Raw genomic sequence first — 115343 nt, 5'->3', positions numbered from 1 at the left:
CTCCACCTCGGGAGGCTGCTGGATCTACACCGGCGTCTTCGCCGATGGCGTCAACCATGCCGCGAGCCGCCGCCCCGGCCGGGAACAGAACCTCACCGCCCTCGACTGGGGCTGGGCGTGGCCGGCCAACCGGCGCATCCTCTACAACCGCGCCTCGGCCGACCCCGAGGGCAACCCCTGGAGCGAGCGCAAGCGCTACGTCTGGTGGGACGAGGCGGAGAAGAAGTGGACCGGTGAGGACGTCCCCGACTTCCCGGCGACGACGGCTCCGAGCTTCCGACCCGAGCCGGACACCGGAGGCCCCGAGGGCCTTGCCGGCGACGACCCGTTCATCATGCAGGCCGACGGGAAGGGCTGGCTCTTCACCCCCAAGGGCATGGTCGACGGCCCTCTTCCGACGCACTACGAGCCGCAGGAGTCCCCGGTCGCCAACCCGCTCTACAGCCAGCAGTCCAACCCCTCGCGCAAGGTCTTCCCGCGCAAGGACAACCTGTGGGCTCCATCGGGCAACCAGCCCGGGTCGGACGTCTACCCGTTCGTGTTCACCACCTACCGCCTGACCGAGCACCACACGGCGGGTGGCATGAGCCGGTGGTTGCCCTACCTGGCCGAGCTGCAGCCCGAGTTCTTCTGCGAGGTGTCGCCGGAGCTGGCGGCCGAGCGAGGCCTGGAGAACGGAGGCTGGGCCACCATCATCTCCGCCCGGGCCGCTGTCGAGTCCCGGGTGCTGGTCACCGAGCGGATGGTGCCGCTCGTGATCGGCGGGAAGACCATCCACCAGGTCGGACTGCCGTACCACTGGGGCGTGGGGCGCGACGCCGTCGTCTCCGGTGACGCCGCGAACGACCTGCTGGGAGTGGCGTTGGACCCGAACGTGCAGATCCAGGAGAGCAAGGCCGGCTCCTGCGACATCATCGCCGGACGGCGGCCCCGGGGTGAGGCGCTGCTGCGCCTGGTCGAGCAGTACCAGTCCCGGTCGGGCACCACCGCCCTGACCGGCAACGAGCTGCGGACGACAGAGGACGGTTCCTGATGGGGTCATGGCGCAACCAGCTGACGGGTCCCACCGACCCGGCGCGCGACGCGGCGTGGAGCGAGCCGGAGCCCCGCAAGGGCTTCTTCACGGACACCTCCATCTGCATCGGCTGCAAGGCCTGCGAGGTCGCCTGCAAGGAGTGGAACGCCATCCCCCAGGACGGTGAGCTCAACCTGCTCGGCTCGTCCTACGACAACACCGGCTCGCTGGGAGCCAGCACGTGGCGACACGTCGCCTTCATCGAGCAGACCAGCGACCGGATCGAGCAGGCCCGGGAGTCCGGTCGGCGCCTCGTCCAGCTCGGTATGCCGTCCGTCGGGGCACCCGCGACCGGCACGTCCAGCGGCACGTCCAGCGGCACGTCCAGCGGCACGTCCAGCGCGCCGGCCGGGGACCTCTCCGACCCCGACTTCGCGGCGGCTCAAGCCACCGCGGCGCGAGAGCTGGGCAGCGTGCCGGACTTCCGGTGGCTGATGGACTCGGACGTGTGCAAGCACTGCACCCACGCAGCCTGTCTCGACGTCTGCCCCACCGGTGCCCTCTTCCGCACCGAGTTCGGCACCGTCGTCGTGCAGGACGACGTCTGCAACGGCTGCGGCTACTGCGTCGCGGCCTGCCCGTTCGGGGTCATCGAGCGGCGCGACGGCGACGACACGGTCAAGAACGCGGGAATCGCCCAGAAGTGCACGCTCTGCTACGACCGGATCGGTCACGACCAGACCCCGGCCTGCGCCCAGGCCTGCCCGACGACCTCCATCAAGTTCGGCGACCTGGCGGACATGCAGGCGCAGGCACAGGAGCGGGTGGCAACCCTGCACGACAACGGCTTTCCCGAGGCCCGGGTCTACGGCGGCAACGAGCACGACGGTGTGGGCGGCACGGGCTCCGTCTTCCTCCTGCTCGACGAGCCGGAGGTCTACGGCCTGCCACCGGACCCCCGGGTCACGACCGCAGACCTTCCCGACATGTTCCGCAAGGCCGGGCTCGCTGCGGCCGCGATGCTGGCGATGGCGGCCGGCGCGTTCATCGGAGGCCGCAAGTGACGGTCAACCCGTTCGACGCCGACCGACCGCCCGAGGTGAGTCGGACCGGAGGTCGCCGACGTCGCGGTGGAGGCAGGCGGCGCGACGACTCCCTGATGGTGCCGGACGTCCAGTTCGACAGCTACTACGGTCGCCAGGTCGTCAAGCCGGCGCCCTGGGAGTCCGACATCCCGGCATACATCTTCCTCGGCGGCCTGGCCGCGGGATCCGGGCTGCTGGGGGCGGGCGCGACGGCCCGGGACCTGCCCGCGCTGCGCCGCAACAGCCGGTATGCCGCGCTGGCGGCGCTGGCGGCCGGCGGGATCGCCCTGGTGCGCGACCTCGGCAAGCCCAGCCGCGCACTCAACATGATGCGCACCGTCAAGCTCACCTCACCCATGTCGGTGGGTTCGTGGATCCTCACGGCGTTCGGGGCGTTCGCCGGGCTGGCCGCAGCCAGTGAGGCGGGTCGCCACCTGGTCGACGACGACTCCGGCCTGGGGCGGGTCCGCAGGCTTGCCGATCCTGTCGCCGCAACCGGTTCGGCCCTGCTCGCGCCACCCCTCGCGGCCTACACCGCCGTCCTGCTCGCGGACACCGCGACGCCTTCGTGGCACGAGTCCTACCGCGAGCTGCCCTTCGTCTTCGTCGGTTCCGCCAACGCGGCCGCAGCCGGCCTGGCACTGGTGACGGCGCCGACCTCGCAGACCGGACCTGCCCGCAAGCTCGCCGTGGCCGGCGCCGCCACGGAGCTGGTGGCCTTCGCGCAGATGGAGCGCACGATGGGGGACCTCGTCGCCGAGCCACTGCACTCGGGCAGGGCCGGAGCGCTGCTCAAGGCCAGCAAGATCCTCACGGTGGGGGGCGCCCTCGGCGCGGCCCTGTTCGGGCGCAACCGCGCGGCCGCCGCCGTCAGCGGCCTGGCGCTCATGGCCGGGTCGGCCTGCACTCGCTTCGGCATCTTCGAGGCCGGAATCGAGTCGGCCAAGGACCCCCGCTACACGGTGACGCCCCAGCGCGAGCGGTTGGAGCGGCGCCGGGCCCAAGGAGTCACCCACGACTCGATCACGACCAGCCGGCAGTGACGCCGGGCACGAATCGCCGGCACTGACGCCGGGCACCACCAGCCGGCAACGACGCCGGCGCCAAGGAGGGGACGATGAGCGAATCCAGCAGGGACCTCGCAGTGGCAGGCCGGCCGAGGGAGGTGCAGGGGGTCAGGACGAGCAACCGGTGGGTCATCCTCGTGGCCGCGATCCTCGTGCAGCTGTCGATCGGCTCGGTCTACGCCTGGAGCGTGTTCGGCAAGGCGCTGCAGAGCCCGGACGCGTTCGGCTGGTCCAAGGGCAAGGCGGCGGTGCCGTTCAGCATCGTCATCGGGATGATCTTCATCGGCAGCTACGTCGGGGGCCGCATCCAGGACGCGCGAGGCCCGCGCGTCGTCGCCCTCACCGGCGGCATCATCTACAGCGTCGGCGTCATCATGGCGTCGTTCGCGAGCCGTCCCGACCTGTTCTGGGTGCTGGTGGTGGGCTACGGGGTGATCGGGGGCTTCGGCCTCGGCATGGTCTACATCGTGCCGATCGCCATGCTGCAGAAGTGGTTCCCGGACAAGCCCGGACTGATCACCGGCTTGGCCGTGGCGGGGTTCGGGTTCGGTGCGGTGATCACGGCGCCGGTGGGCCAGGCACTCATCGACCACACGCCGTCGGTCCCGACCAAGGCGTTCCTCTGGCTGGGGATCGGCTACCTCGTCGCCCTGCTCATCGGCGCGTCGTTCTTCGCCAACCCGCCGAAGGACCTCGCTGAGGAGGAGACAGCGTCGCGCGCCCCGGTGGCCGTCGCGGGCCAGGACAGGGCTGAACCGGCGAGCGCAGTCGCCGACTTCACCCAGCAGGAGGCGCTCGGCACGGTCCAGTGGTACCTGCTGACCCTCATCCTCACGATGAGCGTCACCGCCGGCATCTCCCTCATCTCCGTCGCAGCGGGGAGCGCCACCGACATCGCCTCCTACTCCAAGACCGCGGCGGCGAGCCTGGTCGGGATCCTCGCCGTCTTCAACGGTGGCGGGCGGATCCTGTGGGGCTGGCTCTCCGACCTGATCGGCAAGATGCCCGCGTTCATGGGGATCCTGGGCATCCAGGCGATCTGCCTGCTGCTCATCCCGCACGTGGGCAACAAGGTGCTCTTCGCAGTCCTCGCGGCGCTCGTCTACACCTGCTACGGCGGAGCCTTCGGCACCATGCCATCGACCGCCGGGCGCTTCTTCGGAGTGCGGAACGTGGGCGCCATCTACGGTCTGATGCTCGTCGGCTGGAGCATCGGTGGTGTCGTCGGACCGCTGCTGGTCGCCAACCTCATTGGCAACACCAAGAACTACTCGCTCGGGTTCACGGTGATCGGCATCATCACCGCGGTGTCGATCCTCATCCCGCTGATCACGAAGAAGCCGAAGGGGCGCGCCGTCGCCGAACGCCTGCCCACCTGAGCGGCGAGGTCTCACTCCCGGACGTCGGCGGGCCCCTCCAGGCTCGGCAGCCCGGCCGCGAACCACGCCTCCGCGCCGCCGGCCAGGTCGGTGGCTCGGTGCAAGCCCAGGGCCCGCAGGCCGGCCGCTGCGAAGCTGGAGCTGTAGCCCTGGCGACAGACGACCACGACCACCCTGTCGGGGTCGGCCTCCGGGATGCGCCATTCGCAGGTGGGGTCGAGCCGCCACTCCAGCACGGTGCGGTCGATCACGATCGCGCCGGGCAGGTCTCCCTGTCGGGCTCGCTGGGCCGCTGTCCGGGTGTCGACCAGCAGGGCGCCCGTCCGCTGGGCGGCCAGGGCCGCATGGGGGTCGAGCGGTTCCACCCCCTCACGGGCCGCGGCCAGCAGCCGATCCACCGCGGCATACCCCGCGCCGTCCCCGGCGCTCGCCCCGGCCGCCTCGGTCGCCTCGCTCACCGAGCTCGCCTCGCTCACCGTGCTCACCCCGCGCCCCTCACTCATCTGGCCGTCACCGCACCCGGAGCACCGCGTCACCACGCGGCACGAACTCGCCCACGACGGTGGCCCCCGGGAGCTCGCCGGCGACGAGTAGTCCACCGCTGGTCTGGGCATCCGCGAGGAGGATCAGCTCGTCGTCGCTGACGCTCGCGTCGAGGTGCGGACGGACCCAGTCGAGGTTGCGTCTGCTGCCCCCTGGGACGAAGCCTGCCGCCAGCGACTGCCGGGCTCCGTCGAGGTACGGCATCGCGGCGGCGTCGACCACCGCCGTGACCCCGGAGGCGCGGGCCATCTTGAACAGGTGCCCCAAGAGCCCGAACCCGGTGACGTCGGTGGCGGCCTCGATACCCGCGGCCAGCGCCGCCCTCGACGCCTGGTCGTTGAGCGCTGCCATGCTCTCCACCGCGTGAGGGAAGACCTCGCCGGTCGCCTTGTGGCGGTTGTTGAGGATGCCCACTCCGAGCGGCTTGGTGAGGGAGATGGGCAGGCCGGCGCGCGCCGCGTCGTTGCGCAGCAACCGGTCCGGGTCGCCGATGCCGGTCACCGCCATGCCGTACTTGGGTTCCGGGTCGTCGACACTGTGGCCACCGGCGACCGGACAGCCCGCGAGCACCCCCACGTCGAGGCCCCCGCGCAGCACCTCCGCCGCGAGCTCGAGCGGCAGCACGTCACGCGGCCACCCCAACAGGTTCACGGCGACGACCGGCCTGCCGCCCATGGCATAGATGTCGGACAGGGCGTTGGCGGCGGCGATCCGGCCCCAGTCGTAGGCATCGTCGACCACGGGCGTGAAGAAGTCGGCGGTGGCCAGGATCGCCAGTCCGCCCTCGATCCGCACCGCGGCGGCGTCGTCGCCGTCGTCGAGGCCGACGAGCAGGTCGGGGGAGGCGACCCCGGTCAACCCGCGCACCATCTGCTCCAGCTCGCCCGGCGGGATCTTGCAGGCGCAGCCGCCGCCGTGGGCGAACTGGGTGAGTCGCGTGCCGGTACCGGTCAGGGTCATGACTCGACCTTATGTCGGGTATCGGCCCCCGTCATGAGGCCCCACCTGCACAGATACGGTGGGACCGGAGGTGTCAGGGTTCCTGGTGGTCCCCCCGGTCTTCAAAACCGGTGAGACCGAGCATCTCGGTCTGGCGGGTTCGATTCCCGTCCACCTCCGCCACACGCTCACGCAAGGAGGTCCGTCCCGGTGCACGTCCTCGCCACCGCCGGACACGTCGACCACGGCAAGTCGGCGCTGGTCCGGGCCCTGACCGGGATCGAGCCGGACCGGTGGGACGAGGAGCACCGGCGGGGCCTGACCATCGACCTCGGCTACGCGTGGACGACGCTGGCTTCCGGCGCTGAGGTCGCGTTCGTCGATGTGCCGGGGCACCAGCGGTTCATCGGCAACATGCTCGCGGGACTCGGACCGGCCCCCGCCGTGCTCTTCGTCGTCGCTGCGGACGAGGGGTGGCGCCAGCAGTCGCAGGAGCACCTGGCCGCGGTGGACGCCCTCGGCATCCGGCACGGGCTTCTCGTCGTGACCAGGAGCGACCTCGCCGACCCGGGCCCCGCCCTGGCCGACGGGGCGGAACGACTGCGCGCCAGCAGCCTGGGCGAGGTGCGCGCGCTGGCGGTCTCGGCTCGCACCGGCGACGGACTGCCGCGGCTCCGGGCAGCGCTGGACGAGCTGGTCGGCGCCCTCGAGCCCCCGCGGTCGGAGGGCAGGGTCCGTCTCTGGGTCGACCGGTCCTTCACGATCCGTGGCAGCGGCACCGTGGTCACCGGCACGTTGGGTGAGGGCAGCATCGAGGTCGGTGACCAGCTCCAGCTCGGGGACAGCGTGGTGGGGGTTCGGTCGCTGCAGTCGTTGGGGCTGCCCCGCGAGCGCGTCACCCCGGTATGCCGCGTGGCCGCGAACCTGCGAGGCCTGCCGGCGGGCGCGGTCACGCGGGGCGACGCCCTGCTCACGCCTGGTGCGTGGCGGTTGACGGCACTGCTCGACGTGCGGTGTGCAGCGATGCCCGGCCACCCTTTGCCGCAGCAGCTGACCCTGCACGTGGGGACCGCGGCGGTGCCGGTCCATGTCCGGCCGCTGGGCGGGGACGCGGTGCGGCTCACCCTGGCCCGAGCGCTGCCGCTCGTCGCGGGTGACCGGCTCATCCTGCGCGACCCGGGCGCGCAGCAGGTCGTGACGGGAGCAGTGGTCCTCGACGCCGACCCGCCCGAGCTGAACCGTCGAGGCGCGGCGGCCAAGCGCGCGACCGAGCTGGCCACGGCGACGGGCGTCCCGGACCCCGCCGTCGAGGTCGGTCGGCGGGGTGCGATGCAGGTCGACCACGCCCGCGCCCTGGGCATAGCCGTCCCCGAGGCCGCCGCCGAGGCTGTCGCTGGGGCCGCCGCCGAGCTGCCGAGCGGCGTGCGGCGCCACGGAGACTGGCTCGTCTCGCAGGAAGCCGTCGACCGCTGGGCGCAGGCGCTCACCGAGGCCGTCCGGCGGCAGGCCGCGGACCAGCCGCTCGACCCCAGCCTCACGGCCGAGGCGGTCCGCCTCAGCGCCGGCGTGATCGACCGGTCCCTGCTCGGGATCGTCGTCGACCGGGCGGGTCTGACGCTTCAGGAAGGCCGGGTGTGGCAGCCGGGAGTCCGGGGCGAGCTCGGACCGGCCGAGCAGGCCGTGCGCAGGCTCGAGGAGACGCTGACGTTGCAGCCGTTCGCGGCTCCCGAGCACCCCGAGCTCGAGTCCGCGGGTCTCGGCCCGCGGGAGGTGGCGGCCGCGGTGCGGGCGGGCCGACTGCTGCGTCTGGCTGACGGCGTGGTGCTGCGTCCGGACGCTCCCGCCCTGGCCATGCGAGTGCTCGCCGCCCTGCCGCAGCCCTTCACCCTCAGCCAGGCGCGCACGGCGCTGGAGACCACGAGGCGGGTCGCGGTCCCGCTGCTGGAACACCTCGACCGCCGTGGTTGGACCATCCGGGTCGACGACGTGCACCGGCGAGTCCGGCAACCAGGCGCGAGGTGAGCCTCCGCTACTTCGGCAGGGTGCCGAGCTGGCGCGCGAGGTAGGGCGCCAGCAGCCTCGCGTACTCGATGCTCAGGTGCGACCTGTCCCGGTAGACGATGACGTTGCCGACCTGCGCGAAGCAGGTCACGTCGTCGCAGAACTGTGGGGTCAGGTCGAGGACGGTGACGTTCGGGTCGCCGAGCGACCTGGCGGCGGCGACGGCGACGTCTTTCGCCAGGGCGCTCTTGCGCGCCACGGCGCAGTCGTCCGGGTGCTGCACGAGCGCGAGGCAGTCGGGGATGGAGCGCTTCCCGGTGCCGGGGACGTCCCGGATCACGTGGACGCGCTTGCCGGCGTCGGTGAACTGCTTCCACGCGGCCTTGAAGCCGTCGGGGCCGGGGTCGGCGAGCGTGCCGCCGGGTGCGTTCGCCCAGGTGTAGGCCGAGCTGTAGGAGGTCACGAAGACGTCGGTGATCTTCGGGTTGCCGAGGATTTCCCGGGCGACGGCCCTGTTAAAGCTCTCGCAGAATGCCTGCCTGCTGTGGCCGGTCTCGCCCGGTACCACGCGGCGGCTGGTCGTCGTGGGGCAGGAGGCCTTGGTCGCGGCGACCACGTCCCAGCCGAGCTGCTTGCCCAGCTCGTCCAACAGCGGAGTCAGTGCGCCGGCGTGGGAGTCGCCCAGGAGGGCGACGGTCCGGCGGGGGTTGGTCTGCTGACCGAGGTGGCAGGTCTTGAGGTCAGCGCTCTCCAGCTGCTGCTGGCAGCGGGCGAAGATGTCGTTCTTGGACTGGAGGGCCACCATCTCGGGGGGCACCACGGGGGCACCGTCGCCCGCGACGTTCCCGCACTTGTTGGCCGGGTCGAGCGCGGCCGGCCCGAGGCACGTGACACCGGCCGCGAGCCGGGCCTTCGCGGCCGTGGCGACCATGGCCTCTCGGTGCTTCACCTCGGCGTTGATGCCCACCGTGGCGGCCACGAGCACGAGCATCCCGGCGGCGGCGAACGCGAAGGCCCGCCAGGGTGCGGCGGCCAGGAGCGGGCGAGTGCGCAGCGGGTCCTCGACGAGGGTCTTGCTGAGCCACGCGAGCACGACCGTGACAGCCAGCAGCCCCACCTTCTCCGTCCACACCAGGCTGTGGCCGGTGGCGTAGGGGATCAGGACGATCAGGGGCCAGTGGATGAGGTAGATCGAGTAGGAGATGTCGCCGATGAACCGGGCTGGGCGCAGCGAGAGCCACCAGCCCGCCGTCGTCGGCGCCCCCCTTCCGGCCAGGATGATCGCGACCGTGCCGAGCACCGGCGCCAGGGCGATCCACCCGGGGAAAGCGCTCCGCTCGGTGTAGAGACAGCCCGAGACGAGGACAGCGACGACCCCCAGCCACCCGAGCACCTGGGCCCTGCGGCCGGTGACGGTCAGGGTGACCAGGCCCGTGATCGCCCCCGCCGCGAACTCCCAGGCGCGGGTGAAGGTGCTCATGTAGGCGAAGGCCTGGTCGTCCGCGGTGTTGATGACCGACCACACCAGCGAAGCCACCGCCAGCACGGCCAGTCCACCCATGATGAGCCGACGCTTCTGGTCGGCGCTCGCGGGCGAGACCGCCGAGGTGCGTCGCCGGGCCCGGCCCTGCAGGGCGAGCAGCCCGACGATCAGCAGGGGCCACAAGGCGTAGAACTGCTCCTCCACCGAGAGCGACCAGTAGTGCTGGACCACCGTCGGCACGTTGTCGAGGGCCATGTAGTCGACCGAGTCGAAGGCCAGGGCCCAGTTCTGCACGTAGAGCGCGCTCGCGCCCAGCTGTCGCGCGGAGGCCGGCCACACCGTGGCCGGGGCCCACAGCAGCACCCCGATCGCGGACAGGGCCAGGACCAGCAGCGATGCGGGCAGCAGTCGCCGGATGCGTCGGGCCCAGAACCTGGTGACCTGGAGGGTGCCGGTCTGCGCGATCTCGCGGTAGATGTGCGAGGTGATGAGGTAGCCCGAGATCACGAAGAAGACATCGACGCCGACGTATCCACCGCTGACGCGCAACGGCCACAGGTGGAAGAGCACCACGAGGCCGACGGCGACGGCACGCAGGCCCTGGATCTCGGGCCGGTAGGCGTCAACCCGGCCCGCGGAGGGACCGGGTGGGACGGGTGCCGTGGAGGGCTGGGTCCGAGGGAGGGACTGGGTGGCGCTCGACGACGAAGAGGGCGGCCGGGTCGTGCTCATGTGGGCCACGACTCTAGCAGCGGGTCACCTGGCGGCCCGCCGCTCGCGCCGCGCTGGGTGACCCAGGTCACCTCCCCACAGGTGTGGGGTCCCCGTGGCCTCGACGTAGGACAGGTCGCGACCGTGGAACCCGGCGAGCCGCTGCGCCGCGAGCCGAACCTTCTCCCGTCCCGGCGCCGTCAGCCCGGGGGCCAGCCGCACCTCCACCTCGACCACGTCGGGGCGCACCGTCCTCTTCCAGAGGCCGACGTTGGTCCTGTCGAGGACCACGGTGGCCCAGAACGGGTCGGGGTGAGCCGAGTAGGGATGGTCCGGCAGCGCGGGAAAGTTGACGCCTGGATAGCTCAGCACCACCTCGTCATAGGTGGGGAGCAGGTATGCCGCGGGCGCGGCCGGGCTGCGCCGGCGCACCTGGCTCGGGTCGAACCAGTGCGGGATGCAGTCGACCACGACCTCCTCCAGGTCGTCGATCTGTGCCAGGGCGGCCTTGGTGTCGCTGACGGTCATCGTGGCCCAGCGCGTGAAGTCCTTGACGGAGGCCGGTCCGTGTCCGCTGAAGAACCGGCGCACCAGCTCGACGAGGGCCTCGTCGCGGCTGCGCTCCGGGGTCGGCGCGATCACCTCGTCGACGAGGGCGTAGGAGTGGTGGACCCCCTTCATCGGGCCGGAGCAGACCAGCCCGCGCAGCTCGGCGACGAGCAGCAGGTGGCCGAGCTGCTCGCCGGGCCTGATGGGGGAGCCGCGCTCGACGAACGCCTCACCCAGCTCGCGTCGGGTGAGGAAGTGTTTGTCCTGCAACAGGATGGCCAGCAGGTCCAGGCCGTCGTCAAGGCGACGGACGTCGTCCAGACCGAGCTGCCGGTGCCGCCCTGCCATGCCTGACAGCACCCGCGCGGAGGTGAGCGCGAGGATCCAGCGCAGGTCCTCGGGCGCGACGAAGTGCCACGTCGGCCGCAGGATGTGGGTGCGCACGAAGGCGCCCTCGTCGAACTCGCGCCGCACCGCGGCATAGCGGTCCTTGCGCGAGCGCAGGGCAAGCGAGAAGAACGCGTGGTCACGCTCCTGGCTCTGCACGCAGGTGAGCAGGCGCACGGCATCGGCCGCCCGGGGCAGGGGCGCCGAGCTGAGCCGCTGTGTGGCCAGCCGCTGGGCGAGGACGCTGGCGGGATCCATGGCGCCATCCTGTCGAATACCACCGACAGGTGCGCGACCATGGAGGCGTGGAGCAGAGCACCACCGTCGACATCGCGGCCCCGCCCGAGCTGGTCTGGCAGGTGCTCACCGACGTCGAGCACTGGTCGGACTGGACCGCGTCGGTGCGGTGGGTGCGCCGCCTCGAGGACGGCCCGCTGCGGCAGGGTTCGACGGCCAGGATCAGCCAGCCCAAGGTCCCCACGGCGGACTGGGTGGTCACCGAGCTCGACCCGGGGCGGGCGTTCACCTGGGTGTCGGTGGCACCCGGTGCGCTGACCACCGCCAGGCACTCGGTGGAGGCGCTGCCGGGTGGAGGGAGCCGGGTGCGGCTCTCGGTGGACCAGGATGGGCTGCTCGGCTCGCTGGTCGGACGCCTCTACCGGGGGCTCACCGAGCGCTACCTCGCGATGGAGTCGGCCGGGCTCAAGGCGCGCTGCGAGTCCAGACTCGCGTTAGCCGCCGTTCGGTGGACGGGCTCCACGACCTCAGGTGCTCACGCCCCGCAGCTGGAGGTCCGCGGCATACCCGCCCAGCTGGGCGGTGAGCTTGGCCGTCACGGTGCCGGGTCCTGTGGGGGTCCACGTGATGGTCACCGAGGCCGCGTCGCCGGGAGCGACGGCGCCCTCGTTCTGGAGCTCGGCCACGAACCCGGCCGTGGATGGCTCGACGACCAGCGAGGCCGCCGCGATGCCGAGCGCGTCCTTGCTCCCGTTGAACAGGTGGACCGTGCTGCTCACGGGCGTGGTGCCCGTCGTGACGAGGTCGAGGCTGCGCGGCACGAAGGCCACGATGTCCTTGGCCGTGGCTGATCCCGGACCGAGGATCACGTCGGCGACGCGTTCGATGAGGTGTCGGAAGGTCTCCTCGCGGAATCCGATGACGAACGCGATGACGGCCAGGATGGCGATGCCGGGCCCGTCGTAGGCCACCGGCACGGCGGCTGCCGAGCCACCGCTGGGCGGGGTCGCGGGGGAGGCGGTGACGCTCTTGATGAGCAGCACCACGATGAGCACGCCGATGGTGCCGCAGACGCCCCCGAGCAGCGGGCGGGCGATGTGCCAGAGGTAGTAGTCGGGGTCCCAGTCGTGGGCGTGCTTGACGATCCCGACCAGGCTGATCGTCGCCCCGCCCAGCGCCCCTGCCCAGGGCACCCAGAGGGGCACGACCGACTGGAACGAGAACGACCAGTAGAGCCGGGTCGGCCCGGGGTTGCTGGAGTAGACCAGCACGGCGACGAGCAGCAACGACATCGAGATCACGTTGACGGCGAAGAAGATGCCCGGTCGCCGTCGCCAGTCGTCCTGGGGGATCGTGGCCATGGTCCGACGATCCTCCGTCGCTTTGCGGGCGTGATCGTCTGTTTGCATGAAGGTGCGTCATCGTCGCCTGGCATGCGGCCACTCGGAGGGTGTCCACCACATGTGGGGGAGTCAAGGTTGGACAAACCCCACATGTGGTCGCCTCTGACGTCACACCAGTCACACCAGTACCGTTTTCGGAGCCCTGTCGGCGTGTCGCGCCGCGCCGCCGCTGGCCGCTGACCTGCGCAGATGCACACTGCGACAACAGTTTCCGGGAACGGCTTGCGTCGCAGGTCACATCGGGGCAGACTATCCCTACATCTAGTGGTTACACCGCTGTAGTTCGTCCACATGTAGTGCACAGGACGAGACGGTTTGTCCACACGTTGTCCCCAGCACGTCCACAGACCAGTCCACAGATCCGACCCCGACTGGGGTCGAACTCCAGCGGGAGGAGACCGACATGCACTGCCCGTTCTGCCGTCACACCGACTCCCGCGTGATGGACTCACGGACCACCGACGACGGCAGCTCCATCCGCCGGCGTCGTCAGTGCCCCGAGTGCGGTCGCCGCTTCACCACCATCGAGACGGCCAGCCTGACGGTCACCAAGCGCTCCGGCGCCAACGAGCCCTTCAGCCGCAGCAAGGTCCTCGTCGGGGTCCGCAAGGCCTGCCAGGGTCGTCCGGTGACCGAGGACGACCTCGCGATCCTGGCCCAGCGGGTGGAGGAGTGCATCCGCCAGCAGGGGCAGGCCGAGGTCGAGGCCCACGAGGTCGGGCTGGCGATCCTCGGACCGCTGCGCGAGCTCGACGAGGTCGCCTACCTGCGGTTCGCCAGCGTCTACCAGGCCTTCGACAGCCTGGAGGACTTCGAGGGTGCGATCACCCTGCTGCGCGCGGAGCGCGACGCCACCGGCACCGAACCAGACCGCACCGACCGACAACGACAGGGGAGTATGCCGCCGGGCTGAGCCCCGCGGCATACGCACCCACCGCACGACCGAGGCACTGTCAGTGCCCCGAGAGACAATCAACTCATGCAACACCAGGGGCTAGGGAGGCCATCAGAATGACTGAAACCGCAGGCGCGCGCGCAGGTGCTCGCAAGAGCGCTGGCAAAGGCGTGAAGGTTGAGCGGATCTACACCACCCCTGGTGTGCACCCGTACGACGAGGTCACGTGGGAGAAGCGCGACGTCGTCCAGCAGAACTGGAAGACCGGCGAGACGATCTTCGAGCAGCGCGGGGTCGAGTTCCCCGACTTCTGGTCGGTCAACGCCTCGACGATCGTGACCACCAAGTACTTCCGTGGCGCGCTCGGCACCGACAAGCGTGAGACGGGGCTCAAGCAGCTCATCGACCGCGTCGTGCTGACCTACGTCAAGGCGGGCAAGGACCACGGCTACTTCTCCTCCGCGGAGGACGCCGAGATCTTCGAGCACGAGCTGACCTACGCCCTGCTGCACCAGGTGTTCAGCTTCAACTCGCCGGTGTGGTTCAACGTCGGCACGCACAGCCCCCAGCAGGTCTCCGCCTGCTTCATCCTGGCCGTCGACGACTCGATGGACTCGATCCTCAACTGGTACAAGGAAGAGGGCTTCATCTTCAAGGGCGGCTCCGGCGCCGGCCTCAACCTCTCCCGCATCCGTTCGTCCAAGGAGCTGCTCAGCTCGGGTGGCACGGCTTCCGGCCCGGTCTCCTTCATGCGCGGCGCCGACGCGTCCGCCGGGACGATCAAGTCCGGTGGCGCGACCCGTCGTGCGGCCAAGATGGTCGTGCTCGACGTCGACCACCCCGACATCATGGAGTTCGTCCAGACCAAGGCGCGCGAGGAGGACAAGATCCGCGCGCTGCGCGACGCCGGCTTCGACATGGACCTCGGCGGCAAGGACATCGTGAGTGTCCAGTACCAGAACGCCAACAACTCGGTCCGCGTCAGCGACGAGTTCATGAAGGCGGTCGAGGACGGCACCGAGTTCGGGCTGCGCGCCCGCAACACCGGTGAGGTCATCGAGACGATCGACGCCCGTGAGCTGTTCCGCAAGATGGCCGAGGCCGCGTGGGAGTGCGCCGACCCGGGCATCCAGTACGACGACGTCATCAACGACTGGCACACCAACCCCGAGACCGGCCGGATCACCGCATCCAACCCGTGCTCGGAGTACATGTCGCTCGACAACTCCTCGTGCAACCTGGCGTCGCTCAACCTGCTCAAGTTCCTCAAGGACGACGACACGTTCGACGCCGTGAAGTTCCAGCAGGTCGCCGAGCTCGTCATCACGGCGATGGACATCTCGATCTGCTTCGCGGACTTCCCGACCGAGGCGATCGGCGAGACCACGCGTGACTACCGTCAGCTGGGCATCGGGTACGCCAACCTCGGCGCGCTGCTCATGGCGACCGGTCACGGGTACGACTCCGAGGGTGGCCGCAGCCTCGCCGCGGCGATCACGTCGCTGCTCACCGGTGCCGCCTACAAGCGCTCCGCCGAGATCGCGGGCGTCGTCGGTCCGTATGCCGGGTACGCCCGCAACGCGGACGCCCACAAGCGCGTGATGCGCAAGCACCAGAGCGCGAACGACGCGATCCGTCCGCTCGACACGATGGACACGGCGATCCACCGCGCCGCGACCAAGGCGTGGGACGACGTGGTGAAGGTCGGCGAGAAGAACGGCTACCGCAACGCCCAGGCGTCGGTGCTCGCCCCGACCGGCACCATCGGCTTCATGATGGACTGCGACACCACCGGCATCGAGCCCGACTTCTCGCTGGTGAAGTTCAAGAAGCTCGTCGGTGGCGGCTCGATGCAGATCGTCAACCTGACCATCCCGCGCGCGCTCAAGAAGCTGGGCTACACCGGCGAGACCATCGAGGCGATCGTCGAGTACATCGCCGACAAGGGTCACGTCATCGACGCTCCCGGCCTCAAGACCGAGCACTACGAGATCTTCGACACCGCCATGGGTGCGCGGTCGATCTCGGCCATGGGTCACGTGCGGATGATGGCGGCGGTCCAGCCGTTCCTGTCCGGCGCGATCTCCAAGACGGTCAACCTGCCCGAGAACGCCACGGTCGAGGAGATCGAGGACGTCCACATGCAGGGCTGGAAGATGGGCCTGAAGGCGATCGCGGTGTACCGCGACAACTGCAAGGTCGGTCAGCCGTTGTCCGACGGTGGCTCGACCGCCAAGGACAACGCCGCGTCCAAGGACGCGGCTGCGGCCGAGGCCAAGGTCGAGCGGGTCGTCGAGTACCGCCCGGTGCGCAAGCGTCTGCCCAAGCGCCGGACGTCGCAGACCACGTCGTTCGCGGTGGGTGGCGCCGAGGGTTACCTCACGGCAGGCACGTACGAGTCGGGCGACCTGGGCGAGATCTTCCTCAAGTTCGGCAAGCAGGGCTCGACCCTGGCCGGCGTGATGGACGCCTTCTCGATCGCGGTCAGCATCGGCCTGCAGTACGGGGTGCCGTTGGAGACCTTCGTCGAGAAGTTCACCAACCTGCGGTTCGAGCCTGCTGGTCTGACGGACGACCCCGACGTGCGGATGGCGCAGTCGATCATGGACTACGTGTTCCGTCGCCTGGCGCTGGACCACATGGACTTCGACACCCGTTCGTTCATGGGCATCCACACCGCGGAGGAGCGTGCGCGCCAGCTCGAGACCGGGTCGTACCAGGCCATCGACGCCGATTCCGAGTCGGACGAGGAGCTCGAGGACGAGCTGGAGAACCTCAGCCAGTCCGCGCCCGTCACCAAGCCGGCCGCTGCCGCTGCGACCTCGACCCCCGCGGTCGAGGGCAAGGCACTGGACGCCGACAAGGTGAAGTCCGGAGCGGGTGCAGCCAGTGCCCGTGAGGTCTCGGTCGAGGTCCACTCGTCCGCTGAGCTCCTGGAGAAGTTCCAAGGCATCTCCGCCGACGCCCCGATGTGCATGACCTGCGGCACCAAGATGCGCCCCGCCGGCTCCTGCTACGTCTGCGAAGGCTGCGGAAGCACCAGCGGCTGCAGCTGACCTAGCCAGCTAAAGACGGTGGGCCCGGAGCGAACTCGCTCCGGGCCCACCGTTATTGCATGGGCGTGCGTCCCGCCCCGATGGGCCGGCCGGTGACGCATATACGGCGGTGTCGCGCCTAGGGCACGGAGGACTCCGGCCCGGCACGGAGGACTCCGGCCCGGCACGGAGGACTCCGGCCCGGCACGGAGGATCAAGGTGCTCAGCCGACGACGCTCGCGACTGTGAAATCGGCTGCTGGCATGGGCGTTCGGAGTCGCCAGGTGATGGCGATGGGGCGCTCGCCGCGGTGTTCCACGTAGTCGGCTTCGCCCAGGAAGAGGTAGGGAGCGCCCGACCCGAACTCGGTCACCTTCTGGGGCCGAGCGAAGAGCAGGACGTGACTGCCTGAGCTGCGGTGGCCGAGGTAGCGCTGCCCGGTCTTCGATGCAACGGTCGTCCCCGACTGCGACTCCCAGTGGAACAGCTCAGGGCTGATTGCGTAGTCCTGGTACATGGTCGTGGGGGAGTACTCAGCCTCGGACTTGTGCAGCGTCACGAGGAACGCATCGGAGTTCGCGGCCTGGGAGAACAAGACTCCTTCGCGGAAGCTGTTGGGCTTGCGTCCATCGATGGCGACGTAGTCCAGCGCAGCCACGATCTCTTCGCGGGTGTAGCGGGCGTGCACCCGGAGGGGGCGCAGCGCTAGTTCGCCTCCGACCCGGGAGCTGAGGCGCGCCGCCCCTTCAAGCCCGAGGGCGACGACAGCCCTGAGGTCCTCGCGAACTGCCTGCTCGTTGCGTAGCGCCGACAGCCCCGCGGCATACGACTCGAAGCCGCCCCCGTCGGACCACAGAGAGAAGAACAGCATCCGACCGAAGGCTTGGAAGGCCGGATCGGCATCCTCGTAGTTGGGCGCATCATCGCTCAGCCAAGCTAGGTAAGCCGCTGCTCGGTCAGGGTCATCGACGTGAGTCAGTGCCCGGACCCGCTTGAGCAGAGTGTCTTCACGTGGACCAGCAGCCGCGACGTCCAAGCCTGCCTCGCGACGCAGCCGCGCCCACGAACGGTCGGCCCGCACGACGTCCGCCAAGTCGACCCCTGACTCCTCGAGGAAGCGCCCCAAGTTCTGTGTCGGGTGGGCGCGGAGCTCACCGGTGATGTTGGGCCAGCGTTTGGTGACCTGGCTCCGGATGTTGGCCAGCACCAGCTCCTGGCTTTGTCGGTCCAGGACGATTTGCGTGCCCGCAGGCAGGAAGGGAAAGCCGTGTTCGAGATCGCGTTCAAGCTGTCCACGCGTGCTGCCAGTCATCGCGCGGAACCGCTGGTCGAAGCGGAACTCCTTGCGGTGATGCCCCACAAAGTCGAGAGCGGTTAGCACGGGCTTGTCCCGCGCACGTCGCAGGCCTCGGCCGAGCTGCTGCAGGAAGACGGTTGAGCTTTCCGTCGGGCGGAGGAAAAGGATTGTGTTGATGGAGGGAACGTCAAAGCCTTCGTTGAAGACATCGACCGTTAAGAGCGCTTGGAGTGCCCCAGCCCGCAGGTTGGCGATGGCCGCCTCCCGGTCGTCGCTGCGCGTATCGCCGAGAACCGCGGCCGCGCGGATCCCGGCCTCGTTGAACACCTTGGTCATGTAGTGCGCGTGGGCCTGTGACACACAAAAGCCGAGGGCCTTCATCGAAGCAAGGTCGCCGACCTTGTCTCGCACGGCCTTCAGGATGATCCGAGAGCGCGAGTCATTGCCGGTGAAGAGGTTGGAGAGTTCAGTGGGGTCGTACGTGCCGGCCTTCCAGTCGACAGTCGTGAGGTCCATTCCGTCGGCGACTGCGAAGTAGTGGAACGGCGTAAGAAGATCGGCCTTGAGGGCGTCCCACAGTCGGAGCTCCGCGGCAGTTCGCCCGTCAAAGAACGCCCGGACGTCGACACCATCGCCGCGCTCCGGGGTTGCCGTCAGCCCAAGCAGCTCGCGAGGGTTGAAGTGGTCGAGGATCCGTCGGTACGTCTGTGCCTCTGCGTGGTGAAACTCGTCGATCACCACGATTTGAAAAGAGCCGGGCGGAATGTTCGCTACGCCGTACGACGAGAGCGACTGCACGGACGCGAAAACGTGCTGCCAGCGCTCGGGTCTTGCCCCTCCGACATACAGCTCGCCAAAGTTGGCATCGCCCAGCACCTCGCGGTAGGTGCGCATCGACTGCTGCAGGATCTCCTTCCTGTGGGCGATGAAGAGCAACCGAGGAAGGTTCGGCGCCGCGTCCGCAAGGCGGCGGTAGTCGAGAGCCGCCACCACTGTCTTCCCGGTGCCCGTCGCCGCAACCAGCAGATTGCGATGGCGACCATGCAGGACCCGCTCGACCTCGAGCTGATCGAGCATCTCCTGCTGGTAGGGGTACGGACGCACCTCGAGGCCGGAGAGCGTGAGGGTGACGCGGTCGTGGGTCTTGCCGCCGCCTGCCTCGGCGAGAGCGTCATCGAGACGGTCTCGGTCACTCTCCGGGTCGTACGTCTCAAACGTCGCGTCGTTCCAGTAGCTGTCAAAGGTTGCACTGAACTTCTGCAGAAGCGCGGGAGTGGCGACCGAGGACAGGCGCACATTCCACTCGACACCGTCCAACATGGCGGCCCGCGAAAGGTTGCTTGAGCCGACATAGGCAGTGTCGAACCCGGTGTTGCGCCGGAAGAGCCACGCCTTGGCGTGGAGCCGAGTGCGCTGCGAGTCGTACTGCACCTTGACCTTGGCACCGAAGTCCCGCACCAGTCGGTCGAGGGCTTCTCGCTCAGTGGCGCCCATGTACGTCGTGGTGATCACTCTCAGCGGGATGCCGCGCTCCGCCAAGGCCTTGAAGTGATCCTCGAAGAGCCGTAAGCCGTACCACTTAACGAAGGCCATGATCACGTCGACTTGATCGGCGCTAGCCAGCTCGGCGCGAATCTCGTGGCCCATCCCTGGCTCGCCTTGGGCGTTGGTCAGGAGAGCAGCATCGGAGAGGGGAGTGGAGGGTCGTTCGGTGAACGACCGGGCCGCCCTGCCTGGTGCTGGCACATCGGAGACCGAGAGAAGGTGTCGCGCGGCTACGACCCGATCCTGCGGCGCCTGGAGTTGCTCGAGAATGTCGTTGACGAGGTGCACCCGTCGCTCGGGATTGCGTTCATCGCGCAAGGTCCGAAGGACCACCGCTCGTACGTGGCGCGCAAGGACCTCGGGCACATCTGCCTCATCGAGATTGCCACTGCCGAGGTGCCGTCCCTTGGAGGCCGAAAGCCGCTCTTGCCACTCGTGCGTAATCAGCTGCTCGTAGAGCCCCTCAAGCAGGCTGTCGTCGTCCCCTCGTGCCATGCAGTGGAGCTTGCCAGGGACTCCCGTCCCTAGTCGGGAATTGGCGCAATCGACCCATTCCGCGCGGGCCGTGGACAGCGAGAGGGGCGTTGGACCCATCTGTAGGGCGAGCGCACGACTGCCGATGGCCTGACCTGATGATCTCAACCGTTTGGCCGGCTTTGCCGTTAGTTCTGCACGTTGGGGTGACGAGTGGCCGATGGACTTCTAGCGTCCTGGCATCAGTCGATGATCTATGACGAAGGCAGCGCCATGTCCGAGCTTCAGCACCACGCTCCGTACCCGCCGATCCACCACGTTGCGCCCAAAAATCCGGGTGTCGCCCTGCTCGCATCCATCTTCTTTCCCGGCCTCGGCAGCCTGATGAACGGCCATGCAGGCAAGGGCATCGGCATCTTCGTGGGATACGTGCTCAGCTGGTTTCTCGTGATTCTCTTCGTCGGAATCTTTGGCGTCATCGGCTTCTGGATCTGGGGCATGGTCGACGCCTACCAGGGCGCTAAGTCCTGGAACGCGCGTCATGGCATCGTGAGCTAGGCAAGACGGCACACACGACCCATGCCAGTCGGGGGAGGAAGCGCAGACCGCAGGGCCGACGCCCTTGCGGCATCTGGTGATGCGGCGGCGGCCGCGGCGTGGGCGGCCGGTGCGGCGGGTGAGCGACGCGTCGCGGCGGAGCTGTCCAACCTGCGCGAGGCTTGGACGGTCTTGCACGACCGGCTCCTGCGTCCGGGGCAGTCAGAGGCGAATCTCGACCATGTCGTCGTCGGACCCGGCGGCATGTTCCTTATTGATGCCAAGAACTGGCGCGGCAACGTCACCGAGTACGAAGGTGGCCTCTACCAGCACGTCGGCACGGCCGAAGTCCGAACCAGCCATAGCAAGGCCGTGGAGATAGCGAAGGTTCACGGCATGGCGGCCTACATGGCGGTCGAGTCGGGCATGGCCGTGACGCCTGTGATCTGCCTGGCCGGGGCTGGTGAGGCCGACTTCGGCGAACCTCAATCGGTGCGTGGTGTCTGGGTGGTGCCAGTGTCCAAGGTGGTGGCGTGGCTTGAGTCTCGTCCCCAGATCCAGGATCGGGACGCAGCGGCAAGAGCAGTGACTGTTGCCATGACCAGCTTTCCCTCAACAACTACCGACCCCGAGCTCCTCTCCGCCATGGGTGCAGCGGCAGCTCAGATCAAGTCGTCGCGCCGAAGGGGGGCCCGCCCCTCTCGTTCCTTGCCACCAGGCCGCGTGGGGGCTAGGCGACCAGTAACGACCTCCGGGCGTCGACGTCCTTCGCTGGCCGCGCGGATCGGCAAGCTGATGGTGTCGCTGCTTGTCCCGGCGTTGACTCTGCTCCTCTTGGTTACCTTCCTGCCAAAGATGCTCACGATCGGGGTCGAGCGACTAGTACAAGGCGCGGTGGGGGTCCAGCCGAGTGGACTGGCAACGCACCCGAGCGGCCGTGCGAGCTCGACGGTTACGGCGGACAGCGGCACCATACGGGTTTCGCCGTCTAGGGATACGAAACGGACGGTCGTGAAGTCGGTTCCGCCACCCGACTGCGCAAATGCTTCTGCCTCTCAGATCCAGAAGATCATCGGGCGACGCGTGCAACCCATCGCGGTTAGCACCGGGTGTGCATGGGGCTCGCGGCTGGACGACCCATCGACGACCCTGGTGACGATTCAAATGTCACCCGGTCACGCTGCGTACGACATGCAGCTGGAGGCTTCGATGAAGCAGCGCCGGGTGGTCTACGGAGGTGGCTATGACGCCAGTTTCAAGCCTGCGACTGCGCTGTGGGTGGCGACAGGGGCGCCCATCATCAACGGGAGCTCGACGGTGAGCGCGAGGGCGGATACGCACATTGTCGTCGCACGCACAGCGCTCGGGATCTCGGATGACACGGGCCGGCGAATGGCCCTGGCGATCGCTGCAGCCGTCAACGTTGCCCGCTAACCTCCGCCGGGCGCCCCGCGAGGTTTGCGAGGGGGGCTAACCGCCCCCTGGCATGTTGCAAGCCGTCAGCGCACTCCGGTGATCCGGGTGGTGGCGCCCCAGGGGGCGGTGAATCGCTGGGGTGCGGCGAACGCACCCTTGCCGTTCCCGGCATACACGAAGTCGACGTTGGCGGGCGTGCGACCGATGAGGTCGGCCTTGCCGTCGCCGGTGATGTCACCGGTCGAGAACACCGTGTTGTAGACCTGCCAGCCGGCCGAGATCACCACGCCAGGCAGATAGCCGATGGCCGTGGCCGAGGCGATCCCGGTCCCGCGATACAGGTAGAGCCTGCCGTCGGGGGTGCGGCCGAGCAGGTCGGCCCGACCGTCGCCGGTCACGTCACCCGGCGTGATCATCTGGCTGAACATCTGCCAGCCGGTGCCGATCCGCCGCCAGGCTCCCGTGAACCCGCCCTTGCCGTTGCCGGCGATGAACCACAGCTCGCCATTTGCCTTGCGCGCCAACAGGTCTGGCTTGCCGTCGCCGCTCCAGTCACCTGGGGTGATGAGGTCGGTGTAGTCCGCCCACGACCCGGGCAGGAGGGTGCGTCCGGGCAGCAGGCCGCCCTTGCCGTCGCCCTTGAACAGGTAGGCCGCACCGCCCGTGGTCGTGGTGGCGATGACGTCGGCGAACCGGTCGCCGGTGAGGTCTCCGGGGGAGACGACCTGGCTGTAGGCGTTCCAGCCACTGCTCAGTCGGACCGGCGTCCCGATGGCACCGATCTTGCCGGGGTAGAAGTAGAGGTCCCCAGCAGCCGTGCGCCCGATGACGTCGCCGCGGCCGTCGGCGTTGAATCCCGCTATCGGCGTCGTGGGCACCGGTGGCGGGGTTACAGGCGGCCGGGTCACAGGCGGCGGGGGCGGCGGGGGAGCGCCGGTCTTGGTGTAGCTGAGCCCGGACAGTGCCCTCCAGTCGTTCGCCGCCACCTTGCCGGTGACCGTGAGCAACGCCGCCTTCTGGAAGCGCTGCACCGCCCCGAGGGAGGACGGGCCGAACGAGCCGTCAGCCGTCCCGGCGGCGAACCCTCGCCGGTTGAGCTCGAGCTGCAGGTCGCGGACCGCCCAGCCGCTCGAGCCAGTGGCCAGGGTGAGCGTGCCGTAGGCCGCGAACAGTCCCGCCGTCGCCACCGGTGCGGGGCCGCTGGTCGAGGAGTACCTCGCGTACATCGCGGCCTTGTCCCGGATCGTCGACATCAGCGGGTACAGGTACTGCCCGGGGCAGAGGGTGTAGGACGTGTTCTGGTGGGCGTTGATGGTCGGGAGGGTGGCGACGACCCCAGCCGCGAACTTCGTGCCCGTCCCGCCGGCCGAGGTCAGCTGGGTCGTGCCCAGCGGGTCCACCCCGTACTGCGAGAGCTTCCAGCCCGCGACCTTGGCGATCGAGTCGACCATCACGGCCGGGGGAGTCGTGGTCTGGTAGTTGCCCAGCGCCGAGATGCCCATCGTGTCGGTGTTGAAGCCCATCGCGTGGGCTCCCCGCACGGCCTGGGTGATCGACCCGGCACGGCCCTCGTAGACGCGGCCGAACTTGTCGACGAGGAAGTTGTAGGCGATGTCCGACCAGCCGAGGCCCTTGGTGTCATAGGCGTAGATGCCGCGGATCTGGGCGGCGGCCGTCGTCTCGGTGTAGTCGTTCGAGGTGGCCGTGTGGTGGATGACGATCGCCTTGACCGTCGAGTTGTAGGTCGCCGGCCCGCGCAGTGACTCATCGGCGCCCCACTGCTTACGCGTGATGATCGTGGGCGTCAGGGCGGCGGCGGAGGCAGACGCAGCAGGGAGCTGCGGTGTGAGCCCGTTGTCGGCAGCCGAGGTGCCGGGGTTGATCGTCGTGACCCGGAGATCCGGCAGCGGCTGCCCGTTCGTGGTGTCCACGCGCACCTGGATCGCGGTGGCGCCGTCGGTGACGAGGGGGTTGGACCCAAGACGCGCTGTGGTCGACTCGGTGGTCCCGCCCTGCGGGCCCTCGTCAGCCACCCCGAGCGACTCCCAGCCGGTCCAGCCGGAGTCCTCACGGACGCGTACCTCCACGGTGATGTCCTTGGAGGAGAGCCCGGTCGTACGCGCCCAGGAGACCCCGGCGACGGTGAACCGGGCCCGCTCCTGCCCCCGCGTGAGGGTGCTGAGGACGTGGCCGGGGCGCACGACGCGCTGGCCCCACAGCTGTCCCTCGGCCGTCGCGTCGACCCCGTGGACGGCGGTCGACTGCACGTGCGGCGTGACCGGATGCGGCGCGGTCGTCGAGGCGAACGACACCGTGGGGAGGGCCACGAAGACGGGGGTGATCGCGAGGGCGGCGAGGGAGGCAGTCAGGAGGCGCACAGTTACGTCCGGGGGGATGGTGGGGGGCGGGGGGCTGGTGTGACGACAGTGAAGAGTGGCACTCCTGCCGACCTAACGCCCCATTCCTCACGAAAATTCGGCCGTTAGGACGACCCGCTCCCGGCGTGTCGCATGGCGTGTCGCCGCGCTCGGCGTGCCCCGCCCCGCGTGCCCCGCCCCGCGTGGGGACCCGGTCAGCGCAGGCAGGGTCCCGAGCCGAGTCGGCGCAGTCCCTCGCGGTCGCCAGGCCCGAAGTCGGTGATCCCGCTGTCGTTGTGGGCGTCCATCAGCTCGGCGCTCGAGTCGACGTGCGCCAGTCCCACCATGTGGCCGAGCTCGTGCATGACGATCGCACGCGCCTGGGCCCAGCCATTGGAGCGTCGGAGCACGTCGGCGATGGTGGGACCGCGGAGGTAGACGAGTCCGCTGACGTAGTGCCGTTCGTCCGGATAGCTGTACGGAGCCTCGCGGGGGCCGCCGATGCCGGCGACGTTGCCGGCCAGCGCGGGCACCACGTCCGGGGTGGTCCACGCGACGAGAGCGGGAGCCCACCGGCCCTTGAGTGGGTTCGGGTTGAGCAGCGATCGGGTGGTCGAAGGGGTCTCGTCGGTCTCGCCGTCCACCACGAACGTGAGACCGCTCAGCTCGCTGACGCGGTCCAGGGACTCGCGCAGGAGACGGTCGGCCTGCGCAGGGGCAGCCGCCTTGTTCACCACGAGGTGAATGGGCGTGCAGGGGCTCCATGTGACGGGATCGTTGCCGACCGGCCGACGGGTGGCCATGAACGCGTAGTGGGTGGAGTTCGAGCCCGGCGGGATCGTGCGATCGAGCGCCGGACTCGGCACTCCCGGCAGCTGGTTGATGCCGAACGCCCGCAGCACCGAGTCGTGGCCGAGCAGCCCGTTGTCCACGTAGGCCGCGCCGACGAGCGCGGCCAGCACGAACAGCAGGCTGACAGCCGTGCGCGGCCCTGATCGCGGTGCACCCGGTCGGGCAGGGCGACCGGGGTATGACGGCGTGCGTCCGGGGCCGTCCGCGGCATACAGCACCCGAGGGGTGGACCCGCTGGGAGCCAACGGTTTCCGGCGTCGCGGAGGCCGCCGGCCCGCTCTGCGGTCTGCCAGGCACCACAGACACAGCACGCGACCCGTGGCCCGCTCGAAGCCCGCCCGCTCGCCCGACGCGACCCGTTCGCCGCAGGCGCAAGCGGGCGTCCACGGGCACGTCCGTCAGCCAGATCCCGTCGTCGATCTCCAGTGTTCTTCCCTCGCTGGTCGTGGCATGGCGCTGGCCACCCTGTCGCAGGGAGGCAGGGCCGTGGGCACGACCCGCGAGAAATGCCCTCGAAGTTCAGCCGTTCGTCCGAGGGCTCGCGCCGCGGGCGGCAGGGGGGAGGGTGACCCCGAACCCGGCCACAGCCAGGCGCAGCAACACCTGGCCCGGCGCCAGCAGGTCGGCGATGCGTGCGGCGCTGAGCACTTCGAGCTCGGCCAGCCGCGCGGCATACTCCTGCGCACCGGCGACGCGCGCCTGCTGGAGCTCGACGGTGTTGTGCCACACCTTCTGTCGTGCCTCGCGCAGGAAACGCTTGGAGCTCAAGCGGTTCAGCGGTTGCAGGACCCGGTCGAGGAGGGAGCGTGCGGAGACAACCCCCAGCTCGTCGTCCTCGGCGGCGACGCGGCCGGACAGCACGCCGTCGATGCGCTCGTGGTCACGGGCCCGCCGCGCCACGACGACCGGGTCCGCGAACTCGGCGTCGCTGATGACTGCCAGGAGCGCCTGAGGCAGGTCGTAGTTGATGTGCGCGTTGATGCCCAGCAGGACGTGGCGAAGCGCCGGCAGTGACTCCGGCGCGTCGAAGGCCAGCCGCCACGGGCGGGGCACGTCGGGACTGCCCGCGAGGTCGAGGTCGAGTGCGTCGAGGTAGAGGTCGGCGAACACCACGTCCCACCGCTCGACCCACTCCGGGTCCTCGAACTGTGCGTCCGCGATTGCCGCGCCCACGGCCAGAGTGGTCCGGCGGTAGGTCTCGAGGAACAGTCGCTGCGCGCTCCTTTCGGGAGGCATCCGGACGAGCCGGGCATCCATCGCAGCGACGACCCTGGCGATGTCGCGCTCGGGCATCTGAACCCCCTGACCTGACGGGCCTGCGCGTTCTAGTATCGAGCTCAGGGCTGGCGGTGGCCAGCGCCCAAGGGCCGACGGTCGTCAGCCGCTGTGACGGACACCTCGGGCCGGGAAGCAGGTGCGGCGTGGCAGGTCGACGCAGTCTGAGTCGCCACAGTCTCAGTCGACACAGTCCCCGTGACTTCGACCCAGTCGCACTGGGGCGCCTCGAGACCCAGGCGTGGGCGAGCTACTACCGGCGCGAGTGGGGACGCGCGCTGCGGGCGTTCGTCGGCATGGTCGACGAGGGTTTCGGCCTTGGACCCCGGCTGACCCTCGTCGGGGCGTGGCACGTGCTCCGCGCCAACAAGGCGTGGGCGCCCGTGCCGGACAACGACCCTGACGCCGCTCTCGCCTCGATGCGGCAGTTCTACGAGCTCGTGCTCGCGCACTCGGACCTGAGCTTCGACCCCGGGCGGGCCGCGGAGCTGGAGGTCGAGTGGTGGCGCCTGCACCGCGCCCACCAGCGCGATGACGCGGCCACTCGCGACGAGCTCGAACGGGCCCTCGTCGAGCTCTACGCCTATGTCTATTCCGCACCTCCGTCGACGATGCGCGAGGCCGCCCGGTGGCGAGCCGAGGCGATGGACCTCTCCGACGCGTGGGACGCCGGTGGTTGCGACCTCGCCGACGCGCGCCTGGCGGCCGAACGGCGCGCGCTGGTGGCTTCCTACGCGGCCCTCCTCGACGCGGTCTCGCGGGTGCCGGCATGAGTGCCGCAGGCCCGGACGAGGCCGACCGCGGCGATGCCCTCGGCCGGGCCGGCGGTGCCGGCGGCGGGACTGACGCCGGGGCCGGCGACGACCGGATCCTCACCAGCACCCGCGGGCTCTCGGCGTTCATCGCACCGTTCCTGCTCGTCGCCTTCGTGCTGCTCTACGGCTACCCCGGCGACACCGCCCGCCTCTGGTCGTGGCCGATCCAGGCGCACATGACGTCGATGCTGCTGGCGTCGGCCTACCTCGGCGGCTGCTACTTCTTCCTCCGCGTGGTCCTCCTGGAGCAGCACTGGGCGGCGGTGCGCGCCGGCTTCGTCTCGGTGGCCCTGTTCGCGACGCTCCTGGGCATTGCGACCATCCTGCACTGGGACAAGTTCACGCACACGAAGGTCGCCTTCTGGCTGTGGGCCGGTCTCTACTTCACCGCCCCCTTCCTGGTGCTGGCCGCGTTGCTCACCAACCAGCGGTATGCCGGCCAGCCAGCTCCCGACGCGCCTCGCCTCGGGCAGGTGCCGCGGCTGGTCGTGGCCGGCGTGGGTGGCCTGGCGGTCCTCACCGGGCTGTTCCTCTTCCTGGTGCCGGCCCAGGCGATCACAGTCTGGCCGTGGCCCCTCACCCCGCTGACGGCCCGGGTCGTGGGTGCGACGTTCTGCCTGGGTGCCGCCGCGCTCGCCGTGCTGCTCGACGACCGCTGGGAGGCCGTGCGACTGATGCGCACCGTGCAGCTCGTCATGTTCGGCCTCATCCTCGTGGCCGCAGTCCGAGCAAGGCACGAGTTCTTCACCGGCCGTCCGCTGACCTGGGTGATGGGGGTGGGGTTCGTCGGGCTGTTCGCGGCCTCGATCACCTCCGCCCTGCGCGACCCGGACCGCCAACGCAGCCGGGGTCGACACGAAGGCCCTCGCGCGGCGCCGACCGGGCCAGCTCCCACCGGGTAACCGTCGGAGACCCGGCCGGGCGCGGTCCCTCGCCGGAGCGGTGCTCGCGCCACGCGGCATACGACCCGAATTGCCCGAAACGGACTCAGGGTCCGCCCTGACCTGTCCCTGAAGCCCACCGCAACTGCCTCGAAAACCGTTGTATCCCAGCGCAACCCCGGCTTACCGTGGAGCGGCAGCATGCGCCAGGCGGGAGGTGCGACACCGGTACGGGAGAGGCGACAGCAATGGCACAGACTCGGATCGGGGACGTCGGCCGGCTGGCGTCGTTCCCGTCATCGAAGGTGACCAAGTGGTTCGTCCTCATCTTCTGGCTGGCCGTGCTGGCTGCCGCCTTCGGTCCCGCGGGCAAGCTGCAGGGGGCGCTCAACAACGAGGCCGTGGCGTGGCTGCCCGCAGACGCGCAGTCGACGCAGGTGGTCAAGCAGATCGAGGCGTTCCAGAGCAAGAACGAGTTCCCGGCGGTCATCGTCTACGAGCGGCCCGCTGGACTGACCGCTGCGGACCTGCAGTCGGTCACTTCCCAGGTCGCGAAGTTCAACGCGTTGGCGCCCGTCCGCAAGGACTCCGTGGGTCCGATTCCGTCGAAGGACGGCAAGGCCCTGCAGGTCATCGTGCCGATCGACGCGGGCAGTGCAGGGTGGGACTCCCTCAGCGCGACGGCCAAGGACCTGCGGGCCATCGCCCAGACGCGCCCGCCGGGCCTGTCGATGCAGGTGACCGGTCCTGTCGGGTTCTCTGCGGACTCGTCGGCCGCGTTCTCCGGGATCGACGGCAAGTTGCTCTACTCCGCGCTGACCGTCGTCATCGTCATCCTGCTGCTGACCTACCGCAGCCCGATCCTGTGGCTCATCCCGGTGGTCTCGGCGGGCACGGCCCTGTTCGTGGCGCAGGCCGTCATCTACTTCCTCGCCAAGGACAACACCCTCACGGTCAACGCGCAGAGCTCCGGCATCCTCACCGTCATCGTGTTCGGCGCCGGGACGGACTATGCCCTGCTGCTGGTCGCCCGATATCGCGAGGAGCTGCGCCGCCACGAGGACCGCCACGAGGCGATGGCCTTTGCGCTGCACCGCGCCGGGCCCGCGATCTTCGCTTCCGGTGCCACGGTGATCGCGGGGATGCTCTGCCTGCTCGTGGCGACGATGAACTCCACCAAGGGTCTCGGGCCGGTCGCCGCCATCGGCGTCGCGGTCGGGTTGCTCGTCATGCTCACCCTGCTGCCGGCGCTGCTCGTCGTGTGCGGCCGCTGGATCTTCTGGCCGGTGCGGCCGTCGTACGGCTCGGTCGACCACACGCGCGACGGCGTCTGGGCTCGCATCGGTGCCCGGATCGCCCGCGCCCCGCGCCGCGTCTGGGTGGTCACGTCGGTGCTGCTGGCGGTGGCGGCGCTCGGCGTCCTGCAGCTCAACGCGGTCGGGCTGCAGAACAAGGACGCCTTCTATGGCACGCCGGAATCCGTGGTGGGAGAACAGGTCCTGGCCCGACACTTCTCCGCCGGCTCGGGTTCGCCGGTCATGGTGCTGGCCAACGCGTCGCAGGCTGGGGCCGTCAAGACCACGCTGCAGGGAGTGGCGGGTGTCTCGTCAGTCGCCGACCCGGTGACCAAGGGTGACCGCTCGCTGATCCAGGCCACCCTGGCCGCTGCGCCCGACTCCGACGCCGCGACCCGAACGGTCGACCGGATCCGCACCGCCATCGCGGCAGTTCCGGGGGCCCGCGCGATTGCGGGCGGTGACACCGCCACCCGTGCCGACACGCTGCGTGCATCGGCCGACGACAACAAGCGGATCATCCCGCTCATCCTCGGTGTGGTGCTGCTGATCCTCGTGCTGCTGCTGCGGGCGATCACGGCGCCGCTCATCCTGATGGCTACGGTCGTGCTGTCGTACGGGGCGGCGCTCGGGCTGTCCGCACTGATCTTCCGACACGTGCTTGGCTTCGCGGGCGCGGACTCGTCGCTGCCGTTGTTCGTCTTCGTGTTCCTCGTCGCCCTCGGGATCGACTACAACATCTTCCTGATGACGCGCGTCCACGAGGAGACGAAGGAGATCGGCACCCGACGGGGCGCGCTCGTCGGGCTCGCCGCGACCGGGGGAGTGATCACCTCTGCGGGCCTCGTGCTCGCCGGGACGTTCGCGGTCCTCGGCACCCTGCCGGTCGTCGCCTTCGCGGAGATCGGCCTGGCCGTGGCGCTCGGCGTCCTGCTCGACACCCTCGTGGTCCGTTCCGTCCTCGTGACGGCGCTGAACCTCGACATCCGTGGCCGGATGTGGTGGCCCAGCGCGCTGTCCAAGCGGGACGCCGAGCTCGACGCGGCGACGCCGACGGCCTCCGCCGAGACTCCGGACGCCTCGGCCCTCGAGCCTGCCCACTGACTCGTTTCGCGAGGTATGCCGCGCGGTGCGGGGTCGCGTCTATCGGCACTGTTTTTGCCGTATTGGTGCCGTGTCGGCACCGTATCGGCACCGATACGGACCGCTCCTGTGGATAACGGACACTGTGTGACTGCAACGGAATTCGTCGTTCGGCGGTGTGAATGCGTTGTCAGTGGGTCCGTCTAGGTTGGAGTCATGGCAATCGCACCCGACTCCACCACACGAGGCAGGGCACCACACGCCCGGCCCGTGCTGAGCGCTGCCCGGGAGTGCTGCGACGCCATAGGTGGCGCACACCCCGAGCGGCTGTGGGCGTTGTCCGACGTCGAGGTCGAGGCCGCCATGACGACGCTCGCCCAGCTCCACGCGAGCACGGAGGCGCACCTGGCGGCGGTGCTCGTCGAGGCCAAGTCCCGCGGGCTCGGCATGGGCGAGGGATGGGGAGCCCAGGACTGGGCGCGGATGCGGGCACCGGGACTGAGTCCGCGGCTGCTGGCCGACCTGGACACCGTCGCGGGGGCCTCCGGCGAGCTGCGACTGACCGAAGTGCACGAGGCCCTGGCCGAGGGGCAGGACCCTACTGCGACAGAGGCGCTTCCCGTGGGCAAGGCGGCCCTGCTCGTGCGGTTCCACGAGGGCGTCCGTGGCATGGCCGATCCGTCCCAGCTGGAGGAGGCGACGCACCACCTGGTCGCGGCCGCCCGGGGCCATGACGGGCTGGCCGACCGGGCGCTGGCCATCGCGGTGCGCCGGACGGCCGACCTGATGCGGCCGGACCGGCTGGTCGAGCACGACACCGAGGTCAGGCGCGCCCACCGTTCACTGGTCAAGGGAACGGGCCCGATGGGGATGTGGCGCTACTCGATGCTGTTGGACGCCGAGGGGGCTGCGATCCTCGACTCGGCCGTCGATGCCCTGGCCAAGCCCCAGACGGACCCCGAGAGTGGGGAACGTGACCCGCGAACCCCTGGAGCCCGGCGGGCTGATGCGCTGATCGAGCTGGTCCAGCGAGCGGTCGGCGCTCCCGAGGGCGTTCCGCGCCAGGCCAAGACGACGCTCGTGGTGACTGTGGGGCTCGCCGAGCTGCAGCAGACCTGCCGCGGCGCGGGTCTGACGGTGGCCGGCGAGCCGCTCTCCATCGAGACGACCCGTCGCCTGGCCTGCGATGCCGAGATCATTCCGGCTGTGCTCGGCTCCCGCCGCGAGGTGCTGGAGCAGGGCCGCGCGGAGCGGCTGTTCAGCCGCGCTCAGATCCGCCACCTGTGGCTGCGGGACCGGCACTGCACGTTCCCCGGCTGCACCAAGCCTGTGACCTGGTGCGACGCACACCACCTCATCCACTGGGCTGACGGCGGCCCGTCCGACACGGACCATGGCGCGCTCCTGTGTCAGGCGCACCACACGGTCGTCCATACCAACCGCTACGCCGGCGAGGTCGTCACGGGTCCCCACGGGCCCTTCGTCAGGTGGGACCTGACACCCGGGTCCTACGACGTCCAGCTCGATGCGTGGCGGGCCGGGCGGGGCACCCGCGTTGGCGAGCCCGACTGTGGCGACGCGCCACCGCGACCATGAACCAGCCCCGCGCCCCGCACGATCTGTGCGGGGCGCGAAGCATGCGCGCTGAGCTGCGCGCGGGAGGGCGCCGGGGTAGCTGGCGCCCTCGCTCGTTCACATGCCCGGGACGGGCTGTGCCTCGTGCACCTCGATCGTGCAGCCGCCGGGCATGTTGAGGTGCGGGTGGCCCTGCGCGAGGGCGAGGGCGGCGTCCATGTCCGCTGCTTCGATGATGCTGTAGCCGGCGACCTCGCGGGTGCTGGGCGACGTGCCCGCGGGGGTGACCTGCACTCCGCCTGCAAGCGGGGTGCCGAAGTCGACCATCCCGTCACCGACGCGGCCGGCCCACTCCATCCACTGGCCCATGACGGCTTCCATCTCGGCGGGATCTGCAGGCGCGGCCTCGGCGGGCGTGGTCGGGGCGTGGTAGATGAACAGGAACTTGCTCATGGTTGGTTCTCCTCGGGTGATTGTTCGCGGGTGATTGTTGGTGCGGTGAGTCGTTGGTGCTGGGGGTGCTGGGGGTGATGGTGGAGCTGGGGGAGAAGGGGTCTGCGCCGTCAGGCGTGGATGGGCGTGCGACCTGCGTAGGCAGCGAACCGCTCCACCGCGTCCGCGTCCGCCGACGGAGTCAGCTCGTTCCCGAACGAGCTGCCGCGGCCTTGGGCGATGACGCCACGGGTGAGGTCGTGGACGTAGCCGACGACCTCGTCGGAGACACGTAGCTCCTGGCCGGAGGCCTGGGCGAGGTCCCATCCGTGCAGGAGGAGCTCGAGCGGCAGGATGCTCGCGAGGAACATCGCCGGCACGTCCGATCCGCCAGCGCCGGGCACGGTGCCCTCGAGGTCGATCCCTTGCCACGCGTCGATCGCCTGGCCGGAGAGCACGGACACCTTGTCCTCCAGGGAGCCTTCCGCGGGGATGCTCAGGTTCGCTCCGGCCATGCCGCCGAGCTGCACGAGGGAGGCGAGCAGGTGCTCGGCGAGCTCGTGCGCAGTGAAGTTTGCACACGGCGTGGGCTTGGGGCGGTCGGCGGGAGTGAGGTTGCGCAGGACGGGCTGGATGACCGCCAGGGCCGCCCAGGCAGCCACGACCGGAGTGAGGTTCTCCGGTGCCCAGGCCCACTCGTCGTTGCCGGCGTCGCCGGTCGCGGCGAGCCGTTCGAGCCGCTCGAAGTAGTGGTTCCACCCCTCCGCGTGCTGCGCTGCCTGGTCCTCGGTGAGGCCTTCGTGCACCAACGTGACTTTGGATCCCTCAGGCGCCGGCTCGATGGTCACGGTGACGGTCGAGGCGTCCTTGGGCAGGTCGGGGTTGCCGTCCCAGCCCCAGCCGAACACGACCCGGCGGCCGGGCTCGACCTCGCGGTAGGTGCCCTCGGCGACGTGGCCGGGGGTGACCGTCCAGCGGTAGGAGCCGCCGGCGCGCAGGTCGACAGTCGCCGAGACGGTCTGCCAGCGGCGCAGCCGCTCGGGCTCGGTGATCAGCGCGAATGCCTCGTCGGGCGAGACGGGCAGTACGGCGGACTTGGTGAAGCTCATGGGTTTCCCTTCGTCTGGTGCGCGTCAGCGACGAGCAGGTCGAGTTCGGACGTCCAGAAACGGTCGATCTCGGCCCGCAGTCGCTGCAGCCCGCTCGGCACGACCCGGTAGGTCCGCGTGCGTCCGACCTTCTCGGCCTCCACCAGCCCGGCCTCGGCGAGCACCAGGAGGTGCTGGCTGATCGCGGACCTGGTCACCGGGAACTCGCTGGCCAGGTCCGTGACGCCCCGTGGCCCGCGGGACAGGAGCTGGAGGATCCGGCGGCGGGTGGGCTCGGCGGCGGCGGAGAGAGGATCATTCACAACTCGCAATACGTTAGTCACCACTAACGCATTCTGTCCAGTCGGCGCAGCGCCGGGCCCACGGCATAGCGGGGTATGTCCGGGGTATGTCCGGGGTATGTGCGTGTTGGCGGGTCAGCGGGCGGCGCGCAGGATGGCGACGGCGTCGCCCACCGGGCCGAGGTGGCCGAGCTTGTCGGGGTTGACGATCGAGCGGATCCCGACAATCTCGCCGTCGGCGATCTCCAGGGCCCACACGCCGAGGAGTCGTTCCTGGTCGTCGACGTAGACGGCCCCCGGGTCGCCGTTGACCTCGACGGGCCGCATCGACACCTGGGGGAACCGCGCGAGCGCCCGCAACCAGTTGGTCAGGGTGTGCGCGACCCGGCTGCGGCCGCGCAGCGAACGCGCGAGCGCCGGCACCTTGCCGCCACCGTCACCGGTCAGCTCGACATCGTGGGCCAGGAGCGCTTCGAGCCCGGCCAGGTCGCCGTGCTCGGCCGCGGCGAAGAACTTCCTCGCCAGCTCGTCCTGCTGCTCCCGCGTCGTGGTGAACCGCGGGCGGCGAGTCTTGACGTGCTGTCGGGCCCGAGTGGCGAGCTGCCGGACGTTGTCCTCGCTCTTGCCGACGATGTCCGTGATCTCGGGGTAGCCGTACCCGAACACGTCGTGCAGCAGCAGCACCGCTCGCTGCTCGGGGGACAGGCTCTCGAGCAGCACCAGCATGGCCAGGGACAGTGAGTCGGCGGTCTCCGCGTGGCGGGCGGGGTCGTCGCGAGCGTCGGTGATGATCGGCTCGGGGAGCCACTCCCCGACATACCGCTCGCGTCGGGCCCGGGCGGAACGCAGCTCGTTGATCGCCAGCCGGGTGGTGACGGTCGCGACGAACGCGCGAGGCGACGCGATCTCCTCACCGGCGTCGAGTGAGTGGTGCACCCGCAGCAACGCCTCCTGCACCACGTCCTCGGCCTCCGAGACGCTGCCGAGCATGCGGTAGGCGATGGCGAACGCCGTCGGACGCAGCTCGTCGAGCAGCTCGTCGCGCGAGGTCACGCCCGCACCTGTTCGGCGGACAGCTCGGCGAACCCCTGCCGCCAGCTCGGGTGCCCGGGCTCCCAGCCGAGCTCGCGCCTGGCCTTGGCGTTGGACGCCCCGCGCAGCTCGGTCATCATCACGGCTCCGATCTCGCCGGTGAGCGCCCGGCCCACGAACCGGGGCACGTGCATCGGCTTCTTGGCACCCAACGTACGCGCCAGCTCGGGCAGCCACTCGGCCACGGCAGCAGGCTCGTCGTCGACGATGTTGTAGATCCCACGACTGCCGCGCTCGACTGCGGCCACGGTGGCCTCCGCGGCGTCGGCGATGTGGATGAACGACCACACCCCGCCCCCGTCGCCCACCACCGGGAACTTCCGTTGGCGCACTGCCTCGGTCTGCTCACCGTCCGGCCCGAGCGAGGTGCCGGGCCCGTAGAACCCTCCGTACCGGAGCACGATCCCCTTGGTCCAGGCTGCGTTGAGGACCGAGTTCTCGACGTGGCGGATCGCCGCCACCGTCTCGCGCATCTCCCTGGCCGGGTGTGGTCCGAAAGAGTCCTCCTCGGTCTTGACCGTCCCGCCGACCCGTTCGTATGCCGCGAAGAAGCTCTGCGCGACGAACCGCTTCACGCCCACGGCCTGAGCGGCCGAGAGCAGGTGGTCGGTGCCCTCGGTCCGCAGTCGGTTGGTCGTCGCGAACGCGCGGTCGAAGTGCCGCAGGTCCATCGGCCCGATGGAGGTGAGCTGGTGGACGATCACGTCCGGCTGCACCCGGCCCACGGCCTCGGCCACCTGGTCGGCGTCGAGCGCGTCCGCGACCACCGGTGCGGCGCCGAGGTCGCGCACCAGCTGGGAGTTGGAGGCATGGTGCGTCATGCCGTGCACCTCGTGGCCCGCTTCGACCAGCCGTGGCACGAGCTGACGCCCGATTGCTCCGGTCGCTCCAGCAACGAAAACCTTCATGATCCACTCCTCGTCGATGACCTCGGTGGGCTCGGAGTGAGCCGCGGTGAGCCCTGTATGAGCCCTGTACCCATCAAGACAAGACAGCCCCACCGCTTGTGACAGCTGAGGCTGTCCCACGGGGTGGGAGGAGTCGTGAGCCCGAGTGGGCGCCCCGGCGACGCGCGGCATACGGTTGAAGCATGGACTATCGATACCTGGGAAACAGTGGACTCAAGATCTCCGAGATCACCTACGGCAACTGGCTCACGCACGGCTCACAGGTGGAGAACGACATCGCGGCGCAGTGCGTCGCTGCCGCGCTCGAGGCCGGCATCAGCACCTTCGACACCGCGGACGCCTACGCCAACACCAAGGCCGAGACGGTCCTCGGCGACGCGTTGAAGGGGGAGCGGCGCGAGAGCCTCGAGATCTTCACCAAGGTGTACTGGCCCACCGGTCCGGGCGGGAAGAACGACACCGGACTGTCGCGCAAGCACATCATGGAGTCGATCAACGGCTCGCTGACGCGGCTCCAGACCGACTACGTCGACCTCTACCAGGCGCACCGGTACGACACCGAGACCCCGCTCGAGGAGACGATGCAGGCCTTCGCCGACGTCGTCCGCCAGGGCAAGGCGCTCTACATCGGCGTCAGCGAGTGGACTGCCGAGCAGATCCGCGAGGGCGTGAAGCTCTCCAAGGAGCTCGGTTTCCAGCTCATCTCGAGCCAGCCGCAGTACTCGATGCTGTGGCGGGTCATCGAGGCCGAGGTCGTGCCGACCTGCGAGGAGCTCGGCCTCAGCCAGATCGTCTGGAGCCCCATCGCCCAGGGCGTGCTCACGGGCAAGTACAAGCCCGGGCAGCAGCCGCCCGAGGGCTCACGCGCCGCCGACGAGAAGGGTGGCGCGGACATGATCAAGCGGTTCATGAACGACGACGTCCTGACCCGCGTCCAGGGCCTCAAGCCGATCGCCGACGAGGCCGGGCTCACGATGGCCCAGCTGGCTGTCGCCTGGGTGCTGCAGAACCCCAACGTCGCCACTGCCCTCGTCGGCGCATCGCGTCCGGAGCAGGTGCGCGAGAACGTGAAGGCCGCCGGCGTGCGGCTCGAGCCCGCCGTGATGAAGCAGATCGACGACGTCCTCGGTGACATCGTCGAGCGGGACCCGGGCAAGACGAAGGAGACGTCGCCCCAGACGCGCGTCGCCTGAGCCTCATGAACGCCTGAGCCTCATGAACGCCTGAGCCTCATGAACGCCTGAGCTCCCTCGATGCCTGCGCCTCCGTCGATCGACGGAGGCGCAGGCTCGCGATCGGGGTCACGATCACCTCATGGGCGATGTGGATCGTATCGACGCAGGGGCCACCTGGGTGACGTACGACGGACCCCCGTTCGTCGACCCCACGATCGGCCACCCCGGCAGGTTCGTGGACGTGTGCCTGGCCCTCAACGACGCAGAGCTCGTGCACCTGTGCGACTACTGGGAGTGGCAGTCGGACCTCGCGACCCGGGACATCGACCGCTGGTGGTGCTGGACAGTGGTCCGGTTCGGGCGAGCCCTGCTCGCCAGTCACCGGGATGCCCGGCAGCATCGCCACCAGTGGTTCTGAGCGCCTGAGCCCAAGGCTCAGGCGCTCTGGGCTCAGGGCTTCGGGTCCCGGTCCGCGGCCGCCTGCCTCGCGATGCGGCTGTCCGACCGCACGATCGATGCCACCAGCGCGGCCCCACCCACAGCTGCCAGCAGGAAGAAGACCATGGCGATGGCCGGGTAGCCGAGGATGCGGTTGGACGTGGGCACCTGCATCATGAGCGCCGCGCCCACGACGAGGGCCGCCATCACGATGCCCATCGTCAGCCGGTTCGCCAGGCGCTGGAGCACGTGCAGGAACCGGGCCTCGTCGAGGGCGTCCACTCGCAGGGAGAAGCTGCCCTCGGCGAGGTTCTCCATGATCGCGTTGGCCCGGCTGGGGAAGTTCGCGGTGAACTCCTTGGCGTCGATCGCCGCAGCCATCAGTCCCGACGCCGAGACAGCCAGCCCGCTGCCCATGATGTCCGCGACGTTCTCGCGGATCGCGGCGGCGGGAGCGAAGTTCGGGTCGAGGTGCTTGGTCACCTGGTCGAGGTTCAGCAGCGCCTTGGCCACCATCGTCATCTCCGGCGGCGGGCGCAGCCCGTGGACGCCCGACAGCCGGCTCAGCTCCATCAGCACGGCGCCCGCCTGCACCTGCTCGCCCAGCGAGACAGCTCGGGACACCAGGGCGGCGACGTCGTCGCGGAACTGCACCGCGTCATACCCCTCGAGCGGTTCGCCCATGGAGGCGAGCACGGTCGCCACCTCCTCGCCGTCGGCCTCGCCGATGGCCAGCAGCAGCTTGACGATCTTGTCCTGGACGCGCGGTGGGACGGTCGCGACCATGCCGAGGTCGATGAGGCCGAGGCGGCCGTCCGGGGTGAGCAGCACGTTGCCGGGGTGTGGGTCGGCGTGCAGGAAGCCGTCCACGAGGATCATCCGCAGGTATGCCGCGAACAGCTCGCGCACCAGGGGCTCGCCCTCGACGTCCAGCAGGCCCAGGGCACCGATGTCCGTGACCTTGCGGCCGGGGATCAGGTCCATCGTCAGCACCCGGCTGCTGGTGTAGTCACGCACGGGTTGGGGGACCACCAGGCGCGGGTAGTCCGCGGTGAGCTCACCGAGTCGCACCAGGTTGGCGGCCTCCCGCTGGTAGTCCAGCTCGCCAGCGAGCGAGCGGCGGAACTGGGTGAGGAGCTGGCCGAAGCCGTAGCGACGCCCCACGTCGGTGTGCTCGTCGGCGAAGGCTGCGATCCTGCCGAGCGCCTCCATGTCGTCGCGCACGACCTCACGCACCCCTGGTCGCTGAACCTTCACGACGACCTCCTTGCCACTGGGGAGCACGGCGCGGTGCACCTGCCCGAGGGACGCGGCGGCCATGGGGGTCTGCTCGAAGGAAGCGAACGCGTGACGGATCGAGACGCCCAGCTCGTCCTCGAAGACCTGCTGGACCTGCTCGTAGGGAAAGGGCTCGACCTTGTCCTGCAGGCGGGTCAGCGCCTCCGTGTAGGCCGGGGGCAGCAGGTCGACCCTGGTCGAGAGCAGCTGGCCGAGCTTGACGTACGTCGGGCCCATGGCCTCGAGGTCGTCCGCCAGGGAGTCCGCGGCGGAGGTGTCGCCGGTGGGTCGTTCGTCCTCGACCAGGAACTCGTCGAAACCGGCGCCACTGACGAGGTCCGAGCGGCCGTACCGGACGAGCATCTTGGCGAGGGCGGCGTAGCGCAGGGCGGTGGAGGGGTCGAACGGAGATTTCATGGCGCCATCTTGGCAGGCCGGTAGCCCGGACGTCGGTAGCACCGTTCCGGCAGGTCAGAAGGCTGGTGCGCCGGGTGGGGGTGAGGAGGGGCGGAGGCTCACCGCGCGGCACACCTCGAGGAAATCGGCGGCACCTGTTGCCAGCGGGCCCCAGGCTTGGTCGACTGGACCTCGTGGGTCGCGCCCACCCGGGGAATGGCCCTCGGACGGAGGTTCTCCATGAGCAGTGTGGTCGAGACGGTCCCGGACGACGCAGACGCAGACTCCGGCGACCTGGAGGCGGGCGTGCGCGCGGGCGTCGTGGTCCCAGCGCCGGTCGAGCAGGTCTGGCAGCACCTGATCAGCGCAGCCGGAACGGAAGCCCTCTTCGGTGAGGGCGCTCGCATCGGCAACAAGGGCGAGCCGTGGCACGCAACCGACGGGTCGTACGGAGTGGTGCGCAGCTTCCATCCCGTCGAGCAGGTGCGGGTCACGTGGCACCCGTATGAGGACGGGCCGTTGAGCATGCTCGACGTCCAGCTGCGACCGGAGGGGGACGGGACGAAGGTCGAGGTCTTCCACGAGGGCCGCGGCATCGCCGGCGACCCCCGCGCGGACCTGCAGCACTGGGACGACGCGCTCGACCGACTGGCCGGAGGGGTCGCCGGGCAAGGCTGAGTCTGGGCAGTCTCTGGGCTGCTCTGTGGATGACGCTGGCTCTGTTGGCGTTTGTTTGCATAGACTCGCGTGCGATCGGGTAGCGGGGGCTGCTGGAGGGGAGATCGAGCGTGAGTCCTGTGCGTGCGTATGCCGTGGGCTGCCTCGTCGGGACGTTCGCCCTGATCGGGTGCACGAGGGCGGGAGTCGACCCGCCGGCGAGCACGTCGGCCACGGTCACGGCTCCCACCCCGAGCTCGACAACGTCGACGACTTCGACTCCGACGACGAGTCCTTCGAGTGCCGCGACGGCGACGGTGGAGATTCCGGCGGCCGCACGAGCCCATACGCCGGCCGGCGCCGAAGCCTTCGTGAAGTTCTTCATGGACCAGGTATCAACGGCCTGGACCAAACCGCAGGCGGGCCTGATTCCTCCGCTCGGAGAGCCCGACTGTCTCTCGTGCCAGTCCTTCGAGCGCACGGCCAGCGACTTGGTTGCCAAAGCCCAACGGTACGAGTCGCGACCCTCGACAACCATCTCGTCAGTCGCGATAGAGGGCGGCCCGCGTCAGATGGTTCACCTCGTGATTCAGCAACACGAGGTGGACGTCGTCGACCGTGCAGGCAAGACCGTCCTCACGGACAAGAGCAAGCGGTTTGCCGTGAACGCTGAACTGACGTGGCGAGGGGGGCGATGGTGGCTATACGACATGGGCTGAGACGTCGTGGACCGGCCGGCACGTTGGTTGGGTGCGCTCTCCTGATCGCCCTTTTGGCGACCCCGGCCATGGGCGACACGTTTGGTAGCGCGAACCGCGGTGGCTCGCACGTGTCAACCTACGATCGCGCCGAGCTTCACGCGATCAAGGCGCAGGCGGCGACCGCGACCGCGAATGGACCGCGCTACGAGTACGCGTCCGTCGCGAACTGTGGGGCGAACACTCCAGCGTCGCCCAACCCCGACGACTTGTGCACGGACGCCGCCCGGTACTGCGCCGACAACACCGCGCAGCAGGGGTTGGGTCCGAGCGTCCGGTTGTTCCGTCGTGCGGTGAACGACTCAGGCCAGCCGACTGGCCCGTGGGAGCAGTACGGAATCACGTGCTTCCCCGAGGACGCTCCCGGCGCCCGGCCGGGGGTGACGATGGCGATGGTGCTTGCGGCGTTCCACGACACGGACTTTGCGGTGGCGTCGCTTCACATCCAGCCAGAAGGCAATGTCACGTTGGTGACCCTGCCAACCTATTTCGAGCTGAAGTGGCCGACGAAGGGCTTCCAGCCGGACGAGGTGGACGCCGTCGACCCGACACGGATGGCTGGCTTTCGGGTCGACATCAGGCCGCGGCTGAAGTCCGTCGTCTACGTGTACGGGGACGGCACCCGTGAGCGCACCGTCTCGCTGGGCGGGCCCTACCCGGGTGGCGACGTCCGCCACACGTACGCCGAGGGCGGCAGCTTCGAGGTGCGCGCGGACGTCACGTTCGCAGGTCAGTACCGCGTCAACGGCGGCGAATGGATCGACATCCCGGGGGACGTGACGATCCGGGGCACGCCCGAGACCCTTCAGGTGAAGACGGCCAAGGCCCGGCTCTACACCCGCTGACACGCCGCCGCGGCTAGCCGCGAGGCAGCAGGGACGGACGGACCACGCGCACCGAGAACGCCGTGAGCCCGATCCGCAGCGACGCGGTGCGCGCCAGGTGCCGGCACACGAGGATCGTCACCACGGCGGGAACGGCCCCGGAGATCAGCAGCCCGGTGCGCGGACCGAAGTGTTCGGCCAGCAGGCCCACGACGGGCCCACCGAGCGCGCCACTGCCGATGAACACCAGCATGTAGAGCCCGACGATCCGGCCCCGCAGGTGGTCGGCCGTCGCGAGCTGCACCAGGGACTGCGCTGACGTGAGGAAGCCGAGGTTCGCAGCGCCCACGAGGACGAGCAGGAGGGTGAACGAGAGCTGGTCGGGCGCTGCTGCGGCGAGGAGCATCGCCATGGCCAGCGCCCAGGCGGCCATCCCCACGGTGCGCAGTCGCAGCGGCTTGCTGCGTCGCGCGGTGGTGAGCGCGCCCGCCAGCGCGCCGACGGCGACCACCCCGTTGAGCAGGCCGAGACCGCTCGCCCCCGAATGGAACTCGTCCTTGGCGAAGGCGGCCAGGGTGACCGGCAGGCTGATGGTGAAGAAGCCGAACGCTCCCACCATGACGACCGGCCACAGGACCGTCGGGGTGCGCAGGGCGTACTCGAGGCCCTCACGGATGCCCGGGGTGGGCAACGCACCCGTCGTGAGCTCAGCGCGTGGCACACGCGCCCGTCCGGTTCCCTTCATCAGCAACAGGGCGGTGACCGGCGCGGCAAAGCTGACCGCGTTGACGGCGAAGGCGTACCCCGCACCCAGGCTGCTCATCAGCAGACCGCCCACGACCGGCCCGGCCATGGCCCCGATCTGGAACGTGCAGGACACCAGGCTGATCGCGTTGGGCAGCTGCGGCGCCTCGACCACCTCGGACACGAAGGACTGGCGCACGGGGTTGTCGACCGCCGTCACGACCCCGAGGACGCCGGCGAGGAGGAAGACGTGCCACACCGCGACGTGCCCGCTCAGGGTCAGGAGCGCCAGCACCGCCGCCGTCAGGGACATCGACACCTGGGTGGCGAGCAGGATGCCGCGCTTGGGGAAGCGATCTGCGAGCAGGCCGGAGTGCAGCCCCAGCGCCAAGGTCGGGAGGAACTGGCAGGCAGTCGTGATGCCGACCGCAGTGGGACTGTCCGTCAGGGTCAGGACGAGCCAGTCCTGCGCGATGCGCTGGATCCACCCACCGGTGCCGGAGATGAGCAGACCGGACAGCAACAGTCGGAAGTTGCGGTTCGCCAGTGAGGGGAAGGTGCGCGAAACCTGATGGGGGAGTGCGGGATCGGAGAGATGGACTGTGTTGGTGGCTGTGGAGCTCATGGGTCGTCCTGGACGGTTTCGTGTGGTGGTTGGTTTCGTTCACTTCCAGTGTGAAGGCCACGCGGTCCCACCACAGCATTCTGAGAAAGAATGAGTGATATAAGTGTCATTGCAATTCGCAATGACAGCGACCGACGCTGCCACCGATGCTGCCACCGATGCCGACGCAAGCACCCCACCCGCGAGTCCCATGCCCTTCCCGACAGGAGCCGCCGTGTACGAGCCCGAGCTGCTGCGCACGTTCCTCGCGGTGACCCAGTCCCTGAGCTTCACCCGGGCCGCCGAGGCCCTCGGGATCCGTCAGCCCACGGTCAGCCAGCACGTGAGGCGGCTCGAGGAGGCCGTCGGACGGTCGTTGTTCGTCAGGGACACCCGCAGTGTCGCGCTCACCTCCGACGGAGAGGCGATGGCCGGCTTCGCCCGCGAGATCCTGGCCGCCCAGGAACGCGCCGTCGGCTACTTCACCGGCTCCGAGCTGGCCGGTCGGCTCCGCTTCGGGGTGACCGACGACCTCGCGCTGACCCCGTTGCCGCGCATCCTGCGTGACTTCCGTCAGCTCTATCCGCGCATCGACCTCGAGCTGACCGTCCTGCAGAACGACGGGCTGCTCAAGCGCATCGAGTCGGGCCACCTCGACGTCGCCTTCGTCAAGCGCAACGCGGGCACCTCGACGCTCGCGCGCGGACAGCTGGTGCGCCGCGACCAGCTCGTGTGGGCGGGAGTGGACGGTTCCCGGGTGGAGCCCGACCAGCCCGTCCCGCTCGTCGTCTACCAGGCCCCCAGCCTCAGCCGGGCGATCAGCGTCCAGGCACTCGAACGGATCGGCCGTCGCCACCGGGTCACCTGCACGGTCCGGGGCGTCAACGGGGTGCTGGCCGCGGTCCGCGCGGGACTGGGCATCGCCGCCATGGCGCGCACCCTCATGCCACCCGATCTCGTCGAGCTCCCCGCCGCCAGCGGCCTGCCCAAGCTGCCGCACCTCGACCTGATGCTGCTGACCAACCGCCAGGCCCCCGCCGAGCCGGCCAAGGCACTGACCTCGGCCATCCTCGCCAGTGGTGCCCCGCGAGGCCCGGTCGTCGGCGGCTGAGCGCGCCCTACAGCGCCCGGAGCTCGCCGTTCATGGTCCCCATCAGCTGGATCGCCCGGAGCCGGCTGAGCAGCAGCTCGGCGCGGACCTCGACTCGAGCGCTGTGCTGGAGTGCGGCCGCACCGGTGCACAGCCGGTGGACGCTCTCAGCACGTGAAGCGCCGCAACGGCACCACGCGGCATGCGCATCGGCGGTGTCGTGACCAGAGGCAGCAGGCGAGTTCTTCACGAGAAGGGACGCTAGGAGCCGCGGCCCACGACCAGCCGGGCAATCGGACCGACCCCCTCCGTTCGTCCGAGGCGAAGCTGACCGAACGACGTGCCACGTCCCGACGTTCGGTATGCCGCGTGCTCACCTTCCGGCGAGCCGGCGGGGTTGCGCGGCCCGAGCGAACCCTCGGCATGGGCTGGGGATAACTTCGGAGCGACCTCGCGGACTCGGGCAGCATTCAGGGCATGAGCTACGAAGACCTTCCCCGAGACCTGCGCAGCATTCCGTTGACGGACACGACGATCCAGGCCGATGTGGTCGACCTGATCCTCGGGATCGAGGAGCGTCGCGACGGCGCCCTGGCCCTGATGGTGTGCGACGAGGCGGATCGGGGCGTCCAGCCGGTCGTGTTGTCCGACGTGCCGGTGGACGCGCCGGCAGCCGAGGCGCGCACCCTGCTCGACCTGCTGCTGCCCATGGTCGGGGAGACCGGCGGGGCGATCCTCGTCGCCCGCGGGCGCCGTCGTGGGGTGATGCCGACCGACCACGACCGCGGCTGGCACCAGGAGACGATCGAGGCATGTGCCCGCCACGGCGTCCGGCTCCTCGGCTTCTACCTGGCCTCGCCGGATGGCATCGAGGCCATGCCCGAGCCGATCAGCCAAGCCTCCTGAGGCTGCCGGCAGACCAGTCCCGGGGAAGGTCTCAGTACTGGGCGCGGGCGATGGCCTGTAGCCGCGGCCACTCGCCTTCGATGCTGAGCTCCCGCCCGATGTCGAGCATCGTCGCGCCGAACAACGCTCCGGTCGAGATGAACGCCGGGTGCACGTGGCCGAACACCTCGAGGGTCACCGTGCCGTAGAGCCGCGACCAGGCCCGTTCGAACATCCAGATCATCCCCGGGGTCGGCGCGCCCGGGGTCGGGCCGCCGAGTGCGTCGGTGACCTCGGGGGCCTTGATCTCGCCGCGCAGCACCTCGAGCAGCTCTGGATCGAGGTCGGCGTCGGCGGGGATGTCGAACTGGTACTTCACCCAGAGCCGTCCGAAGATCTCACTGAAGAACGCGCCGAACAGCTTCACGCCCGATTCCTCGGGCAGGCACGCGTCCAGCGATGTCATCACGAGGGGCTCCGGGGCCGACCCATCCTCGGGCGCGGTGGAGGTCGCCGAGGCGAAGACGAGCTGGAACTCGTGCCGGTTGGTCAGCGCCCACGTGCGGAACGCGGCGGCGGACGCGACGATCTGCGCCGCCGGGTCGTCGGGTGCCTGCGCGTCCCTGGCCGTGGTCATGGTTGCCACCACGTCCTCGAAGATCGACCTGGCGACGCGCACCATCAGCTCGGCGTGGCTGTCGACGTAGCGGTACAGCGCCGGGGGAGTCAGGCCCATCTCCTGGGCCACGGCCCGCACGGAGACATCCTCGCCGTCGCGCAGGAGCCGTCGGGCGACGTCGACGATCTCATCGAAGGTCGCCTGCCGCTGCCGCTCCCGCCGGGTCGGTACCGCCGTCATCTCGCCCTGCTTCCTTGTCCTGGAGAAATGTCCCGCAGAAATGTCTTCGGGAAACCTCACGCAGAGTTAACCATGAACCCTTGACAACTTAGTTTACACCCATCACTGTTACTGCTGTAAACATCAGTGATGCGGGGTTGCGAGGGAGTGGTTCGGATGCACAGGTGGGGTCAGCTCGTCGCACGACGGTCCTGGTTGGTCCTCGTGGGTGGGATAGCCGTGGTGCTGGCCGCCGCGGCATACGGGATCGGGGTGTTCGGCCACCTGTCCAACGGTGGGTTCGACGACCCCGCCACCGACTCGGCCAAGGAGCTCGTCCTCGAGCAGGCGACCTTCCCCGGCCGTGAGACCGACCTCGTGGTCGTCTACTCCAGCCCGACCCTCCGGGTGGCCGACCCGGCGTTCCAGCGCGCGGTGACCGGCACCCTGGCATCGCTGCCCACGACCGACGTCGCCGGAGCACTGACGTACTACGACACGAGGTCGCCGGCCCTGGTCAGCAGCGACGGGCACGCCACCCGCGTCGTCATCACGCTCGCCGGGAGGAGCCAGGACGCCAAGAGCAGGAACTGGGACGCGGTCAAGGGCCACCTCGCCGCCCCCGGGCTGACCACCAGCGTCGGCGGCCGCTGGGCGGTCTTCGGCGACGTCAACTCGCAGGTCTCCAAGGACATCGCCCGCGCCGAGTCGATCTCGCTGCCGATCGTCTTCCTGCTCAGCCTGCTGATCTTCGGCAGCCTGGTCTCGGCCCTGATGCCCACCCTCGTCGGCGGGATCGCCGTGATGGGCGCGTTCGCGGTCGTGCGCCTCATCACGGGCATCACCGACGTCTCGATCTTCTCGATCAACGTCATCACGCTGCTGGGCATGGGTCTGGCCATCGACTACGCCTTGTTCGTCGTGAGCCGCTTCCGCGAAGAGCTGGCGCACCAGCCCGACACGTCCCGCGACAGCGTCCGCGCGGCCGTCGTCCGCACGATGGCCACCGCCGGGCGCACGGTGCTGTTCTCGGGCCTGATCGTCGCTGCGTCGCTCGCCTCGCTCCTGCTGTTCCCGCAGAACTTCCTGCGCTCCATGGGATTCGGCGGGGTGGCGGCAGTGCTCGTCGCGATGGTCGCAGCACTGACGGTGCTGCCGGCCCTGCTGGGGGTCATCGGCCCGCGGATCGAGTTCGGCCGCATGCCGTGGCGTCGCGGCGCCCGGGCGCACCTCGCCGATGCCCGCACGCCGGACGAGGTGCACGGCTCCGACCACGAGGTGGTGCACGGCGCCTGGGCCCGGGTCGCGCACAGCGTGATGCGCCGGCCCGTGGCCTACCTCGTGGCGATCGTCATCGGCCTGCTCGCCGTGGGGAGCCCGTTCCTGGGGGCCAAGTGGGGGAGCGTGGACGAGCGGGTCCTGCCGGCCAGCTCGCCCAGCCGGCAGGCTGCGGACCTGCAGGCGCGGCTCTTCGGTGGCCAGACCTCCACGGCGTCGATCATGGTGCGCGGAGCGGACCAGGCGGCCACCACGGCCTACGTGACGAGGCTGTCCACCGTGGCCGGCGTCACCGGCGCGCAGGCGGTCGCCACCAGGTCAGTGGACGGACGACAGCTCACGCTGGTCCAGGCGAGCTGGCGGGGGAACTCCCAGACGCCGGGCAGCCAGGACGTGCTCAGGGCAGTGCGCGCCGTCGCCCCACCTGCGGGAGCGACCGTGCTGGTCGGCGGCCCGACCGCCGACGCGGTGGACCTCATCTCCTCGATCGGCAGCCACCTGCCGTGGATGGCGCTCATGGTCGCGGCGGTCATGCTCGTGCTGCTGTTCATCGCCTTCGGCTCGGTGGTCCTGCCGCTCAAGGCCATCGTGATGAACGGCGTTTCGATCGTGGCGTCCTTCGGTGTGGTCACCTGGATCTTCCAGGAAGGTCACCTGTCGAAGCTGCTCGGCTTCACCTCGCCCGGATACCTCGACGTGACGCAGCCGATCCTGATGCTCGCGATCCTGTTCGGGCTGTCGATGGACTACGAGGTGTTCCTGCTCAGCCGGGTGCGCGAGGAGTGGGACCGCACCGGTGACAACACGAGGGCCGTGGCGGCGGGGATCCAGCGGTCCGGGCGGATCATCACCAGCGCCGCCCTCCTGCTGGCCGTGGTCATCGGTGGCTTCGCGACGAGCGGGATCGTCTTCCTCAAGATGATCGGCGTGGGCATGCTCGTCGCCGTGCTGCTCGACGCCACCGTGGTGCGGGCACTGCTCGTGCCGGCCACGATGCGGCTGCTCGGGCGGGCGAACTGGTACGCCCCCCGGCCGCTGGCCCGCTGGTGGGAGCGGCACGGTCACCGGGAGGAGCAGGCTGGTCCGGCGGCGGTTGCCGCTGCGGCCCCGGAGCTGGCCACCGCGCCATGACCGCCTGCGGGCGGCGGCCTCGGCGAGGCCCGCCCGCGCCGGCTGGCCTCTTTACCAAGTCTTGACTTGGGCCGAATGGATGAGGGCCCGGCGCCACGGCGCCCGCGATACTGGAACCGTGCTGGGGACCGACTTCGCGCGCACCCTGCGCGCCGCCCAAGCCGGCGAAGAGGATGCCTTCGCCAGGCTCTGGCGTGACGCGAACCCGACGATGATCCGCTACCTGCGGGTCGTCGGGCACGACGATCCCTATGACGAGGCGTGTGAGGGCTGGATCACCGTGGTGCGCGGGTTGCCGGGGTTTGCCGGCGACGAGCTCGCGTGGCGCGTCTGGCTGCTCGCATGCGCTCGGCAACGCGCGGAGGAGAGCACATTGCGGCGGGCTTGGGGTTCGGTCACGGTCCTTCCCGGGATGCCGTCCGACGCTGACGACGAGCTCGGCATCGACGAGCTGTTCGAGCCCGATGCCACCGGCACTCCCGCGCATCGCGGGATCAACGAGACCCTGACGGCCCTGCGAGCGCTGCCGCTCGGGCAGGGCGAGGTCGTCGTGCTGCACCTGGGCGCCGGCCTGCCGCCCGCCGCGGTGGCCGACGTCATCGGCGTGGATGCGGTCAACATCCAGCGGGCCGAGGCGCGGGCCCTGGAACGACTGGGTACCGGCGCCGACCTGCTGAGGTGGTCGCTGGCCGCGCCGGCCACGACGGCGGAGCTCGCCGACGAGCACGTCGCCCTGAGCGCCTTCCGCAAGATCCCGGTCAGCGCACGCCGGGCGAAGGTCAAGGTCATCGCCATCGGGCGCGGGTCCGGCGGCGCGACCATGGGTGCCGCGGGGGTCACGGCTGCTGGCATGGCGGCTGCCGGCGCCGCGGCCGTGGGTCGGTCGCGGGCGGCCCTCCTGACTGCGTCCGTCCTGTCCGTGTCGGTCGTGTCGTTGGGCGGGCTCGGGGCCGCGGCGTATGTCGGCGTCCTGCCCGACAAGGTCCAGCAGGTCCTGCACCAGGTGGTCGGGGCGCCGGCGCCAAGGACACACGGCACGAGCCCCTCACGGAACCCGGGGCGCAGCCCGGTGACCTCACCGACGGCGGGGGTGGGGCCGCGTGCGGCGGCCAGTCCCGCAGCTGGGCTGTGCCGGGCCTGGTCGACCGACAAGGCCAAGGGCACGGCCCGGGACCACTCCGTCGCCTTCCGCAGCCTGTCCTCCACAGCAGGCGGGGCCGACAAGGTTGAGGCCTACTGCGCCGGGGTGCTGGCGCCCAAGCCTCAACACGGCTCGGGGTCGCCGACAGCCCACGCCACGCCTTCCGACAAACCGTCGCACCCCACGCACCCCTCGAAGCCACCGACCACCCACACGCCGAACCCGAACTCGCCGACGGCCCACGGCCCCAACCCGCACTCGACCAAGTCGGGGAAGGGTGGCCCCCACGGCAAGTCGGCCTCGCCCAGCCCGACGGCGCCAGTTCCCGGCTCGAGTGCGACGAACGACAGCCACACGCCGAACCCGCGTTCGTCCGGCAAGGGCCCCAAGCCCACCAGCACCAGCACCAGCGGCAAGCGGCCCTGACCTGGCCGACCGGCGAACGACGTCGACCCAGTGCTCGCGTAGGCTTCCCGCCGTGCTGTTCCCGCTGACCGTCGTCGTGCTCGTGGCCGCGGTGTGCCTGCTGGCCGCCGCGGGTTGGTATGCCGCGCGCAGCCGTGTCGTCGACGACCGTCTGCTGCTCGTGGCGGGGGTGACGGAGCTGGCGCTGTTGGTGCAGCTGGTGGTCTGCGTCGCCCACCTCGGGCGGGTGCCCGGTGGCGGCGCGGAGCAGGCGACGTTCGCGGCCTACGCGATCACCCTGCCGTTCGTGCCGCCCGCGGCGCTGTTCCTGGCGCTCAAGGAGAAGACGCGCTGGTCGATGGGCGTCGTCGCCGTGGGGGCCTTCAGCATCGCGGTGATGACGGCGCGCCTCCAACAGATCTGGAACCTGCGTGGCTGAGACCCCGCCCTCGAATCCGACCCCGAGTCCGGCTCCGAACCCGACCCCGAGTCCGGCTCCGAACCCGACCCCGGCTCCCACCCCGCGCCCGACCCGGTCCGGTCCGGGGGTGGTGCTGGTCGCCGTCTACGGGCTGCTCGCCCTGGCCGCCACGGGCCGCTCGGTCCTGCAGATCACCGAGTACTTCAGCCGCGCCCCGCTGGCCTACCTGCTGTCCGCCCTGGCGGCGGTGATCTACGTCGTCGCGACAGTGGCGCTCGCTCGCGGCGACCGCACGTCTCGCGCGGTCGCGCTGGTCGCGATCAGCGTCGAGCTGGCGGGCGTGCTGGTCGTGGGGCTCGCGTCCTACCTGGCCAAGAGCGCTTTCCCCGACAAGACGGTGTGGTCGCACTTCGGGTCGGGGTACGGCTACGTGCCGCTCGTCCTGCCGGTGCTCGGTCTGCTCTGGCTGCGCCGGACCAGATCGGGCATTCTCCCCCCTCGGGACCAGTCGGACGTCTAGGCTGCGGCGACCATGTCGCGCGGGGGACCGGCGGCGTCACCCGCCTGATCGGACGCACTGTGAAGCCTCGCCTCGTGGCGGCCGCCGCCGCCTTCGTCGCCGTCGCGGCCAGCTCGCTGGCCACCGCACCCTCTGCCAGTGCCGCCGTCTACGCCTCGAACGGGGCTCGGTGCACCAAGGTCGGCACGGCCGGTGCGGACACCATCACCGGGACGGCGGGCCCCGACGTGATCTGCGGCCTGGGCGGCAACGACCGGCTCGTGGGCCTCGGGGGCAACGACATCATCGACGGCGGCCTCGGTGACGACACGATCTACGGCGGCTTCGGTGACGACACGATCTACGGCGGGACGGGCAACGACAAGATCTACGCCCAGCAGGGCAACGACAAGGTCAACGCGGGGGCCGGCAACGACTACGTGCTGGGCTACTCGGGGAACGACGGCATCGACGGGGGCCCCGGCGACGACGTCATCGACGGGAGCACCGGCAACGACGTGGTCGTGGGCAACACGGGCAACGACACCCTGATCGGCGGGACCGGCGACGACACTGTCAGCGGCGGCCCGGGCCGCGACAAGGTCAACGGCAACGACGGCAACGACGACCTCCTGGGCGGGCCCGACCCCGACGTGATCTCCGGGGGCAACGGCACCAACTGGTGCGAGATCGCAGCCGGCGACATCCGCTACAGCTGCAAGACGGACACGGAGCCGGCGCAGGCGGTCGCGGTGTCGCTCTCCCCGGCCGCAGTCGACGTGACGGCCGCGCCCCAGGTCACCACCTACCGGATCCGGGTCACCGATGACACCGGTGTCACGTCCGTGCAGGTCGGCGCGCAGCACCAGACCGAGGGACTCATCGGTTACGCCACCGGCGGGATGGCCCACCTCGTGAGTGGCACCCCCCGCGACGGGTGGTGGAGCGGCACGCTGAAGGTTCCGATGTACGTCGACCCCGGTGCCATGACCGTCAACGTCTTCATGACCGACCGCGTGGGTCGGCAGTCCTTCGACGGATTCCCCGAAGTGCTGGCGGTGGCCTCGCGCAGCACCGACCTGCAGCCGCCGGTGGTCGCCTCGTTCAGCCTCAGCCGCACCGCCCTCGACGTGCGCACGACCGCCAAGACGGTCACGGCGACCGTGCGCCTGACCGACGACCGGGCCGGCATCGGGGGCACCCCGTACCTGTGTGCCTACCGACCGGCGAACGGCGACTACGTGCAGCTCGGCTGCGACAACCTCCAGCAGGTCTCGGGCACCGCCCGCGACGGCATCTGGACGGCCTCGCACGTGATCGAGGCCGGTGAGATCGGCGGGATCTGGAACTTCGCCGTGTGGGTCGAGGACGCCTCCTCCCGGCACGGGATGCAGTACTACAACGGGCCCGACCTGCGGGCCTACGTCGAGGCACGGGACGGCGCCGGCACGGGTGGCCTCCCGCTGCCCGGTGGGTCGGGGCGGTTCGTGGTGACCGGGACGGGTGACAGCAACGCGCCCGTGCTGAGCCGCCTGACGATGACGCCGAGCGAGCTTCCGTTGTCGGGGGCCCCGCAGCAGGTGGTCGTCGACGTCACCGCCACCGACGTCGAGGGAGTGGGCAACGTCAGCCTCTACCTGAGCAGTGCGACCGGCGACGTCCACCTGTACTCGAGCAGCGACCCCACCCTCGTCTCGGGGACGCGCAAGTCCGGGGTCTGGCGGCACACCGTCACCGTCCCGGGCGGGACCCCGCCGGGGACCTACTTCGCCCAGGTCGTCGTCGAGGACGCCACGCACTGGACCTCGTACGTCTCACCCGGGTCGCCCTATGCGGGCACTGCGGGCCAGACCGTCCTGTCGCCGACCCAGCTGGGCGGCGGCCCCGGGGTCCTGACCATCGGCTGAGGCTGACCCCGTCCCGAACGAGTCGAGTGCGATCAGGCCGCGGTCTCGACCGGCTCGAGGACGAACACGGGGATCAGCCGGTCGGTCTTGACCTGGTAGTCCGCGTAGGACGGGAAGGCCTCGACGCACCGCGCCCACCACTGCTCGCGCTCTGCCCCGTCGAGCTCCCGGGCGCGCACGGTCCAGGTGCGGTCGTCGTCCTGCAGGTCGAGGACCGGGTTCTTGCGGATGTTGGCATACCACTTCGGGTGCTCGGGCGCGCCACCCTTGCTCGCCACCGCGGCATACAGCCCGTCGTGCTCGACGCGCATCAGCGGCACCTTGCGCACCTTGCCAGAGAGCCCGAGCATCGTCAGCATCACGACCGGACGGTCCTGGATGGAGACCGCGCGCGTCGTCCCGGCGGCCTCGATCTGCTCGACCTGGTCGCGGACCCATCCGCTCGTGCTGGGGGCGTATTCGCCGGTAATGGTCATACCCGCCCCAACACCATCGAAGCCGCAGATATGCCCGCGGACCCGGGCTCGCGACCTCCGGTCCGCCATGAGAGACGGGTATGCCGCGCGGTCAGGTCCCGGGCGTAGCCTCGGGACAGGTCATGAGCGCCAGCGACAAGCCCCGGCTCGCTGGCCGGCAACCCTCCTCCGCGGTGGGGTGCCCCGGGTGAAGACCAGGCGCACGGCACCGGTTGCCGTGCGCAAGCGCGGGCGACCCACCACGTGTCCCCGCACCCTCGGCACACGAGAGTGAAGGAACCACCATGAGCCCAACCAACTGGTCTTTCGAGACCCGCCAGGTCCACGTCGGACAGGAGCCTGACGCAGCCACCGGCGCCCGCGCCCTGCCGATCTACCAGACCACCTCCTACGTCTTCAAGGACACCGAGCACGCGGCAAACCTGTTCGCGCTCAAGGAGTTCGGCAACATCTACACCCGCATCATGAACCCGACGCAGGATGCGGTCGAGCAGCGCGTCGCGTCCCTCGAGGGTGGGGTCGGGGCACTGCTCGTCGCCTCGGGCCAGGCCGCCGAGACCCTGGCGATCCTCAACATCGCCGAAGCCGGCGACCATGTCGTGGCGAGCCCGAGCCTCTACGGCGGGACGTTCAACCTGCTCAAGCACACGCTCCCGAAGTTCGGGATCGAGGTGAGCTTCGTCGAGGACCCCAACGACGTGGAGTCGTGGAGGGCGGCGGTCCGGCCCAACACCAAGCTGTTCTTCGGCGAGACCATCTCCAACCCCAAGTCGGAGGTGCTCGACATCGAGGCGGTCGCGGCCGTCGCCCACGAGGCGGGTGTGCCGCTCGTCGTGGACAACACCATCGCCACACCGTTCCTCATCCGCCCGCTCGAGTGGGGCGCTGACATCGTCGTGCACTCGGCCACGAAGTACCTCGGCGGCCACGGCACCTCGATCGCCGGCGTGATCGTCGACGGCGGGACGTTCGACTTCGCCGCCGACCCGGAGAAGTTCCCCAACTACAACACGCCCGACGAGAGCTACCACGGGCTCGTCTTCGCGCGGGACCTCGGTGTCGGGAGCCCGCTGGGAGCCAACCTGGCCTTCATCCTCAAGGCCCGGGTGCAGCTGCTGCGTGACCTCGGCCCGGCGATCGCACCGTTCAACGCGTTCCTCATCGCCCAGGGCCTGGAGACCCTGAGCCTGCGGATCGAGCGCCACCTCGAGAACACCCACAAGGTGGCGGCGTTCCTCCAGGCCCACGAGCAGGTGGAGCAGGTCGTGTGGGCGTCGCTGCCCGAGCACGAGAGCTACGCCAAGGCGACCAAGTACACGCCGCGGGGAGCCGGGGCCGTGCTCGCGTTCGAGATCGCCGGCGGGGTCGAGGCGGGGCGCCGGTTCGTCGAGTCCCTCGTCCTGCACAGCCACGTCGCCAACATCGGTGACGTCCGGTCGCTGGCGATCCACCCTGCCTCGACGACCCACTCGCAGGGCCCGGACGGCGACCGCCTCAAGGCCGGCGTGACGCCCGGGCTGGTCCGCCTGGCCGTGGGCATCGAGCACATCGACGACATCCTGGCCGACCTCGAGCAGGGGTTCATCGCCGCCAAGGCCGCATAACCCACGGGCGGTCCGGGGACCGCGCTCCGTATGCTGCGGGAATGTCCTCCACCGGTTCCGAGCAGCCTTCCACTGCCCGGAAACGGGGGAGGCGCCCGCGGTCGGGGCAGTCGAAGAACGGGCCGTCCCGCTCGCGCCAGCCCCGCCAGCCTCGGCCGCCTCGTCCGGCCATCCCCGTCCCGGAGCTGAAGTACCCGTCGGACCTGCCGGTCGTCGCGCGCAAGGACGACATCGCCGCGGCGATCCGCGACCACCAGGTCGTCATCGTCGCGGGGGAGACGGGGTCGGGCAAGACGACCCAGCTCCCCAAGATCTGCCTCGAGATCGGACGCGGCCGCGATGGCCTGATCGGCCACACCCAGCCCCGGCGGATCGCCGCGCGATCGGTCGCCGAGCGGATCGCGGAGGAGCTCGAGGTCGAGCTGGGTGGTGCCATCGGCTACCAGGTGCGCTTCACCGACCAGAGCAGCGACAACACGCTGGTCAAGGTGATGACCGACGGCATCCTGCTCAACGAGCTGCAGCGCGACCGACTGCTGCGCAAGTACGACACCATCATCATCGACGAGGCACACGAGCGGTCGCTCAACATCGACTTCATCCTGGGATACCTCAAGCAGCTGCTGCCCCGACGACCCGACCTCAAGGTCGTCATCACCTCGGCGACCATCGACCCGCAACGCTTCGCCGAGCACTTCCGTGACCCAGCCAGTGGTGAGCCCGCGCCGATCATCGAGGTCTCAGGACGCACCTACCCGGTCGAGGTCCGCTACCGGCCGCTGGTCGACCCCGAGCGACCCGACGCCGAAGAGCGTGACCAGGTCACGGGCGTGTGCGAGGCCGTGGAGGAGCTGTGGACCGAGCGTGCCGCAGACGGGTCCGGCCACGACATCCTCGTGTTCCTCTCGGGTGAACGGGAGATCCGCGACACGGCGGACGCCCTCGAGTCGATGAAGCTCCCGCAGACCGAGGTCCTCCCGCTGTACGCCAGGCTCTCGGCCGCCGAGCAGCACCGGGTCTTCGGGCGCGCCACCGGACGGCGGATCGTGTTGGCCACCAACGTCGCCGAGACGTCGCTGACGGTCCCCGGCATCCGGTATGTCGTGGATGCCGGCACCGCGCGCATCTCGCGGTACTCCCAGCGCACCAAGGTGCAGCGGCTGCCCATCGAGGGGATCTCGCAGGCAAGCGCGAACCAGCGCGCCGGCCGCTGCGGGCGCCTCGCCGACGGCATCTGCATCCGGCTCTACTCCGAGGAGGACTACCTCTCGCGCCCGGAGTTCACCGAGCCGGAGATACAGCGAACCAGCCTCGCCTCCGTGATCCTCCAGATGACCTCGCTCGGTCTCGGTGACATCGCGGCCTTCCCGTTCGTCGACGCCCCGGACGCGCGTCAGGTCGCCGACGGCATCCGGCTGCTCGAGGAGCTCCAGGCCTTCGACAGCGAGGACGGGTCGCGGCGTGGGGAGCGCCGGCTCACGGCACACGGACGGTCGCTCGCGCGCCTGCCGGTGGACCCGCGACTGGGCAGGATGCTCATCGAGGCCGGCAGGCTGGGCTGTGCTCGCGAGGTGCTGGTCATCGTCGCCGCCCTGTCGATGCAGGACCCGCGTGAGCGTCCGGCCGACAAGCAGACCCAGGCCGACCAGTCGCACGCCCGGTTCCGCGACGAGCACTCCGACTTCATCTCGCTGCTGAACCTGTGGGCCTATCTCAAGGAACAGCAGAAGGCCTTGTCCCACAGCGCTTTTCGACGGATGTGCCGTGCGGAGTACCTGCACTACCTGCGGGTGCGGGAGTGGCAGGACCTGCACAGCCAGCTCCGCAAGGCGTGCCAGGACCTGGGCATCGACACCAGGGCGGCCACCGCGGCACCGGGGGAGCCGCCCAACGCCGACCTCGTCCACCAGGCCCTGCTGGCCGGACTGCTGTCCCACATCGGCCTGCGTGACGAGGCCAAGCGTGACTACCTCGGTGCCAGGGGGGCGAGGTTCGGCATCTCGCCCGGCTCGACCCTGTTCCGCCGTCAGCCGACCTGGCTGATGTCGGCCGAGCTGGTCGAGACCACCCGGCTCTGGGCGCGCACCAACGCCCGCATCGACCCGATCTGGGCAGAGCGGCTGGGCTCCCACCTGGTGAAGCGCACGTACTCCGAGCCGCGGTGGTCGCGCACCCAGGGCGCCGTCGTGGCCACCGAACGCGTCACGCTCTACGGCGTGCCGCTGGTGGCCGCGCGGACCGTGCAGTACTCGCGGATCAACCCCGAGGAGGCGCGGGACCTGTTCATCCGGCACGCGCTGGTCGAGGGGGACTGGGACACCCATCATGAGTTCTTCACGGCGAACCAGGCTCTGCTGCAACGACTTTCCGAGCTCGAGGAGCGGGCGAGACGGCGCGACATCGTCGTCGACGAGGAACACCTCGTGGCGTTCTACGACGCGCGGGTGCCTGCAGAGGTGGTGTCGCAGCGTCACTTCGACCGCTGGTGGAAGGACGTGCGTCGGCACACGCCACGCCTGCTGCACTTCACCGAGGAGCTGCTCACCCGCGACAGCGCGCAGCGGGTGTCGGCCAGCGACTACCCGCGGACCTGGCTGCAGGGTGGCGTCGAGCTGGCCGTGAGCTACCAGTTCGAGCCGGGCGCAGCGGCGGACGGGGTGACGGTCCACATCCCGGTGCAGGTGCTCAACCAGGTCGCCGACGAGGGCTTCGACTGGCAGGTACCGGGCCTGCGGGAAGAGCTCGCGACCGCCCTGTTGCGCTCCCTGCCCAAGGCGACCCGGGTGCACTTCGTCCCTGCTCCGGACCACGCGGCCGCGGCGCTCGCGCAGGCGCAGCCCGGCGGCGGCCGACGGCTCGCCGACGAGCTCGCGCGCGTGTTGCGCGCTCGCACCGGCATCGCGGTGCCCCCCGAGCAGTTCGCCCCGGAGCGCGTCCCCGACCACCTGCGCATCACCTTCGTCGTCGAGGACGGCAGGGGGAGGGTGCTGGGCGCCGGCAAGGACCTGGGTGCCCTGCAGGACCAGCTGGCCGGCCAGGTGCAGCGGCGGATGTCGAGCGCGGCGGCAGCCATCGAGCGAAAGGGACTGCGGCAGTGGGACTTCGGTGACCTGCCAGCGACCTTCGAGTCGACCTCCGGCGGGCAGACGGTGCACGGCTTTCCCGCCCTGGTGGACCGGGGCGACAGTGTCGACATCGTCGTGATGCCCGGCGCGCGCGAGGCTGAGGCGGCCACGACCCTGGGTGTCCGCCGGCTGCTGCTGCTCAACACGACCGCGCCCTGGAAGCGCGTGCTGGCCACGCTGACCAACGCGCAGAAGCTGGCGCTGGGGGACAACCCGCACGGCTCCGTCCCGGCCCTGCTGGACGACGCGCTGGCCTGTGCCGTCGACGCGATCGTCATCGAACGAGGCGTCGCACGAGGCGGCGACCGAGGTGGCGACGCGGGGTCCGCCGCCGCCGGGGTCCGTGACGCAGCCACCTTCGAGGCTGCGCTCGCCGCGGTCCGGACGCACATCGCGACGCGGGTGCTGACTGTCGTGGCCGAGGTGGAACCGGTGCTCTCCGCGGCCAGGGAGGTGCGCGTCCGTCTCGACGGTCTCACGGCGCCGGCCACCGCGGCGCTCGTCGCCGACGTCCGGGCCCAGCTCGACAGCCTGGTGTACGCCGGCTTCATCGCCGACACGGGACTGGGCCGTCTGACGCACCTGCGGCGCTACCTGCGGGCGATGCTCCAGCGGCTGGACAAGGCCCCGTCCTCGCCGGCTGCGCTGGCCCGCGACGCGGCCAACCAGGAGGTCGTGGACCGCGTCGAGATCGCGTATGCCGACCTGCTCGACTCCCTGCCCCCCGTCGAGCGCCGGTCCGGGCCCGTCCGGGACGTGGGGTGGATGGTCGAGGAGCTGAGGGTGAGCCTGTTCGCGAACGGGCTCGGCACGGCATACCCGGTGTCCGAGAAGCGGATCCGCGCTGCCATCAGCGCGCTCGCCTGAGGGCCCGCGCCCTGCCCGGACGCACGAAGGCCCCGACCACCGGGGTGGTCGGGGCCTTCGAGGGTGATCGGGTCAGGCGAGGTGGACGTTCTCGTGGCCTTCGGACGACAGCGACTCGTGCTTGACGTTGAGGAAGCCGAACGTGATGAGCGAGCCGACGGCGATCATGCATGCGGCCACGAGGTAGGCGTGGCTCGAGCCGAACGTCTGCGCCTGCAGGGCGATCTGGTGCTGGGCGGCGTGGACCTTGTCGGCGGACAGCGTGCCCGAGGCCACCTTGGCCTGGAGCGCGGCGCCGAGCTCGGCACCCCGGTCCTTGGCACCGTTCGCGAACACCGTGCTCAGCGTGGCCAGACCCAGTGCCCCACCGACCTGCTGCATGGTGTTGAGCACCGCGGACGCCACCCCGGAGTCCTCCGCCGCCACGCCGGCCGTGGCCGTGAGGGTCATCGGCACGAACGTCAGGCCCATGCCGACCGCGAGGACGACGATCCAGGGGAGCAGGCCCGTGGTGTAGGAGCTGTTGACGTCGAGCTGGGCGAACCCGAACATGCCGGTGGCGGCCAGCAGCGTGCCGGTGCCGGAGATCCACCGGGGGTCGACCCTGGTCATCAGGGTCGAGGCGATCTGGGCGGCGACCACGATGCCGAAGGAGAAGGGCAGGAACGCGAAGCCCGACTTGAGCGGCGAGTAGCCCAGCACCTGCTGGATGTACAGGCCGAGGAAGTAGAACATCGCGAACATCGCAGCGCCGACGATGAGCATCACCGCGAAGGACGTGCCGCGGGTGCGGTCGGCCAGGATGCGGATGGGCAGCAGGGCGTGGGTGGAGCGGGTCTCGACGACCACGAACGAGACGAGCAGGACGACGCCGGCGATGAGGGTGGTCAGCGTGGTGGCCGAGGTCCACGAGTCGCTGGCCGCGTTGGTCAGGCCGTAGACGAGGGACACCAGCCCACCCGTGCCGAGGATGGCGCCGGGAACGTCGATGCGACCCTTGCCCCGCTCGGACTCGGAGAGGAAGCGCGGCGCGAGGAAGGCCACGAACAGGCCGATCGGCACGTTGATGAACATCGTCCAGCGCCAGTCGATCTCGGTGAGCGCGCCACCGAGGATGAGGCCGACGGCCGCGCCCGCCCCGGACATCGCGGCATACACGCCCATGGCACGGTTGCGCGCCGGGCCGGCCGGGAAGGTGGTGGTGATCAGCGCGAGGGCGGTGGGGGAGGCCAGCGCGGCGCCGATGCCCTGCAGCGCGCGGGCACCGAGCAGCATGCCCTCGCTCTGGGCGAGGCCGCCGAGCAGGGAGGCACCGGCGAAGACGAGCACCCCGGTCATGAAGACCTTGCGGCGACCGAACAGGTCACCCAGTCGTCCACCGAGCAGGAGCAGCCCACCGAAGGCGAGCGTGTAGGCCGTGACCACCCAGGACAGGTTCTCCTGGGTGAAGCCGAGGTCGGCCATGATGTGCGGCATCGCGATGTTCACGATCGTGCCGTCGAGCACGACCATGAGCTGGGCGGCCGTGATGACGGTCAGGGCGATGCCCAGGTGCCGGCCCTTGCCGCTGGACGCGACCTCGGGTTCCGGAGTCGAGACGGGCTCGACGACAGCAGTCGAAGACATGGGTGTTCCTTGGTGTGTGGGTCGTGCGTGAGTTGTGTGTGAGTGGTGCGGGGTGGAGCCGTGGGTCAGTCGCGCTGGAGGGTCGCAGCGCAGGCGGGGAGGACGACGCTGTCCACCAGGGAGATGAGGCGTTCCTGCGACGGGTGGGTGCCCGTCAACATCGCATCGTGAATGGTGATCGCCGGCAGCAGTCGCGCCAGCAGCTCCAGATCGGCGTCCTTGCCGATCTCCCCGCGCTGTTGGGCGGCGCGGAAGGTCTTGAGGGTGACCGCCATCTTGGGGCCGATGAGGCGGGTCATGATGGCGTCGCGCAGCTCGGCGTCCCGGTGCAGCGACCCGAGGAGGGCGGCGAAGACCTGCAGCGGCAGGTCCTCCCCGATGCCGCCCTTGGCACAGGCCTGGGCGATGAGGTCTCCCCGCAGGCTGCCCGTGTCGGGGTAGCGGTCGGCCTCGACCCCGATCATGAGCTGGAGCGCGTCGACGACCAGGTCGACCTTGCCCGGCCAGCGGCGGTACAGCGTCGCCTTCGAGGCCTTGGCGGCGCCTGCGACGGCGTCGAAGTTGAGCCGGTCGTAGCCGACGTCGGCCAGCGTCACGAGGGCCGCTTCGAGGATCTCCCGCTCGCGGTCACCCTCGACCCGGGGGCGGGTGCGCGCCGGTTCGGCCGACTCCTGCGTCTCGGGGGCGGTGGTGGTGCTCGTGGGGGTCACGGGGTGCTTCCTCTGTCGGGATGGAACGACTGTCGGTATGAAAAGGACTGTCGGGATAGAACGAAACTGTTTCGTTTCATCCAACCGTACGCCCGCCTCGGCCATTCCGCCAATCCCGGAATGTGACGCGCATCACTCGAGACCGGTCGGCGAAACTCCCGACGATGGTGGAGGCGGGGCACGGAATCCCCTGCCATGCTCAAGCGTTGGCACTGTCGAACACGTCACGAGACCAACCGCTGGAGTAGCCGTGCTGAACCCGTCCGAGCTCTACCACTTCGAGACCGACACCGATCCGCAGGAGCTGCGGGCGTCGGTCATGCTCGTCGCTCTCGGCGGCTTCATGGACGCCGGCCACACGCAGCGGATCCTCACCGAGCACCTCCTCGGGTCCGGAGAGTCCACCGTCGTCGCGTCCTTCGACACCGACCAGATGGTCGACTACCGCAGCCGCCGGCCCGCGATGGTCTTCGACGCGAACCGCTGGCTGAGCTATGACGACCCGTGCCTGGCGTTGCACCGTCTCGTCGACCGCGACGGAACGCCCTACTTCCTGCTGACCGGGCCCGAGCCCGACTTCCAGTGGGAGCGGATGACCGAAGCGGTGCGCCAGCTCGTGGTGCTGCTCGGCGTCGACCTCGTCGTCAGCGCCCACGGCATTCCCATGGCGGTGCCGCACACGCGCCCCATCGGGCTCACCTCCCACGCCACAGACCCGCGGCTGATTCCGTTGCAGGACAACCCGTTCGGGCGCGTCGAGGTGCCGGCGAGCCTGTCCTCCCTGCTCGAGCTGCGGCTGGGGGAGTCCGGCCACGACGCCCTCGGGTTCGCGGTGCACGTGCCGCACTACCTGGCGCAGGCCGAGTTCGCCGACGGCGCCGTGACGGCGCTCAACGCGATCACGGCGGCGACCGGGCTCAACCTGCCCATCGACGACCTCGTCGCCCAGGCCGGCCTGAACCGGGCCGAGATCGCCCGCGAGATCGAGGGCTCCGACGAGGTGTCCCAGGTCATCGCCGCACTGGAGCGCCAGTACGACACCTTCAGCGAGGGCCGCCAGAAGCCGAGCCTGCTCGCCACGGACGTGAGCGAGCTGCCGTCGGCGGACGAGATCGGCGCGGAGTTCGAGCAGTTCCTGCGCGACGTCGCCGAGGACGAGTCGTCAGGCGAGGGCAACCCCACCTGACGGTGGCTCGGACCTTCTGACGGTCGCTCAGACCTTCGCGTGCTTGGCGCGCGAGAAGCTGTAGACCCCGAACGCGGCGAAGCCGATGGCCATGAGGATGAGCAGCGCGGTGCCGAACGGCTGGTCGCGCAGGGACTTCAGCGCTCCGTCGAGCCCGGAGGCCTCCTGGGGCTGCTTGTTGATCCCGGCGGTCACGAAGAGGAACCCGACGATCACGAGGGCGACACCCTTGGCGACGTAGCCGAACCGGCCGGCCCGGGTCGCCCACATGCCCGGGTGGTCCTTGAGGTCCTGGAGGAACTTCATCTTCCAGCCCTTGTAGACGTGGTAGAGCCCGACGCCGACGACGCCGAGACCGATGATCACCACGAGGGTGCGCCCACCGGGCTTCTCCAGCAGCTTCGCGGTGAAGTCCACGCTCTGGCTCCGGCCGTTGGTGGCCTTGCCGGTCGCGAAGCGGAATGCCGAATAGGCGAGCGCGAGGTACACCACGGCCTTGCCGACTGCCTTGGCACGACCGCCCCACGCGTCCTTGTCGTCGCCCGGGTGTCCGACGACGGCGTCCGCGAGCTGCCAGACGGCGAGTCCCAGGAACCCGACGACGCTCACCCAGAGCAGCACCTTGCCGAGGCCGTTGCCGGCGAGGGACGCGAGCGCCCCGCTCTGGTCGGCGTTCTTGCCACCGCCGCCGTACGCGACCTGGAGGGTGATCCAGCCGATCAGCAGGTGGAGGAGCCCGCTGGTGGCGTACCCCACGCGGGCGAGGCCCTCGAGGGCCGGGTGGTCTGAGGCCCTGCTGGCGACTCGCTTGACGTCGTGATATTCCATGGCACCACCTAACCACTCATCCGTGCAGGTCAGGGAGATTGACGGCTAGTCCTTCGCTTCTGACCACCGCCGGATGACCGAGGCGTCGGCGACGAACCGCACCTGGGTCGACCCGGTCCAGCGTCGCGCGCTGTCGGTCAGGGCACGCTCGAGCCGCGCCTTCGTCTCGTCGGCGTTCTCCTCGGGGACGTGGACGAGCAGCTCGTCGTGCAGGCAGAGCACGATCTGTGCCCCGAGGTCTCGGGTGGTGGCCCTGACCGTGGCCGCCCAGGCCTTGAACAGCTCGGCCGCGCTGCCCTGGATGACGGCGTTGCGGGCGAACCTGCCGCGCGCGGCGTCCGAGGCGGCCGCGTCTTCGGCGGCCACGTCGGCAAGGACGGTGTCAAGCCGGATGAGCCGACCGCCGAAGGTGCGCAGTGGCTCGCGGCGCAACCCCGCGGCATACGCGGCATCGAGGTATCCCATGGCGACCGGGTAGGTGCGCTCGAGGTCCTTGAGCGCCTCACCGGCGGCGCCGCTGCGCTGGCCGTACATCGCCGCGAGGACGGCGATCTTGGCTACCGGGCGGTCCACGCCGAGGGCGGCCGCCACCGGTGCGTACAGGTCGTCGGCCCGGGTCGCGGCGGCGAAGGCCTCGTCACCGGAGACCGCGGCCAGCACCCGGGGCTCGATCTGGCCGAGGTCAGCGCGGACGAACACATGACCGGGGTGCGCGGCCACGGCGGGGCGCAGGGACGTGGGCAGGTTGTGGAGGCCGTTCTGGGCGGTCATCCGGCCGGCGGCCCCGTCGCAGGCCGTCCACTCGCCGCGCAGTCTGTCGTCCGGGCCCACGTGCGTGTCGAGCCAGGGGTAGCCGTACGTGGTGGCGATGCGTTCGGCCCGGCGCCACTCGAGCAGGGCGCCGACGACGGGATGGGCGTCGCGGAACGGCTCGAGGACCCACTTGCGCGTGTTGGGCACGACGACCCCGACGGACGCGAGGAGCTCCTTGACCTGCACCGGGCTTCGCAGGTCCGTGGACTCGCGACCGGGCGTGTGGGACAGCACCCGCCGGTCGCGGTCGGCTCGGATGCGTCGTAGGTCAGCGTCGCCGTCGGGGCGCGGACCTGCTGCGTCGGCGATCAGCCGCTCCGCGGTCGCCCGGTCGACGGGCAGCCCGTCGCGGGCGAGCTCGAGGCACAGGAAGGCCGCCGCGGACTCGGAGTGGGCTGCTGCCACCGACCGCGGGCCGACGGCCGCGAGGGCTGACTCCTGGGCCTGCGCGCACGCCAGGGCAGCTCGTGCCCACGCCACCAGGGTCGCGTCGTCGGGGTGCCAGGTGGCAGTGCCCGCGTCCGGATCGAGGTAACCCCCCGGGGAGCCCAGCGCCATGGGGGCCGACGAGGAGTCGGTGGTGTGGAAGTCGAAGAGGTCACCGCGCGTCGGCGCGGGCAGGCCCGCACGGTCCAGCCGGTGGGCCGCGGCCCACGCGACCTGTGGGCTCGCCTCCCAGCCGCCCACGAGCAGCCGGTGGGCCTCCGCGACGTCCCAGCAGCGGGTCACCGGGATCCCGGCCGCGACGAGCGCGGTGGCGTCCACCCGGCCCGACCACCAGACCCACCGCACGTCACCGGCCTGCTCGAGGTCGGCCGCACGCTGGACGAGGTCCTCGCCCGGGCCGACCACCTCGAGGTGTTCGCCCACGATCGCGGCGCGACCGTCCGCGGTGGCGACGAAGGCAAGGGGGGCAACAGGCATGGCGGGCACATCCTCGCACCCGTGACCGACGACCTCGCCGTGATGGGACGGGATCGGTTGCTAGGAGCGGGTTCTCAGGGCGACCTGGCGCTTGATCCGGCTCAGCATCCCGACCATGCCGCGCAGCCGCAGGGGTGAGACCGCCTCGCCGAGGGAGAAGCGGTACGGCGCGTCCTCAGGGACGGCGAGCACCTGCGCGGCAGTCAGGCCGTCGAGTCCCTCGCTGAGGATCCCGGCGAACCCGCGCGTGGTCGGCGCCTCCTGCGGGGCCGAGAAGAACAGGTGCACGGCCCGCTCGCCGGGGTCGTCGGCAGGCTCGTCGTCGACCTCCACCGCGAGGAAGATCGGGGACTGGCACTCGTGGACCTGCTCCATCTCACCCAGCCGGCCGGCATACCGCTCGGGCAGCTCGGGCAGGCCCTCGCTGAACTCCAGCAGGAGCTCCAGGCGTTGCGGCGCAAGCAGGTCCGCGAAGTCGTCGGCGATCTCCTGCATCGCCGCCGGCAGCGGTGCGGACCCGGTCGCGGCGGTGTCGGTCACGCCGGCGCGCCCTGCTCCACCGGGACGCGCACGCTGTTTCCCCACTCGGTCCAGGAGCCGTCGTAGTTGCGGACGTCGTCGAAGCCCAGCAGGTGCGTCAGGACGAACCACGTGTGGGACGAGCGCTCACCGATGCGGCAGTAGGCGATCGTGGGGTCGGCGGGGGACAGCCCCTGCTCCTGGAGGTAGATGGCCTCGAGGTCCTCGCGGGACCTGAACGTGCCGTCCTCGTTGGCCGCGCGGGCCCACGGCACCGACTTCGCGCCCGGGATGTGCCCGCCGCGCATGGCACCTTCCTGCGGGTAGTCGGGCATGTGCAGCAGCTCGCCGCTGTACTCGCCGGGGGAGCGGACGTCGACCAGGGGCCCGCCGAGGTGGGCGAGCACGTCCTCCTTGAACGCCCGGATAGGCGCGTCGTCCCGCTCGACCACCGGGTATGCCGCGTCGCCGGCCAGGGTGGGCACGGCAGGGACCTCGCGGGTCAGCTCGCGTCCCTCGGCCGCCCACTTGGCGCGCCCACCGTCGAGCAGCCGCACGTCCTCGTGTCCGAAGAGGCTCATCACCCACAGGGCGTAGGCGGCCCACCAGTTGTTCTTGTCCCCGTAGAGCACGACCGTCGTGTCGCGCCCGACTCCGCGGGCGGACATCACGGCAGCGAACTGCTGCGCGTCGACGTAGTCACGGACCACCGGGTCGTTCAGGTCCTGGTGCCAGTCCAGCTTGAGGGAGCCCGGGATGTGGCCGGTGTCGTAGAGCAGCACGTCCTCATCGGACTCCAGGACGACGATGCCGTCGGGGCCTCCGACTGCGCCTGCCTCGATCTGCTCGGCCAACCACTGCGTGCTGACCAGCCGCTCGGGGTGGGCGTAGCGGGAGAAGCTGCCGGACGAGTCTGCGCTGTCTGAGTCTGCGCTGTCGGAATCTGCGGTGTCGGGGGCTGCGGTGTCGGGGGCTGCGGTGTCGACCATGTGCCAAGGCTAATCCCGCTGGTCACGGGCCCCCGTGGCAGGATGGCCGGGACCGATCGACAACGAACCCGAAGGGGTGCTGACGTGGGCTTTCTCGGAATGGGCAAGGACGAGGCCGAGGCGAAGCCGACCTCGGCGCTCGAACAGGCGCAGGCCCCCCGCGAGGACTCGGGGATGTTCTCCGGAGCCGTGACCGGTCTGATCGAGAGCCTCCTCGATCTCGGTATCGACGGGAAGGGTCCGTTCGACTCGGCCCAGAAGGTCGCCGACGTGAAGCGCGCCGAGAAGCCCGACTCGGAGGAGGCCGTCGACGCCGTCGTGCGAGGTCACCTCAAGCTCGCCGCGGCCGGCGGGTTCGTGACCGGGCTCGGCGGTTTCGTGACGCTGCCGGTGGCGCTGCCGGCCAACGTCGTCGAGTTCTACGTCGTCGCGACCCGGATGGTCGCCTCGATCGCGTCCCTGCGGGGCTACGACATCAACCAGCCCGAGATCCGCTCGGCCGTGCTTCTCACCCTCGTCGGTGCGGATGCGGACGACCTGCTCAAGAAGGCGGGCGTGACGCCCACCGGCCGGCTCGCGAACCTCGCGGCCCAGCGGCTGCCCGGCCCGGCGATGATGGTGGTCAACAAGGCGGTCGGGTTCCGCCTGCTGTCGACCGCGGGGAAGAAGACGTTGAGCCGCTTCGGCAAGGGCGTCCCGGTCATCGGCGGGGTGGTGGGAGCCGGCTTGGACAGCTATCTGCTGAAGAAGATCGCCGACCACGCGCGCCACGAGTTCCCCCCGAGGGCCAGAGGTCTCTGAGTGGCGGGGCTTTGAGTGGCGGGTCTCTGAGTGGCGCGCGCACCCGCCTTCGCGCAGGCTGGGTGTGCTCCGGGGAATCACCGGGGCAGTCGCGTCGTTTGAACCGTGTCCGGGCCACGTCGGTGTCCGGGAGCCTGCGCCCTCCAACCACGGGAGTCTGACCATGGCCAAGACCCGCTTCGGTGCCCTGCGCACCATCGCCACCGCAGTACGCACCGCCACCCGTCCGGGATCGCCCGCGATGGGCGAGCGCCTGATGAGCCTGCCCCGGCTGTTCCGTGCGACCTTCAGCGGCGAGTATGCCGGGACCAGCCGCGGCCGCCTGATGATGGTGCTCGCGGGGGTGGCGTACGTCGTGTCGCCCATCGACCTGGTCCCCGAGCTCGCTCTGTCGGTCTTCGGCCTGGCCGACGATGCGGTGGTCGTCTCGTGGATCGCGGCGACGGTCGTCAACGAGACCGAGTCGTTCCTGGCCTGGGAGCGCACGGGTTCGGCCGCCGCGCGCGAGACCGTGCAGGGGAACGTCGTCCGCTGACGTCCTCGCCAGCGGCGTGACGGCGCCGATACGGCGCCGTCACGGCGTCCCTCGCCCCCGCGCCCTGCCTCCGGAGGACACCCGTCCACAGGGTTCCGGCCGCTCGCTGACGGGACGGCCGGGCCGCGGCCAGCGTTGGCCCATGAGCCAGATCAGACTGCGCGGCCCGGCGGACGTCGTCGCCGTCCTGCCCTACCAGCTCGGGTACCACCCGCAGGACTCGATCGTGGTGCTCGCGCTGCACGGTCGCAGCGTCGGGCTCATCGAGCGCATCGACCTGCCACCTCCGGAGGACGTCGAGCAGGTCGGTCTCGTCCTGGTGGGACCGCTGCTGCGTGATCGGCCCGAAGCCGTGATGCTCGTCGGCTACGAGACCGAGCGCGGGGCGAGCAGGCCCGTGCTGGACGTGGTGCGCCGACTCGCGACCGAGGCCGACCTGGACGTGCTCGACCGCCTCGTCGTCCACGACGGGCGCTGGTTCGGCATCGACTGCGCCGAGCCGTGCTGCCCACCCGACGGGGTCCGGGTGCAGGCTGCTGTCGACACCCCCGCGGTCGCCGAGTACGTCGGGCTCGAGGTCTCGCCCCTGAGGGGTCGCTCGGCGATTGCCGACCTCGTGGCCGCCGACCGAGCCCTTGCCGCCCAGGTGTCGGCGGAGCTGACCGCGGTCCGGCGCCCCTACCCGGCACCGTCGCAGGCCGTCGGTCGGCTCCAGGCACTGGCTGGCTGGGCGGTGGTCTGCGACGTGACCGGCGGAGCCCTCGACATCGCCGAGCTCGGCCCGGTCGAGGTCTCCCGCCTCGTGCGCAGCGTCGAGGACCTCGAGCTGCGCGACGCGCTGGTGGCGTGGCTGTGCCCGGGCTCGCTGCCCCTCGAGTCCTTGTCGGCGGACCTGCTCGACGCGATGCGCTGCATCCTGCCGGCGCCCACGTGGCACCACCGGTCCGGGGGCGGGGCCAGCGTCGTCGCGGGGCGCAGGCTTCTTGCCCGGTTCATGTCCCTGGTTCGGAGGGTGCCGGACGAGCGCGCCGCCCCCGCGCTCACCGTGCTCGCCAACCTCGCCTGGTGGCAGGGTGATGGGGCGCTGGCCCGCACCTGCCTGGACCGAGCGCTCCGGTCGAGCCCTGAGTACCGGCTCGCCCTGCTTCTCGAGCGCATGCTCGACCTCGGGGTGCGCCCCGGTGGCCGCGGTCAGCTGCCCCCGGCGGAGCTGCTGTCCGGTTGACGCGTCCACCGTGCGGACGCCGCGGACACGCAAGCGTCCCCCTCGTATGATGGCGGGCAGGTCATGAGTCCCAGCGACAAGCCCCGGCTTGCTGGGCGGCAACCCTCCTCGCGGTGGGGTGCCCCGGGTGAGGACCCGGCCGACCCTGACCTGGGCGGCAAGCGCGAGCGCCACAGGAGCAGTTCCGATGACCACGACCTCCCCTCCACGGGCGACCTCCGGGGCTTGGCGCGACGGTGACCCCGTCGGCCGGCGCCAGTTCGTGGACGTCGGCGCTGTCGAGCTCGAGCGTGGGGGAGTCCTTCCCGCGGTGCGGGTCGCCTACGAGGCCTGGGGTGAGCTCAACGCCGCCGGGGACAACGCCATCCTGGTCGAGCACGCCCTCACCGGGGACAGCCACGTCGAGGGGCCGCCGGGTCCAGGTCATCCGACCCCGGGCTGGTGGGACGGGCTGATCGGTCCCGGTCGGCCCCTTGACACCGACCGCTGGTTCGTCGTGGCATCCAACGTCCTGGGCGGCTGCCAGGGGAGCACCGGGCCCGCCTCGCCGGCCACCGACGGGGCGCCGTGGGGCAGTCGCTTCCCGTTCGTCACGGTGCGCGACCAGGTGCAGACCGAGGCGCTGCTCGCGGACGCCCTCGGCATCGACCGGTGGCGCGCGGTCCTGGGCGGCTCCATGGGGGGAATGCGTGCCATCGAGTGGGCCGTGACCCACCCGACACGGGTGGCCAGTGCCATCGTGCTGGCCAGCACGGCATACGCCACTGCGGAGCAGATCGGCTGGTGCCAGGCGCAGCTGCTCGCCATCCGTGCCGACGCCGACTTCCACGGCGGCGACTACTACGACCGCGGGGCCGGACCAGAGACCGGTCTGGGGATCGCGCGCAGGATCGCGCACGTCACCTACCGCAGCGAGCTCGAGCTCCACGAGCGGTTCGGTCGCGACCCGCAACAGGCAGAGGACCCGCTGGGTGGCCACGGCCGGTATGCCGTGGAGTCCTATCTGGACCACCACGCCGGCAAGCTCGCCGGTCGCTTCGACGCCAACTCCTACGTCGTCCTCACCGAGGCGATGAACTCCCACGACGTCGGCCGCGGCCGTGGGGGAGTCGCCCGGGCGCTCGCCCGGGTCACCGCCGAGCTGGACGTCGTGGCCGTCGACTCCGACCGGCTCTACCCGCCGCGGCTGTCCCAGGAGCTCGTCGACGCCGTCCCGGGAGCTCGCCTGCACACCGTGCACTCCGACTACGGGCACGACGGCTTCCTCATCGAGATCGAGCAGGTCGGGCAGATCGTGGCCGGTGTCCTCGCTCGCCCTGCCTGACCGGGGGGATTTCCGGTACGGTCGGCCCAGCGGCTGCCGTCGCCCGGTGTGCCCGGTCGACCCGGGTCAGCACTGCTACTCGGTCAACTGAACGTAGGAGGTCCCCGTGGCCATCGTTGTGGGATATGTGCCGACGAAGGAAGGCCGCGCCGCACTGCGTCGAGCCGCGGACGAGGCGCTGTTGCGCAAGTCCAAGCTGATCGTCATCAACTCCCAGCGCGGCGGCCGAGACTTCGACGGCGACGAGGCGCACCGGTTCGAGACGGAGCTCAACCGCATCCAGGGTGAGCTCGACCAGGAGGGCCTGGAGCACGAGGTGCGTCAGCTCGTCCGGGGCAACGAGCCGGCCGAGGACCTGATCGCGGTGGCCGAGGAGGAGCACGCCGAGTTCATCGTCATCGGGCTGCGTCGTCGCACCCCCGTCGGCAAGCTCATCCTTGGCTCCAACGCCCAGCGCATCCTGCTCGACGCGTCCTGCCCCGTCCTGGCGGTCAAGGCCGACGCCTGAGGCGCGTCCGGAGTGCACCAATGCGTGTTCTGCGGGCAACTCGTTTTACAATGTCACCAACGAGATCTCGTCAGGGCCCGGCCCAGCCGATCTCGGCAATACTTCCACTCCCGCAGTTGTTGTCACAGACATCCCCGCAAGCATGGCTGTGATGACGTGCGCCGTGCCGCGAGTCCGCGACGAAAGGTAGTCCGTGTCGCCTGTGTCCAAGAAGGCTGCGAGCCCCGCACCGTCTCTGCCCCCCGAGTTCTCCCACCCCGCACTGCAGAAGCTGCTCAAGCAGGGCCGTACCAACGGCTCCGTCGACAGCGGCCAGCTGCGTGACGCGCTGGAGGGGGCCGAGATCGCGCCGAAGCGGATGAAGGCTGTGCTGCGTTCCCTGGACGAGCAGGGCATCCACGTGACCCTCGACTCGGCGACCGCGACCCGCGCGGTGGCTGCCACCAGCACCCGCAAGAAGACGGCCACGGCTCCGGCCAAGAAGGCGGCCGCCAAGACCGCCGTCAAGACCGCAGCCCCCGCGGCCAAGGCGGCGCCGAAGACTGCTGCGCCCAAGGCGACCGCGGCCAAGGCCGATGGGAGCGACCCCAAGGCGGCCAGCAAGACGGCCGCTACCAAGACGACAGCCAGCAAGACTGCGGCCACCAAGGCGACGGCAGGCAAGACTGCGCCTGCCAAGGCGACCACGACGAAGAAGGCCGCCGCCGCAGCCGCCGGCGATCCTGCCCCCGCCGCGACGAAGGCCGCGACCACGAGGGCGGCCGCGAAGACGGCGGCCAAGGGCAAGGCCGCCGCTGAGGGCGACGTCGAGGGCGACGTGGACGGCGAGGTCGATGGCGACGAGCTGGTGGCCGCTGAGCCCGCCGACGTCGTCGAGTCCGAGCTCGAGGACGTCGTGGTCGACGACGACGCCGAGGACGACAAGAAGGACGACGAGGACGAGGGTTCCGGTTTCGTCCTGCGCGACGACGACGAGGACGACGCCCCTGTCCAGCAGGTCGTCACCGCTGGTGCCACCGCTGACCCGGTCAAGGACTACCTCAAGCAGATCGGCAAGGTCGCGCTGCTCAACGCCGAGCAGGAGGTCGAGCTCGCCAAGCGGATCGAGGCCGGACTGTTCGCCGAGGAGCGGCTCAACTCCGGCGACAAGATCGAGATGAAGCTCAAGCGCGAGCTCTGGTGGATCGCCCAGGACGGCAAGAAGGCCAAGAACCACCTGCTCGAGGCCAACCTGCGCCTCGTGGTCTCGCTGGCCAAGCGCTACACCGGTCGCGGCATGCTGTTCCTCGACCTGATCCAGGAGGGCAACCTCGGCCTGATCCGTGCGGTCGAGAAGTTCGACTACACCAAGGGCTACAAGTTCTCGACGTATGCGACGTGGTGGATCCGTCAGGCGATCACCCGGGCCATGGCCGACCAGGCGCGCACCATCCGCATCCCGGTGCACATGGTCGAGGTCATCAACAAGCTGGCCCGCGTGCAGCGCCAGATGCTCCAGGACCTCGGTCGCGAGCCCACCCCGGAGGAGCTCGCCAAGGAGCTCGACATGACGCCGGAGAAGGTCGTCGAGGTCCAGAAGTACGGTCGCGAGCCGATCTCCCTGCACACCCCCCTCGGCGAGGACGGCGACAGCGAGTTCGGTGACCTCATCGAGGACTCCGAGGCGGTCGTGCCGGCCGATGCGGTCAGCTTCACGCTCCTGCAGGAGCAGCTGCACTCGGTGCTCGACACGCTCTCCGAGCGTGAGGCCGGCGTGGTGTCCATGCGGTTCGGCCTCACCGACGGTCAGCCCAAGACGCTCGACGAGATCGGCAAGGTCTACGGCGTGACCCGCGAGCGGATCCGCCAGATCGAGTCCAAGACGATGAGCAAGCTGCGTCACCCGTCGCGCTCCCAGGTGCTGCGCGACTACCTCGACTGACGTTCCCACTCGCTCATTAGCGTTTCCGCAGGTCAGGAGCCTTTAAGGGCTGCTGACCTGCGACACGCTACACCGCATAGCGCTCCTAGTCCAGATATCGCGCTATGCTCGTGTCGTGCCCAAACGAGCGGTCACTCCGGACCTCGGTGTCCTGCTGCCTTCGTGGCTGCTCGCGCTGCGGGCGGACCGCAAGTCCGAGCAGACTGTCAAGACGTACTCGGACGGGGCACGGGCCTATCTGGCATGGTGTGCAGCGCACGAGGCCGAGCCCCTGGAGCGGGGCAGCATCCGGGCATGGGTGGCTGGCCTGCTCGAGGCGGGAGCCCAGCCCACGACCGCCCGCGCCCGCCAGCTGGCCGTCCGCCGCTTCACGTCATGGCTCGCCGAGGAAGGCGAGATCCCGGCTGATCCGTTCGTCGGGATCAAGGCGCCCAAGCTCGACGCCAAGATCGTCGAGCCGCTGACCGACGACGAGCTGAGAGCGCTGCTCAAGGCGTGCACCCCGCCCAAGGGCGCCACGCCGGCCGAGGCGATGCGCTACCGGCGCGACGAGGCCATGCTGCGCCTGATGCTGGAGACCGGCGCGAGGGCTGGCGAGGTGGTGTCGATCGAGCTCGCCGACGTCGACCTACAGGCCGGGACCGCGGTTATCCGCAAGGGCAAGGGCGGCAAGGGCCGGGTGGTCCCATTCGGGCCGCACACCGCGTTGGCGCTCGACCGTTACTTGCGGCTGCGAGCCCACCACCGGCTGGCAGTCACCCCGGCTCTGTGGCTGGGGGACCGGGGCAAGGGCTTCACATACGACGCACTGCACAAGGCCCTGGGGATGCGCGCGACCGCGGCCGGGATCGTCGGCTTTCACCCGCACAAGATGCGCCACACCGCGGCGCACCGCTGGCTGGCCGCGGGAGGCTCCGAAGGTGGGCTGATGGCCGTCGCCGGCTGGACCCGGCCCGACATGCTCATGCGCTACACCAAGGCGCAAGCATCCGCCCGCGCCGCCGACGAGGCTCGAAGCCTCAACCTGGGGGAACTGTAACTCTGCGACACGCCATGTGAGAGCGGTGTGCTGGCACAGCGTTGCGGTAGTCTCGGGCTTACAAATTCAGAACGACGACGCTAGCTAGGACGGCAAGACCACCCCCGCCAGAGTGGTACTTCCGGGCCGAGGCTCAACGGCAGTTGCCGGGCACCGATCACGACCATCAGGGTCCTGTCGGATGTCCGGCGTTCGCGTTTCTAAGGGAACGACTGCCATGAGCGACTCCGAGCTCTCACTACTCGGCCGAATAGGGGCACACGCCTCGTGGGCCAACACGGTCGACCGAACGGCCCGCACGGCTCCAGCAAGGGCCGCCCTCGATGCGAAGTTTCTTGAGCAAGCACAGGGCGACCCTCGGCGGGCCGCGCATCTCCGCAAGGCATACTTCACCCGACTCGCCCTGAAGTCGGCGCAAGCGCGGCGAGCTCGCAGGAGCGGTGACGCGAATGACGCCGCCTAAAGAAGTGCGGCCCGGCGCGGGAGCCGGGCCGACACATGAGGATTCAGTCGCTGACCTCTACCTCGATTCAAGAGTAATCGACCTAGACGCTATCCACCACGCGTGGATCGTAGGGTTTCGGCAGGGCTATGACCTAGGTCGCCAGCACGCGTCCGAGGACATGGCTCGCGCGTTGTTGCACGAGCAGGCCGCCGTCATGGCCGGCACGGCTGTCGCGACCGCTACGGCCAACCACGGTCCGGGCTGGGCAAGCGCCATCCGCCAGCAGGCCGAGGCGGTGGGCTCATGACTCGGCACGTCGCCATCTATCGCACCGACTCGCCCAGGTACCGGCTGCTGCGAGGTCCGCTCAAGCGCTGGCTCGCCGAGCACCGCATCCCGGGCCTATGGACTCCGAGGCTGCGGGGCTTTCAGGTGCGCTCCGAGCGCATCCCTGATGCAGTGGCGATGCTCGAGGCCGAAGGCTCCCGTGTCCACCTCTACGAGCGGGAGGCGGTCTGATGAGCCTGCACAGTGTCAGCGCCGACCGCTACGACGAGGACGGCCGAGCCGTGTCCGGCTCGGGGGAGCAGCACTCCGGACAAGTCCGGATGGCCTACCGGCTCGCGCGCTCGCACATCGACCGCCTCCTGCACGTACACGGTCTCGGCTGGCATGTCTGGGACGGTCAGCGGTGGGCAGTCGACGATGCGGGGCATGCGCGGCGTGCGGTGCTCGACGTCCTGTCCGAGGCGCTCGCCGAGTCTGTCGGCGACAAGCAACTGCGGGCTGATGTGGCTCGGTGCGAGTCCGCAGCCGGAGTCAATGGTGTGCTCGACATTGCGTCCGCGCTCGTCGAGTTCGCTGCCACCGTGAGGGATCTCGACGCCGACCCCCCACCTATTCAACTGCGCCAATGGCACACTCGATCTACGAGCCCGCGCGCTGCGTCCGCACGACCCGCGAGACCGGCTCACGAAGGTCACACGGGGCGCATACGACTCCGACGTCGACACCAGCGTTTGGGATGGGTTCCTGGCCTCGGTGTTGCCCGACGATGATGAGCGGGCCTATCTGCAACGGGTCGTTGGACAGGCCGTGTATGGCCGCGTGCGCGAGCACCTGTTCCCCGTTTTGATCGGCAGCGGCGCCAACGGCAAGGGCACGGCCTACGGGGCGATGACCAGCGCTCTGGGCGACTACGCGACGGTCATCAATCCCGACATGCTCATGGTCCGCGACCGAGGCGGCATCGGCGGCCCGGAGATGATGACGCTCCTCGGGGCACGGCTGGTCATCGGCTCTGAGACCGAGGACGGCCGCAAGCTCGACGAGGCGACCATGAAGCGCCTTACCGGGGGAGACGAGCTCACAGCCCGACAGCTGTACCGCGAGCCGGTCACCTGGCAGCCCACACACCAGCTGCTCTACGTCACCAACGCCCTGCCGAAGGTCAAGGGCAACGACCCTGCCGTGTGGCGACGCATCCGCGTCGTCCCGTTCGGCGTCGTGGTTCCAGTGGAGGACCGCGACCCGGCGCTGCCCGAGCGGCTGGCCCTGCACGCCGACGCGGTGCTCTCTTGGGTCATCTGCGGGTACTTCGACTACGAGGACAACGGCGGCATGCGTGAGCCGTCCTCAGTGCTCCACGCAACCGGCGCCTACCGGGCCGACAGCGACGCCGTGGCCCGCTTTGTGGATGAGCGGTGCTTCACCTCACCCGTGGCGCAGGCATCGACGCGCGACCTGTATGGCGCCTGGCAGCGCTGGGCGCTCGAGGACGCCGCCGAACCGATGTCCGAGAAGGCATTCGCCAGGGAACTCGACCGCCTCGGCTACGAGGCCACCAAGACGCGGATTGGCATGCGCCGCAAGGGTCTCAGTGTCCTCGATGAGGACGCCGCAACGGGGGGCGGTGAAGGGTGGTGAAGGGTCTATGTAAACCCCCTGCATGTACGGGTAAAGGGAAAGTTCGCATTAACCCTGCACCACCCTTCACACGAGCACGGGTGCCGTCATGAGCGGCACCGACAAGCCCGCGCCATTGATGCCCAAAGCGGATCGGGTCTGGATCGTCCGATGGGTCCGCGAGGACGGCTCAGAGACTCGTCACCGGACGTATCTGCGCCGGCACCCGGCTGAGCGGTTCATCGCGGCCTTGCTCGAGGACGGACGCGACGCGGCCATGTTCTCGAGCGCCACAGCGCGGGAGACGTCGTGAGCGCCAACGAGCGTCTGCTCCTGGCGCTGACCGAGCTCGCCGCCCGGGACAAGGCCACACCCTGCCAGGGCCGCCGTTCGGCTCGCTGGACGAGCGACAGCCACGACGACCTCGAATGGGCGTCGTGGCACTGCTCCTCCATGTCCTGCCCGGTCCTGGAGGAGTGCGGAGCCGCCGCCGACGAGGACCACATCAAGCATTTCGTGTGGGGCGGACGTATCCGCTCACCTAAGCCCAGGAGCGCAGCATGAGCGAGGAGAACCCCACGGAGACGCCCGCCGACGTGCCGACGCTGGGAGCCGGCCGCTATCGGTGCCGCCCCCACTACCGGCCCGTGTCGTGGAGGGGTACCGGCTGCCCGGAGTGCGACGCGGACATGGTGCGACCACTTCGGCGGCGCCGCCTTGCCGCCCCTGAGGCTGAGGGCGACCCGAGATGGGTCCTCCAATGATCTTGGGCAATGGCTCAACGCTGGCCGAGGTGGCGCGGTCTGTCGCGACCTCCCGCGCTACCGCGGATCTGGGTACGTGCCCGAGCTTGCGGGCGAGGAGGGCCTCGTGAGCACAGAGGTCCGTGTGGACGTCGCCCCGGACGTCATGATCGCTGGGGACACGCTGCTCATCCGGGGGGCGACCGCCCGGGAGCTCTTCGCCGTCCTGGTCCTCGGGATGAAGGCGGCGTATCGCGACAACGGCACCGCCCCCTCCCCGCGTGTGCAGAAGGCAGTGGCAGGCCTGAAGACGGTGGCAAACATCGCGCGCGCCTCCCTCGAAGACGATCGCGGCGAACATCCGAACGTTCGCTCAAGGCCGCTTCGTGGATCGTTACTGGCGGAGGAGCGGCTCGGCACATCGGAGGTGGCGCACATGCTCGGCTATTCAGAGGTGCATGTGCGCCGCCTGGCCACCTCGCTCGGCGGGTACAAGCCGCCCCGGGGGGCTTGGGTCTTCTCCAAAGCCGCCATCGAGGCCTACCTCATCGAGCGAAACCAGCAGGAGTCAGCATGAGCCTTACGACCATCACGATCCCAGTCGGCAGCATGGGCACGACCAAGCTGGAGATTGACCCGTGGGCCAGTAACCCGCTTGTTGACGGCTTCACCGCCAAGAACCCGACCATCGTCAAGGCGGCACTGGCGGAGCGCCCGGCGCCTACCTTGTTCACAAACTGGGACCTGCCGCCGTTCACCGCCTCGGGCGTGGACCCACAGTTCCTGATGTGGCTGCCCTTCGGCTGCCGGCATTACGCCGCCAGCGAACCCCGCCCCGCGGCGGTGCTCCAGCTCATCGAGGAATCCGGCCGTGATCCTGACGCCTCAGTCGACAGCGACGGGCTCAACGACTACCTGCGCCGCGTCGTCGACTGGATCACCGGGCGTGGCGTGGACCCCGAGCTGCAAGCCAGCCAGGCCGCACACGCCACGTACGACCAGATCTTCGGCGAGGCCGAGGCTGCGGACGCTGCCCGTCGGTTCGAGCAGAACAAGGCACAGGCCGACCTGCTGGCCATGAAGACGCGCACCGGGGCGTACGCCGACCCCGGACGCGCCACCCGATGACACAGGAGTTTGGGGTGACCTCCAGTCCCGGCGTCTTGTCGCCTCACAAGTCTCCGGTCGACGCAGGCCGCCTAGGCACCCTGGGGGGGACCCCGATCGACGCCACCCGCCTCGCCGTCCCGTATAGCGCCAGCCAGTTTGCATGCATCTTCGCTCCCGTTTTTCAGCCCCGGCCGGGTGCCCGATGAGCGGGAAAGCGCAGCCGACGCCCGCTGGACTCGGGCCGCGGGGGCGTCGTTTGTGGCGCGCCGTGGCCGCCGAGATGGAGCTTCGACCCGACGAGGTGCTCGTGCTCGAGCACGCAGCTCGCACCGTCGACCTCCTGGCCCGGATCGACGAAGCGCTGGTCAGCGCCCCGCTCACGGTCAAGGGCAGCATGGGGCAGATCGTCGAGCATCCGCTGGTGTCGGAGTCCCGTGCCCAGCGCGCCACCCTTGCGAGGCTCCTGGCGCAGCTGAAGCTGCTCGATAGCGACGACGCCCGAGTCGTGGCCGTGGCCGGGAGGCGCACCTCGAGGGCTCGTGCCGCGGCGCAGGCCAGGTGGCAGCCCAGTGCGTAGGAAAAGGCCGATCGAAGTCGAATGCGAGCCAAAACTGGTCACTTTCGAGGCAGATCAGTGGCCGGCGCAGTCGCCCATCCACTCCTGGCTGAAGTGGTTGGGCGCTCGGGCGGACTTCGCTGATGCCCACGACCTCGACCACGACGTGGTCCCTTACAACGTGGACGCCGCCCAGTGGGCCGAGGTGCTGCGGAGCATCGCCGCCCCCCATGTGTCGACCGGGCAGGTGGGCACACGATGAGGCGGCGTTCACGACAGGCGAGCCCCTATCCGGCCGAGGTCGACGTCGTCCGGCACATGGTCGACTCGGTCACCTCACCCACCTATGAGCCGTCTGCCTGGCTTCGTGAGCGCATGGCCCGACGCGTATGGGAGCTCGAGCACGAGGGGCACGGGCAGAGCCCGTTCGGGCGCACCGTCGCTCCGTCAGTCATCGTGCGGCCGCTCGGTGAGGCGCACTCTCCCGGCGAGGGGACTCGCGAGGACCGGACGTGCGACCGGTGCGGCAACTACTCCCCGCCTGGTCTGCGCTTCCACCCTCTAGTGCTCAACCCCGTCCCATGGCTCCTGCTCTCGGGCGGACTCTGCCACGCCTGCCACTGCCTCGAGTGCCCCACCTGCAACGGAGGTGCGTCCCGTTGATCTCCGTCGGAAGTGTGGCCGTCGACATCGTCCCCTCGGCGCAGAAGTTCGCGACCGAGCTGCGGGCGCAGATCGTCCCGCAGGCCGACCGTATCGGGCGGGACATCGGCGCGGTCCTCGCCGACCAGATCGCCAAGGGCATCAGGGATGGTCTCGGCGGCGGTTTCGCCGGCGCGAGCCAGAAGGCTGGTGCGGAGGGCGCGCGTTCCGGTGGGGCGTTCGCGGACTCGTTCCGCGCCAAGGTTGCCGCCGCGCTGAAGGCGCTGCCCGAGGCGAAGATCACCGCCGACTCCACTGAGGCCGAACGCAAGGTCGCCGAACTCCGTGCCCAACTGCTCGAACTGTCGGACAAGCGGGTCGGCGTTGACATTTCGGCCGCTGAGGCGACCGCGAAGATCGACGAGATCAAGACCCGGCTTGACGAGCTCGGAGCTCGCTCCCCCGACGTGCGCGTCAAGGTCGACGTGGCTCGCGCGTCCGCCGAACTGGCGGCGTTCCGGGCCGAGATCGACGCAGTCGGCAGCAGCGAGGCACTCGACAACGTTGGGGCGCAGGCAGCTGGCGCAGAGAGTGGCATCAGTGGCCTCGCGGTGGCTGGTGTCGCGCTCGCCCCTGCCATCGTCCCCGCTGCTGCTGCTGCGGCTGGCGCGGTGGCAGCGATCGGCGCGTCTGCTGGTGCTGTCGTCGCCGCGCTCGGTGTGGTCATGCTCGCCCTGAAGCCGGTCTTCGGTGCTGTCGGTGCGCTGAACACGGCGGCTGGACAGTCGGCTCAGAACGCGGTGGCGGTGCAGTCAGCAGCGGCTCAGGTTGCGTCGGCTGAGCGGGGCCTGACGAACGCTCGCGCTGCGGCTGCGTCGCAGGCGATCAACTCCGCGCAGGCTGTCGCTAGCGCCCGCCGTGGTGTCGCTGACGCTGAGGTCCAGGCGTCACAGTCTGTGCAGTCGGCGCTCCTGCAGGTCCACACGGCTGAGGAGGGGCTGGCTAACGCGCAGTGGGCTGAGCGCACCGCACAGCTGGCTCTCATTGACGCGCGTCAGGCGGCGCAACGGCAGCTTGAGGATTACTCCCATCAGTTGGCTGATGGCGCGCTCGCGCAGCGTCAGGCCGCGCAGGCTGTGGAGCAGGCGCAGATCGTCCTGCAGAACACCCTGCTCAACGGTGGCTCGTCCCCGCTGCAGAAGGACCAGGCGCAACTCGCCTACGACCAGGCGGTGCAGCAGCAGAAGGACCTCGCGCTTCAGCAGTCCCGACTTCAGGCGGACGCGGCGAAGGCGAACCGTCTGGGTGTTGAGGGTTCCAAGGTTGTTGTGGACGCGCACCACCAGGTGGCTCAGGCCGCGCAGGGTGTGACGGACGCGCAGAAGAACCTCACGAACGCCCAGCAGAACGCGTCCCTGGCTCAGGCGAGGGCAGTCGAGTCGGTCACGAAGGCGCAGGAGGCACTGTCGTCGGCGATCCGGGCGCAGGCTGACCAGCAGCGCACCGCTGCGGCGTCGATCATCTCGGCTGAGGCTGCGGTGGCTGCGGCTCACCGTGCGTCCGGTCAGGCTGGTGCGGCGTCGGCGAACGCGGTGGCTCAGGCGTTCAAGGGCCTTTCCCCGATCGGCGCCCAGTTCGCCCACTTCATCTTCGGCCTCAAGGGCGCGTTCACGAGCCTGTCCGAGGCCGCACAGAACGGCTTCCTGCCCGGTGTTGAGGCTGGGATCAAGGCGCTGCTGCCGATGCTGCCTGGCCTGACCGGGTTCGTGGGGGCGCTGGCCAAGACGATGGGTGACCTGTTCCTGTCGGCGTCGAAGGCGTTGGGTGGCCCGTTCTGGTCCCAGTTCTTCAAGTTCCTGTCGAAGAACCTCGGCCCATGGCTGGTGACGACCGCTCAGATCTTCGGCCAGTGGGCCACGGGCTTCGCGGCCATGTTCCAGGCGTTCGCCCCGGTCGCCTCGGCGTTCCTCGGCATGTTCCTCCAGATGGCCACCGGGTTCGCCCAGTGGGCTCAGCAACTCTCGCAGTCCAGCGGCTTTCACCAGTTCATGCAGTACCTCATCGACAACGGTCCCGCCATCGGTGGGCTGCTGCTGGACCTCGGCAAGGCGTTCGCGAGCATCCTCGTCGCGCTGGCCCCGCTCGGCCCGGTGATCGTGACCGTGGTCGACACGCTCCTTCAGTTCATCGCTGGCGTGTCACCGGAGGTCTTGGGTGCGATCGCTGCTGGCATCGCCGCGATCTTCGTCGCCATCGCTCTTGGCACCGAGGGTGCAGCCCTCCCGCTCACCGCGATCGTGATCAGTCTCGTCGGCCTCGGGGTCGTCATCACGAACCTGTGGAAGCATAACGAGACCCTCCGCCGCGTCGTGACCGAGGTCTGGACCCACGTTCGCGACTTCATCAGCAGCGCGTGGAAGGGCTACATCAAGCCTGCGCTCGAGGCCATGTGGGGCTGGATCAACGACAAGATCATGCCCGTCGTCCGCGAGCTGTGGCAGAACGTGGTCAAGCCCGCGTTCACCGAGATCGGGCAGATCATCTCCCTGGCGTGGAAGAACGTCATCCGCCCGATCTTGGGGCTGTGGTGGGACTACCTCCAGAACGTGCTCGGCCCGGTCATCAAGTGGCTGCTGAACAACGTCGTGGCACCGTATTTCAAGGCCATGGGCGCGGTCATCGAGACCGTCTGGAAGTACGTCATCAAGCCGTCACTCGACATGCTGAAGCTGGAACTGCAGGCGCTGCCGGGCATCTTCTCAGCGGTCACGTCGGCGATCGAGTCGGTGTGGAACAACTTGCCCAAGATCATCACCGGGCCGATTAACCTCGTTCTGTCGTTCGTGCGGGACAACTTCATCAAGCCGCTGAACCAGATGCTCAAGGCTGTCGGCGTCTCATTCCAGGTGCCATGGCCCAGCAACATCACCGCACCTGCCTGGCCGGGTGGTGGGTCTGGTGGTCACTCGACGAAGGGTGGCACCACATCGTTCGCCGTGGGCGGCTACACCGGCCCTGGTGGCAAGTACAAGCCTGCGGGCATTGTCCACGCCGGCGAGGTGGTGTTCTCTCAGGAGGACGTGGCCGCGCACGGTGGGCCTGCCGCGGTGGAGGCTATGCGCAGGTTCCGTGGGTACGCGGGCGGCGGCATCGTCAGCGACGTCGCTGGGTTCCTCAGCAACGCCGGGTCGTTCCTGTCCAACCCGCTGAGTGCGGTCAAGCACCTGCTTGGCTCCATCCTTGGTGGCCTCGGGTCGAACCTGTGGGCGTCCACCGCGGTGGGTGCTCTGGGCAAGCTGGACCTCGTGTCGCTGTTCGGTGGCGGCGCGTCGGCCAAGGCTGCTGCCCCGTCCGGGTCTGGTGTGGGGAGGTGGGCGTCGACCGTGAGCGCGGCACTGCTCGCCAACGGTGTCACCCCGAGCACGTCGCTCATCAACGCGTGGTTGCGGCAGATCGCCACCGAGTCTGGTGGTAACCCGAACATCATCCAGCAGATCCACGACATCAACTCGGGCGGCAACGAGGCGCGCGGTCTGGTGCAGGTCATCCCGTCCACGTTCGGGGCGTACGCCCTGCCGGGGCATCACAACATCTTCAACGGCCTCGACAACCTCATGGCGGGCATCCACTACGCCCTGTCACGTTACGGGCTGGCGAACATGACCAACGTCATCGGTCAGGGCCACGGGTACTCCGGTGGTGGCTTGGTTGCGCCCGTGTTCGACTCTGGCGGCATTCTGGCGCCGGGGCTGAACGTGGTCGACAACCGCACGGGCGGCCCTGAGCACCTGGTCCCCGTCGGCAACGGTGGTGGGACGGTGACCTTGTCCCGGTCCAGCATCCAGGCGTTGGCGGCTGAAATGTCCAACGTCACCCTGCGTCCGACGATCTCGGCTGGCAGTGTTGACCGAGCAGTGGGCGGGGGTCTGCGATGAGTGGGCCGAACACGCATGCTCTCGACTCCGACGATCCAAAGGACCGATGACATGCACAAACTGCGAGCCTTCCTGACGTGCACCGCCCTCGTCCTCGTGGCCGAGCGACGCGTCGCCCAGCTCGCCCGCCGCAAGGCACGCGGCGAGAACGTCGATGCAGAGCTTCCGGCCATCCAAGCGCTGCTCGACCGGGCCGAATGCATCGTCGAAAAGGCGGTGTCCGCGTGAGCGCACTACCGGAGCCCGTGAAGCGGCTCTCCGACCGCATTTACGCCATCGAGGAACAGGCGCGGGCGCTGGTCAACCGCAACCCATTCTTCGGCACAGGCATCCACCCCACCGGTCATGGTGGCATGGCGTCCGACGCCTTCGATGGCGACATCGACACGGGCAACGCTGGCACGACCGGCTGGGCGTTCAACAACCAGAAGGTTGCGATCGGCGAGCTCATCCTGCGACCCGGCATCGTAGGCAACGACGCACTGACGAACCCTGTTGCGGCAGGGGCGATCTACGGCTCGCTGACGAACTTCTCGCTGTCCACGACGCTGACCAACATCAAGACGATCACCTTGACCGTGCCCCCCGGGTTCACCCAGGCGGCAATCTCCGTGGTCGCGCGCGTCTACGCGATCAACCCACACACGAGCGGAGGGTACGACGGCCTCGGCGGTGACTACCTCTACTCGCAGGCGAACATCGCCGGATACAACGGGTACGCACTACCCCTGGCCGTGTCCGGCTCCGGCGGCTCCGGCACCGGAATCAGCCCGTTCAGCACCGTGCTGCCCGGCCTCACCGGGGGCGGGTCGGTGTTGGTCCAAATCGCGGCTTCGACCAGCTACTTCAGCTGGGCCGCCAACACCAGCAACACCGCCGAGGTATCCGGCTCCGTGCAGTGGTTCCGCTGACCCCGAAGGAACGTCATGCCCGACAACACCCCACCGCCTCCGATCCCCGGCAATGGTCCCGAGATCGCAGGCTCGCCCTGGCTCCTCGAGCCCTCTCCGGCTACCGAACCCCCGGCAGCGGGGGTGCAGCGGCCGTGAACCGGGGGGCCTGGTCCTACCTGTGGGGCGCAGTGTCGATTCCGCTAGACCCTCGGCGCTCCCCGCGGAACCACGGGAAAGGGGGGCGGGGAGCATCGAGATCCCACGACGGGAGGAAACGGACGCTAGCGAAGCATCTGCGGGCCCTTGGCCCCAAAATGGTCGATCGTGCCCTAACGTCCCAGCATGGGGACGTGGATTGGGCACTACTGGCCCGAGACGATCGCCGCCTTGGCGACCATTGGGGTGCTGATCATCGGGCGGCTGCGGCGGCTAGTCTTGCGATTCAATCGGTGGTGGTACAGCAGTACTGCCGGCTGGGTTACCAAGTCGGTGCCTGTAGTCGCTGCCTCCGCGGCTGTGGCTGTACAGGTGGTAGTCGGCAACGAGCAGATGCCCGCATTGGCCCACGGCGCCCTGGTGGCGGCCCTGTTGACGGCGATCGCCGTCATTCCGCCAGTGCTCGAGCAAGCTACGGCCGAACGCGTGGCAGACGAAGCGATAGAAAGGATCACCCATGACTTCAATCGCACCCTTTTGCCCTTGAGCGCCGCCGTCCGTGACTACACCGAAGCGAACGGAGGGCGCAAGAGTGAGCTGCGGGGCTCAGCGCTCGTTGTCGCACTGGCAGCGGCTAGCTCGCTGATGGGGGGCAGTGACATTCGCGCAATCTGCTATCACGCGAGTGGCTCGAAGCCGGCCCGAACCCTCAGGCCTGTGCACACGCTGGGGCGGAGCGACGAGGCATCTCGGACGTTCGATGAGCAGACACAAGTAGGGGCGGAAGTCTTCGACTATCTGGACGCTCGTAGGGTCCGCTTCTGTCGCAGTATCGAGGAGGACCCTACGCTGGGGTACCAGGCGTCAGCCGACGCGCCCATCTGGAAGTCCTTCGTTTCAGCTCCCGTCGTCGTGCATAGCGACGTCGTTGGCATGGTGACGGTCGATTCCAAGCTGGAGCGAGATTTCAACCAAGACGAAGATCCGTACCTGTTGCAGACCATCGCCAACCTGCTTGCTGTCACATGGAAGGCGTAGCATCGTGAGCGAGGTTCAGGAGGCATCCTTGTCCGAAAAGGAGCCCGTCGTTCGTTCGGGCGATACCGCCACGTCATTTGACGGAGTCGGCATGTCGGGAGAACTCCTGAGGGTTCTGGACGTTACATCTGGCAGTGTGGGTGTAGTCCTTCGAGAGGAGACGTTGTGCGGGTCGTAGACATCGAGATTTCAGACGCGCTGGTGCGTGACATCGTGAAGGACCCCGAGGCCTACGTCGAGGAGACCAGGCGCCGCACAAAGAGCCGAGCCAAGAACACGCGCCTAGAGATTCTTCAGACCGTGGGGGCTTCCAAGTCGCCCGCTACGGACGAGCGCCAGCCAGCCTAGGACGCCACGTCACGACAGCACCCCATCTCATACCTCGAGCGGGCGTGCTGTCTTGATGTCGAGAGACTGTCCAGTCTCGGAACTTGCGGTACGTGGCTATGAACCCCTCCCTTACCGCACGCGCACCGTCCTCCTCGAGCCCCAAACCCCAGGCCAGTACAGGGGTGTATCGGCTGGCAATCACGCGGCCCGAGAGAGGCCCGAGGGCACAACTGGTCCGCCAGACGGACATCGTCGGTACTACCGCGTAACGTCGGGCCATCACGCACTCGCGGCCCCGACCGCCATCCGTTGGTCGGGGCCGCGCGCGGAATCGAGGGGAAGCAAATGGAGTACGACGAAACGCAGGTGCGGGACGCAATCGCTGCGGTTCGGGTGGGTGGGCAGACGCCGCCAAGGCTCGTCTATGAGGCTCTGGTAAGCCTCACATCCGGCAGGTCGCTCGAGCTTCCGGTCGCGACAATGACGAAGGCCGACGGCCACGTCCATTGGCGCGTCCTGGCCTTGGTCGGCGACGCATTGGTGTCCGTTCATGGCGAGCATGAAGGGGTCGAGTGGACCTTTGGGTCGGAGCCCGATGACTCACGGCAGGGCGTCCTGCGAGAAGCGCGAGTTGTGCGCCTGGATGAGGTTGTAGCCTGCCACGTCACAGGAACCGAGGCGGCGCCGACATATGGCTTCCAAACGGCGTCACTGTACGAATGGATCCCCTCGTGGGCGATCTCTCTGCGCGACGGCTCCCGCATCGAGATCCCGCAGACGGACCGCACGCACGATGTGGCTGCATCAATTGCCGCCAAGCTCCGCGCGAGACTCGCGGGCTAGGAGGGCTGACACAGACAGAGGGGGAGATGTCTTGGCGCCCAGTCGCAGGGAGAACGCCGCGCAGTCGGTACACCTAGTCGACGTAGTCGGGCAGCGAATCGATCCAGGTCTTGAGGCCGTCGACCGGGACGAGCACCCGTCTGCCCCGGCGCTTTGCAGGCAACTCACCGCGGTTGATGGCCTGACGGAGCTCATACTCCGAGAGGCCCGTCAGGCCCGAGGCCTCCTTGACGCTGACCGCGATGGGCTCCTCGCTGCTGCCGAATCGGATCGTTGTGCTCATGGGCAGTTACGGTAGGGGCAGAGCCCAGGCTACGGCGGCAAGACACCGCGCCCACCTCGATCATGTGGACGGGAGCTCAGCCCCGGCGCACGCGCGTTCCAAGGCCCGCGGATGGGCGCACGCAGGGACCCCGAGCAGCGTGCTGTTCTCGTCAGTCGAGACCGACCGCGACCCACCGCAGCCTGTTCCGCCCACGACTCCGGTCTAGCGCCCGGCGTTACGGAGCGCCTGACGCCGCGCCCTAGCGTTGGACTGGGCGTTGCTAAACGCGACCAATGCCCAGACTGGTGTCCATAGCCCGAACGTCAAAATGCTCATCAGCAGATGGAACACATGGTTCGTCTGAATCCGATCCGACGGACCCGCGATGACGACGCGCTGCACGATCGGCTGTGCCACCGGGGCTGGATCTGGTGTGAAGTGCTCCGTCCACGCCTGCCCATCCCAGTAGCGCTGTCCCCCACGCACCGGATACCAGCCTGGTGAGGCTCCCTGCTCTCCCATCCACTCAGGATGACATCAGCGGTGGGAGGGTGAGGGCGAAACCTGACGAAGTGGGGCCGTGTGAGGACTACGCGCCTCCATCGCCAGTTCAACCCTCGCAGTGGGCCCGAGTCTGGGACTTTCGGTTTCCCTATCGAAACAGCGCGATGACCGACACGAGTAGCGCGAGCACGGAGGCCGCTGCGCTCACGACGGAAAGCCACGCCGCGGCACGAGCTAGTTTCTCGCTGCTTTCAGCAGCGCGCACGAAGTCACGACGCTGCAGCTCCTCGAGGTAGTAGTCGACCCCAACCATCGTGTGCGGGGCCACCTCGTCATGCAGGCGGACCAGGTCCACCTCATCCGTCGCCCTGCGAAGGTCTGCAATCTTGAAAGACATAACCCAAGACGTTAGGGCAAAGGATCAACCAGCCGCGCGGCGGCATTTGCGCCTTACGCTCACTTGTGAGTTCACAACGTGCCGTCGATGTGGCGCTGCGGTCGCCGACTCGGATCGCCACGCGAGGTGGCACAAGAAGTTGGAGGGGACGAGCGAGCCTGACGCGGGGAGCCCGGGTGAGGTCGAGTGATCGTGATGGACTGAACTAGGACAGCACCCGCTCACTTTGAGCGCGGGTGCTGGCTTGGTTCACAAGGCGCGCCGCCGGCGCTGGCGGGGCTTGGCGCGGTTCGCCTGAGACTCGACATAGGCAACGAGGTCTTCTTCCTCGATGAGCCAGCGGCCGGCGATCTTGGCAGCGCGGAGGCCACCGGGTGCCATGACAAGCGTCCGCACGGCCCACTCGCTGCAGCGGAGGCGTTCTGCCACTTCGGGAATGGTGAGTAGTAGGTCCACGTCAGGAAGTAGACAGCACCCCCGCTCAGAACTGAGCGGGGGTGCTGTTTCTGGGTCGAGCGATCAGCCGGCAGGCGCCGTGGACTCTTGCTCGATGCCAGGGAGGGCGGACACCCACGCCTGCAGCTCATCGACGAGGATCACGAACCGCTTGCCCAGCCTGTGGCACGGGAGGCTGCCCTTGCTGATCGCCACACGGATCTCGTACTCCGGGAAGGCGGTGAGCAGGGCTGCCTCGCGGACGGCGACGCTGATGGGCGCTACGGTCTGCGTTGCCGTAGCCGTGGCGCTCATCGGGTCGCCTCCTTCCGCGCCGCTACGGGGATCGCCACGGTCATCAGGCGATCTGCTGACTTCCGGTGGATGCCCGCCTCGCCGTTCCACCACGCCTCGACGGCAGCGGCCGGGAGCCCTGCTTCGTCGGCGAGATCCGCCGCTGTGACGAACTCGCCCATGACGCGTGCGAAGCCGGCCCCCGTCTCGGAGGAGCTCTCCAGGTTGGCGTAGTACGTGAGCATGCGACTCAGTTCGCGCGCCTGCTCGGTTGTGATGGTCGTGGCGCGTGACTTGATGCCGCAGTAGGCCCGCAGCTCGCCGAGGTTGATCTGTCCGTCTTCCGTGAGGAAGACCTGCTCCCAGAAGTCCGTAGTCTCGCTGACGCGCTCGGCGTCGGTGTGCCGGATGATGGTCATGGTTCGGTGCTCCTTGTTCGAGAAGGGGTGTCGATCTAGGCCCCGACTGGCGTGCAATCGCCCGTCGGGGCCGCCTTTCTTGTATAACCCCCGGCAATGAGATCCGTGGGCGTCTTGGGGGAGTTTTACCGTTCGTCTCAGGGGCACGTCGTCGTGCCGCCGCAGTAGTGCGGCCCGTTGCCGGGGATCACCGGGGGCGGGCCTGCGGGGCTCGGTGGCGTCGTCTGAGCGGGCGTCGTGCTGGTGACGGCAGGGTCAGTCGTCGACACCGCCGCGGGCGCCAGCAGTGCCGCGTGATGCGTCGTCGTCGCCGTGGCTCTGGGCGCGGTAGACGTGGTGATGGGTGCCGGCGCCGTCACCTTCGTCACGACGGTCGTGGTCGTGACTGTCGGCGTTTTCGTGACCGGCGCTGTCGTGCTGGTCTGCGCTACGTGCCGGAACTCGACGGGCGGGTGCCCGCTGCCAGACATGGCCAGGGCGAACCCCCCGCCGATGGCACCGGCCGCGACGAGCGACAGGGTACTTAGAGTGAGTGGTCGCGATGGGCTCATGGAAGTCCTGCCTTAGTCCAAGATATTTCGCCCCACAGCGCTCCTGACCTGCACGTTTGTAACGCTCACCGGCACAGCGTTCAAGCGTTCCTAATGCGCGACTACCTCGACTGAGCACCGCCGCCGCGCTCCCACGAGCGAGCACAGGCGAACGAGCCCAGGCGAACGAGACAGGTCAGGCGCCCCCCCGAGGGGGGCGCCTGACCTGTCTGCCGTTCAGACCCGTCAGCGGATGACGATGGCGTCGCCGACCGGTCGCTCTCCGGTGGCATCGGACGGGTGCGTGGTGAGCTGCCCATCGACGACCATCGCGGTCGAACCGCCGCCGTCCAGGTTGATGGCCTGCACCATGCCGAGCGAGCGGGCAACGGCGGCGGTCTCGGGGATGGACAGCCCCAGCTGGTCGAGCTGGCGTCCGTCCACGGTGACGAGCAGGGTCCGGCCCTGCGCGTCGACCCCGGCGAAGGTCCGTGGGTTGCGCTGGAGCACCCAGCCGTAGGCGAAGCTTGGCTCGGAGGGGTGGACCATGCCGTCCTGGCGCTGGGTGATGTGCACCGCGCCGTGCTGCACGAGCTCGGGTCCGCCGTTGACCACGCTGAGACCCGGCCGGGTCAGTGGCTGTGCGCCGTCGGTCAGCCTGGTGTCGACCCGCACCTGCTGGCCGGGGTGGAGCCCGGCGACCGCAGGAGCCAGGTCGCCGATGCCCTGGAGCGACCGCTCACCCGGATGCAGGGCCGTTCCGCGCTGGCCCAGCGTGCGCAGCACCTGGCCGTGGCTGTCGAGCACGGCCTCGGCGCCGGGGCCCGAGGGGGTGGAGGAGCCGTAGGCCGGCGTGAACAGCACCAGCTCGTTCGGGTCTGTGCAGGTGGTGTCGTGCAGCGGCAGGGCGGTGGGTGCGTCGCCACTGTCGCCTCCGCAGTTGCGGATCAGCCCGGGCACGCGGTTGAGCCCGTCGAGCTGGACGTCGCCCGAGGGCAGCAGCGCGTCGCCCTTCCACTGGGGGCGCGTGATCTCGGTGTGCGTGGCGTCGGACCCCAGGACGAGGACCGGACGGGTGCCCACCGGCTCGGACTCGAGCGTGCCGCCGTAGACGCCGGCGCCTGCCGGGTCGCCAGGAGCCCCGGCGGCCGGGTCGAGCACGAAGAAGCCACCGTTCACGGCGGCCTTGGACTTGGTGTACCCGGCCAGCCACGACGTCGTCTCGCGCGCCTCGATGGTCGGCCCGAAGGTGCTGCCCAGGCTGCCGTGGAAACGCTTCGGGTCGATGGTGACGACGTTGACGTTCCACGGGCCTCGGGCCGTGGACGTGCCGTCCCACCCGGCATACCAGGCGCGGCTCGTGAAGCCCGCCGCCTTGAGCTGCGTCACCTCGTCGCCGGCCGCGGTCTGCGAGGGGTACGTGGCGTTCAGGCGAACCCGGTCGCCGAGCACGCCGGCCGGGACGTCTGCGGTGGCCGGCTGAATGACCCGCTGAGCCGTGGCGGGAAACCCTGCCGCGGTGAGCTTGGCGGCGTGGGCCTGCGCACTGGCCTCGTCCTGGATCGAGCGGGCCGGAGCGTCCGGGTCGGGGCTGGTCCCGGTGCTGGGGATGCTGACCTCGACCACCCAACGGACGGAGGGGTCGGCCGTTCCCCGGATGATGTGGGTGACGGTCACCCCCGGCTCGACCGTCCGCACCGTCCGTGTCTCGGGCAGGCCGCGCGGACCCAGGTCGAGTGCCGGCGAGGCCGACGCAGCGGCGTTGCTCCCGGCGGGAGCAGCGGCGGCGCTCACGGCAGGAGCAGCGGCGGCTGCTGCACACACCGTGGCGGCGGCGATCAGGGCACAGGGCGCACGACGATTCATGCCCTTCACGCTAGGGACGGCGTGCGCGCCCCTCCGATCGATGCGGCGACCTGCAGGTGAACAGCAGGCGACCAGTCGGGGCACCAGGGTGGGGCGAGCCGGGTTGACCTGTCGGGTGACCGGTCGGCTGATGGGCGTCATCTCCGTGCGTTAGGGGTCTTGCGTCGCCACTACTCAGTGTTACTATCTACTGGTAGTCAATGACACTGAGTACCGAGAGGGAAGGGCCCATGGGCAAGCAGGAGACCGAGATGCTGAAGGGCACCCTCGAGGGGATCGTCCTCGCGATCCTCTTCGCTCGGCGCGCCTACGGCTACGAGATCACTGCCTGGCTGCGGGACCAGGGTTTCTCGGACATCGCGGAGGGCACCGTCTATGCCGTGCTCGTCAGGATCGAGCAGCGCGGCCTCGTCGACGTGGAAAAGGTCCCGTCCGAGAAGGGGCCGCCGCGCAAGGTGTACTCCCTCAACGACCAGGGGCGCGAACAGCTCGACGAGTTCTGGAGGACCTGGAGCTTCCTCACCGAACGCCTCAGCCAGCTCCGTACCGAACACGCCGACAGCCCGGACCAAGGAGAGAAGTAGGCATGGCCGCCAAGTGGATCGAGACCGTCACCGGCTCGTGGGAGCAGAAGAAGCAGTACCGGCAGTGCAAGGCCCGCATCGACGCGCTGCCCGAGCCGTACGGTGCCGTCGCCAAGGCGTTGCAGCGCTACCTCATGTACTACGGGGGCGTCACGGACGGCGGCACCCTCCTGCTGATGCTCGGCGACTTCGCCGACCTCTGGGACCGTGCCGCCGCGGACGGCACCCCGGTGCGCACCATCGTGGGGGAGGACCCGGTCGAGTTCGCCGAGGCGTTCGCGCAGGCCTACACCGGCACGCGATGGCTCGACAAGGAACGTGCCCGCCTCACCCAGGCCATCGACGACGCGCAACGGGAGGAAGAGCGATGACGACCAGTCCGGCCATCGCGGTGCGCAACCTTCAGAAGGCATACCAGGACCTGGCCGTCCTGCGCGGGGTGGACTTCGAGGTCGCCGCGGGCAGCGTCTTCGCCCTGCTCGGGGCCAACGGCGCCGGCAAGACCACGGTCGTGCGGGTCCTCGCCACCCTGCTCAAGGCCGATGCCGGCACGGCCGTCGTCAACGGTTTCGACGTCGGCACCCAGCCGGCGAAGGTGCGGGAGTCCATCAGCCTCACCGGACAGTTCGCGGCCGTCGACGAGATCCTCACGGGGCGGGAGAACCTGGTGCTCGTGGCCCGGCTGCGGCACCTCGAGGGCCCGGGGGCGATCGCCGACCGGCTCCTCGAGCGCTTCTCGCTGACCGATGCGGGCCGACGGAGGGTGTCGACCTACTCAGGCGGTATGCGTCGCCGCCTCGACCTCGCGATGAGCCTCATCGGGAGTCCTCCGGTCATCGTCCTGGACGAGCCGACGACCGGGCTCGACCCCCAGGCCCGGCTCGAGGTGTGGCAGGCCGTCCGGGAGCTCGCCGAGCACGGCACCACGGTGCTGCTGACGACGCAGTACCTCGACGAGGCCGAACAGCTCGCCGACCGGATCGCGATCCTGCACGAGGGCCGGATCATCGTGAACGGGACGCTCGCCGAGCTCAAGCAGCTCCTGCCCCCGGCCACGGTCGAGTACGTGGAGAAGCAGACGACCCTCGAGGACGTCTTCCTCGCGGTCGTCGGCCGGACGAGTGAGGACCACCGATGACCACCCACTTCCTCGGCGACACGACCGTCCTGCTGGGGCGCTCGCTGCGCCACATCACCCGCAGCGTCGACACCATCATCACGACGACGGTAATGCCGATCGCCTTCATGCTCCTGTTCGTCTACGTGTTCGGCGGTGCCATCTCCTCGGGCTCGGACTCGTACGTGAGCTACCTGCTGCCCGGCATCCTGCTCATCACCATCGCGTCCGGGATCGCGTACACCGCGTTCCGGCTCTTCCTGGACATGAGCAGCGGCATCTTCGAGCGGTTCCAGTCGATGCCGATCGCGCGGGCCTCGGTCCTGTGGGCGCACGTGCTGACCTCGCTGGTCGCGAACCTGGTCTCGCTCGTGGTGGTGGTGCTCGTCGCCCTCGTCATGGGGTTCCGCTCCGGAGCAGGGCCGCTGGCCTGGTTGGCGGTCCTGGGGATCCTGGTCCTGTTCACGCTGGCGCTGACGTGGATCGCGGTCATCCCCGGTCTGCGCGCGACGACCGCGGACGGCGCGAGCGCGTTCTCGTACCCGCTGATCTTCCTGCCGTTCATCAGCTCGGCGTTCGTGCCCACGAAGACCATGCCAGGTCCCGTGCGCGCGTTCGCCGAGCACCAACCGGTGACGTCCATCGTCAACACCATCCGCGACCTGCTCACCCAGCAGCCCGTGGGCACGGACATCTGGATCGCGCTGGGCTGGTGCGTCGCCATCCTGGCCATCGCCTACGCAGGGGCCATGGCCGCCTACCGTCGCAAGATCTCCTAGCGGCTGCGCCTCCTAGCGGCGGCGCTCAGCGCGCCAGTCCTGGAAGCGGTCCACGGGTCGGCGCAGCCGGCGCCCCGCCGAGGCGCGGCGCTCGCGCCACTCGAGCAGGCCGTCAGTCGGCCACCAGGCCGCGCGGAGCCGGTCCTTGCGTCGGCGGACCGCCGAGACCGCCTTGACGACGGTGTGGGTGTCGGCCCGGATGTCGGCGATGGTCGCGCCGGGGGGCGCGTACCGGGATCGCTCCACCCCCGAGACGACGCGGGCCAGCGCCTCGGTCTGCTCCCCCTCGAGGTAGGCCTCGCGCTGGTAGAAGCGGCCGGCCTGACGCGGGGTGCTGCCGCGGGGAGGGATCACGCCGAGGTCGCCGATCCGCTCGGTCATCGCCTGCCACTCGATCTCGACGCGGGTGGACTCGTCCGGCGCGCGGCGCAGCCGGCGACGCAGGCGCTGTCGTGCCGCGAGCGGTACGGCGAGCGAGCCGAGGATCCCGCCCAGGAGCCCGAGGACGATCCACAGCACGACGGTGCGCGTGCGGGGTCCGAACCAGCCGCCGCTGGAGCCCGCGCCGGTGGCGTTGGCCGCGTCGGCGCTGGCCGGGTCGTTGCGCTGACCCGGGCGGGTGGTGCTCGAGGTGGCGCCGCCGGTGGCGGTGGCGGTCGCGGGGTTGTCGCTGCCAGGAGTCGTCGGGGGCAGCGAGTAGGTGGGGGCGATGGTGCTCTGGGTGCCGGACGGCGTGGGCTCGAACCGCAGCCAGCCGATTCCGTCGAAGAAGAGCTCGGGCCAGGCGTGCGCGTCGGAGGCCCGCACGGTGTAGGTGCCTCGGTCGACCGAGCCCGGGAGGAAGCCGATCGCCATCCGTGCCGGGATCCCCGCCTCGCGAGCCATCATCACCATGGCGGTGGCGAACTGCACGCAGTACCCGACCTTCGAGCGCAGGAAGAGGCTGATCGGGTCGGGTCGCTCCTCCTGGCCGGCCCGGTTCTTCACGGTCGTCGGGAGCTTCAGCGAGTAGGTGAAGCCACCGTCCGTACGAAGGTACTTCTGGATGGCACGGGCGGCCTCGATGCGCGAGGCGTTCTGAGGGACGAGGTCCTTGACCAGCTGGCTGACCAGGGCCTGTGACTGCGGGTCGACCTGCAGGTCTTCGCGCAGGAAGCTGCCGCTGGGCCCCCGCCGGCTCTGGGCCAGCGACTCCTGGGTGGGGTTCAGCGCGAGGTAGGAGAAGAGGTAGGAGCGGGTGGACCGGGTCACCACGGCCACCGAGGTGTTGCGGTCGAGCCCCCAGGTCGCCCCTCCGAGGTCGGCCCCCACCAAGGGCGTCGGTGCTGCGATCTGCGGTGCCTCGATGCGCGAGTCCTCGACGGACACCCGGTAGGTCTCCCGGGGGACGTCGGCCGCGAGGTCGGGCGGCGGGTCCAGGGTCGTGCGCTGGCCGAAGTCGACGTCGACCGGGCCGGGCTGCCAGTTGCCGGAGGTGTAGGTGTCGAGGACCCCGACCCGCAGCGTCGTGAGGATCGCGGCGTTCGTGGTGTAGGTCAGCACGGGCGCCTTCGAGGGGCTGTTCAGGCTCTTGGTGAGGTCGAGGGTCGACTTGAGCCCGATCTGGCCGTTGCTGAAGCCGGTGGCGTCGGCGGACCGGCCGAGGCCGTCGATGAGGTAGCGCGTCGGGAAGTGGGGGATGGCCAGGGGCACGAGGACCGCAGCCACCAACCCGGCGACGGCGAGGCTCCGACCCACCGCGGCATACCCGTAGGCACCGTCGCGGTCGTCGGTGTTGCGCCCGCCCGTCGTGGTCATGGGGACGGTCGTGCTCCACCGGCGCAGCGAGGCGATGCCCTGGCGTCCGAGCATGAGCAGCCAGACGCCGCCCGCCGCGACGAAGAACATCGGGTGCAGGGCGTCGCCCGAGTTGCTGGCCGAGATCAGGAAGGCGGTGAGCAGGGGCAGGCCGGCCAGCGCGGGGGAGCGGCGCATCACGGCGAGGTGGTCGACCATCGTGGCCACCACCCCGATCGCGAGGCCGATCGCCAAGGTGACGCCGCGGGTGGTGGGGGCAGGTGCGGCATAGTGCTGGACCGTCTCGCGCGCGTCCACGAGCAGGTTGTTGAAGGCCAGCACCATGTCCGGCGTGGGCAAGCCGTGCCACAGGTGACCGCGGCCGTAGACCCAGCTCGCGGCGAGCGCGACCCCCACCAGCTGGGCTGCCGCGATGGCCACCCACGAGCTGGTGACCAGACGGGCGAGGATCCCGATGACGACGACCGCGATGACCACGAGGAGCATCGGGCGGACCCACGTGTCCGGCGCGAACAGGGTGGTCAGTGGCCAGGCGACGACCGCCGAGGCGGCGCCGGCGATGACGGAGTCGGCAGCCCGACCTCTGCTCATGCCACACCCACCCGACTCGTGGAGCCGGACAGGACGGCCCACACCGAGGGGAGGTCGTCACCGGCGCCGACGACGGCCACTGCCCATCCGGCGCCGCGCAGCACGGGGACGCACGCGAGCTCGTCGCCGGCCGCGGCGCGAGGGCGCCGCGTCGTCGTGAAGCCGTCGGGGTCCAGCACGATGGCCAGGGCCGTCCCGCCCGGCTGGCGCAGCGAGGCCACCCGGCGCGCGATCTCCTCGTCGAGGTCGGTCACCACGGCGAGGATCAGCCCGCCGGACGCGGTCACCGGGTGGGCGGCCTGCAGGACGTCGCCGAACTGGTCGTCCGATCCCGTCTCGGCCATCGCGAGCACGTCCAGGAGCGGGTCGACCTCCATGGCCGTGGCAGCCCGGCTGTCGTCCGCCGTCTCGTCGCTGACGAGGTGCACGGCATACCCCTGGTCGAGCAGGTGGACCGCGACGGAGGCGCACGCGGTCACGGCCCACTCGAAGGACCCCGACGTGCCCGACCCGTGGTGACCACGGGCGCGGGAGTCGAGCACGATCGCGGCGCGCCGACGCGCCGGACGGTCCTCCTGGCGCACCATCAGCTCGCCTGTCTTGGCGGTCGCGGGCCAGTGGATCCGCCGCAGGTCGTCACCGTCGCGGTAGGACCGGATGGACACGTCGTCCTCGCCGTGCAGGGCGACCATGTGCGGGATGGCGCCCTCGGCACCCACCCCGCTGCCCGGGGGCTGGCCGCCTCCGAGCGGCACGATGCGGGGCAGCACGAGGATGTCGCTGGACCCGGAGATCGCCGCCACCCGGGTGCTCAGCCCGAAGGGATCGCGCAGCCGGACGCCGAGCGGTCCGAGCCGGTGGCGACCGCGGACGTGCGAACGGACCGAGTAGTGCACCTCCTGGCGGTCGCCGCGACGCAGCTTCGGCACCACGAACCGCGGCCGGTCGCCGAGCGCGTAGTCCAGCTGTTCCTCGGCCATCAGCAGCGGGCTGGCTGCGCCACCGGCGTTCTCGATGCCGAGCGTGACCCGGGCCTGCTCGTCGACCTGGATCCGCCCCGGCATGGCGGTGCGCTCGAGGGCGAACCGCAGGTCGTGGCGGCGCATGAGCAGACCACTGAGCAGCGGCAGCGCCACGAGCAGCACGCCGATGCGGGTGAGGTCGGTGAACCCCAGCCCGATCCCACACAGCACCAACGTGATCCCCGCGGCGACGAACGCCCGCCCGCGGGTGGTCAGCAGGTCGCGGATCCGACGCACGACGGATGCCTCAGCGGCCGGCTGCGGGGACGGGCACTCGACGCATGAGGTCCTGCAGCACCTCGCCGGTGCTGCGTCGGGCGAGCTGCGTCTCCCCGGTCGGGATGATGCGGTGGGCCAGGACCGGGAGCACGATGGCCTGCACGTCGTCGGGCAGCACGTGGTCGCGGCCCTCGAGGGCGGCGTGCGCACGAGCGGCGCGGAGCATGTGCAGGCTGGCTCGCGGGGAGGCGCCGAGCCGCAGCGCGGAGCTGGACCGGGTGGCCGCGGACAGGTCGACGACGTACTGCTTGATCGCATCGCTGGTGAACACCGAGCGGACCGCCCGCACCATCGCCGACACCGTGGCCGCATCGGTCACCGGCTGCAGGGTCTCCAGCGGCGAGACCTGCCCGTGGCTGTCGAGCATCGCCACCTCGGCGCGCGACGACGGGTAGCCGAGCGAGATGCGGGCCATGAACCGGTCGCGCTGGGCCTCGGGCAGGGGATAGGTGCCCTCCATCTCGATCGGGTTCTGGGTGGCCATGACGATGAACGGCTTGGGCAGGTCGTAGGTCTGTCCGTCGACGGTGACCTGGCCCTCCTCCATCGACTCCAGCAGAGCGGACTGGGTCTTGGGCGAGGCGCGGTTGATCTCGTCACCCACGACCACGTTCGCGAAGATCGCCCCGGGGCGGAACTCGAAGTCACGGACGTCCTGGTTGAACACGCTCACGCCGGTGATGTCGCTGGGCAGCAGGTCGGGCGTGAACTGCACCCGTCGCACCGAGCAGTCGATCGAGCGCGCGAGCGTCTTGGCCAGCATGGTCTTGCCCACTCCGGGGACGTCCTCGAGGAGCAGGTGTCCCTCGGCGAGCAGCACCGTGATCGCGGTGTGCACGACGTCCGGCTTGCCCTCGATCACGGTGTTGATGGCGCGCGCGAGCCGCCCGGCGACCTCGGTCACCTGCCCGAGTGACGCGGGTGACCCCGCGGGCAGCGAGAGCAGGGCCTCCGGCTTCGTCATGCCCACGGGTGTTGGCCTTGCCTGGTCCTCGTGCCTGCCTTGCACCGGCTGTCCTTCCGTCGTCCCCGTTGGCCGCCACGCTGCGCCCCTGCGGTGGTCGATCGATCTTCCCCCACTTCGCACCACCAAAGAAGGGGGTATGCCGTGTCGTGACCTCGCCAGGGGCTGGCAGGAGGCATTCGTCGCCCGCCGCCGGGCCGGATCGGGGGCCGCCGGGGACGAGGTCGACGAGGTCGACGAGGTCGTCCGGGGCCTCGGAGGCCCGAGGTGCGCCTCGAGTTGGCCTTACGGACCAGAGCTGTAAAATCTCCACCACTTTCCACCACCACGGTGACCTGCAGAAATATCCCAATCAGTCCGAGAATTGTGACGAAACTGCGATAGACGCGGGTGTTGGTGGAGTAAAGTGGGGGAAACCAGAGGGCCGTGGGGTCCTCGGACGGGTCGGCAGGGGAGGGGGGCGCGATGTTTCTCGGGACGCACAGCCCCCGGCTCGACGACAAGGGCCGCCTCTTCCTCCCGGCGAAGTTCCGCGAGCGGATGTCCGACGGCCTGGTCGTGACCCGCGGCCAGGAGCGCTGCCTGTACGTCTTCCCGATGGACGAGTTCCTCAAGGTGACCCAGCAGATGCAGGCCGCGCCGACGACGAGCAAAGCCGTCCGCGACTTCACCCGTGTCTTCCTGTCGGGCGCCTCGGACGAGGTGCCGGACAAGCAGGGCCGCGTCACGATCCCGGCGAACCTGCGGGCCTACGCGGGCCTGACCCGCGACTGCACCGTCATCGGCGCCGGCTCACGGGTCGAGGTCTGGGACACCGACAGCTGGACCACGTACCTCGAGAGCACCGAGCAGGGCTTCTCCGACCAGTCGGAGGAGGTCATCCCGGGGCTCCTGTGAGCCCCGTGCCCCTGGAGCCAGGTCTCCAGCCGCTTCGTATCCCGGGACGACTTCCCCCGTCCCGGGCCGCATCCCTTGAAGCGGATGGAGACCTGACCGCAGGGCCACCACAGCACCAGCACGACAGCACCACCGCCGCACGACCGCCACCGCAGTACCAGCACCGTCCCGCAGGAGATGTCGATGAACGCACGAGGAATGGCCGCCGACCGGCACATTCCGGTGCTCCGCGACCGCATCGTCGACCTGCTCGCCCCGGCCCTGACCGCCCCCGGCGCGGTGTACCTCGACGGCACCCTCGGCATGGGCGGCCATGCCGCAGCGATCCTCGAGCGCTGCCCGGGCGCCCACGTCGTCGGCATCGACCGGGACCGGGAGGCGCTCGCGCTCGCCGCCGAACGCCTTGCCCCGTATGCCGCGCAGGTCACCTTCGTCCACGCGGTGTACGACGAGGTGCCACGTGCCCTGGCCGAGGCCGGCGTGGACCACATCGACGCCGCGCTCTACGACCTGGGGGTCTCCTCTCTCCAGCTCGACGAAGCCGACCGCGGGTTCTCCTACAGCCAGGACGCCCCGCTGGACATGCGGATGGACCAGTCCACCGGCCTGACTGCCGCCGAGGTCCTCAACACCTACGACGCCGCCGCCCTCGAGACGCTGCTGCGCGAGTTCGGCGAGGAGCGGTTCGCGCGCAAGATCGCCGGCGCCATCGTCCGCGAGCGCGACGAGGCGCCGTTCACCACCTCGGGCCGCCTCGTCGAGCTGCTCAAGAAGGTCGTCCCGGCCGCCTCGCAGAAGAGCGGGGGACACCCCGGCAAGCGCACCTTCCAGGCCCTGCGCATCGAGGTCAACGCCGAGCTCTCGGTCTGGGCCGCCGCCCTGCCGCGCGCCGTCGACGCCCTGGGCGTCGGAGGGCGCATCGCCGTCCTGTCGTACCACTCGCTCGAGGACCGCATCACCAAGCGCGTGCTCTCGGCCGGCGCCAAGGGAAGCAGCCCGCAGGGCCTTCCCGTGGAGCTGCCCGAGCACGCGGCATACCTGCGCCTGCTCACCCGCGGCGCCGAGGAGGCCAGCCCGCAGGAGCAGGCCGCCAACCCCCGATCCGCCTCGGTGCGCCTGCGCGCCGCCGAGCGCACCCGACCCACTGACGCCACCACGAAGGGAACCCACCGATGAGCCAGCAGACGGCGACCGCGAGGGTCGTCACGCGCGCCCCTGCCCGCAGGGCCGCGCCCCAGCAACCCCTCAAGGTGGTCCCCGCCGCCGTCGGCCACCCGGGCAACGGCGTCTTCGCGGCCGTGTGCATGGTCCTGCTCTGCGCAGGTCTGTTCGGGCTGCTGATGCTCAACACGGCCATGGCCGAAGGGTCGTTCACCCTGCACAACCTGCAGTCGACCTCCGGTGAGCTCGCCGACACCCAGGACGCCCTCACGCAGGCCATCGACGCCCAGCGCAGCCCGGCCAACCTCGCGACCCGGGCCACGAAGCTCGGCATGGTGCCGGCCAGCTCCGCGGCCTTCCTGCGGCTCTCGGACGGCAAGGTCCTCGGCGTGGCGGAGCCGGCCAAGAAGGGCGGCGGCTTTACCGTGGTCACGGCGGCTCAGGGGACTTCGGCGAAGTCAGTTCAGGCCACGAGCGGCGGCCCGGCGACGACCAGCACGAAGAAGGGGAATGTGACGACGACGACCGTGGTGGTCACCAAGCCCGACGGCTCGGTCGTGACCACCGTGACCAGCGTCAACGCCAAGACCGGGACCACCACCAGCACCACCACGACCAAGGCACCGGCGAAGAAGCCGGCCAAGCCCGGCAGGTCCACCCGGCCCGGCACGGCCCGCAGTGCCGTGCCGCCCAAGCACTAGCGGACCCGCACCACAGCCAGCACCGACCAGAACGGACCGAGGTACCCAGTGACGCAGACCCGAGGCACTCGCCCCGGAAACCCGCGCCGCCCCGCGACCTCGAGCCAGCGCGCCACGGGCACGACGGCCCGGCCGGGCACGCCGGCCGGCAAGGGCACAGCGGCCGGCAAGGGCACAGCGGCCGGCACAGGCTCGGCGACTCGCGCCGGTGCCGCGAAGCCGGGCCCGCGTGCCCCGCGCCCCGAGGCGCCCGCTCGCACGCCCAGGGCCACGAAGCCGGGCCCTCGCTCGAGCAGCAGGCCCCCCGGAGGGCCTCGACCGCCCCATCCGCCCGGACCGCCCCGTCCGCCCGCGCGTCGCGCCGTCAACCTCAGCGGGTCGAGCCCGCGTCGGCGGATGCGGACGATGACGATCGCCGTGCTCTTCGTCTTCAGCATCTTCGGCGCCCAGCTGTTGCGGTTGCAGGGTTTTGACGCCTCGGCCGTCTCCAAGGACGCGCAGTCCTCGCGCACGGCGACGGTGGCGCTGCCGGCCATGCGCGGCTCCATCACCGACCGCAACGGCACGATCCTGGCCTCGAGCATCGAGCGCCGGACCGTGACCGTCGACCAGACCGCGGTGCCGCAGTACGTCAAGACGGTCAACGGGGTGCGCGTCAAGGTCGGGGTGGCCGGCGCGGCGCAGGACCTCTCACCCCTGCTCGGGATCCCGGTCGCGACCCTGACCCCGGAGCTGACCGGCCGGGCCAGGTACCGGGTGCTGCAGAAGAACGTCACCCCGCTCAACTGGCGCAAGATCTCCGAGCTGGGCGTCAACGGCATCTACTCCGAAGCCACCTCGGACCGGGTCTATCCCACCGCGACGGCCGCCTCGGCCCTGGTCGGCTTCCTCCAGTCCGACGGCACCGCCGGGTCCGGCATCGAGGTCCTCATGGACAAGACCCTCAAGGGCAAGTCCGGGAAGACCATCTACGAACAGTCCCAGGACGGCCGTCCCATCCCCAACGCGCCGCAGGAGACCATCAACCCCCAGCCCGGCCACGACGTCCGGCTCACCATCGACTCCGACCTCCAGTGGTTCGCCCAGAACGCGGTGGCGCAGAAGGTCATCCAGACGCAGGCGCTGTCGGGCACCGTCGTCGTCGAGAACGCCAAGACGGGCGAGCTGCTGGCCGTCGCGTCCTACCCGACCTTCGACCCGAACCAGCCCGGCCAGTCCATCGACAACTGGACCAACAAGGCCTTCAACGACGTCTACGAGCCGGGCTCCACCGGCAAGGTGATGACCGCCGCGGCGGCCATCCAGGAGGGGGTCGTGACCCCGTCCACCGTGGTGGAGGTCCCCAACCGGATCCACCGCGCCGACAACCGGGAGTTCAGGGACAGCCACGACCACCCGACGGAGTACCTCACGTTCGCGGGGGTCCTCGCGCAGTCCAGCAACATCGGGACCATCCTCGCGGGCGAGAAGGTCAAGCCGGCGACGATGTACGACTACTTTCGCAAGTTCGGGCTCGGCCAGACGTCGGGGATGGGCTTCCCCGGTGAGGGCCCCGGTCTCCTGTCGAACGTCAACAGCTGGAGCGGGTCCCAGCGCTACACCGTCCTGTTCGGCCAGGGCCTGTCGGTCAACGCGCTCCAGGCGGCCGGGGTCTTCCAGACCATCGCCAACGACGGAGTGCGGATCCCGCCGCGGATCATCGCGGGGGTCGGCGACGGCAGTGGCGGCTTCACCCCGGCACCGAAGGCGTCGCCCATCACGGTCGTGTCTCCCGACACGGCCCAGAAGGTGCGCGACATGCTCGAAGGGGTCGTCACCAAGGAGGGGACGGCACCCCAGGCGAAGATCGCCGGCTACCGCGTGGCAGGCAAGACGGGCACCGCGGACCGGTACGACGCCGCGCAGGGCCGGTACTCGGGCAAGACGGCCAGCTTCATCGGCTTCGCGCCGGCCGACGACCCTCAGATCGTGGTCGCGGTGACCATCCAGCGCCCCATCAAGGGCTACTTCGGCGGTGTGGTCGCCGGCCCGGTGTTCCACGACATCATGACCTACGCACTGCAAGAGCTGCAGATCCCGCCGACCGGCACCTCGTCGCCGGTGGCCAAGCTCAGCCCCGCGACGATCCCGGCCGCCAGCGACCCCAGCGTCATCCGCGACCGCAGGTCGGGCGCATCCGGCTCAAGTCGCTGACGGTAGGCTCGCTGTCCGTGCCATCCCCCCGTCCGTCGTCCCCTGCGGCGACCCCGCTGTCAGTCGTGGCCACCCTCGTCGGGGGCGCCCTCGTGGGTGAGGACCGCAAGGTCACGGGCGTGAGCCTGTCCTCCCAGGACGTCGTGGCCGGTGACCTGTACGCGGCCCTTCCCGGCGCGAACGCCCACGGCGCGAGGTATGCCGCGGCGGCGCGCGAGGCGGGCGCGGTGGCGGTCCTGACCGACCGGGCCGGACAGGACCTCCTCGACGCCGAGGGAGTGGACCTGCCCCTGGTGGTGGTCGAGCAGCCACGCAGCCTCGTCGGACTCGTGTCCTGCCTCGTCTACGGCACGGGCACGCTCGCCATGCGGATGTACGGGGTGACCGGGACGAACGGGAAGACCACCACGGCATACCTCATCGACTCGGCGCTGACGGCGCTCGGCCACACCACCGGCCTGATCGGCACGGTCGAGACGCGGATCGGCGACGAACGGGTCAAGAGCGTCCGCACCACGCCGGAGGCCACCGTGGTGCACGCCCTCCTCGCGGTGATGACCGAACGCGGGGTCGACTCCTGTGTCATGGAGGTCTCCAGCCACGCCCTGAGCCAGCACCGGGTGGACGGCGTGGTCTATGACGTCGCCCTGTTCACCAACCTCTCGCAGGACCACCTCGACTTCCACTCCACGATGCGCGAGTACTTCCTGGCCAAGGCGCAGCTCTTCACCCCGCAGCGCTCCCGGCGCGGGATCGTGTGCGTCGACGACGAGTGGGGCCGCGAGCTGGCCACGCTCGCGACCGTCCCCGTCACGACGCTGACGTCGGTGCCGGAGGTGGACGCCGACTGGCGGGTCGTGGCGGGGGAGCAGGACCCATCGCGGTTCACGCTGTCCGATGGCGCGACGACCCTGCACCTGCGATCCGCCCTGCCGGGGGAGTTCAACCGCGTCAACACCGCCATGGCGGCCATGGCGCTGATGGCCGGGGGGATCGCGGCGCCGGACGCCGAGCGGGCGCTCCTGGTCGACCCGCACGTCCCCGGCCGGATGGAGAGGGTGCTTCTCGATCTCGACACGGCGGCCGAGCTCGGCCTGCCGCTGGTCGTCGTGGACTACGCGCACAGCCCTGACGCCGTGGCCGCTGCGCTCAAGGCGCTGCGGCCGCAGACCGCCGGCAGCCTCGTCGTCGTCCTCGGCGCCGGGGGCGACCGCGACCGCGGCAAGCGCGGCGCCATGGGCGCGGCCGCCGCGTCGAACGCCGACCTCGTCGTCGTGACCGACGACAACCCGCGGTCCGAGGACCCGGCGGTGATCCGTGCCGCCGTGCTCGACGGGGCGAGGGGCCACGCGACCGCCATCGCCACCGGCGGCGCGCTGCGGGAGGTCGCCGGGCGCGCCGAGGCCATCACGGTCGCGGTCCGCGCCGCCCACGATGCCGGGCCCGGGAGCGTGGTCGCCATCGTCGGCAAGGGTCACGAGACCGGCCAGGAGATCGCCGGGACGGTGCACCCGTTCGACGACCGGGAGCAGGCACGTCGGGCGCTGGACGAGCTGGTCGCCGAAGGCCCGCGTGCGGGCGGTGCCGGGCGATGATCCCGTTCTCGCTCAAGGAGATTGCCGAGATCACCGGTGGTCGGCTGGAGGGGCTGGACGACACCGCCGCCGCTGACCTGGTCATCGACGGCCCCGTCGTCACCGACTCGCGGGAGGCCGGACCGGGTGGGCTCTACATCGCCCGCATCGGTGAGCAGCTGGACGGCCACCAGTTCGTCGCCTCCGCGGCCGGGCTCGGGGCCGTGGCCGCGATGACCACCCGGCCGGTCGAGGAGCTGCCGGCCGTCGTGGTGGAGGACATCCAGGCGGGTCTGGCCTCGCTGGCGCGGGCCGTCGTCGACCGGCACCCCGACCTGACCGTGATCGGCATCACCGGCTCCTCGGGCAAGACGTCGACCAAGGACCTGCTCGCCAGCGTGCTGTCCAGCGTGGCGCCGACGGTGGCGCCGGTGGGGTCACTCAACTCCGAGGTCGGCGTGCCGCTGACCGTCTTCCGCGTCACGCCGCAGACCCGGTTCCTCGTCGTCGAGATGGGCGCCAGGGGAATCGGCCACATCGACTACCTCACGCGAATCGCCCCACCCGGCATCGGGATCGAGCTCAACGTGGGCTCCGCACACGTGGGTGAGTTCGGCTCCCGCGAGGCCATTGCCGTCGCGAAGGCCGAGCTCGTGCAGGCTCTGCCCCCCGGTGGGCTCGCGGTGCTCAACGCGGACGACCAGGTCGTGCGCGCCATGGCAGCGAAGACCGCCGCGAGGGTGCGGCTCGTCGGGACGGCCCCCGACGCCGACATCCGAGCGACCGACATCACCCTCGACCCGTCGGGGCGTCCCTCGTTCGCCGTGGTGACCCCCGAGGGCGAGGCACGCGTCACGCTCGCCCTGCACGGAGAGCACCACGTGGGCAACGCGCTGGCCGTCGTGGCGGCGGCCCTCGAGTGCGGGCTCGCCCTGACCGAGGTCGTGGATGCCCTGGCCACGGCCGTGCCGGCCTCCCGGTGGCGGATGGAGGTCACCGAACGTCCCGATGGGGTGACCGTGGTCAACGACGCCTACAACGCCAACCCCGACTCGATGCGGGCGGCGCTCAAGGCGCTCGTGGCGATGAGCGGTGGTCGGGACAGCGCCGACGCCGCGCCGCCCCGCCGCACCTGGGCCGTCCTCGGGTCGATGCTCGAGCTCGGCGAGGACTCGACCAGCGAGCACGACGCCATCGGACGACTCGCCGTCCGCCTCAACATCTCGCGGCTCGTCGTGGTGGGAGAGACTGCCCGGCCGATGGCGACCGGCGCCCAGCACGAGGGGTCCTGGGGCGACGAGGCCGTGTGGGTCCCGGATGCGGACGCCGCCTACGATCTGCTGGCCGAAGAACTTCGCCCCGGTGACGTCGTGTTGTTCAAGTCCAGCCGTGATGCCGGACTACGGTGGCTCGGAGACAGACTGGCCGGCACGGACGCAGACGACAGCACCACGGACGAGAGCAAGGAGGGCGCGACGTGAAGGCGGTGCTGCTCGCGGCCGTCCTCTCCCTCGTGGGCGCGCTGTTCGGCACCCCGATGTTCATCAAGTTCCTCGTCCGCCGCGGCTACGGCCAGTTCATCCGCGACGACGGCCCGACCTCGCACCACACCAAGCGTGGCACGCCCACGATGGGTGGCGCGGTCATCATCGGCTCCAGCCTCTCGGCATACGTCCTGGCGCACCTGACCACCGGCACCCCGGTGACCTGGAGCGGGGTGCTCGTGCTGTTCCTCATGGCCGGGCTGGGACTGGTCGGGTTCCTGGACGACTACATCAAGATCTCCAAGCAGCGCAGCCTCGGCCTGCGGTCGCGGGAGAAGCTCATGGGCCAGACGCTCGTCGCGGTCGTCTTCGCGGTGCTCGTGCTGCAGTTCCCCAACAGCAAGAACCGCACGCCCGGGTCGACCCACATCTCCTTCGTGCGGGACACCGGCGTCGACCTCGCCTTCGCCGGCACGCTGCTCGGCCTGCTCCTGTTCATCATCTGGGCCAACATCATGATCGCCGGCACGTCCAACGGGGTGAACCTCACGGACGGGCTCGACGGCCTCGCGACGGGTGCCTCCGTGATGGTCTTCGCCGCCTACGTCCTGATCGGCATCTGGCAGGGCAACCAGAACTGCCAGACCACCCCCGGCCTCAAGTGCTACGAGGTGCGCGACTCCCGGGACCTCGCGGTGGTGGCCGCCGCGGCCATGGGTGCCTGTTTCGGGTTCCTGTGGTGGAACGCCTCCCCGGCCAAGATCTTCATGGGGGACACAGGCTCCCTCGCGCTCGGCGGCCTGCTCGCCGGATTGGCGATCACCACCCGCACCGAGCTGCTCGTCGTCATCCTCGGCGGCCTGTTCGTGGCGATCACCCTGTCGGTCATCATCCAGGTCGGGTCGTTCAAGCTGACCGGCAAGCGGGTGTTCCGGATGGCACCCCTCCAGCACCACTTCGAGCTGCTCGGGTGGAACGAGGTCACGATCGTCATCAGGTTCTGGATCATCGCGGGGCTCTTCGTCGCCCTCGGGCTGGGCCTGTTCTACGCAGAGTGGGTCGTGGGCGCAGCGTGAGCGGACGGCTGGACGGCCTCACCAGCGGCAGCGCCGACTGGAGCGGCATCCACGTGGTCGTGACCGGCCTCGGCGTGAGCGGGTTCGCCGCAGCCGACGCCCTGCACGAGCGGGGGGCCCGCGTCGTCGCGGTCGACGGGGGAGACCCGGCGGTCAACACCGCGCTCGGCGAGCGCGCCCGCATCCTCGACATCCTCGGCGTCGACGTGCGCGTCGGCCCCGAGCACGTGACGGGTATGCCGGACGGCCAGCTCCCGGACCTCGTGGTCACCTCCCCGGGGTGGCGCCCGGACCAGCCGCTGCTCGTCGCGGCCGCGCAGGCCGGTATCCCCGTCTGGGGAGAGGTCGAGCTGGCCTGGCGGATGCGCGCCGAAGTCGGCCCGGCGCCGTGGCTGACCATCACGGGCACCAACGGCAAGACGACGACGGTCACGATGCTCGCGTCCATGCTGCGGGCGGCGGGGCTGCGCGCCACCGCGGCAGGAAACGTCGGGACGCCGATCCTCGAGGCGGTGCTGCACCCGGAGCCCTACGACGTCATCGCGGTGGAGCTGTCCAGCTTCCAGCTGCACTGGTCGGACTCGATCGCGCCGTATGCCTCGGCGTGCCTCAACATCGCCCCCGACCACGTCGACTGGCACGGCTCGATGGAGGAGTACCAGCGGGCCAAGGGCAAGGTCTACGCCCGCACCAAGGTGGCCTGCGTCTACAACGTGCAGGACCCCGTCACCGAACGGCTGGTCATGGATGCCGAGGTGCAGGAGGGCTGCCGGGCGATCGGGTTCACGCTCGGCACACCCGCCCTGTCGATGCTGGGTGTCGTCGACGACATCCTCGCCGACCGGGCCTTCGTCGAGCAGCGCAAGACCTCGGCCGCCGAGCTCGCGACCCTCGACGACGTCCGCGGCGGCGCTGCGACCCTCGCGCCGCACAACGTGGCCAACGCCCTTGCTGCCGCGGCCCTGGCCCGGGCCTACGGCGTGCCACCGGTGGCGGTCCGTGACGGCCTGCGGGCCTTCACCCCCGACCCGCACCGCATCGCCGACTGCGGGGAGGTCGACGAGGTCCGCTACGTCGACGACTCCAAGGCGACCAACCCGCACGCGGCCGCCGCATCCCTGCACGCCTTCGAGCACGTCGTCTGGATCGCGGGCGGCCTGCTGAAGGGCGCCGACGTCGACGACCTGGTCCGCGAGGCTGCCGGCCGGCTGCGCGGTGTCGTCCTCATCGGCGCCGACCGCGCCAGGCTCGCGGAGGCGCTGGCCCGACACGCGCCGGATGTCCCCGTCGTCGAGGTGTCGAGCACGGACACTGGAGTCATGGAGACCGTCGTGGCGCGCGCCGCCGAGCTCGCCCAGCCCGGCGACGTCGTGCTGCTCGCCCCCGCAGCGGCCTCGATGGACATGTTCCCCAACTACGGTGCCCGAGGCGATGCCTTCGCCGCGGCGGTCGCCCGCCGCGCCGGGTCTGCAGGAGAGTAGCCGTGAGCAGTGCCACCACCGCGCCCCCCAGGGCTCGGACCGCCGGGCACGCCTCCGCGAACGGCACGGGCCAGTCCGAAACCGGCCGCGTCGGAGGGTGGCTGCAGCGACTCGACTCACCCGTGACGAGCTACTACGTCCTGCTCAGCGTGACCGCGGTGCTCGTCATCATCGGGCTGATCATGGTGCTGTCCGCCTCGTCGGTGATGTCCCTCGTCCAGACGAACAACGCCACGCCCTACGTCTACTTCCGCAAGCAGCTCCAGTTCGCCGCGATGGGCACGATCGTCATGTTCATCGGGGTCCGCATCCCCCCGCGGGTGTGGAAGGCGCTGGCGGTGCCGATGCTCGCCGGGGCGCTGCTGCTCCAGCTCCTCGTCTTCACCCCGCTCGGGGTGTCCGTCAACGGCAACCGCAACTGGCTGGCGCTGGGTCCGGTCACGCTGCAGCCCTCGGAGTTCGCCAAGCTCGGGCTCATTCTCGTCGGCGCCACCGTCCTGGCCGCCAAGCGCAAGTTGCTGGGCCAGCTGCGGCACGTCCTCGTCCCGTTCCTCGTCCCGGCCGCAGGGGCGACGATCGGGCTGGTCCTGCTCGGTAAGGACCTCGGCACCGTCATCATCATGGGGGGCATCATCGCCGGGCTGCTGTTCGCGGCGGGCGTGCCCCGGCGGATGTTCGTCTCCGGCTGCTCGCTCTTCACCGCCCTCGCGGTGGCCATGATCGTCACCAGCCCCAACCGGCTGTCGCGGTTCGACGTCTGGCTGGGCAAGGACACCAACCAGTACGGCGCCTACCGCCAGCCGCTGCACGGCCGCTACGCCCTGGCGGACGGGGGCTGGTGGGGAGTTGGCCTGGGCGCGAGCCGCGAGAAGTGGCAGTGGCTGCCCGAGGCCCACAACGACTTCATCTTCGCGATCATCGGCGAGGAGCTCGGCCTGCCCGGCACCCTGGTGCTGCTCGGCCTGTTCTGTGCCCTGGCGCTCGTGTGCTACCGCATCGTGCTGCGCACCGACGACACCTTCGTGCGCATCGCGACCGCCGGGGTGATGGCCTGGATCGTCATCCAGGCCGTCATCAACATCGGTGCCGTGATCGGCCTGCTCCCCGTGATCGGTGTGCCGCTGCCACTCGTCTCGTATGGCGGGTCCTCGCTGATGACCACCATGTTCGCCCTGGGGATGCTCTTGTCCTTTGCCCGCAGGGAGCCCGGGTGCGCCGAGGCGTTGTCGGCCAAACCATCCGTGGTGCGTCGTTCGCTCGCTGTCCTGCCGGGGCGTCGGGGACGTCGCTGATGGCTGCTGGACCCAGCCCCACGTCGGTCCTGCTGGCCGGCGGTGGGACAGCAGGCCACGTCTCGCCGCTGCTGTCGCTCGCCGACTGCCTGCGCCGGCGTGACCCGGGAGTCGTGATCACCGCGCTGGGCACCGAGACGGGCCTCGAGGCCAGGCTGGTCCCCGAGCGCGGGTACCCCCTGATGACCGTGCCGAAGGTGCCGCTGCCACGCCGACCGTCCGCAGACCTGCTCCGCCTGCCGGGCAACCTGCGGGACGCGGTGGCGGCGGCCGATCGTGCCATCGAGCAGTCGGGGGCCCAGGTCGTGGTCGGCTTCGGCGGCTACGTCTCCACTCCCGCCTACCTCGCGGCCCGTCGCCGACACGTCCCGATCGTCGTGCACGAGCAGAATGCCCGGCCCGGCGTGGCCAACCGCGTCGGCGCCCGCATGACCCGTTTCGTGGCCACCACGTTCGCGAGCACCCGGCTGGCCCACGCCACGGCGATCGGCATGCCGCTGCGACGAGAGATCGCCCAGCTCGACCGGGCCGCGGTCCGTCCCCAGGCCCTGGAGCACTTCGGCCTCGAGCCGCACTGGCCGACCGTGCTCGTCACCGGTGGGTCCCTCGGCGCGCAGCGGCTCAACACGACGTTCGAGGCGCGCGTCGCCGTGCTGCGCGAATCCGGGGTGCAGGTCCTGCACCTCACCGGGGCGGGCAAGGAGTTCGTCGCCGACAACAGCGGCATCGGACCCCCCTACGTGGTCGCCCCCTACGCGGACCGGATGGACCTTGCGTATGCCGCGGCCGACCTCGTCGTCGCCCGCGCCGGAGCCAACACCGTGTGCGAGCTGACCGCGGTGGGGCTGCCCGCGGTCTACGTCCCGCTGCCCATCGGCAACGGGGAACAGCGCTTCAACGCGGCCGACGTCGTCGCCGCCGGCGGAGGTCTGCTGGTCGAGGATGCCGCCCTCACGCCGGGCTGGGTCGACGAGACCCTCGTGCCGCTGGTCTCGGACGCCGAGCGCATGCAGGCCATGGCCGCGGCCTCGGCGGCTGTGGGGGAGCGGGGCGCCGACGAGCTGTTGGCCGACATGGTGGCGGCTGCCTTCACGGATTCCGTTGCGGGGCACCGATGAACGGCGCCAACGAACGCTTCGACTTCACCCAGCCAGTGCCTCCCCTCGCCGACCTCGGCTCGGTCCACTTCATCGCCATCGGTGGCGCCGGCATGTCCGGCGTGGCCCGGGTGATGTTGGCCCGGGGGTGCGCGGTCAGCGGGTCCGACGCCAAGCAGTCCCCGGTGCTCACCGCCCTCGCTGCCGAAGGCGCCGAGGTGCACGTCGGCCACGACACGGCATACGTGGAGGGCAAGGACACCGTCGTGATCTCCTCGGCGATCCGGGAGTCCAACATCGAGCTGGCCGCCGCCCGCGCCGCGGGACTGCGCGTCCTGCACCGCTCCCAGGCCCTCGCGAGCACCATGGCGGACTCGCGTCGCGTGGCCGTCGCCGGGGCCAACGGCAAGACCACCACGACGTCGATGCTCACGGTTGCGCTCCAGCACTGCGGGATGGACCCGTCGTTCGCGGCGGGCGGCGAGCTCGCGAAGCACGGCACCAACGCGCACTGGGGCACCGGCGACGTGTTCGTCGCCGAGGCCGACGAGAGCGACGGCTCCTTCCTCGTCTACCGACCCGAGATCGCGGTCGTCACCAACGTCCAGCCCGACCACCTCGACTTCTACGGCACCTTCGAGCGGGTCCAGGAGGCCTACTCGGCGTTTGCGGAGACCATCGTCGAAGACGGTCTGCTCGTCGCCTGCCAGGACGACCCGGGATCGCGGGAGCTGGCGCAGGTGGCCAGGGCCGCGGGCACGAGGGTGCTGACGTACGGCTGGTCCGCCGAGGCCGATGTCGTCCTGCGCGACGAGGTGTTCCGTGGCCTGATGGGCAGGGTCACCGTCACGGGGCCGGACGGCGTCCCGCGCAGCCTGCGGATCAACATCCCCGGCCGGCACAACCTGCTCAACGCCGCCGCCGCCTACACGGTCGCCGTGGAAGGCCTGGGTCAGGACCCGACCCGAGTGCTCGACGGGCTGTTCGGGTTCACCGGGACGCGGCGCCGGTTCGAGCCCAAGGGGTCGGCTGCCGGTGTCTCGGTCGTCGACGACTACGCCCACAACCCCGGCAAGGTCGCGGCGGTCGTGGGTACCGGTGCGGACCTGGCCGGACAGGGGCGGCTCGTCGTCGTCTTCCAGCCGCACCTCTACTCCCGCACGCGCGACTTCGCCCGCGAGTTCGCGGCTGCGCTGCTGCCCGCCGACGTGGTGGTCCTCATGGAGATCTACGCGGCGCGGGAGGACCCGATGCCGGGGGTCTCCTCCCAGCTCGTCGCCGACGCGCTGCGTGAGCTGCGCCCGGACGCGGACGTCACGGTCATCGCCTCGTGGTCGGCCGTGGCCGAGCACGTCGCCGGCCTGACCCGCGAGGGCGACCTCGTCCTCACCGTGGGTGCCGGGGACGTGACGATGATCGGGCCCGAGATCCTGCGCGCCCTGGGTCAGGCATGAGCCGTCTCGCCGGGTCGCAGGCCAGCGCCGGCCGCACCGGCCTCGCGTCCTCGCGGGCCCGGTTCCAGCGCCGCGCACACGAGGTGCGGCAACGTCCCTGGCGACTCTTCGGGTATGCCGCGGCGGGCGTGGCTTTCGTGCTGCTCCTCGGTTGGGTGGTCGGGTTCAGCCCGGTCCTGGCGGTCCGGCACGTCGAGGTGGTCGGGGTTCCCGAGACCGAGGTCGCGGCCATCAGGGCGATGGCCAAGGTCCCGCTGGGGGAGCCGCTGGCCCGCGTCGACAGCGGCGCGGTGGCCGCCCGGGTGGCCGAGCGCGCCACCGTGGCGGACGTGTCGATCGAACGGTCGTGGCCCAGCACCCTGGTGATCCACGCGAGCCCCCGCCAGCCGTTTCTCGTCGTCAAGAACCCTCAAGGTCAACTACAGGTTGTAGATGACACCGGGGTCGCCTATGCCCATGTCAGCACCCCTCCGCGGGGAGTTCCGAGCGTCAACGCCGCGACGACGGCGGCCCTGTCGCGCGACGCCCTCGCGGCCGCGGTCAGCGTGCTGAAGGCGCTCCCGGCATCGACCCAGAAGCGGGTCTCCGACATCACCGTCAGCAGTGCCAACCTGGTGACGCTGCGGATCGGCCGGACGTCTGTGGTCTGGGGCGGGATCGAGGATCCCGAGCGCAAGGTCGCGATCATGACGGCGCTGCTCGCGGCCCGGCCGTCGGTCATCGACGTGAGTGCTCCCGACACGCCTGTCACCCGCTGAGAGCGACTCTCGGAGCTCGTGTCAGACTGTGACTCGTGGGGCTGAAGTGACGCGTGTGACATGGCGTCCCGGTACCCCGCGGACAAACCGTGGAAACGGGTGAATCTGTGCTGCGACACGCGGTCGATCAGGTTGCCTGTGACCCATGCGACGCATAGCGTCGGCGACACCGAAACGAGGCATCTGGACGTCGATGAGGGTAACCCTCAACCTGACGTCGAGGCACCGGCGAGCGGCAACGAGCACCACCACGGACTCGCCAGCACCCAGCGACGACCACTACCAGAGCACCGCATTCAGGAAGGCCCACCGCCGTGGCAGCACCACAGAACTACCTGGCCGTCATCAAGGTCGTCGGCATCGGCGGAGGTGGCGTCAACGCCATCAACCGCATGATCGAGGTCGGCCTCAAGGGCGTCGAATTCATCGCGATCAACACGGACGCCCAGGCCCTGCTGATGAGCGATGCCGACGTCAAGCTCGACGTGGGCCGTGAGCTCACCCGGGGCCTCGGTGCGGGCGCGGACCCCGAGGTCGGCAAGAAGGCAGCCGAGGACCACGCGGAGGAGATCGAGGAGGTCCTCAAGGGGGCCGACATGGTGTTCGTCACCGCGGGTGAAGGTGGTGGCACCGGCACCGGCGGCGCGCCGGTGGTGGCCAAGATCGCCAAGGGTCTGGGTGCGCTCACGATCGGCGTCGTGACGCGTCCGTTCACCTTCGAGGGACGTCGCCGGGCCAACCAGGCGGAGACCGGGATCGCCAACCTGCGCGAAGAGGTCGACACCCTCATCGTCATCCCCAACGACCGGCTGCTGTCGATCAGTGACCGCACCGTCAGCATGCTCGACGCCTTCCGCTCCGCCGACCAGGTGCTGCTGTCGGGTGTCCAGGGCATCACCGACCTGATCACGACGCCGGGTCTGATCAACCTCGACTTCGCCGACGTGAAGTCCGTCATGCAGGGTGCCGGCTCGGCCCTCATGGGGATCGGCTCGTCGCGGGGTGACGACCGGGCCGTCCAGGCCGCCGAGCTCGCCATCTCCAGCCCCCTGCTGGAGGCCAGCATCGACGGTGCGCACGGCGTGCTCCTGTCCATCCAGGGTGGCAGCGACCTCGGTCTCTTCGAGATCAACGAGGCCGCGCGACTGGTGCAGGAAGCCGCGCACCCCGAGGCCAACATCATCTTCGGCGCCGTGATCGACGACGCCCTGGGCGACGAGGTGCGGGTGACCGTGATCGCCGCAGGCTTCGACGGTGGCGCTCCGCTCAAGCGCGAGAACGACCGCGCCATCGGCCAGATCCAGGGGTCGTCCCGTCCAGCCACGCAGCAGGCCGCTCCGGCGACGCCGACCACACCGGTGTCTGCAGCCACGTCGGCTCCGGCACCGGCTGCGCCGAGGTTCGAGCCCGTCCCGCAGCCCGTGGCGTCTCAGGAGTCCCCGGTGCAGACGTCGGAGGCGACCCCCGTCGAGCCCGCGGCGCAGCGCGAGCCCGCGGGTCGACCGCCGCGCACCGTCACCTTCGACGAGGGCGACGACCTGGACGTGCCCGACTTCCTGAAGTGACGACACGCTGAGACCACGCCGACAGGGGCGCCGGACGCGTCCGGCGCCCCTGTCGTAGGTTGGTGCGGTGTTCTACTGGCGCGCACGCACCGGCACCGTCGACTGGGCCTTCACCGACCGCGAGGGGGGCGTCAGCGGCGCAGACTTCGGTTCCCTCAACCTCGGGGGACATGTGGGCGACGACCCGGAGGCCGTTGAGGAGAATCGCGCCCGGGTCGCGAAAGCCGTTGGGGTGCAACGCGATCACCTGCTGTTCATGCAGCAGTGCCATGGAGGCGACGTCGTCGTGGTCGAGCGCGAGTGGGGTGCTCAAGAGCCGCCTGCGGCGGACGGCATCGTGACCGCCGCCCCGGGCCTGGCCCTGGCGGTCCTCGTGGCCGACTGCACCCCGGTCCTGCTGGCTGACCCGGCCGTCGGCGTCGTCGGTGCGGTCCACGCCGGACGGCCGGGGATGATGTCCCGCATCGTCGACACCGCCGTGCAGCAGATGCGCGGCCTCGGCGCCCGTGAGATCAGCGCGGTGGTCGGGCCGTCGGTCTGCGGCCGCTGCTACGAGGTCCCGACGGAGCTGCGTGATGCTGCGGCGAAGGTGACGCCGGAGTCCTCGGCGCGGTCGTGGTCGGGCACCCCCGCCATCGACGTCGCGACGGGGGTGGTGGCCCAGCTGGCCGCCAACGACGTCGCGGTGCAGTGGGTCCCGGGGTGTGCGCGTGAGGACGAGAGGCTCTT

At 70.0% G+C, this 115343-nt stretch carries 102 protein-coding genes, 1 tRNA gene, 1 pseudogene and 2 riboswitches (2 of these 106 running past the window's edge); of the genes and pseudogenes, 68 read left to right on the top strand and 36 right to left on the bottom strand.

What is annotated here, in order from left to right; translation table 11 throughout:
• The 4 genes from fdh to BJ986_RS01320 all read left to right on the top strand — a co-directional run.
• Positions 1-1033 carry the end of a formate dehydrogenase gene (gene fdh, locus BJ986_RS01335; RefSeq protein WP_179420366.1) on the top strand. The gene continues 2288 nt to the left of window position 1, outside the view, so only the last 1033 of its 3321 coding nucleotides appear in the window; the start codon falls outside the window, past its left edge; the stop codon is at positions 1031-1033.
• Positions 1033-2079 (top strand): 4Fe-4S dicluster domain-containing protein, encoded by a 1047-nt coding sequence (locus BJ986_RS01330; RefSeq protein WP_179420365.1) that lies wholly within the window; start codon positions 1033-1035, stop codon positions 2077-2079. The genes fdh and BJ986_RS01330 overlap by 1 nt, the downstream gene beginning before the upstream one ends.
• Positions 2076-3143, top strand: coding sequence for an NrfD/PsrC family molybdoenzyme membrane anchor subunit (gene nrfD / locus BJ986_RS01325; protein WP_179420364.1), 1068 nt, complete (start codon positions 2076-2078; stop codon positions 3141-3143). The genes BJ986_RS01330 and nrfD overlap by 4 nt, the downstream gene beginning before the upstream one ends.
• A 74-nt stretch (positions 3144-3217) precedes the next feature.
• Positions 3218-4546 carry an L-lactate MFS transporter gene (locus BJ986_RS01320; RefSeq protein WP_179420363.1) on the top strand — a complete coding sequence of 443 codons (1329 nt, stop codon included), beginning with the start codon at positions 3218-3220 and terminating at the stop codon, positions 4544-4546.
• Positions 4547-4557: 11 nt separating this feature from the next.
• Here BJ986_RS01320 and BJ986_RS01315 read toward each other — a convergent pair whose 3' ends face one another.
• Complete coding sequence (locus tag BJ986_RS01315; RefSeq protein ID WP_337794648.1) at positions 4558-5031, bottom strand: rhodanese-like domain-containing protein; 474 nt, start codon at positions 5029-5031, stop codon at positions 4558-4560.
• Between the two features lie 25 nt (positions 5032-5056).
• Entirely contained in the window at positions 5057-6049 is a 993-nt protein-coding gene (gene selD / locus BJ986_RS01310) for a selenide, water dikinase SelD (protein ID WP_179420361.1), read from the bottom strand.
• 66 nt (positions 6050-6115) lie between these two features.
• On the opposite strand from selD, the gene BJ986_RS01305 reads away from it, so the two are divergent.
• Positions 6116-6211: transfer RNA gene (locus BJ986_RS01305), tRNA-Sec, on the top strand.
• A 27-nt stretch (positions 6212-6238) separates the two neighbouring features.
• Positions 6239-8050, top strand: a complete 1812-nt coding sequence (gene selB / locus BJ986_RS01300) for a SelB domain-containing protein (RefSeq protein ID WP_179420360.1) — start codon at positions 6239-6241, stop codon at positions 8048-8050.
• Between the two features lie 7 nt (positions 8051-8057).
• Here the strand turns inward: selB and BJ986_RS01295 are convergent, their stop codons facing one another.
• Together BJ986_RS01295 and BJ986_RS01290 are read right to left on the bottom strand one after the other, a co-directional pair.
• Complete coding sequence (locus tag BJ986_RS01295) at positions 8058-10244, bottom strand: acyltransferase family protein (RefSeq protein WP_179420359.1); 2187 nt, start codon at positions 10242-10244, stop codon at positions 8058-8060.
• A 24-nt stretch (positions 10245-10268) separates the two neighbouring features.
• Entirely contained in the window at positions 10269-11417 is a 1149-nt protein-coding gene (locus BJ986_RS01290; protein ID WP_179420358.1) for a winged helix DNA-binding domain-containing protein, read from the bottom strand.
• On the opposite strand from BJ986_RS01290, the pseudogene BJ986_RS16150 reads away from it, so the two are divergent.
• Positions 11378-11866, top strand: a pseudogene (locus tag BJ986_RS16150) (SRPBCC family protein); the annotation flags it as partial. The gene BJ986_RS01290 and the pseudogene BJ986_RS16150 sit on opposite strands and share 40 nt — an antisense overlap.
• A 57-nt stretch (positions 11867-11923) precedes the next feature.
• Here BJ986_RS16150 and BJ986_RS16145 read toward each other — a convergent pair.
• Positions 11924-12757 (bottom strand): hypothetical protein, encoded by an 834-nt coding sequence (locus tag BJ986_RS16145; RefSeq protein WP_238338040.1) that lies wholly within the window; start codon positions 12755-12757, stop codon positions 11924-11926.
• Positions 12758-13202: 445 nt separating this feature from the next.
• Here BJ986_RS16145 and nrdR point away from each other — a divergent pair, with 445 nt between their 5' ends.
• Positions 13203-13712, top strand: a complete 510-nt coding sequence (gene nrdR, locus BJ986_RS01280) for a transcriptional regulator NrdR (protein WP_179420356.1) — start codon at positions 13203-13205, stop codon at positions 13710-13712.
• A 98-nt stretch (positions 13713-13810) separates the two neighbouring features.
• Positions 13811-16750 carry a vitamin B12-dependent ribonucleotide reductase gene (locus tag BJ986_RS01275; RefSeq protein WP_179420355.1) on the top strand — a complete coding sequence of 980 codons (2940 nt, stop codon included), beginning with the start codon at positions 13811-13813 and terminating at the stop codon, positions 16748-16750.
• A 202-nt stretch (positions 16751-16952) separates the two neighbouring features.
• Here BJ986_RS01275 and BJ986_RS01270 read toward each other — a convergent pair whose 3' ends face one another.
• Positions 16953-20066, bottom strand: coding sequence for a DEAD/DEAH box helicase (locus tag BJ986_RS01270; RefSeq protein WP_179420354.1), 3114 nt, complete (start codon positions 20064-20066; stop codon positions 16953-16955).
• 228 nt (positions 20067-20294) lie between these two features.
• Between BJ986_RS01270 and BJ986_RS01265 the strand changes: the two genes are divergently transcribed.
• Positions 20295-20603 carry a hypothetical protein gene (locus BJ986_RS01265; RefSeq protein ID WP_179420353.1) on the top strand — a complete coding sequence of 103 codons (309 nt, stop codon included), beginning with the start codon at positions 20295-20297 and terminating at the stop codon, positions 20601-20603.
• Positions 20604-20624: 21 nt separating this feature from the next.
• Complete coding sequence (locus tag BJ986_RS01260) at positions 20625-22016, top strand: nuclease-related domain-containing protein (RefSeq protein WP_179420352.1); 1392 nt, start codon at positions 20625-20627, stop codon at positions 22014-22016.
• Positions 22017-22081: 65 nt separating this feature from the next.
• Here the strand turns inward: BJ986_RS01260 and BJ986_RS01255 are convergent, their stop codons facing one another.
• From BJ986_RS01255 to BJ986_RS01245, 3 genes are all read right to left on the bottom strand, one after another.
• Positions 22082-24376, bottom strand: a complete 2295-nt coding sequence (locus BJ986_RS01255; RefSeq protein ID WP_179420351.1) for an FG-GAP-like repeat-containing protein — start codon at positions 24374-24376, stop codon at positions 22082-22084.
• A gap of 194 nt (positions 24377-24570) precedes the next feature.
• Positions 24571-25317 carry a zinc metalloprotease gene (locus tag BJ986_RS01250; protein ID WP_179420350.1) on the bottom strand — a complete coding sequence of 249 codons (747 nt, stop codon included), beginning with the start codon at positions 25315-25317 and terminating at the stop codon, positions 24571-24573.
• A 409-nt stretch (positions 25318-25726) separates the two neighbouring features.
• Complete coding sequence (locus BJ986_RS01245; RefSeq protein ID WP_179420349.1) at positions 25727-26500, bottom strand: DUF5995 family protein; 774 nt, start codon at positions 26498-26500, stop codon at positions 25727-25729.
• Between the two features lie 128 nt (positions 26501-26628).
• Here BJ986_RS01245 and BJ986_RS01240 point away from each other — a divergent pair, with 128 nt between their 5' ends.
• From BJ986_RS01240 to BJ986_RS01225, 4 genes are all read left to right on the top strand, one after another.
• On the top strand, positions 26629-27255 hold the full coding sequence (locus tag BJ986_RS01240; RefSeq protein WP_337794647.1) for a hypothetical protein: 627 nt from the start codon (positions 26629-26631) through the stop codon (positions 27253-27255).
• On the top strand, positions 27252-28199 hold the full coding sequence (locus BJ986_RS01235) for a hypothetical protein (protein WP_179420348.1): 948 nt from the start codon (positions 27252-27254) through the stop codon (positions 28197-28199). The genes BJ986_RS01240 and BJ986_RS01235 overlap by 4 nt, the downstream gene beginning before the upstream one ends.
• Positions 28200-28426: 227 nt before the next feature.
• Complete coding sequence (locus BJ986_RS01230) at positions 28427-30577, top strand: MMPL family transporter (protein ID WP_179420347.1); 2151 nt, start codon at positions 28427-28429, stop codon at positions 30575-30577.
• Between the two features lie 195 nt (positions 30578-30772).
• Complete coding sequence (locus BJ986_RS01225) at positions 30773-32152, top strand: HNH endonuclease signature motif containing protein (RefSeq protein ID WP_179420346.1); 1380 nt, start codon at positions 30773-30775, stop codon at positions 32150-32152.
• Positions 32153-32248: 96 nt separating this feature from the next.
• On the opposite strand, the gene BJ986_RS01220 is transcribed toward BJ986_RS01225, so the two are convergent.
• The 5 genes from BJ986_RS01220 to BJ986_RS01200 form a co-directional block, all read right to left on the bottom strand.
• Positions 32249-32584 (bottom strand): YciI family protein, encoded by a 336-nt coding sequence (locus BJ986_RS01220; RefSeq protein WP_179420345.1) that lies wholly within the window; start codon positions 32582-32584, stop codon positions 32249-32251.
• Between the two features lie 110 nt (positions 32585-32694).
• The gene (locus tag BJ986_RS01215; protein WP_179420344.1) at positions 32695-33672 is read right to left on the bottom strand and encodes a TIGR03086 family metal-binding protein; all 978 of its coding nucleotides are present in this window, start codon (positions 33670-33672) and stop codon (positions 32695-32697) included.
• Complete coding sequence (locus BJ986_RS01210; RefSeq protein WP_179420343.1) at positions 33669-33974, bottom strand: metalloregulator ArsR/SmtB family transcription factor; 306 nt, start codon at positions 33972-33974, stop codon at positions 33669-33671. Before BJ986_RS01210 ends, BJ986_RS01215 begins: the two co-directional genes overlap by 4 nt.
• A 114-nt stretch (positions 33975-34088) precedes the next feature.
• The gene (locus tag BJ986_RS01205) at positions 34089-35006 is read right to left on the bottom strand and encodes an RNA polymerase sigma-70 factor (RefSeq protein ID WP_179420342.1); all 918 of its coding nucleotides are present in this window, start codon (positions 35004-35006) and stop codon (positions 34089-34091) included.
• Entirely contained in the window at positions 35003-35953 is a 951-nt protein-coding gene (locus tag BJ986_RS01200) for an NAD-dependent epimerase/dehydratase family protein (RefSeq protein ID WP_179420341.1), read from the bottom strand. The genes BJ986_RS01205 and BJ986_RS01200 overlap by 4 nt, the downstream gene beginning before the upstream one ends.
• A 182-nt stretch (positions 35954-36135) precedes the next feature.
• On the opposite strand from BJ986_RS01200, the gene BJ986_RS01195 reads away from it, so the two are divergent.
• Positions 36136-37146, top strand: a complete 1011-nt coding sequence (locus tag BJ986_RS01195) for an aldo/keto reductase family protein (protein WP_179420340.1) — start codon at positions 36136-36138, stop codon at positions 37144-37146.
• Positions 37147-37267: 121 nt separating this feature from the next.
• A complete protein-coding gene (locus tag BJ986_RS01190; RefSeq protein WP_179420339.1) occupies positions 37268-37546 on the top strand; it encodes a hypothetical protein in 279 nt (92 codons plus the stop codon).
• 32 nt (positions 37547-37578) lie between these two features.
• On the opposite strand, the gene BJ986_RS01185 is transcribed toward BJ986_RS01190, so the two are convergent.
• Positions 37579-39261 carry an ABC1 kinase family protein gene (locus BJ986_RS01185; protein ID WP_179420338.1) on the bottom strand — a complete coding sequence of 561 codons (1683 nt, stop codon included), beginning with the start codon at positions 39259-39261 and terminating at the stop codon, positions 37579-37581.
• A gap of 219 nt (positions 39262-39480) precedes the next feature.
• Between BJ986_RS01185 and BJ986_RS01180 the strand changes: the two genes are divergently transcribed.
• The 3 genes from BJ986_RS01180 to BJ986_RS01170 all read left to right on the top strand — a co-directional run bounded on the left by BJ986_RS01180 (position 39481) and on the right by BJ986_RS01170 (position 41500).
• Positions 39481-39918, top strand: coding sequence for an SRPBCC family protein (locus BJ986_RS01180; RefSeq protein ID WP_179420337.1), 438 nt, complete (start codon positions 39481-39483; stop codon positions 39916-39918).
• 296 nt (positions 39919-40214) lie between these two features.
• Complete coding sequence (locus tag BJ986_RS01175; RefSeq protein WP_179420336.1) at positions 40215-40616, top strand: DUF6318 family protein; 402 nt, start codon at positions 40215-40217, stop codon at positions 40614-40616.
• A gap of 110 nt (positions 40617-40726) precedes the next feature.
• Positions 40727-41500: a hypothetical protein gene (locus tag BJ986_RS01170; RefSeq protein ID WP_179420335.1), complete on the top strand. Its 774-nt coding sequence runs from the start codon at positions 40727-40729 to the stop codon at positions 41498-41500.
• Between the two features lie 13 nt (positions 41501-41513).
• Here the strand turns inward: BJ986_RS01170 and BJ986_RS01165 are convergent, their stop codons facing one another.
• Positions 41514-42848 carry an MFS transporter gene (locus BJ986_RS01165; RefSeq protein ID WP_179420334.1) on the bottom strand — a complete coding sequence of 445 codons (1335 nt, stop codon included), beginning with the start codon at positions 42846-42848 and terminating at the stop codon, positions 41514-41516.
• Between the two features lie 214 nt (positions 42849-43062).
• On the opposite strand from BJ986_RS01165, the gene BJ986_RS01160 reads away from it, so the two are divergent.
• Positions 43063-43938 (top strand): LysR substrate-binding domain-containing protein, encoded by an 876-nt coding sequence (locus BJ986_RS01160; RefSeq protein WP_179420333.1) that lies wholly within the window; start codon positions 43063-43065, stop codon positions 43936-43938.
• A 7-nt stretch (positions 43939-43945) separates the two neighbouring features.
• Here the strand turns inward: BJ986_RS01160 and BJ986_RS01155 are convergent, their stop codons facing one another.
• Positions 43946-44167, bottom strand: coding sequence for a hypothetical protein (locus tag BJ986_RS01155; RefSeq protein ID WP_179420332.1), 222 nt, complete (start codon positions 44165-44167; stop codon positions 43946-43948).
• Between the two features lie 227 nt (positions 44168-44394).
• Here BJ986_RS01155 and BJ986_RS01150 point away from each other — a divergent pair, with 227 nt between their 5' ends.
• Positions 44395-44823: a hypothetical protein gene (locus tag BJ986_RS01150; protein WP_179420331.1), complete on the top strand. Its 429-nt coding sequence runs from the start codon at positions 44395-44397 to the stop codon at positions 44821-44823.
• Positions 44824-44854: 31 nt separating this feature from the next.
• On the opposite strand, the gene BJ986_RS01145 is transcribed toward BJ986_RS01150, so the two are convergent.
• A complete protein-coding gene (locus BJ986_RS01145) occupies positions 44855-45661 on the bottom strand; it encodes a TetR/AcrR family transcriptional regulator (protein WP_179420330.1) in 807 nt (268 codons plus the stop codon).
• Between the two features lie 156 nt (positions 45662-45817).
• Here BJ986_RS01145 and BJ986_RS01140 point away from each other — a divergent pair, with 156 nt between their 5' ends.
• From BJ986_RS01140 to BJ986_RS01120, 5 genes are all read left to right on the top strand, one after another.
• Entirely contained in the window at positions 45818-48049 is a 2232-nt protein-coding gene (locus BJ986_RS01140) for an MMPL family transporter (RefSeq protein WP_179420329.1), read from the top strand.
• Positions 48050-48167: 118 nt separating this feature from the next.
• On the top strand, positions 48168-49616 hold the full coding sequence (locus tag BJ986_RS01135) for an RNA polymerase sigma factor (RefSeq protein WP_179420328.1): 1449 nt from the start codon (positions 48168-48170) through the stop codon (positions 49614-49616).
• Positions 49617-49668: 52 nt separating this feature from the next.
• Positions 49669-50034 carry a hypothetical protein gene (locus BJ986_RS01130; RefSeq protein ID WP_179420327.1) on the top strand — a complete coding sequence of 122 codons (366 nt, stop codon included), beginning with the start codon at positions 49669-49671 and terminating at the stop codon, positions 50032-50034.
• Positions 50027-50536: a hypothetical protein gene (locus BJ986_RS01125; RefSeq protein WP_420372032.1), complete on the top strand. Its 510-nt coding sequence runs from the start codon at positions 50027-50029 to the stop codon at positions 50534-50536. Before BJ986_RS01130 ends, BJ986_RS01125 begins: the two co-directional genes overlap by 8 nt.
• A gap of 74 nt (positions 50537-50610) precedes the next feature.
• Entirely contained in the window at positions 50611-52422 is a 1812-nt protein-coding gene (locus BJ986_RS01120) for a calcium-binding protein (RefSeq protein ID WP_179420326.1), read from the top strand.
• Between the two features lie 32 nt (positions 52423-52454).
• Here BJ986_RS01120 and BJ986_RS01115 read toward each other — a convergent pair whose 3' ends face one another.
• Positions 52455-52898 carry a nitroreductase family deazaflavin-dependent oxidoreductase gene (locus tag BJ986_RS01115; RefSeq protein ID WP_179420325.1) on the bottom strand — a complete coding sequence of 148 codons (444 nt, stop codon included), beginning with the start codon at positions 52896-52898 and terminating at the stop codon, positions 52455-52457.
• A gap of 118 nt (positions 52899-53016) precedes the next feature.
• Positions 53017-53132, top strand: a riboswitch (SAM riboswitch).
• A 50-nt stretch (positions 53133-53182) separates the two neighbouring features.
• Here BJ986_RS01115 and BJ986_RS01110 point away from each other — a divergent pair.
• Positions 53183-54502: a bifunctional o-acetylhomoserine/o-acetylserine sulfhydrylase gene (locus tag BJ986_RS01110; RefSeq protein WP_179420324.1), complete on the top strand. Its 1320-nt coding sequence runs from the start codon at positions 53183-53185 to the stop codon at positions 54500-54502.
• Between the two features lie 41 nt (positions 54503-54543).
• Positions 54544-58494: an ATP-dependent RNA helicase HrpA gene (hrpA, locus tag BJ986_RS01105; RefSeq protein ID WP_179420323.1), complete on the top strand. Its 3951-nt coding sequence runs from the start codon at positions 54544-54546 to the stop codon at positions 58492-58494.
• A gap of 72 nt (positions 58495-58566) precedes the next feature.
• On the opposite strand, the gene BJ986_RS01100 is transcribed toward hrpA, so the two are convergent.
• Positions 58567-60120 carry an MFS transporter gene (locus BJ986_RS01100; RefSeq protein WP_179420322.1) on the bottom strand — a complete coding sequence of 518 codons (1554 nt, stop codon included), beginning with the start codon at positions 60118-60120 and terminating at the stop codon, positions 58567-58569.
• Between the two features lie 65 nt (positions 60121-60185).
• On the bottom strand, positions 60186-60830 hold the full coding sequence (locus BJ986_RS01095) for a TetR/AcrR family transcriptional regulator (RefSeq protein WP_337794646.1): 645 nt from the start codon (positions 60828-60830) through the stop codon (positions 60186-60188).
• A 250-nt stretch (positions 60831-61080) separates the two neighbouring features.
• On the opposite strand from BJ986_RS01095, the gene BJ986_RS01090 reads away from it, so the two are divergent.
• Positions 61081-62016 (top strand): PAC2 family protein, encoded by a 936-nt coding sequence (locus tag BJ986_RS01090; protein ID WP_179420320.1) that lies wholly within the window; start codon positions 61081-61083, stop codon positions 62014-62016.
• A 27-nt stretch (positions 62017-62043) separates the two neighbouring features.
• Here BJ986_RS01090 and BJ986_RS01085 read toward each other — a convergent pair whose 3' ends face one another.
• The 4 genes from BJ986_RS01085 to BJ986_RS01070 are packed head-to-tail and all read right to left on the bottom strand — an operon-like array spanning position 62044 to position 66089.
• Complete coding sequence (locus BJ986_RS01085; protein WP_179420319.1) at positions 62044-62844, bottom strand: DUF1206 domain-containing protein; 801 nt, start codon at positions 62842-62844, stop codon at positions 62044-62046.
• A gap of 45 nt (positions 62845-62889) precedes the next feature.
• The gene (locus tag BJ986_RS01080) at positions 62890-64581 is read right to left on the bottom strand and encodes a DNA polymerase (protein WP_179420318.1); all 1692 of its coding nucleotides are present in this window, start codon (positions 64579-64581) and stop codon (positions 62890-62892) included.
• A 60-nt stretch (positions 64582-64641) separates the two neighbouring features.
• Positions 64642-65076, bottom strand: a complete 435-nt coding sequence (locus tag BJ986_RS01075) for a SufE family protein (RefSeq protein WP_179423353.1) — start codon at positions 65074-65076, stop codon at positions 64642-64644.
• A 41-nt stretch (positions 65077-65117) separates the two neighbouring features.
• Complete coding sequence (locus BJ986_RS01070) at positions 65118-66089, bottom strand: sulfurtransferase (protein WP_179420317.1); 972 nt, start codon at positions 66087-66089, stop codon at positions 65118-65120.
• 84 nt (positions 66090-66173) lie between these two features.
• On the opposite strand from BJ986_RS01070, the gene BJ986_RS01065 reads away from it, so the two are divergent.
• The 20 genes from BJ986_RS01065 (at position 66174) to BJ986_RS00975 (ending at position 86038) form a co-directional block, all read left to right on the top strand.
• Complete coding sequence (locus BJ986_RS01065; RefSeq protein WP_337794645.1) at positions 66174-66890, top strand: EcsC family protein; 717 nt, start codon at positions 66174-66176, stop codon at positions 66888-66890.
• A 163-nt stretch (positions 66891-67053) separates the two neighbouring features.
• Positions 67054-67425: a YkvA family protein gene (locus BJ986_RS01060; protein WP_179420316.1), complete on the top strand. Its 372-nt coding sequence runs from the start codon at positions 67054-67056 to the stop codon at positions 67423-67425.
• A 142-nt stretch (positions 67426-67567) separates the two neighbouring features.
• Entirely contained in the window at positions 67568-68650 is a 1083-nt protein-coding gene (locus BJ986_RS01055; RefSeq protein WP_179420315.1) for a DUF4192 domain-containing protein, read from the top strand.
• A 59-nt stretch (positions 68651-68709) separates the two neighbouring features.
• Positions 68710-68820: riboswitch (SAM riboswitch) on the top strand.
• A gap of 17 nt (positions 68821-68837) precedes the next feature.
• The gene (gene metX, locus BJ986_RS01050) at positions 68838-69974 is read left to right on the top strand and encodes a homoserine O-acetyltransferase MetX (protein ID WP_179420314.1); all 1137 of its coding nucleotides are present in this window, start codon (positions 68838-68840) and stop codon (positions 69972-69974) included.
• Between the two features lie 106 nt (positions 69975-70080).
• On the top strand, positions 70081-70482 hold the full coding sequence (locus BJ986_RS01045) for a universal stress protein (protein WP_179420313.1): 402 nt from the start codon (positions 70081-70083) through the stop codon (positions 70480-70482).
• A 193-nt stretch (positions 70483-70675) separates the two neighbouring features.
• The gene (locus tag BJ986_RS01040; RefSeq protein ID WP_420372031.1) at positions 70676-72403 is read left to right on the top strand and encodes an RNA polymerase sigma factor; all 1728 of its coding nucleotides are present in this window, start codon (positions 70676-70678) and stop codon (positions 72401-72403) included.
• Between the two features lie 115 nt (positions 72404-72518).
• Positions 72519-73442: a tyrosine-type recombinase/integrase gene (locus BJ986_RS01035; RefSeq protein ID WP_337794644.1), complete on the top strand. Its 924-nt coding sequence runs from the start codon at positions 72519-72521 to the stop codon at positions 73440-73442.
• A gap of 748 nt (positions 73443-74190) precedes the next feature.
• Positions 74191-74406, top strand: a complete 216-nt coding sequence (locus BJ986_RS01030; protein ID WP_179420312.1) for a hypothetical protein — start codon at positions 74191-74193, stop codon at positions 74404-74406.
• Entirely contained in the window at positions 74406-74945 is a 540-nt protein-coding gene (locus BJ986_RS16140) for a hypothetical protein (RefSeq protein WP_337794643.1), read from the top strand. The genes BJ986_RS01030 and BJ986_RS16140 overlap by 1 nt, the downstream gene beginning before the upstream one ends.
• The gene (locus BJ986_RS01025; protein ID WP_238338136.1) at positions 74830-75813 is read left to right on the top strand and encodes a DNA primase family protein; all 984 of its coding nucleotides are present in this window, start codon (positions 74830-74832) and stop codon (positions 75811-75813) included. Before BJ986_RS16140 ends, BJ986_RS01025 begins: the two co-directional genes overlap by 116 nt.
• Positions 75814-75901: 88 nt before the next feature.
• Positions 75902-76105 (top strand): hypothetical protein, encoded by a 204-nt coding sequence (locus BJ986_RS01020; RefSeq protein ID WP_179420311.1) that lies wholly within the window; start codon positions 75902-75904, stop codon positions 76103-76105.
• Positions 76102-76356, top strand: coding sequence for a hypothetical protein (locus BJ986_RS01015; RefSeq protein ID WP_179420310.1), 255 nt, complete (start codon positions 76102-76104; stop codon positions 76354-76356). The genes BJ986_RS01020 and BJ986_RS01015 overlap by 4 nt, the downstream gene beginning before the upstream one ends.
• Positions 76357-76662: 306 nt before the next feature.
• Positions 76663-77112: a helix-turn-helix domain-containing protein gene (locus tag BJ986_RS01010; RefSeq protein WP_179420309.1), complete on the top strand. Its 450-nt coding sequence runs from the start codon at positions 76663-76665 to the stop codon at positions 77110-77112.
• 32 nt (positions 77113-77144) lie between these two features.
• Positions 77145-77663, top strand: a complete 519-nt coding sequence (locus tag BJ986_RS01005) for a hypothetical protein (RefSeq protein WP_179420308.1) — start codon at positions 77145-77147, stop codon at positions 77661-77663.
• A 184-nt stretch (positions 77664-77847) separates the two neighbouring features.
• Complete coding sequence (locus BJ986_RS01000) at positions 77848-78222, top strand: hypothetical protein (protein WP_179420307.1); 375 nt, start codon at positions 77848-77850, stop codon at positions 78220-78222.
• A gap of 638 nt (positions 78223-78860) precedes the next feature.
• Positions 78861-82778: a transglycosylase SLT domain-containing protein gene (locus BJ986_RS00995; RefSeq protein ID WP_179420306.1), complete on the top strand. Its 3918-nt coding sequence runs from the start codon at positions 78861-78863 to the stop codon at positions 82776-82778.
• Positions 82779-82829: 51 nt separating this feature from the next.
• Complete coding sequence (locus BJ986_RS00990; protein WP_179420305.1) at positions 82830-83006, top strand: hypothetical protein; 177 nt, start codon at positions 82830-82832, stop codon at positions 83004-83006.
• Entirely contained in the window at positions 83003-83689 is a 687-nt protein-coding gene (locus tag BJ986_RS00985) for a hypothetical protein (RefSeq protein WP_179420304.1), read from the top strand. The genes BJ986_RS00990 and BJ986_RS00985 overlap by 4 nt, the downstream gene beginning before the upstream one ends.
• Before the next feature lie 324 nt (positions 83690-84013).
• Positions 84014-84865, top strand: coding sequence for a GAF domain-containing protein (locus BJ986_RS00980; protein ID WP_179420303.1), 852 nt, complete (start codon positions 84014-84016; stop codon positions 84863-84865).
• Positions 84866-85540: 675 nt separating this feature from the next.
• Positions 85541-86038 (top strand): hypothetical protein, encoded by a 498-nt coding sequence (locus BJ986_RS00975; protein WP_179420302.1) that lies wholly within the window; start codon positions 85541-85543, stop codon positions 86036-86038.
• A gap of 73 nt (positions 86039-86111) precedes the next feature.
• On the opposite strand, the gene BJ986_RS00970 is transcribed toward BJ986_RS00975, so the two are convergent.
• The 7 genes from BJ986_RS00970 to BJ986_RS00940 all read right to left on the bottom strand — a co-directional run bounded on the left by BJ986_RS00970 (position 86112) and on the right by BJ986_RS00940 (position 90748).
• On the bottom strand, positions 86112-86321 hold the full coding sequence (locus tag BJ986_RS00970) for a helix-turn-helix domain-containing protein (RefSeq protein WP_179420301.1): 210 nt from the start codon (positions 86319-86321) through the stop codon (positions 86112-86114).
• Between the two features lie 204 nt (positions 86322-86525).
• Positions 86526-86825, bottom strand: coding sequence for a DUF2510 domain-containing protein (locus tag BJ986_RS16845; protein ID WP_179420300.1), 300 nt, complete (start codon positions 86823-86825; stop codon positions 86526-86528).
• Between the two features lie 130 nt (positions 86826-86955).
• Positions 86956-87204, bottom strand: a complete 249-nt coding sequence (locus BJ986_RS00960) for a hypothetical protein (RefSeq protein ID WP_179420299.1) — start codon at positions 87202-87204, stop codon at positions 86956-86958.
• 249 nt (positions 87205-87453) lie between these two features.
• Entirely contained in the window at positions 87454-87660 is a 207-nt protein-coding gene (locus tag BJ986_RS00955; RefSeq protein WP_202881152.1) for a helix-turn-helix domain-containing protein, read from the bottom strand.
• Positions 87661-87723: 63 nt separating this feature from the next.
• Positions 87724-87954: a MerR family transcriptional regulator gene (locus BJ986_RS00950; protein WP_179420297.1), complete on the bottom strand. Its 231-nt coding sequence runs from the start codon at positions 87952-87954 to the stop codon at positions 87724-87726.
• A complete protein-coding gene (locus BJ986_RS00945; protein WP_179420296.1) occupies positions 87951-88352 on the bottom strand; it encodes a hypothetical protein in 402 nt (133 codons plus the stop codon). The genes BJ986_RS00950 and BJ986_RS00945 overlap by 4 nt, the downstream gene beginning before the upstream one ends.
• 776 nt (positions 88353-89128) lie before the next feature.
• Positions 89129-90748: a phosphodiester glycosidase family protein gene (locus BJ986_RS00940; protein ID WP_179420295.1), complete on the bottom strand. Its 1620-nt coding sequence runs from the start codon at positions 90746-90748 to the stop codon at positions 89129-89131.
• 230 nt (positions 90749-90978) lie between these two features.
• Here BJ986_RS00940 and BJ986_RS00935 point away from each other — a divergent pair, with 230 nt between their 5' ends.
• The 4 genes from BJ986_RS00935 to BJ986_RS00920 are packed head-to-tail and all read left to right on the top strand — an operon-like array spanning position 90979 to position 93228.
• Complete coding sequence (locus BJ986_RS00935) at positions 90979-91332, top strand: PadR family transcriptional regulator (protein ID WP_179420294.1); 354 nt, start codon at positions 90979-90981, stop codon at positions 91330-91332.
• 2 nt (positions 91333-91334) lie between these two features.
• The gene (locus BJ986_RS00930; RefSeq protein WP_179420293.1) at positions 91335-91703 is read left to right on the top strand and encodes a DUF1048 domain-containing protein; all 369 of its coding nucleotides are present in this window, start codon (positions 91335-91337) and stop codon (positions 91701-91703) included.
• The gene (locus tag BJ986_RS00925) at positions 91700-92470 is read left to right on the top strand and encodes an ABC transporter ATP-binding protein (protein WP_179420292.1); all 771 of its coding nucleotides are present in this window, start codon (positions 91700-91702) and stop codon (positions 92468-92470) included. Before BJ986_RS00930 ends, BJ986_RS00925 begins: the two co-directional genes overlap by 4 nt.
• A complete protein-coding gene (locus tag BJ986_RS00920) occupies positions 92467-93228 on the top strand; it encodes an ABC transporter permease (RefSeq protein ID WP_179420291.1) in 762 nt (253 codons plus the stop codon). Before BJ986_RS00925 ends, BJ986_RS00920 begins: the two co-directional genes overlap by 4 nt.
• Before the next feature lie 12 nt (positions 93229-93240).
• Here the strand turns inward: BJ986_RS00920 and BJ986_RS00915 are convergent, their stop codons facing one another.
• From BJ986_RS00915 to BJ986_RS00905, 3 genes are read right to left on the bottom strand one after another with little or no spacing between them, the layout of a single operon-like run.
• Positions 93241-95616 carry a transglutaminase TgpA family protein gene (locus tag BJ986_RS00915; protein ID WP_179420290.1) on the bottom strand — a complete coding sequence of 792 codons (2376 nt, stop codon included), beginning with the start codon at positions 95614-95616 and terminating at the stop codon, positions 93241-93243.
• Positions 95613-96875 (bottom strand): DUF58 domain-containing protein, encoded by a 1263-nt coding sequence (locus BJ986_RS00910; RefSeq protein ID WP_179420289.1) that lies wholly within the window; start codon positions 96873-96875, stop codon positions 95613-95615. Before BJ986_RS00910 ends, BJ986_RS00915 begins: the two co-directional genes overlap by 4 nt.
• A gap of 10 nt (positions 96876-96885) precedes the next feature.
• A complete protein-coding gene (locus BJ986_RS00905) occupies positions 96886-97881 on the bottom strand; it encodes an AAA family ATPase (protein WP_179420288.1) in 996 nt (331 codons plus the stop codon).
• A 465-nt stretch (positions 97882-98346) separates the two neighbouring features.
• Between BJ986_RS00905 and mraZ the strand changes: the two genes are divergently transcribed.
• The 3 genes from mraZ to ftsL all read left to right on the top strand — a co-directional run bounded on the left by mraZ (position 98347) and on the right by ftsL (position 100640).
• Positions 98347-98778 (top strand): division/cell wall cluster transcriptional repressor MraZ, encoded by a 432-nt coding sequence (mraZ, locus tag BJ986_RS00900; protein ID WP_179420287.1) that lies wholly within the window; start codon positions 98347-98349, stop codon positions 98776-98778.
• 183 nt (positions 98779-98961) lie between these two features.
• On the top strand, positions 98962-99954 hold the full coding sequence (gene rsmH / locus BJ986_RS00895) for a 16S rRNA (cytosine(1402)-N(4))-methyltransferase RsmH (protein WP_179420286.1): 993 nt from the start codon (positions 98962-98964) through the stop codon (positions 99952-99954).
• Positions 99951-100640, top strand: a complete 690-nt coding sequence (gene ftsL / locus BJ986_RS00890; protein ID WP_179420285.1) for a cell division protein FtsL — start codon at positions 99951-99953, stop codon at positions 100638-100640. Before rsmH ends, ftsL begins: the two co-directional genes overlap by 4 nt.
• On the opposite strand, the gene BJ986_RS00885 is transcribed toward ftsL, so the two are convergent.
• Complete coding sequence (locus BJ986_RS00885; protein WP_179420284.1) at positions 100637-101077, bottom strand: hypothetical protein; 441 nt, start codon at positions 101075-101077, stop codon at positions 100637-100639. The two genes, ftsL and BJ986_RS00885, sit on opposite strands and share 4 nt — an antisense overlap.
• Here BJ986_RS00885 and BJ986_RS00880 point away from each other — a divergent pair.
• The 11 genes from BJ986_RS00880 to pgeF form a co-directional block, all read left to right on the top strand.
• Positions 101046-102833 carry a peptidoglycan D,D-transpeptidase FtsI family protein gene (locus BJ986_RS00880; RefSeq protein ID WP_238338038.1) on the top strand — a complete coding sequence of 596 codons (1788 nt, stop codon included), beginning with the start codon at positions 101046-101048 and terminating at the stop codon, positions 102831-102833. The genes BJ986_RS00885 and BJ986_RS00880 overlap by 32 nt on opposite strands.
• Before the next feature lie 17 nt (positions 102834-102850).
• Positions 102851-104428 (top strand): UDP-N-acetylmuramoyl-L-alanyl-D-glutamate--2,6-diaminopimelate ligase, encoded by a 1578-nt coding sequence (locus tag BJ986_RS00875; RefSeq protein ID WP_337794642.1) that lies wholly within the window; start codon positions 102851-102853, stop codon positions 104426-104428.
• Entirely contained in the window at positions 104425-105888 is a 1464-nt protein-coding gene (locus BJ986_RS00870; RefSeq protein WP_179420282.1) for a UDP-N-acetylmuramoyl-tripeptide--D-alanyl-D-alanine ligase, read from the top strand. Before BJ986_RS00875 ends, BJ986_RS00870 begins: the two co-directional genes overlap by 4 nt.
• Positions 105885-106967 (top strand): phospho-N-acetylmuramoyl-pentapeptide-transferase, encoded by a 1083-nt coding sequence (gene mraY, locus BJ986_RS00865; protein ID WP_179420281.1) that lies wholly within the window; start codon positions 105885-105887, stop codon positions 106965-106967. The genes BJ986_RS00870 and mraY overlap by 4 nt, the downstream gene beginning before the upstream one ends.
• Complete coding sequence (gene murD / locus BJ986_RS00860; RefSeq protein ID WP_337794641.1) at positions 106964-108448, top strand: UDP-N-acetylmuramoyl-L-alanine--D-glutamate ligase; 1485 nt, start codon at positions 106964-106966, stop codon at positions 108446-108448. Before mraY ends, murD begins: the two co-directional genes overlap by 4 nt.
• A gap of 2 nt (positions 108449-108450) precedes the next feature.
• Positions 108451-109740, top strand: coding sequence for a putative lipid II flippase FtsW (gene ftsW / locus BJ986_RS00855; RefSeq protein ID WP_179420279.1), 1290 nt, complete (start codon positions 108451-108453; stop codon positions 109738-109740).
• Complete coding sequence (gene murG / locus BJ986_RS00850; protein ID WP_179420278.1) at positions 109740-110858, top strand: undecaprenyldiphospho-muramoylpentapeptide beta-N-acetylglucosaminyltransferase; 1119 nt, start codon at positions 109740-109742, stop codon at positions 110856-110858. The genes ftsW and murG overlap by 1 nt, the downstream gene beginning before the upstream one ends.
• Positions 110855-112291, top strand: coding sequence for a UDP-N-acetylmuramate--L-alanine ligase (murC, locus tag BJ986_RS00845; protein WP_179420277.1), 1437 nt, complete (start codon positions 110855-110857; stop codon positions 112289-112291). The genes murG and murC overlap by 4 nt, the downstream gene beginning before the upstream one ends.
• Entirely contained in the window at positions 112288-113049 is a 762-nt protein-coding gene (locus BJ986_RS00840) for a cell division protein FtsQ/DivIB (RefSeq protein WP_179420276.1), read from the top strand. Before murC ends, BJ986_RS00840 begins: the two co-directional genes overlap by 4 nt.
• 314 nt (positions 113050-113363) lie before the next feature.
• Positions 113364-114614, top strand: coding sequence for a cell division protein FtsZ (gene ftsZ, locus BJ986_RS00835; RefSeq protein WP_179420275.1), 1251 nt, complete (start codon positions 113364-113366; stop codon positions 114612-114614).
• A 67-nt stretch (positions 114615-114681) separates the two neighbouring features.
• A protein-coding gene (pgeF, locus tag BJ986_RS00830) for a peptidoglycan editing factor PgeF (RefSeq protein ID WP_179420274.1) crosses the window boundary here: on the top strand, positions 114682-115343 show its 5' portion. 64 nt of this gene lie beyond the right edge of the window; only the first 662 of its 726 coding nucleotides appear in the window; its start codon is at positions 114682-114684; its stop codon lies off the right edge, out of view.

Origin of the sequence: Pedococcus badiiscoriae, from assembly GCF_013408925.1 — a bacterium.
Classification (GTDB): domain Bacteria; phylum Actinomycetota; class Actinomycetes; order Actinomycetales; family Dermatophilaceae; genus Pedococcus; species Pedococcus badiiscoriae.
The sequence above is the reverse complement of the archived record's forward strand: the minus strand, read 5'-3'. Positions and strand labels throughout refer to the sequence as shown.

Coding starts and splice junctions, on each gene's coding strand:
- BJ986_RS01330 (WP_179420365.1), top strand. CDS start 1,033: ATGGGGTCATGGCGCAACCAGCTGACGGGTCCCACCGACCCGGCGCGC.
- BJ986_RS01230 (WP_179420347.1), top strand. CDS start 28,427: ATGGCACAGACTCGGATCGGGGACGTCGGCCGGCTGGCGTCGTTCCCG.
- BJ986_RS16145 (WP_238338040.1), bottom strand. CDS start 12,757: ATGGCCACGATCCCCCAGGACGACTGGCGACGGCGACCGGGCATCTTC.
- BJ986_RS00980 (WP_179420303.1), top strand. CDS start 84,014: ATGGGGACGTGGATTGGGCACTACTGGCCCGAGACGATCGCCGCCTTG.
- BJ986_RS01085 (WP_179420319.1), bottom strand. CDS start 62,844: ATGGAATATCACGACGTCAAGCGAGTCGCCAGCAGGGCCTCAGACCAC.
- BJ986_RS01080 (WP_179420318.1), bottom strand. CDS start 64,581: ATGCCTGTTGCCCCCCTTGCCTTCGTCGCCACCGCGGACGGTCGCGCC.
- BJ986_RS01070 (WP_179420317.1), bottom strand. CDS start 66,089: ATGGTCGACACCGCAGCCCCCGACACCGCAGCCCCCGACACCGCAGAT.
- mraZ (WP_179420287.1), top strand. CDS start 98,347: ATGTTTCTCGGGACGCACAGCCCCCGGCTCGACGACAAGGGCCGCCTC.
- BJ986_RS16140 (WP_337794643.1), top strand. CDS start 74,406: ATGAGCCTGCACAGTGTCAGCGCCGACCGCTACGACGAGGACGGCCGA.
- murG (WP_179420278.1), top strand. CDS start 109,740: ATGGCTGCTGGACCCAGCCCCACGTCGGTCCTGCTGGCCGGCGGTGGG.
- metX (WP_179420314.1), top strand. CDS start 68,838: ATGACCACGACCTCCCCTCCACGGGCGACCTCCGGGGCTTGGCGCGAC.
- BJ986_RS00915 (WP_179420290.1), bottom strand. CDS start 95,616: ATGAGCAGAGGTCGGGCTGCCGACTCCGTCATCGCCGGCGCCGCCTCG.
- BJ986_RS00950 (WP_179420297.1), bottom strand. CDS start 87,954: ATGAGCGCCACGGCTACGGCAACGCAGACCGTAGCGCCCATCAGCGTC.
- BJ986_RS00870 (WP_179420282.1), top strand. CDS start 104,425: ATGATCCCGTTCTCGCTCAAGGAGATTGCCGAGATCACCGGTGGTCGG.
- BJ986_RS01220 (WP_179420345.1), bottom strand. CDS start 32,584: ATGAGCAAGTTCCTGTTCATCTACCACGCCCCGACCACGCCCGCCGAG.
- BJ986_RS00930 (WP_179420293.1), top strand. CDS start 91,335: ATGGCCGCCAAGTGGATCGAGACCGTCACCGGCTCGTGGGAGCAGAAG.
- BJ986_RS01150 (WP_179420331.1), top strand. CDS start 44,395: ATGAGCTACGAAGACCTTCCCCGAGACCTGCGCAGCATTCCGTTGACG.
- BJ986_RS01000 (WP_179420307.1), top strand. CDS start 77,848: ATGAGCGGGAAAGCGCAGCCGACGCCCGCTGGACTCGGGCCGCGGGGG.
- BJ986_RS01260 (WP_179420352.1), top strand. CDS start 20,625: ATGCCAGTCGGGGGAGGAAGCGCAGACCGCAGGGCCGACGCCCTTGCG.
- BJ986_RS00920 (WP_179420291.1), top strand. CDS start 92,467: ATGACCACCCACTTCCTCGGCGACACGACCGTCCTGCTGGGGCGCTCG.
- BJ986_RS01265 (WP_179420353.1), top strand. CDS start 20,295: ATGATCTATGACGAAGGCAGCGCCATGTCCGAGCTTCAGCACCACGCT.
- BJ986_RS00970 (WP_179420301.1), bottom strand. CDS start 86,321: ATGAGCACAACGATCCGATTCGGCAGCAGCGAGGAGCCCATCGCGGTC.
- BJ986_RS00975 (WP_179420302.1), top strand. CDS start 85,541: ATGGAGTACGACGAAACGCAGGTGCGGGACGCAATCGCTGCGGTTCGG.
- murC (WP_179420277.1), top strand. CDS start 110,855: ATGAACGGCGCCAACGAACGCTTCGACTTCACCCAGCCAGTGCCTCCC.
- BJ986_RS01180 (WP_179420337.1), top strand. CDS start 39,481: ATGAGCAGTGTGGTCGAGACGGTCCCGGACGACGCAGACGCAGACTCC.
- hrpA (WP_179420323.1), top strand. CDS start 54,544: ATGTCCTCCACCGGTTCCGAGCAGCCTTCCACTGCCCGGAAACGGGGG.
- BJ986_RS00960 (WP_179420299.1), bottom strand. CDS start 87,204: ATGTCTTTCAAGATTGCAGACCTTCGCAGGGCGACGGATGAGGTGGAC.
- BJ986_RS00905 (WP_179420288.1), bottom strand. CDS start 97,881: ATGACGAAGCCGGAGGCCCTGCTCTCGCTGCCCGCGGGGTCACCCGCG.
- BJ986_RS01115 (WP_179420325.1), bottom strand. CDS start 52,898: ATGACCATTACCGGCGAATACGCCCCCAGCACGAGCGGATGGGTCCGC.
- BJ986_RS00925 (WP_179420292.1), top strand. CDS start 91,700: ATGACGACCAGTCCGGCCATCGCGGTGCGCAACCTTCAGAAGGCATAC.
- BJ986_RS16845 (WP_179420300.1), bottom strand. CDS start 86,825: ATGGGAGAGCAGGGAGCCTCACCAGGCTGGTATCCGGTGCGTGGGGGA.
- BJ986_RS00880 (WP_238338038.1), top strand. CDS start 101,046: ATGACGATCGCCGTGCTCTTCGTCTTCAGCATCTTCGGCGCCCAGCTG.
- BJ986_RS01110 (WP_179420324.1), top strand. CDS start 53,183: ATGAGCCCAACCAACTGGTCTTTCGAGACCCGCCAGGTCCACGTCGGA.
- selD (WP_179420361.1), bottom strand. CDS start 6,049: ATGACCCTGACCGGTACCGGCACGCGACTCACCCAGTTCGCCCACGGC.
- BJ986_RS01225 (WP_179420346.1), top strand. CDS start 30,773: ATGGCAATCGCACCCGACTCCACCACACGAGGCAGGGCACCACACGCC.
- BJ986_RS01235 (WP_179420348.1), top strand. CDS start 27,252: ATGAGTGCCGCAGGCCCGGACGAGGCCGACCGCGGCGATGCCCTCGGC.
- BJ986_RS00840 (WP_179420276.1), top strand. CDS start 112,288: ATGAGCCGTCTCGCCGGGTCGCAGGCCAGCGCCGGCCGCACCGGCCTC.
- BJ986_RS01290 (WP_179420358.1), bottom strand. CDS start 11,417: ATGGATCCCGCCAGCGTCCTCGCCCAGCGGCTGGCCACACAGCGGCTC.
- BJ986_RS01275 (WP_179420355.1), top strand. CDS start 13,811: ATGACTGAAACCGCAGGCGCGCGCGCAGGTGCTCGCAAGAGCGCTGGC.
- nrdR (WP_179420356.1), top strand. CDS start 13,203: ATGCACTGCCCGTTCTGCCGTCACACCGACTCCCGCGTGATGGACTCA.
- BJ986_RS01185 (WP_179420338.1), bottom strand. CDS start 39,261: ATGAAATCTCCGTTCGACCCCTCCACCGCCCTGCGCTACGCCGCCCTC.
- BJ986_RS01100 (WP_179420322.1), bottom strand. CDS start 60,120: ATGTCTTCGACTGCTGTCGTCGAGCCCGTCTCGACTCCGGAACCCGAG.
- BJ986_RS01245 (WP_179420349.1), bottom strand. CDS start 26,500: ATGCCCGAGCGCGACATCGCCAGGGTCGTCGCTGCGATGGATGCCCGG.
- BJ986_RS01005 (WP_179420308.1), top strand. CDS start 77,145: ATGGGCACGACCAAGCTGGAGATTGACCCGTGGGCCAGTAACCCGCTT.
- BJ986_RS01270 (WP_179420354.1), bottom strand. CDS start 20,066: ATGGCACGAGGGGACGACGACAGCCTGCTTGAGGGGCTCTACGAGCAG.
- BJ986_RS01060 (WP_179420316.1), top strand. CDS start 67,054: ATGGCCAAGACCCGCTTCGGTGCCCTGCGCACCATCGCCACCGCAGTA.
- BJ986_RS01295 (WP_179420359.1), bottom strand. CDS start 10,244: ATGAGCACGACCCGGCCGCCCTCTTCGTCGTCGAGCGCCACCCAGTCC.
- BJ986_RS01165 (WP_179420334.1), bottom strand. CDS start 42,848: ATGAGCTCCACAGCCACCAACACAGTCCATCTCTCCGATCCCGCACTC.
- BJ986_RS01190 (WP_179420339.1), top strand. CDS start 37,268: ATGGGCGATGTGGATCGTATCGACGCAGGGGCCACCTGGGTGACGTAC.
- BJ986_RS01195 (WP_179420340.1), top strand. CDS start 36,136: ATGGACTATCGATACCTGGGAAACAGTGGACTCAAGATCTCCGAGATC.
- BJ986_RS01030 (WP_179420312.1), top strand. CDS start 74,191: ATGACTCGGCACGTCGCCATCTATCGCACCGACTCGCCCAGGTACCGG.
- BJ986_RS01020 (WP_179420311.1), top strand. CDS start 75,902: ATGAGCGGCACCGACAAGCCCGCGCCATTGATGCCCAAAGCGGATCGG.
- BJ986_RS00945 (WP_179420296.1), bottom strand. CDS start 88,352: ATGACCATCATCCGGCACACCGACGCCGAGCGCGTCAGCGAGACTACG.
- BJ986_RS00940 (WP_179420295.1), bottom strand. CDS start 90,748: ATGAATCGTCGTGCGCCCTGTGCCCTGATCGCCGCCGCCACGGTGTGT.
- ftsL (WP_179420285.1), top strand. CDS start 99,951: ATGAGCCAGCAGACGGCGACCGCGAGGGTCGTCACGCGCGCCCCTGCC.
- BJ986_RS01140 (WP_179420329.1), top strand. CDS start 45,818: ATGCACAGGTGGGGTCAGCTCGTCGCACGACGGTCCTGGTTGGTCCTC.
- BJ986_RS00935 (WP_179420294.1), top strand. CDS start 90,979: ATGGGCAAGCAGGAGACCGAGATGCTGAAGGGCACCCTCGAGGGGATC.
- BJ986_RS00990 (WP_179420305.1), top strand. CDS start 82,830: ATGCACAAACTGCGAGCCTTCCTGACGTGCACCGCCCTCGTCCTCGTG.
- BJ986_RS00885 (WP_179420284.1), bottom strand. CDS start 101,077: ATGCTGAAGACGAAGAGCACGGCGATCGTCATCGTCCGCATCCGCCGA.
- rsmH (WP_179420286.1), top strand. CDS start 98,962: ATGAACGCACGAGGAATGGCCGCCGACCGGCACATTCCGGTGCTCCGC.
- BJ986_RS01075 (WP_179423353.1), bottom strand. CDS start 65,076: ATGCAGGAGATCGCCGACGACTTCGCGGACCTGCTTGCGCCGCAACGC.
- BJ986_RS01145 (WP_179420330.1), bottom strand. CDS start 45,661: ATGACGGCGGTACCGACCCGGCGGGAGCGGCAGCGGCAGGCGACCTTC.
- BJ986_RS01055 (WP_179420315.1), top strand. CDS start 67,568: ATGAGCCAGATCAGACTGCGCGGCCCGGCGGACGTCGTCGCCGTCCTG.
- BJ986_RS01320 (WP_179420363.1), top strand. CDS start 3,218: ATGAGCGAATCCAGCAGGGACCTCGCAGTGGCAGGCCGGCCGAGGGAG.
- BJ986_RS01215 (WP_179420344.1), bottom strand. CDS start 33,672: ATGAGCTTCACCAAGTCCGCCGTACTGCCCGTCTCGCCCGACGAGGCA.
- BJ986_RS01200 (WP_179420341.1), bottom strand. CDS start 35,953: ATGAAGGTTTTCGTTGCTGGAGCGACCGGAGCAATCGGGCGTCAGCTC.